The 115,343-nt window shown below is 67.0% G+C and carries 104 protein-coding genes and 5 tRNA genes (1 of these 109 cut by a window edge); 40 read left to right on the forward strand and 69 right to left on the reverse strand.

The window, feature by feature from the left end; all coding sequences use genetic code 11:
• Positions 1-119: 119 nt before the first annotated feature.
• The 5 genes from IC40_RS27970 to IC40_RS0105410 form a co-directional block, all read right to left on the reverse strand.
• The gene (locus IC40_RS27970; protein WP_030133727.1) at positions 120-434 is read right to left on the reverse strand and encodes a hypothetical protein; all 315 of its coding nucleotides are present in this window, start codon (positions 432-434) and stop codon (positions 120-122) included.
• Positions 435-591: 157 nt separating this feature from the next.
• Positions 592-1,218, reverse strand: coding sequence for an ATP-dependent Clp protease proteolytic subunit (locus IC40_RS0105395; protein WP_030133728.1), 627 nt, complete (start codon positions 1,216-1,218; stop codon positions 592-594).
• Positions 1,215-1,814, reverse strand: coding sequence for an ATP-dependent Clp protease proteolytic subunit (locus tag IC40_RS0105400; protein ID WP_030133729.1), 600 nt, complete (start codon positions 1,812-1,814; stop codon positions 1,215-1,217). The genes IC40_RS0105395 and IC40_RS0105400 overlap by 4 nt, the downstream gene beginning before the upstream one ends.
• A gap of 110 nt (positions 1,815-1,924) precedes the next feature.
• On the reverse strand, positions 1,925-3,427 hold the full coding sequence (tig, locus tag IC40_RS0105405; RefSeq protein WP_030133730.1) for a trigger factor: 1,503 nt from the start codon (positions 3,425-3,427) through the stop codon (positions 1,925-1,927).
• A gap of 40 nt (positions 3,428-3,467) precedes the next feature.
• Positions 3,468-3,541, reverse strand: a tRNA-Pro gene (locus IC40_RS0105410).
• A gap of 130 nt (positions 3,542-3,671) precedes the next feature.
• Here IC40_RS0105410 and IC40_RS0105415 point away from each other — a divergent pair.
• Positions 3,672-3,745, forward strand: a tRNA-Gly gene (locus IC40_RS0105415).
• 71 nt (positions 3,746-3,816) lie between these two features.
• On the opposite strand, the gene IC40_RS0105420 is transcribed toward IC40_RS0105415, so the two are convergent.
• Positions 3,817-4,251 (reverse strand): hypothetical protein, encoded by a 435-nt coding sequence (locus IC40_RS0105420; RefSeq protein ID WP_234411687.1) that lies wholly within the window; start codon positions 4,249-4,251, stop codon positions 3,817-3,819.
• 227 nt (positions 4,252-4,478) lie between these two features.
• Between IC40_RS0105420 and IC40_RS0105425 the strand changes: the two genes are divergently transcribed.
• The 3 genes from IC40_RS0105425 to IC40_RS0105435 all read left to right on the forward strand — a co-directional run bounded on the left by IC40_RS0105425 (position 4,479) and on the right by IC40_RS0105435 (position 7,942).
• On the forward strand, positions 4,479-5,684 hold the full coding sequence (locus tag IC40_RS0105425; RefSeq protein ID WP_396869032.1) for a serine hydrolase domain-containing protein: 1,206 nt from the start codon (positions 4,479-4,481) through the stop codon (positions 5,682-5,684).
• Positions 5,685-5,776: 92 nt separating this feature from the next.
• Entirely contained in the window at positions 5,777-6,586 is an 810-nt protein-coding gene (locus IC40_RS0105430; protein ID WP_030133733.1) for a DUF1542 domain-containing protein, read from the forward strand.
• Positions 6,587-6,766: 180 nt separating this feature from the next.
• Positions 6,767-7,942: a Cmx/CmrA family chloramphenicol efflux MFS transporter gene (locus IC40_RS0105435; RefSeq protein WP_030133734.1), complete on the forward strand. Its 1,176-nt coding sequence runs from the start codon at positions 6,767-6,769 to the stop codon at positions 7,940-7,942.
• On the opposite strand, the gene IC40_RS0105440 is transcribed toward IC40_RS0105435, so the two are convergent.
• Genes IC40_RS0105440 through IC40_RS0105455 form a run of 4 tightly spaced genes read right to left on the reverse strand, consistent with a single transcriptional unit; the run spans position 7,914 to position 11,517 of the window.
• Complete coding sequence (locus IC40_RS0105440) at positions 7,914-9,590, reverse strand: cation:proton antiporter (protein WP_030133735.1); 1,677 nt, start codon at positions 9,588-9,590, stop codon at positions 7,914-7,916. The two genes, IC40_RS0105435 and IC40_RS0105440, sit on opposite strands and share 29 nt — an antisense overlap.
• Before the next feature lie 43 nt (positions 9,591-9,633).
• Positions 9,634-10,440, reverse strand: a complete 807-nt coding sequence (locus IC40_RS0105445; RefSeq protein ID WP_030133736.1) for an Fpg/Nei family DNA glycosylase — start codon at positions 10,438-10,440, stop codon at positions 9,634-9,636.
• A 14-nt stretch (positions 10,441-10,454) separates the two neighbouring features.
• Positions 10,455-10,934, reverse strand: a complete 480-nt coding sequence (locus tag IC40_RS0105450) for a ribose-5-phosphate isomerase (RefSeq protein ID WP_030133737.1) — start codon at positions 10,932-10,934, stop codon at positions 10,455-10,457.
• Between the two features lie 13 nt (positions 10,935-10,947).
• Entirely contained in the window at positions 10,948-11,517 is a 570-nt protein-coding gene (locus IC40_RS0105455) for a TetR/AcrR family transcriptional regulator (RefSeq protein ID WP_030133738.1), read from the reverse strand.
• An 84-nt stretch (positions 11,518-11,601) separates the two neighbouring features.
• Between IC40_RS0105455 and IC40_RS0105460 the strand changes: the two genes are divergently transcribed.
• A complete protein-coding gene (locus IC40_RS0105460; RefSeq protein ID WP_030133739.1) occupies positions 11,602-12,342 on the forward strand; it encodes an SDR family oxidoreductase in 741 nt (246 codons plus the stop codon).
• On the opposite strand, the gene IC40_RS0105465 is transcribed toward IC40_RS0105460, so the two are convergent.
• From IC40_RS0105465 to IC40_RS0105475, 3 genes are read right to left on the reverse strand one after another with little or no spacing between them, the layout of a single operon-like run.
• Positions 12,339-13,298 (reverse strand): isopenicillin N synthase family dioxygenase, encoded by a 960-nt coding sequence (locus tag IC40_RS0105465; RefSeq protein ID WP_030133740.1) that lies wholly within the window; start codon positions 13,296-13,298, stop codon positions 12,339-12,341. The two genes, IC40_RS0105460 and IC40_RS0105465, sit on opposite strands and share 4 nt — an antisense overlap.
• Positions 13,295-13,741, reverse strand: a complete 447-nt coding sequence (locus tag IC40_RS0105470; RefSeq protein WP_030133741.1) for a nucleoside deaminase — start codon at positions 13,739-13,741, stop codon at positions 13,295-13,297. Before IC40_RS0105470 ends, IC40_RS0105465 begins: the two co-directional genes overlap by 4 nt.
• Positions 13,738-15,135, reverse strand: coding sequence for a purine-cytosine permease family protein (locus IC40_RS0105475; protein WP_030133742.1), 1,398 nt, complete (start codon positions 15,133-15,135; stop codon positions 13,738-13,740). Before IC40_RS0105475 ends, IC40_RS0105470 begins: the two co-directional genes overlap by 4 nt.
• A gap of 200 nt (positions 15,136-15,335) precedes the next feature.
• Between IC40_RS0105475 and mgtE the strand changes: the two genes are divergently transcribed.
• Complete coding sequence (gene mgtE, locus IC40_RS0105480) at positions 15,336-16,697, forward strand: magnesium transporter (protein ID WP_030133743.1); 1,362 nt, start codon at positions 15,336-15,338, stop codon at positions 16,695-16,697.
• A 41-nt stretch (positions 16,698-16,738) separates the two neighbouring features.
• Here mgtE and IC40_RS0105485 read toward each other — a convergent pair whose 3' ends face one another.
• Positions 16,739-17,347 (reverse strand): mycothiol-dependent nitroreductase Rv2466c family protein, encoded by a 609-nt coding sequence (locus IC40_RS0105485; RefSeq protein ID WP_030133744.1) that lies wholly within the window; start codon positions 17,345-17,347, stop codon positions 16,739-16,741.
• A 113-nt stretch (positions 17,348-17,460) separates the two neighbouring features.
• Between IC40_RS0105485 and pepN the strand changes: the two genes are divergently transcribed.
• Positions 17,461-20,022: an aminopeptidase N gene (gene pepN, locus IC40_RS0105490; protein WP_030133745.1), complete on the forward strand. Its 2,562-nt coding sequence runs from the start codon at positions 17,461-17,463 to the stop codon at positions 20,020-20,022.
• 85 nt (positions 20,023-20,107) lie between these two features.
• Positions 20,108-20,446 (forward strand): HNH endonuclease, encoded by a 339-nt coding sequence (locus IC40_RS0105495; RefSeq protein WP_030133746.1) that lies wholly within the window; start codon positions 20,108-20,110, stop codon positions 20,444-20,446.
• 53 nt (positions 20,447-20,499) lie between these two features.
• Here the strand turns inward: IC40_RS0105495 and IC40_RS0105500 are convergent, their stop codons facing one another.
• The 3 genes from IC40_RS0105500 to IC40_RS0105510 are packed head-to-tail and all read right to left on the reverse strand — an operon-like array spanning position 20,500 to position 21,869.
• On the reverse strand, positions 20,500-20,982 hold the full coding sequence (locus IC40_RS0105500; RefSeq protein ID WP_019512156.1) for a DUF5130 domain-containing protein: 483 nt from the start codon (positions 20,980-20,982) through the stop codon (positions 20,500-20,502).
• Complete coding sequence (gene ctaJ, locus IC40_RS0105505; RefSeq protein WP_023986060.1) at positions 20,969-21,199, reverse strand: aa3-type cytochrome oxidase subunit CtaJ; 231 nt, start codon at positions 21,197-21,199, stop codon at positions 20,969-20,971. Before ctaJ ends, IC40_RS0105500 begins: the two co-directional genes overlap by 14 nt.
• 25 nt (positions 21,200-21,224) lie before the next feature.
• A complete protein-coding gene (locus tag IC40_RS0105510; RefSeq protein WP_030133747.1) occupies positions 21,225-21,869 on the reverse strand; it encodes an HNH endonuclease in 645 nt (214 codons plus the stop codon).
• Between the two features lie 153 nt (positions 21,870-22,022).
• Here IC40_RS0105510 and IC40_RS0105520 point away from each other — a divergent pair, with 153 nt between their 5' ends.
• Both IC40_RS0105520 and IC40_RS0105525 read left to right on the forward strand, forming a co-directional pair.
• Positions 22,023-22,427: a globin gene (locus IC40_RS0105520; protein ID WP_030133748.1), complete on the forward strand. Its 405-nt coding sequence runs from the start codon at positions 22,023-22,025 to the stop codon at positions 22,425-22,427.
• Complete coding sequence (locus tag IC40_RS0105525; RefSeq protein ID WP_030133749.1) at positions 22,427-23,956, forward strand: glycoside hydrolase family 13 protein; 1,530 nt, start codon at positions 22,427-22,429, stop codon at positions 23,954-23,956. Before IC40_RS0105520 ends, IC40_RS0105525 begins: the two co-directional genes overlap by 1 nt.
• Positions 23,957-24,001: 45 nt before the next feature.
• Here IC40_RS0105525 and IC40_RS0105530 read toward each other — a convergent pair whose 3' ends face one another.
• From IC40_RS0105530 to IC40_RS0105550, 5 genes are all read right to left on the reverse strand, one after another.
• The gene (locus IC40_RS0105530; protein WP_030133750.1) at positions 24,002-24,664 is read right to left on the reverse strand and encodes a DUF8185 domain-containing protein; all 663 of its coding nucleotides are present in this window, start codon (positions 24,662-24,664) and stop codon (positions 24,002-24,004) included.
• Between the two features lie 60 nt (positions 24,665-24,724).
• The gene (locus tag IC40_RS0105535) at positions 24,725-25,138 is read right to left on the reverse strand and encodes an acyl-CoA thioesterase (protein WP_030133751.1); all 414 of its coding nucleotides are present in this window, start codon (positions 25,136-25,138) and stop codon (positions 24,725-24,727) included.
• Complete coding sequence (locus tag IC40_RS0105540) at positions 25,131-29,990, reverse strand: NAD-glutamate dehydrogenase (RefSeq protein WP_030133752.1); 4,860 nt, start codon at positions 29,988-29,990, stop codon at positions 25,131-25,133. The genes IC40_RS0105535 and IC40_RS0105540 overlap by 8 nt, the downstream gene beginning before the upstream one ends.
• Before the next feature lie 217 nt (positions 29,991-30,207).
• Entirely contained in the window at positions 30,208-31,881 is a 1,674-nt protein-coding gene (gene ettA, locus IC40_RS0105545; RefSeq protein ID WP_030133753.1) for an energy-dependent translational throttle protein EttA, read from the reverse strand.
• 77 nt (positions 31,882-31,958) lie between these two features.
• Positions 31,959-32,417, reverse strand: coding sequence for a single-stranded DNA-binding protein (locus tag IC40_RS0105550; protein ID WP_030133754.1), 459 nt, complete (start codon positions 32,415-32,417; stop codon positions 31,959-31,961).
• 231 nt (positions 32,418-32,648) lie between these two features.
• Between IC40_RS0105550 and pknB the strand changes: the two genes are divergently transcribed.
• A complete protein-coding gene (pknB, locus tag IC40_RS0105555; RefSeq protein WP_030133755.1) occupies positions 32,649-34,490 on the forward strand; it encodes a Stk1 family PASTA domain-containing Ser/Thr kinase in 1,842 nt (613 codons plus the stop codon).
• 19 nt (positions 34,491-34,509) lie between these two features.
• On the opposite strand, the gene IC40_RS0105560 is transcribed toward pknB, so the two are convergent.
• The 5 genes from IC40_RS0105560 to IC40_RS0105580 form a co-directional block, all read right to left on the reverse strand.
• The gene (locus tag IC40_RS0105560; protein ID WP_030133756.1) at positions 34,510-36,519 is read right to left on the reverse strand and encodes a bifunctional copper resistance protein CopD/cytochrome c oxidase assembly protein; all 2,010 of its coding nucleotides are present in this window, start codon (positions 36,517-36,519) and stop codon (positions 34,510-34,512) included.
• 23 nt (positions 36,520-36,542) lie between these two features.
• On the reverse strand, positions 36,543-38,888 hold the full coding sequence (locus IC40_RS0105565) for a glycerol-3-phosphate 1-O-acyltransferase (protein WP_030133757.1): 2,346 nt from the start codon (positions 38,886-38,888) through the stop codon (positions 36,543-36,545).
• Positions 38,885-40,393, reverse strand: coding sequence for an HAD-IB family hydrolase/lysophospholipid acyltransferase family protein (locus IC40_RS0105570; RefSeq protein ID WP_030133758.1), 1,509 nt, complete (start codon positions 40,391-40,393; stop codon positions 38,885-38,887). The genes IC40_RS0105565 and IC40_RS0105570 overlap by 4 nt, the downstream gene beginning before the upstream one ends.
• Positions 40,390-41,859 (reverse strand): wax ester/triacylglycerol synthase family O-acyltransferase, encoded by a 1,470-nt coding sequence (locus IC40_RS0105575; RefSeq protein ID WP_030133759.1) that lies wholly within the window; start codon positions 41,857-41,859, stop codon positions 40,390-40,392. Before IC40_RS0105575 ends, IC40_RS0105570 begins: the two co-directional genes overlap by 4 nt.
• Positions 41,860-41,964: 105 nt before the next feature.
• A complete protein-coding gene (locus tag IC40_RS0105580; protein WP_338101647.1) occupies positions 41,965-42,423 on the reverse strand; it encodes a group I intron-associated PD-(D/E)XK endonuclease in 459 nt (152 codons plus the stop codon).
• A gap of 34 nt (positions 42,424-42,457) precedes the next feature.
• On the opposite strand from IC40_RS0105580, the gene IC40_RS0105585 reads away from it, so the two are divergent.
• Positions 42,458-42,530: transfer RNA gene (locus tag IC40_RS0105585), tRNA-Arg, on the forward strand.
• Between the two features lie 128 nt (positions 42,531-42,658).
• On the opposite strand, the gene IC40_RS0105590 is transcribed toward IC40_RS0105585, so the two are convergent.
• The gene (locus IC40_RS0105590) at positions 42,659-43,036 is read right to left on the reverse strand and encodes an STAS domain-containing protein (protein WP_030133761.1); all 378 of its coding nucleotides are present in this window, start codon (positions 43,034-43,036) and stop codon (positions 42,659-42,661) included.
• A 197-nt stretch (positions 43,037-43,233) separates the two neighbouring features.
• Between IC40_RS0105590 and IC40_RS0105595 the strand changes: the two genes are divergently transcribed.
• The 3 genes from IC40_RS0105595 to IC40_RS0105605 are packed head-to-tail and all read left to right on the forward strand — an operon-like array spanning position 43,234 to position 46,436.
• Positions 43,234-45,501, forward strand: coding sequence for a SpoIIE family protein phosphatase (locus tag IC40_RS0105595; protein WP_042510027.1), 2,268 nt, complete (start codon positions 43,234-43,236; stop codon positions 45,499-45,501).
• Positions 45,502-45,534: 33 nt separating this feature from the next.
• Positions 45,535-45,828, forward strand: a complete 294-nt coding sequence (locus IC40_RS0105600; protein WP_030133763.1) for a putative quinol monooxygenase — start codon at positions 45,535-45,537, stop codon at positions 45,826-45,828.
• Positions 45,828-46,436, forward strand: coding sequence for a class I SAM-dependent methyltransferase (locus IC40_RS0105605; RefSeq protein ID WP_030133764.1), 609 nt, complete (start codon positions 45,828-45,830; stop codon positions 46,434-46,436). The genes IC40_RS0105600 and IC40_RS0105605 overlap by 1 nt, the downstream gene beginning before the upstream one ends.
• Positions 46,437-46,440: 4 nt before the next feature.
• Here IC40_RS0105605 and IC40_RS26770 read toward each other — a convergent pair whose 3' ends face one another.
• The 4 genes from IC40_RS26770 to IC40_RS26785 form a co-directional block, all read right to left on the reverse strand.
• A complete protein-coding gene (locus tag IC40_RS26770) occupies positions 46,441-46,941 on the reverse strand; it encodes a hypothetical protein (RefSeq protein ID WP_051644274.1) in 501 nt (166 codons plus the stop codon).
• Complete coding sequence (locus tag IC40_RS28440) at positions 46,938-47,507, reverse strand: hypothetical protein (protein ID WP_191293579.1); 570 nt, start codon at positions 47,505-47,507, stop codon at positions 46,938-46,940. Before IC40_RS28440 ends, IC40_RS26770 begins: the two co-directional genes overlap by 4 nt.
• A 48-nt stretch (positions 47,508-47,555) precedes the next feature.
• Positions 47,556-48,113: a hypothetical protein gene (locus tag IC40_RS26780; RefSeq protein ID WP_030133765.1), complete on the reverse strand. Its 558-nt coding sequence runs from the start codon at positions 48,111-48,113 to the stop codon at positions 47,556-47,558.
• Positions 48,114-48,380: 267 nt separating this feature from the next.
• Positions 48,381-49,418: a hypothetical protein gene (locus IC40_RS26785; RefSeq protein ID WP_138158194.1), complete on the reverse strand. Its 1,038-nt coding sequence runs from the start codon at positions 49,416-49,418 to the stop codon at positions 48,381-48,383.
• Positions 49,419-49,573: 155 nt separating this feature from the next.
• On the opposite strand from IC40_RS26785, the gene IC40_RS27975 reads away from it, so the two are divergent.
• A complete protein-coding gene (locus IC40_RS27975; RefSeq protein WP_138158195.1) occupies positions 49,574-49,918 on the forward strand; it encodes a hypothetical protein in 345 nt (114 codons plus the stop codon).
• 10 nt (positions 49,919-49,928) lie between these two features.
• Positions 49,929-50,681 (forward strand): enoyl-CoA hydratase, encoded by a 753-nt coding sequence (locus IC40_RS0105625; protein ID WP_030133767.1) that lies wholly within the window; start codon positions 49,929-49,931, stop codon positions 50,679-50,681.
• Here the strand turns inward: IC40_RS0105625 and IC40_RS0105630 are convergent.
• From IC40_RS0105630 to IC40_RS0105665, 8 genes are all read right to left on the reverse strand, one after another.
• Positions 50,678-51,784: a dihydrolipoamide acetyltransferase family protein gene (locus IC40_RS0105630; RefSeq protein WP_030133768.1), complete on the reverse strand. Its 1,107-nt coding sequence runs from the start codon at positions 51,782-51,784 to the stop codon at positions 50,678-50,680. The two genes, IC40_RS0105625 and IC40_RS0105630, sit on opposite strands and share 4 nt — an antisense overlap.
• Complete coding sequence (locus tag IC40_RS0105635) at positions 51,781-52,812, reverse strand: alpha-ketoacid dehydrogenase subunit beta (protein ID WP_030133769.1); 1,032 nt, start codon at positions 52,810-52,812, stop codon at positions 51,781-51,783. Before IC40_RS0105635 ends, IC40_RS0105630 begins: the two co-directional genes overlap by 4 nt.
• A 1-nt stretch (position 52,813) precedes the next feature.
• Positions 52,814-53,881 carry a pyruvate dehydrogenase (acetyl-transferring) E1 component subunit alpha gene (gene pdhA, locus IC40_RS0105640; RefSeq protein ID WP_030133770.1) on the reverse strand — a complete coding sequence of 356 codons (1,068 nt, stop codon included), beginning with the start codon at positions 53,879-53,881 and terminating at the stop codon, positions 52,814-52,816.
• 96 nt (positions 53,882-53,977) lie between these two features.
• Positions 53,978-54,790, reverse strand: coding sequence for an HpcH/HpaI aldolase/citrate lyase family protein (locus IC40_RS0105645; protein ID WP_030133771.1), 813 nt, complete (start codon positions 54,788-54,790; stop codon positions 53,978-53,980).
• Positions 54,787-55,284, reverse strand: coding sequence for a MaoC family dehydratase (locus tag IC40_RS0105650; protein WP_030133772.1), 498 nt, complete (start codon positions 55,282-55,284; stop codon positions 54,787-54,789). Before IC40_RS0105650 ends, IC40_RS0105645 begins: the two co-directional genes overlap by 4 nt.
• Complete coding sequence (locus tag IC40_RS0105655) at positions 55,284-56,444, reverse strand: acyl-CoA dehydrogenase family protein (RefSeq protein WP_030133773.1); 1,161 nt, start codon at positions 56,442-56,444, stop codon at positions 55,284-55,286. Before IC40_RS0105655 ends, IC40_RS0105650 begins: the two co-directional genes overlap by 1 nt.
• Positions 56,441-58,447: an acetyl-CoA carboxylase biotin carboxylase subunit gene (locus IC40_RS0105660; RefSeq protein ID WP_030133774.1), complete on the reverse strand. Its 2,007-nt coding sequence runs from the start codon at positions 58,445-58,447 to the stop codon at positions 56,441-56,443. Before IC40_RS0105660 ends, IC40_RS0105655 begins: the two co-directional genes overlap by 4 nt.
• A 5-nt stretch (positions 58,448-58,452) precedes the next feature.
• A complete protein-coding gene (locus IC40_RS0105665) occupies positions 58,453-59,991 on the reverse strand; it encodes a carboxyl transferase domain-containing protein (protein WP_030133775.1) in 1,539 nt (512 codons plus the stop codon).
• An 80-nt stretch (positions 59,992-60,071) separates the two neighbouring features.
• Between IC40_RS0105665 and IC40_RS0105670 the strand changes: the two genes are divergently transcribed.
• Both IC40_RS0105670 and IC40_RS0105675 read left to right on the forward strand, forming a co-directional pair.
• A complete protein-coding gene (locus IC40_RS0105670) occupies positions 60,072-60,683 on the forward strand; it encodes an SACE_7040 family transcriptional regulator (protein ID WP_030133776.1) in 612 nt (203 codons plus the stop codon).
• Between the two features lie 33 nt (positions 60,684-60,716).
• Positions 60,717-61,466 (forward strand): MmpS family transport accessory protein, encoded by a 750-nt coding sequence (locus tag IC40_RS0105675; RefSeq protein WP_030133777.1) that lies wholly within the window; start codon positions 60,717-60,719, stop codon positions 61,464-61,466.
• On the opposite strand, the gene IC40_RS0105680 is transcribed toward IC40_RS0105675, so the two are convergent.
• The gene (locus IC40_RS0105680) at positions 61,463-62,764 is read right to left on the reverse strand and encodes an MFS transporter (protein ID WP_030133778.1); all 1,302 of its coding nucleotides are present in this window, start codon (positions 62,762-62,764) and stop codon (positions 61,463-61,465) included. The two genes, IC40_RS0105675 and IC40_RS0105680, sit on opposite strands and share 4 nt — an antisense overlap.
• 34 nt (positions 62,765-62,798) lie before the next feature.
• On the opposite strand from IC40_RS0105680, the gene cmrA reads away from it, so the two are divergent.
• Complete coding sequence (gene cmrA, locus IC40_RS0105685) at positions 62,799-63,605, forward strand: mycolate reductase (RefSeq protein WP_030133779.1); 807 nt, start codon at positions 62,799-62,801, stop codon at positions 63,603-63,605.
• 51 nt (positions 63,606-63,656) lie between these two features.
• Here the strand turns inward: cmrA and IC40_RS0105690 are convergent, their stop codons facing one another.
• Positions 63,657-65,267: a helicase HerA-like domain-containing protein gene (locus tag IC40_RS0105690; protein ID WP_030133780.1), complete on the reverse strand. Its 1,611-nt coding sequence runs from the start codon at positions 65,265-65,267 to the stop codon at positions 63,657-63,659.
• A gap of 81 nt (positions 65,268-65,348) precedes the next feature.
• Between IC40_RS0105690 and orn the strand changes: the two genes are divergently transcribed.
• From orn to IC40_RS27770, 3 genes are all read left to right on the forward strand, one after another.
• A complete protein-coding gene (orn, locus tag IC40_RS0105695; RefSeq protein WP_030133781.1) occupies positions 65,349-65,978 on the forward strand; it encodes an oligoribonuclease in 630 nt (209 codons plus the stop codon).
• A gap of 46 nt (positions 65,979-66,024) precedes the next feature.
• Positions 66,025-66,097, forward strand: a tRNA-His gene (locus IC40_RS0105700).
• Between the two features lie 118 nt (positions 66,098-66,215).
• On the forward strand, positions 66,216-67,346 hold the full coding sequence (locus IC40_RS27770) for a hypothetical protein (protein WP_157837302.1): 1,131 nt from the start codon (positions 66,216-66,218) through the stop codon (positions 67,344-67,346).
• Here the strand turns inward: IC40_RS27770 and IC40_RS0105710 are convergent.
• Positions 67,343-68,101, reverse strand: a complete 759-nt coding sequence (locus IC40_RS0105710; protein ID WP_030133783.1) for an SDR family oxidoreductase — start codon at positions 68,099-68,101, stop codon at positions 67,343-67,345. The genes IC40_RS27770 and IC40_RS0105710 overlap by 4 nt on opposite strands.
• Positions 68,102-68,233: 132 nt before the next feature.
• On the opposite strand from IC40_RS0105710, the gene IC40_RS0105715 reads away from it, so the two are divergent.
• On the forward strand, positions 68,234-68,920 hold the full coding sequence (locus IC40_RS0105715; protein WP_030133784.1) for a DUF899 domain-containing protein: 687 nt from the start codon (positions 68,234-68,236) through the stop codon (positions 68,918-68,920).
• Positions 68,917-69,387 (forward strand): SRPBCC domain-containing protein, encoded by a 471-nt coding sequence (locus tag IC40_RS0105720; RefSeq protein ID WP_030133785.1) that lies wholly within the window; start codon positions 68,917-68,919, stop codon positions 69,385-69,387. Before IC40_RS0105715 ends, IC40_RS0105720 begins: the two co-directional genes overlap by 4 nt.
• On the opposite strand, the gene IC40_RS0105725 is transcribed toward IC40_RS0105720, so the two are convergent.
• Positions 69,384-70,622: a L,D-transpeptidase gene (locus tag IC40_RS0105725; RefSeq protein ID WP_396868999.1), complete on the reverse strand. Its 1,239-nt coding sequence runs from the start codon at positions 70,620-70,622 to the stop codon at positions 69,384-69,386. The genes IC40_RS0105720 and IC40_RS0105725 overlap by 4 nt on opposite strands.
• A 140-nt stretch (positions 70,623-70,762) precedes the next feature.
• Here IC40_RS0105725 and IC40_RS0105730 point away from each other — a divergent pair.
• Positions 70,763-70,838 (forward strand) — tRNA-Lys (locus IC40_RS0105730).
• 80 nt (positions 70,839-70,918) lie between these two features.
• Here the strand turns inward: IC40_RS0105730 and IC40_RS0105735 are convergent.
• The gene (locus IC40_RS0105735; protein ID WP_030133787.1) at positions 70,919-71,668 is read right to left on the reverse strand and encodes an IclR family transcriptional regulator; all 750 of its coding nucleotides are present in this window, start codon (positions 71,666-71,668) and stop codon (positions 70,919-70,921) included.
• Between the two features lie 109 nt (positions 71,669-71,777).
• On the opposite strand from IC40_RS0105735, the gene IC40_RS0105740 reads away from it, so the two are divergent.
• The 5 genes from IC40_RS0105740 (at position 71,778) to IC40_RS27775 (ending at position 76,010) form a co-directional block, all read left to right on the forward strand.
• The gene (locus IC40_RS0105740) at positions 71,778-73,130 is read left to right on the forward strand and encodes an SLC13 family permease (RefSeq protein WP_036469453.1); all 1,353 of its coding nucleotides are present in this window, start codon (positions 71,778-71,780) and stop codon (positions 73,128-73,130) included.
• On the forward strand, positions 73,127-74,548 hold the full coding sequence (locus tag IC40_RS0105745) for an acyl-CoA synthetase (RefSeq protein WP_030133789.1): 1,422 nt from the start codon (positions 73,127-73,129) through the stop codon (positions 74,546-74,548). Before IC40_RS0105740 ends, IC40_RS0105745 begins: the two co-directional genes overlap by 4 nt.
• Positions 74,545-74,937, forward strand: a complete 393-nt coding sequence (locus tag IC40_RS0105750) for a PaaI family thioesterase (RefSeq protein WP_030133790.1) — start codon at positions 74,545-74,547, stop codon at positions 74,935-74,937. The genes IC40_RS0105745 and IC40_RS0105750 overlap by 4 nt, the downstream gene beginning before the upstream one ends.
• Positions 74,938-75,129: 192 nt before the next feature.
• Positions 75,130-75,543 (forward strand): hypothetical protein, encoded by a 414-nt coding sequence (locus IC40_RS0105755; RefSeq protein ID WP_138158196.1) that lies wholly within the window; start codon positions 75,130-75,132, stop codon positions 75,541-75,543.
• A 284-nt stretch (positions 75,544-75,827) separates the two neighbouring features.
• Complete coding sequence (locus IC40_RS27775) at positions 75,828-76,010, forward strand: hypothetical protein (RefSeq protein WP_138158197.1); 183 nt, start codon at positions 75,828-75,830, stop codon at positions 76,008-76,010.
• Here the strand turns inward: IC40_RS27775 and IC40_RS0105765 are convergent.
• On the reverse strand, positions 75,997-76,224 hold the full coding sequence (locus IC40_RS0105765; protein WP_023986076.1) for a DUF3618 domain-containing protein: 228 nt from the start codon (positions 76,222-76,224) through the stop codon (positions 75,997-75,999). The two genes, IC40_RS27775 and IC40_RS0105765, sit on opposite strands and share 14 nt — an antisense overlap.
• A gap of 92 nt (positions 76,225-76,316) precedes the next feature.
• On the opposite strand from IC40_RS0105765, the gene bcp reads away from it, so the two are divergent.
• Entirely contained in the window at positions 76,317-76,790 is a 474-nt protein-coding gene (gene bcp / locus IC40_RS0105770) for a thioredoxin-dependent thiol peroxidase (protein ID WP_030133792.1), read from the forward strand.
• On the opposite strand, the gene IC40_RS0105775 is transcribed toward bcp, so the two are convergent.
• From IC40_RS0105775 to IC40_RS28540, 4 genes are all read right to left on the reverse strand, one after another.
• Positions 76,779-78,113 (reverse strand): dipeptidase, encoded by a 1,335-nt coding sequence (locus tag IC40_RS0105775; RefSeq protein WP_030133793.1) that lies wholly within the window; start codon positions 78,111-78,113, stop codon positions 76,779-76,781. The genes bcp and IC40_RS0105775 overlap by 12 nt on opposite strands.
• Before the next feature lie 104 nt (positions 78,114-78,217).
• A complete protein-coding gene (gene acpS / locus IC40_RS0105780) occupies positions 78,218-78,607 on the reverse strand; it encodes a holo-ACP synthase AcpS (protein ID WP_019511614.1) in 390 nt (129 codons plus the stop codon).
• Between the two features lie 29 nt (positions 78,608-78,636).
• A complete protein-coding gene (locus tag IC40_RS0105785; protein ID WP_030133794.1) occupies positions 78,637-87,867 on the reverse strand; it encodes a type I polyketide synthase in 9,231 nt (3,076 codons plus the stop codon).
• Positions 87,868-88,420: 553 nt separating this feature from the next.
• Positions 88,421-88,960 carry a MerR family transcriptional regulator gene (locus IC40_RS28540; RefSeq protein WP_372494043.1) on the reverse strand — a complete coding sequence of 180 codons (540 nt, stop codon included), beginning with the start codon at positions 88,958-88,960 and terminating at the stop codon, positions 88,421-88,423.
• Positions 88,961-89,193: 233 nt separating this feature from the next.
• On the opposite strand from IC40_RS28540, the gene IC40_RS0105795 reads away from it, so the two are divergent.
• Positions 89,194-90,480 carry an MFS transporter gene (locus IC40_RS0105795; RefSeq protein ID WP_030133796.1) on the forward strand — a complete coding sequence of 429 codons (1,287 nt, stop codon included), beginning with the start codon at positions 89,194-89,196 and terminating at the stop codon, positions 90,478-90,480.
• On the opposite strand, the gene IC40_RS0105800 is transcribed toward IC40_RS0105795, so the two are convergent.
• Positions 90,470-91,678: a low temperature requirement protein A gene (locus IC40_RS0105800; RefSeq protein ID WP_030133797.1), complete on the reverse strand. Its 1,209-nt coding sequence runs from the start codon at positions 91,676-91,678 to the stop codon at positions 90,470-90,472. The genes IC40_RS0105795 and IC40_RS0105800 overlap by 11 nt on opposite strands.
• 103 nt (positions 91,679-91,781) lie before the next feature.
• Here IC40_RS0105800 and IC40_RS0105805 point away from each other — a divergent pair, with 103 nt between their 5' ends.
• A complete protein-coding gene (locus IC40_RS0105805) occupies positions 91,782-92,495 on the forward strand; it encodes an IspD/TarI family cytidylyltransferase (RefSeq protein WP_036469410.1) in 714 nt (237 codons plus the stop codon).
• Here the strand turns inward: IC40_RS0105805 and IC40_RS0105810 are convergent.
• The 6 genes from IC40_RS0105810 to IC40_RS0105835 are packed head-to-tail and all read right to left on the reverse strand — an operon-like array spanning position 92,479 to position 98,712.
• Positions 92,479-93,111, reverse strand: coding sequence for an IspD/TarI family cytidylyltransferase (locus tag IC40_RS0105810; protein WP_030133799.1), 633 nt, complete (start codon positions 93,109-93,111; stop codon positions 92,479-92,481). The two genes, IC40_RS0105805 and IC40_RS0105810, sit on opposite strands and share 17 nt — an antisense overlap.
• A gap of 16 nt (positions 93,112-93,127) precedes the next feature.
• A complete protein-coding gene (locus IC40_RS0105815) occupies positions 93,128-93,718 on the reverse strand; it encodes a hypothetical protein (RefSeq protein WP_042510022.1) in 591 nt (196 codons plus the stop codon).
• Complete coding sequence (locus IC40_RS0105820) at positions 93,646-94,413, reverse strand: Rv1363c family protein (protein ID WP_138158198.1); 768 nt, start codon at positions 94,411-94,413, stop codon at positions 93,646-93,648. The genes IC40_RS0105815 and IC40_RS0105820 overlap by 73 nt, the downstream gene beginning before the upstream one ends.
• A gap of 17 nt (positions 94,414-94,430) precedes the next feature.
• Complete coding sequence (locus IC40_RS0105825; protein ID WP_030133802.1) at positions 94,431-95,903, reverse strand: FadD3 family acyl-CoA ligase; 1,473 nt, start codon at positions 95,901-95,903, stop codon at positions 94,431-94,433.
• Positions 95,904-95,911: 8 nt separating this feature from the next.
• Positions 95,912-97,102, reverse strand: a complete 1,191-nt coding sequence (locus tag IC40_RS0105830; protein ID WP_030133803.1) for an amidohydrolase family protein — start codon at positions 97,100-97,102, stop codon at positions 95,912-95,914.
• Between the two features lie 35 nt (positions 97,103-97,137).
• Positions 97,138-98,712: an AMP-binding protein gene (locus tag IC40_RS0105835; protein ID WP_030133804.1), complete on the reverse strand. Its 1,575-nt coding sequence runs from the start codon at positions 98,710-98,712 to the stop codon at positions 97,138-97,140.
• Between the two features lie 58 nt (positions 98,713-98,770).
• On the opposite strand from IC40_RS0105835, the gene IC40_RS0105840 reads away from it, so the two are divergent.
• Entirely contained in the window at positions 98,771-99,487 is a 717-nt protein-coding gene (locus IC40_RS0105840; RefSeq protein WP_030133805.1) for an enoyl-CoA hydratase/isomerase family protein, read from the forward strand.
• A gap of 14 nt (positions 99,488-99,501) precedes the next feature.
• On the opposite strand, the gene IC40_RS0105845 is transcribed toward IC40_RS0105840, so the two are convergent.
• Positions 99,502-100,170: a TetR/AcrR family transcriptional regulator gene (locus IC40_RS0105845; RefSeq protein ID WP_081843328.1), complete on the reverse strand. Its 669-nt coding sequence runs from the start codon at positions 100,168-100,170 to the stop codon at positions 99,502-99,504.
• Between the two features lie 159 nt (positions 100,171-100,329).
• Here IC40_RS0105845 and IC40_RS0105850 point away from each other — a divergent pair, with 159 nt between their 5' ends.
• The 4 genes from IC40_RS0105850 (at position 100,330) to IC40_RS0105865 (ending at position 103,564) form a co-directional block, all read left to right on the forward strand.
• Positions 100,330-101,607: a cytochrome P450 gene (locus IC40_RS0105850; RefSeq protein WP_030133807.1), complete on the forward strand. Its 1,278-nt coding sequence runs from the start codon at positions 100,330-100,332 to the stop codon at positions 101,605-101,607.
• Between the two features lie 172 nt (positions 101,608-101,779).
• Positions 101,780-102,196, forward strand: a complete 417-nt coding sequence (locus IC40_RS0105855; RefSeq protein ID WP_051644276.1) for an Rv2576c family protein — start codon at positions 101,780-101,782, stop codon at positions 102,194-102,196.
• A 73-nt stretch (positions 102,197-102,269) separates the two neighbouring features.
• Positions 102,270-103,055 (forward strand): Rv1363c family protein, encoded by a 786-nt coding sequence (locus tag IC40_RS0105860; RefSeq protein WP_030133809.1) that lies wholly within the window; start codon positions 102,270-102,272, stop codon positions 103,053-103,055.
• A 20-nt stretch (positions 103,056-103,075) separates the two neighbouring features.
• A complete protein-coding gene (locus tag IC40_RS0105865; RefSeq protein ID WP_036461243.1) occupies positions 103,076-103,564 on the forward strand; it encodes a hypothetical protein in 489 nt (162 codons plus the stop codon).
• Here the strand turns inward: IC40_RS0105865 and IC40_RS0105870 are convergent.
• Together IC40_RS0105870 and IC40_RS0105875 are read right to left on the reverse strand one after the other, a co-directional pair.
• A complete protein-coding gene (locus IC40_RS0105870) occupies positions 103,561-104,007 on the reverse strand; it encodes a hypothetical protein (protein WP_030133811.1) in 447 nt (148 codons plus the stop codon). The two genes, IC40_RS0105865 and IC40_RS0105870, sit on opposite strands and share 4 nt — an antisense overlap.
• Before the next feature lie 20 nt (positions 104,008-104,027).
• On the reverse strand, positions 104,028-104,471 hold the full coding sequence (locus IC40_RS0105875; protein ID WP_030133812.1) for a hypothetical protein: 444 nt from the start codon (positions 104,469-104,471) through the stop codon (positions 104,028-104,030).
• A gap of 111 nt (positions 104,472-104,582) precedes the next feature.
• Between IC40_RS0105875 and IC40_RS0105880 the strand changes: the two genes are divergently transcribed.
• Positions 104,583-105,095 (forward strand): Rv2253/PknI dimerization domain-containing protein, encoded by a 513-nt coding sequence (locus IC40_RS0105880; RefSeq protein WP_030133813.1) that lies wholly within the window; start codon positions 104,583-104,585, stop codon positions 105,093-105,095.
• 80 nt (positions 105,096-105,175) lie between these two features.
• Here the strand turns inward: IC40_RS0105880 and IC40_RS0105885 are convergent, their stop codons facing one another.
• The 9 genes in view from IC40_RS0105885 to IC40_RS0105925 are tightly spaced (at most 49 nt apart) and all read right to left on the reverse strand, a layout consistent with a single transcriptional unit that may run on beyond the window.
• A complete protein-coding gene (locus IC40_RS0105885; protein WP_030133814.1) occupies positions 105,176-106,831 on the reverse strand; it encodes an MCE family protein in 1,656 nt (551 codons plus the stop codon).
• Positions 106,832-108,115: an MCE family protein gene (locus IC40_RS0105890; protein ID WP_030133815.1), complete on the reverse strand. Its 1,284-nt coding sequence runs from the start codon at positions 108,113-108,115 to the stop codon at positions 106,832-106,834.
• Positions 108,112-109,560: an MCE family protein gene (locus IC40_RS0105895; protein WP_030133816.1), complete on the reverse strand. Its 1,449-nt coding sequence runs from the start codon at positions 109,558-109,560 to the stop codon at positions 108,112-108,114. The genes IC40_RS0105890 and IC40_RS0105895 overlap by 4 nt, the downstream gene beginning before the upstream one ends.
• Complete coding sequence (locus IC40_RS0105900) at positions 109,557-110,699, reverse strand: MCE family protein (protein WP_042510020.1); 1,143 nt, start codon at positions 110,697-110,699, stop codon at positions 109,557-109,559. The genes IC40_RS0105895 and IC40_RS0105900 overlap by 4 nt, the downstream gene beginning before the upstream one ends.
• A gap of 40 nt (positions 110,700-110,739) precedes the next feature.
• Positions 110,740-111,768 (reverse strand): MCE family protein, encoded by a 1,029-nt coding sequence (locus IC40_RS0105905; RefSeq protein ID WP_030133818.1) that lies wholly within the window; start codon positions 111,766-111,768, stop codon positions 110,740-110,742.
• Positions 111,765-112,922 (reverse strand): MCE family protein, encoded by a 1,158-nt coding sequence (locus IC40_RS0105910; RefSeq protein ID WP_042510040.1) that lies wholly within the window; start codon positions 112,920-112,922, stop codon positions 111,765-111,767. Before IC40_RS0105910 ends, IC40_RS0105905 begins: the two co-directional genes overlap by 4 nt.
• Positions 112,923-112,971: 49 nt before the next feature.
• Complete coding sequence (locus IC40_RS0105915; RefSeq protein WP_030133820.1) at positions 112,972-113,829, reverse strand: MlaE family ABC transporter permease; 858 nt, start codon at positions 113,827-113,829, stop codon at positions 112,972-112,974.
• Positions 113,830-113,833: 4 nt separating this feature from the next.
• Positions 113,834-114,643 carry an MlaE family ABC transporter permease gene (locus tag IC40_RS0105920; RefSeq protein WP_030133821.1) on the reverse strand — a complete coding sequence of 270 codons (810 nt, stop codon included), beginning with the start codon at positions 114,641-114,643 and terminating at the stop codon, positions 113,834-113,836.
• Positions 114,633-115,343, reverse strand: partial view of a thiolase C-terminal domain-containing protein gene (locus tag IC40_RS0105925; protein WP_030133822.1) — the 3' portion only. Its footprint extends 459 nt past the window's final position; only the last 711 of its 1,170 coding nucleotides appear in the window; its start codon lies off the right edge, out of view; it ends in the stop codon at positions 114,633-114,635. Before IC40_RS0105925 ends, IC40_RS0105920 begins: the two co-directional genes overlap by 11 nt.

The following is a 115,343-nucleotide window of genomic DNA, read 5'->3' on the forward strand; positions in this document are numbered from 1 at the left end:
TGTCCCTGGCGTGTCGCCGCCGTGACTCCGATCGCGGTGAAACACCCAGGTCGCGCGGTGCAGTGCGCCGCTGTCCACAATACCGTCGGCGGCGACTGGCAAACATCGGTGTTTCGCGGTCAGCGTGGTCCCAGCCCACCCGGACCCACCGGCCCCGGTCCGACCGGCCCCGGACCCACCGGCCCCGGACCCACCGGTCCCGGACCAACCGGCCCGACACCCACGGGACCGACGACACCGCCGACGCCGACCGGCCCCGCCGGTCCGACGACGGGGTTCACTCCGTAGGGCAGACATTCCACCACCGCCGGGTTCCAATATGTGCCGGCCGGGCACACGGGTTCCTCGGCCTGCCCCACCGCCGGGTTGGCCAGCGTCAGCCCCGTCGCTGCGGCGATTCCCGCCATGGTCCATGCCAGCTTGCGCACACTCATCACGGTCCACTCCCCTCGGTCCTTCCCCGACCTGACGACAGCTTCGCATCACCGGCGCGCGAGCGCAGTCTTTTTGACGCACGCGTCAAGCGAGATCGACCGGGAAAGCACACGCCCCGGTCCGCGAGGCGAACCGGGGCGTATGTCGTGCGTCTGATCAGGCGTTCTGGGCAGAGAGCTTGCGGTACTCCAGCACCGTGTCGATGATGCCGTAATCCTTGGCCTCGGCGGCGGTGAGGATCTTGTCCCGGTCGGTGTCCTTACGGATGACCGCGGGATCCTTGCCGGTGTGCCGGGCCAGGGTGGTGTCCATCAGGCTGCGCATGCGCTCGATCTCGGCGGCCTGGATCTCCAGATCGGACACCTGCCCCTGGATCGCCCCACCGACGGCGGGCTGGTGGATGAGCACGCGGGCATTCGGCAGCGCCAGCCGCTTACCGGGGGTACCGGCGGCCAGCAGCACCGCGGCGGCCGAGGCGGCCTGCCCGAGGCAGACCGTCTGGATGTCGGCACGGACGTACTGCATGGTGTCGTAGATCGCCATCAACGAGGTGAACGAGCCACCCGGGGAGTTGATGTACATGGTGATGTCCCGATCGGGATCGAGCGACTCGAGTACCAGCAGCTGGGCCATGATGTCGTTGGCCGAGGCGTCGTCCACCTGCACGCCGAGGAAGATGATGCGCTCCTCGAACAGCTTGTTGTACGGGTTGGACTCCTTGACACCGAAGCTGGAGTGCTCGATGAACGACGGCAGGATGTAGCGCGATTGCATCGGGTTCATTTGATACCTGCTCCTGGTCCCTCGCCGTTGACGCTGACACTGGTGATGATGTGGTCGACGAAACCGTATTCCAGGGCCTCCGAGGAGGTGAACCAGCGGTCGCGATCGGCGTCGGCTTCCACCCGCTCCAAGGACTGACCGGTGAACTGGGCGTTGAGCCGGTTCATCTCCTTCTTGGTCAGTGCGAACTGTTCGGCCTGGATGGCGATATCGGCGGCGCTACCACCGATACCGGCCGACGGCTGGTGCATCATGATCCGGGCGTGCGGCAGGGCGTACCGCTTGCCCTTGGTGCCGGCGGCCAGCAGGAACTGACCCATCGACGCGGCGAGGCCCATGGCGTAGGTCGCCACATCGCACGGCGCCAGCACCATGGTGTCGTAGATGGCCATACCCGCGGTGACCGAGCCACCGGGTGAGTTGATGTAGAGGTGGATGTCCTTGGTGGGGTCCTCCGCGGCCAGCAGCAGAATCTGCGCGCACAACCGGTTGGCGATGTCGTCATCGACCTGGGTGCCCAGGAAGATGATCCGCTCGGCGAGCAGTCGCTCGTATACCGAATCGATGAGGTTGAGCCCCGACGTGCCACCACGCATGTCAGTCACGGCTGGATACCTGCTTTCTTCGAGTTGTCGTACTCGTTCACCGACATTAACGAACGCGCGGCGAAGAGCACGCCCCAACAGGCGCGCTTTCGCTCACAGCGTCACTCCGAGGAGTCGTCGCTCTTCTTGTCGGACTTCTTCTTGGCCTTCTTCTTGTCCTTCTTCTCCGCCTTCTCGGCGGCGGCATCCTCGTCGGCAGCGGCCTCGGACTCGGCGGCATCAGCGGCCGGAGCCTCGACAGCCAGGTCCTCGGCCGCCTCGGCATCGGCGGTCTCCTCGCCGCCGGCCGGTCCGAAGAACTCGGCGGTGTCGACCGCGTTGCCATCGGAATCGGTGACCGTGGCGCCCTGCACGACGGCGGCGATGGTCAGGCCGCGGCGGACATCGGCGAACATCGCGGGCAGCTGGTTGTTCTGCTGCAGCACCTGCAGCAGCTGCTGCGGCTCGATGCCGTACTGCCGTGACATCAGCACCAGCCGCTCGGTCAGGTCGGCCTGGCCCACCTGGATGTCGAGCTTGTCAGCGACGGCGTCCATCAGCAGCTGGGTCTTGACGGCCTTCTCGGCCTCGTTGCGGGTGTTCGTGTCGAACTCCTCGCGGCTGCTGCCCTGCTCGGTGAGGCTCTCGTTGAACTTGTCCTCGTCGTGGTCGAGACCGTGGATGGCGTTGTGCAGGGTGTCGTCGATCTGCGCCTGCACGATCGCCTCGGGCAGTGGCACCTCGACATCGGCGAGCAGCGCCTCGAGGGCCTTGTCGCGGATCTGCTCGGCCTGCTGGATTCGCTTGACCCGCTTGACCTGCTCGACAAGGCTCTCCTTGAGCTCGTCGATGGTGTCGAATTCGCTTGCCAGCTGCGCGAACTCGTCGTCGGCCTCGGGCAGCTCGCGCTCCTTGACCGATTTGACGGTCACGGTGACCTCGGCCTCCTGGCCGGCGTGCGGGCCGGCGGCCAGCGTGGTCGTGAAGACCTTGGACTCACCCGCTTTGAGCCCGATGATCGCCTCGTCGAGGCCGTCGATGAGCTGACCGGAACCGATCTCGTGGGACAGGCCCTCGGTGGCGGCCTCGGGCACCTCGGTGCCGTCGACGGTGGCCGACAGGTCGATGGAGACGAAGTCGCCGTCGGCGGCGGCGCGCTCGACACCGGTCAGGGTGCCGAAGCGGGCACGCAGGTTCTGCAGTTCGGTGTCGACCTCGTCATCGGCGATCTCGATCGGGTCGACGGTGATCTTCAGCGCGGTCAGGTCGGGCAGCTCGATCTCGGGGCGGATGTCGACCTCGGCGGTGAACACCAGCTCCTCGTTGTCCTCGAGCTTGGTGACCTCGATATCGGGCTGGCCGAGCGGCTGGATCTCCGCGGAGGTGACTGCCTCGCTGTAGCGGCTGGGCAGCGCGTCGTTGACGACCTGCTCCAGGACCGCGCCGCGACCGATGCGGGCCTCGAGCAGCTTGCGAGGGGCCTTGCCGGGACGGAATCCGGGCAGCCGCACCTGGCCGGCCAGCTGCTTGAACGCGCGGTCGAAGTCTGGCTCCAGCTCGGTGAAGGGCACCTCCACGTTGATCCGGACCCGGGTCGGGCTCAACTTTTCGACGGTGCTCTTCACTGCGTTACTCCTCGTAGATGGTTCGTTGTTGCTCGTACGGTCGGGGTGACAGGATTTGAACCTGCGGCCTTCCGCTCCCAAAGCGGATGCGCTACCAAGCTGCGCTACACCCCGTGCCTCTTCGTGCTTGTCTTCGGTCGACACGCACGCACGCCGACCACGCGAGATACTACGGGCATGTGTCGCGACGCCATCAATTGGATTTGATCGCGCCTTCGCTAGTACAGTCTCCGATGCACCGCATGCGGGCGTAGCTCAATGGTAGAGCCCTAGTCTTCCAAACTAGCTACGCGGGTTCGATTCCCGTCGCCCGCTCCACGCGAGAACGGTCCTACCGGCGGAAACGCTGGTAGGACCGTTTTTTCAGCGGCGTGGCCGCGGGTCGGCCGTCAGCCGCCGAGCTTGGTGGCCAGCTCGGGGCACTCGTACTTCACGGCCACCGTGACGATCGTCGTCAGCGCATCGGGCGGCAGTCGACTACCCATCTGGATCAGCACATCGACCACATCTGCGATGGAGTCGTTGAAGCGGCTCTCGCCCATGATGCAGGCCAGCGACAGCTGGTCGGCGATCGCGTCATCAGGCCCGTCGATACCGGCGGCGCGCAGCTCGTCCAGCGCCTGCTGCGAGACACCGGACGTCGGTCTCTGGCTGGTGGGCGGCGCCTTCGTGGTGGTGCGCTTCGGTGCGCTCGAGGTGTAGAGCGTGAGGTCATCCGGCGCCGTCGCCACCCCGGTGGTGCTGCCACCGCACCCGGCGATCAGGACCGCCCCGGCCAGCCCCCACGCCGCAACCGCTGCCTTGCCCGTTTTTGCGCTCCCCATATTGCCTCCCCCGCCCCGCCCCCCGCAGTGCGGATACAACCGTATCGCCGCCGTGGATGATCAGCCGCCATCATGAGCAAGATGCTTGTCGCCGAAAGGTTGTCGAGACGTCGACCGGAAGCCGATCGTCATCCAACCGCGATGCAACGGCAGTGCGGTCGTCACCTGGGCAGTCGGCGCAGGACGTACGGTGGCCGGAGTCATCGCAAGCGTCTGGAGGTCGAGCTGTGCACCGCTCCCCCGTCGCGCCACCCACCGTGTCCGTGGACGGCATCTGTGTCGAAGATTTCGCCGGCGTGCGAGCAGCGTTCGAACGTAATTTCACCGAACGCGGTGACATCGGCGCCGCGGTCGCGGTCTGGGTCGACGGCGATCTGGTGGTCAACCTCTGGGGTGGCAGCGCGGACGCGGCGGGGGTGCGACCCTGGCGGGCCGACACGTTGGCGAGCATCTACTCCGGGTCCAAGGGTCTGACGAGTACCTGTATCCACCTGCTGGCCGACCGCGGCGAGCTCGACCTGGACGCGCCGGTTGCCCGGTACTGGCCGGAGTTCGGCCAGGCCGGCAAGGAGAACATCACCGTCGCGATGGTGCTGGCCCACCGGTCCGGGGTGATCGGGCCGCGGCATCGGCTGCGCCCGGAACAGACGCTCGACTGGGACGGCGTGTGCACGCGGATCGCCGGGTCGCCACCGTGGTGGGAACCGGGTACCGCGCAGGGCTATCACATGGTGACGTTCGGGTTCATCCTCGGCGAGCTGGTGCGCCGGATCACCGGACGCACCCTGGGCAGGTATCTGCGCACCGAGATCGCCGAGCCGCTCGGTATCGACGTGCACGTCGGGCTGCCCGCCGCCGAGCACCACCGATGCGCGGAGATGATCAACAAGCCCCACATCCGCGACGTGCTGGCCGGCGGTGGCGCGCCGGGACAGCCGGCCCGTCTGGACGAACATCCGATGGCCGGGCTGGCGGTGGCCATGGGATTCGTGCCCGACGACGAGCTGGGTTCGACCGATATCGACAGCTGGCGCGCCGCCGAGTTCCCGGGAACCAACAGCCACGTCAGCGCGCACGGTCTCGCGACGTTCTACAACGCACTGGCGCAGGAGAAGCTGCTCAGCCGCGAACTGATGGAGCGAGTTCGGGTGTCCCAGGGCGGATTCGACACCGATGTCGTCCTCGGTGCACGGGTCGCCGACCACGGCTGGGGTCTGGGTTACATGCTCAACCAGCGAGGCGTGGCGGGGCCGAACCCGGCGATCTTCGGCCACGGCGGTTCGGGTGGGTCGTTCGCCTTCGTCGACCTGGAACACCGCATCGGCTACTCGTATGTGATGAACCATTTCGACGCCACGAAATGCAATGCCGACCCGCGCACCCTGGCGCTGTCCGACGAGGTCTATTCCGCGCTCGGCGTGAAAACGGCCTGACCGAGCCGGACTTCGCCGCGGGCTTCGCTGTGGTCGGGCTTCGCTGTGATCGAGCACAGGAAGCGCCTGCGGGCTGTCGGTACGCTGGGAACATGAACGGCGTACTCGTCATCCTCATCGTGCTCGTCATCGCGGCGATCGCCTTCGTCGTGTTCAACTCGTCGCAGGCCAACGACCGCAAGGCCGCCGAGTCACTGGCCGATGCCAAGGCCGACGCACGCCGGGTCATCGAACGCCTCGGCGGGCAGGTGCTCAACATCACCGGCAACGACGATGCCTCCAAGCAGGCGATGGCCGATGCCTCCGAGCGGTACACCGCCGCGTCCTCGCAGATCGAGCAGGCCACCACTGCCAAGCAGGCCGAGCTGGCCAAGGAGAGCGCCATCGAGGGCCTGTACTACGTGCGCGCGGCGCGCACCGCGATGGGCATGGATCCGGGTCCGGAGCTGGAATCCCTTGCCGGACAACGCACCGCAGGTGCCGTCACCGAGGATCGCCGCGTCGAATTCGAGGGCAGGCAGATCGAGGCTTCCCCGACACCCTCTGAGCGCACCCCGAACTACTACCCGGGCGGGCGCGTCGCGGGACGTCCGGTGCCGGCGGGCTGGTACTCCGAGCCGTGGTGGAAGCCGGCCCTGGTGGCCGGCGCCTGGGGTCTCGGTTCGGCCATGTTGTTCAGTGCCATGTTCAGCGGGATGTCCGGTGTCGGTTACGACGCCCAGGCGTTCGAGTCCGGATACGGCGACGGGTTTCAGGACGGGCTGGCCCAGGGTGAGCTCGGCGATGGCGGCGGTGTCGACCAGAGTGGCTGGGACGGTGGCGATCAGGGCGGCTGGGATTCCGGCGGCTGGGACGGCGGCGGCGATTTCGGTGGCGGCGATTTCGGCGGGTTCGACTTCTAGCCGCGACGCGAGATCGTTAGGGTGCCCGTATGAGTCCGAAGACGCATGAGGTGGGGCTGCCGGTCCCACCGCCAGCCCCGTAACTCCAGCATTTTGTCGGCACGCGTGTTCACTGCGCGCGTGCGGGTGCCGGCCGTGGTGACGAGATGAATCCCCGTACCTCTCACCGTGGAAGCGTCGATGTCTCGTACCCTCTATCTGCTTGCCCTGGCCGTATTCGCCATGGGCACTTCGGAATTCATGCTCGCGGGCCTGGTGCCCGATATCGCCGCCGATCTCGGCGTCCCGGTCGGCGCAGCCGGTCTGCTGACCTCCGTGTTCGCCGCCGGGATGGTGATCGGCGCACCGGTGATGGCGGCCTGCGCCCGCCGGCTCCCACTCCGCACGAGCCTGACCACCTTTCTGCTGGTCTTCGCGGCAGCACATGTGGTCGCGGCATCGACAACCAGCTTCGCGCTACTGCTGGGTACCCGGGTGCTCGCCGCCCTGGCCAATGCCGGGTTCCTCGCGGTGGCACTGCGGGCGGCCACCGCCTCGGTCGCGGCCGACCGCCGGGGGCGCGCGCTGGCAGTCCTGCTTGCCGGTACGACGTTGGCGATGGTGCTCGGCGTGCCCGCAGGGGCACTGCTCGGAATGCTTCTCGGTTGGCGGGCCACATTCTGGGCGGTGGCACTGTTGTGTGTACCGGCGCTCATCGGCATCGTCGCCGGGATCCGCAGTGGCCCACCACCCGAGCCCGAACGGGTCTCGCTGCGCGCGGAGTTGGCCCAACTCCGCTCCCCCGCGTTGGCTGTGGTGATGGTGCTGGCCGCCGCCGTCAACGGCGCGACCTTCGCGGCGTTCACGTTCCTGGCGCCCGTGGTGACCGACACGGCCGGGCTGGACCGCTCGTGGATCACCGTGCCGCTCATGCTTTTCGGGATCGGTTCATACCTGGGGGTGCGGCTGGCCGGCCGGTTGTCCGATGACCGGCCCGGCACCGTGATGTTCACCGGCGGACCGCTCTTGGTTCTGGGCTGGGTCGCGCTCGGGACCTGGGCCGGACATCCGTGGGCGCTGCTCGTCCTGGTGTTCGGCCAGGGTGTGCTGTCCTTCGCGGTGGGCGCCACGCTGATCACCCGCGTGCTCTACGCCGCGTCCGGAGCTCCGACGATGGCGGGTTCGTACGCGACGGCCGCGCTCAACCTCGGCGCGGTGTGCGGGCCCGCTGTTGCCGGGCTGACGTTGACCGGCCCCGCCGGCCCCCTCGGGCCGGTGTGGACGGCCGCCGCGCTGTCCACGGTCGGGGTCGTGTGTGCACTGTTCGCACCGCACCTGGTGGCCGGATTCAGAGGCGGCTCTCCAACCTCGCGGTGACACTGGCCTCCTGCAGATCGAGGCGTTCGAGCATGGCGCGCACGGCCTCGTCCTCGATACGGCCATCTTCCAGCTCGGCGATCAGCGCGGCCCGCTGGGCACCGAGCACCGCCCGGTAGACCGTCGAGAACACCTCGGCCCGTTTGGTGGGCGCACCCGGATCGGGCATCTCGTCGGCGTCCTGCGCGTGCCGGGCGATGACGGCGCGGATCTCGGCGACCAGTTCCTGGTTGATCCCCGCCGGCGGGTGGGCGTGAAAATCGGCCAGCACATCGTCGGCGGCCTGCTGGACCACCTGCTCGGCCTTGATCTCCTCGGCCCGGTCGGCGGCGTGGTCGTCGTTGAATCGCGACAGGTGCAGCCGGCGGATCAGCCATGGCAGCGTCGACCCTTGGATCAGCAGCGTCCCGACGCTGACCACGAACGCGATGGCCTGGATGGTGGCGCGCTCGGGAAACGGCTCGCCGTCGATCGTGGTGGCCGGGATGGCGGCGGCGGCGGCCAAGGTGACCACCCCGCGCATCCCGGTCCAGGAGACCACCACGTTCTCCTGCCAGCTCAGCGAGCGGCGGTCGATACGGGAGCGCCATTTGGCCAACGGCCGGCCCCGCGTCGCGCCGCGGCCGGTATCGGGCGCCGGAACGCTCCATTTCGCCTCGACGTGGCGGGCGAGCTTGCTGCGGCCGAACATCAGGAACACCGACACCGGCCGGATCACCAGGACAAGCACCAGCACGATCGCCGAGGCGACCGCGACCTGTGTCAGCGATTCGTGGGCCTCCTGCAGATCCTCCAGCACGAACCGCAGGTGCAGGCCGATATAGGCGAAGACGAAGGCCTCCAGCAGGACGTCGACGGAGTTCCACACATAACGTTCCTGCAGTCTGGTCTGGTAGCCGGCCGACAGGGTCCCGCTGCCGACGACGAACCCGGCCACCACGACCGCCAGAACCCCGGAGGCGTGCAGTTCCTCGGCCACGATGAACGCGGCGAACGGGACCACCAGCCCCTGCACCGTCTCCAATCCGGGGTTGGCTAGCCGTCGGCGGATCCACAGGGTGATCCACCCGAGCAGCGCACCGACGACGGGGCCCACCACGGCGCTGTAGCTGAACAGCAACACGGGATTGTCGATGAAGGTGCGGGTACCGGCCACCTGTGCCACCGCGATGCTGAACAACGTCAGCGCGGCGGCATCGTTGATCAGGCTCTCCCCGGTCAGGATCGCCATCACCTTCTTCGGAAGCCCGAGCTTGCGGCCCACGGCGACGGCGGTCACCGCGTCCGGCGGGGCGACGATCGCTCCCAGCACCAGTGCGGTCGCGAAGGTCAACGGCACCAGCACCAGCCACGCCGACACCGCCGCCACGGTGAACGCGCTGATCACCACCAGGCCCACCCCGAGGCCGAGGATCGGCCGGATGTTGCGCAGGAACGTCGGGAAGGAGAAGTTCAGTGCCGCCGAATACAGCAGGGGTGGCAGCACCACCGTGAGCAGGATGTGCGAGTCCAGCTCGGGCGGTTCGAAATCCGGCGCGAACGACACGGCAATGCCGACCATCACGATGATCAGGGCGGGTTCCAGTCCGCGCCGATGCGCGATGGCGGTCACGACGATGGCCCCGACGACCACGAGAATCAACTCCACCGCAACGATTCTCCCTGCCCGCCGACGGGTCTGCCCGGCAGGCTCAGCTCTGGCAGGTGGGGCACCAGAACACGTTGCGCGCCTCCAGTTCGGCGGTGCGCACCGGTGTCCCACACACCCGACACGCCTCGCCCGCGCGGCGATAGACGTAGGTGCGGGGCCTGCCCTCGCGATAGGAGGGCGCGCCGCGATCGTGTTCGGGACGGACGACGACGATCTTGCCGCGACGCACCCCGATCTTCATCAGCGCGACGAGGTCGGTCCACATGTCCTCGAACTCGTCGTCGCCGATATGGGTGCCCGGCCTGTACGGGTCGATCTGGTGGCGGAACAACAACTCGCTGCGGTAGACATTGCCGACCCCGGCCATCACCTTCTGATCCATCAGCAGCCCGCCGATGGTGCGGCGCGACTTGGTGATTCGCTGCCATGCCAACTCGGGATCGGCATCCGAACGCAGCGGGTCGGGGCCTAGCCGGGCGAGCACATCGTCGACTGCACCGTCGTCGATCACCTCACACGCCGTCGGTCCACGCAGATCGGTGTAGTGGTCGGCGCCGACCATCCGCATCCGCACCGCACCCACCGGCGCGGGCACTGCGCCGTCCTCGCCGAGCGGCGCCTCGGTGAAGCTGCCGTACAGGCCCAGGTGCACATGCACCACCGCACCGCCGTCGTAATGGTGGAAAAGATGCTTGCCCCAGGCATCGGCGGTGCGCAGCACCCGGCCGGAGACGGCGGCCGCGCCCTCGGTGAAGCGCCCCTGCGGGCTGGAGACCACGACCGGGACCCGGCCGAACCGCTTCTGGTGCAGCCGGGCCAGCCGGTGCAGCGTGTGGCCCTCCGGCATCGGTCAGACCGCGATCAGGCCGGCGCCCCGGGCACCGGCGGTGCGACGTGGTCGACCTCATAGGCGGCCAGGATGTCGATACGACGCTGGTGGCGTTCGGCCTCCGACCACGGCGTGGCAAGGAAGGCGTCGACGATCGCGAGCGCCTCCTCCTCGCTGTGCATGCGGCCGCCGAGACCGATCAGCTGGGCGTTGTTGTGCTCGCGGGCCAGTTTCGCGGTCTCCACGCTCCACGCCAGCGCACAGCGGGCACCGGGCACCTTGTTCGCGGCGATCTGCTCGCCGTTGCCCGATCCGCCGAGCACGATGCCCAGGCTGTCCGGGTCGGCGACGGTCTTGACCGCGGCGTCGATGCAGAACGCCGGGTAATCGTCATCGGCGTCATAGCTGTAGGCGCCGCAGTCGATCGGCTCGTGGCCGCTCTTCCTGAGGTGCTCGATGATGGTCTTCTTGAACTCGAACCCGGCATGGTCGGCACCGATATAGACGCGCATGGCGGTAACCCTACTAATCGGGCCCCACGTCCCCGCTGCCCACCTGGTGCGCGGACAGCCCGTCGAGCAGCACGCCCAGCAGGCGGGGCGTGCGTTCGGCCCACTCGTCGGCCTCGACGTGGGCGAGGAACCAGGACAGCAGGATGACGTCGCGGGCGTCGACATCGGCGCGCAGAACGCCGGCGTCCCGCCCGGCCGCGAGCAGGGCGCCGAGGGCGTCGCCGAGTTTGCCCGGTGTGCGCGAGGCGATGTCCCGCCAGACCGACGCCTCGACCGCGGCCATCACGCCGAACTTCACCCTGGCGTACTCGGCGAGGTGCCCGAACCATTGCCGCAGCGCCACCACCGGCGGCTGCGCTTCGACCAATGCGTATGCCAGCGCGACCAATTCGTCGATCTCGTCGTCGTAGAGCGCGCGCATCAGATCATCTCGGGTGGCGAAATGCCGGTACAGCGTGGCCTGGCCGACACCGGCGGCCCGCGCGACGGCACTGAGCTTCAGTTCCCCGGGTTCGGTGACCAGCCGCCGCGCGGCGTCGATGATGGCCGACCTGCTGCGCGCGGCATCGGTGCGCTCGGCCATATCCACTCCTCGCCTTGAAAACGGACAACTTGTCCACTTATATGGAAACGGACAAGTTGTCCGCATTACTCTGGAGGTTAGGCCATGAATTCACTCGCCGACAAGGTCGTGGCGATCACCGGTGCCAGCAGCGGTATCGGCGCCGCCACCGCACGGCGGCTCGCCGGCCGCGGTTGCGCCGTCGTCCTCGGCGCGCGCCGCACCGAACGGCTCGACGAACTGGCCGCCGAGCTGCGGGCCGCGGGCGGCCGGGCCGCAACCGTCCCCGTCGATGTCACCCGAGCCGATGATCTGCAGCACCTGGTGGACTCGGCGGTGTCCGAGTTCGGCCGTCTCGACGTCCTGGTCGGCAACGCCGGGATCGGCCCGATCTCACCGGTGAGGGCACGACGTCGCGGCGACTGGGACGCCATGATCGATGTGAACCTGCGCGGTGTGCTGCACGGTATCGACGCCGCCCTGCCGGTGTTCGAGGAGCAGGGCCGCGGCCACTTCGTCACCATCGTCTCGACCGCGGGCCTCAAGATCGCACCGACCATGGCGGTGTATGCCGCCACCAAGAACGCTGTCCGCACCCTGCTGGAGGGATTGCGTCAGGAATCCACCGACGGGACGCTGAAGACCACGGCCATCTCACCGGGGTATGTGCGCACCGAGTTCGGCGACTCCATCACCGACCCGGCCATCCGCGCCGAGATCGACACCGGCATGCAGGCTTTCGCCCTCGATCCCGACGCGATCGCCAGAACGGTCGAGTTCGCGATCGACCAGCCCTGGGAAGTCGAGATCGGCGAATTGGTGATCCGTCCGACCGTCCAGGGTTAGCCGACGGTGATGGCGTCCAGTCGCTCCTTGATGAAATCGGCCGAGGTCACCGGGTCCAGGCCGGCGACCCGTCCGATGGGCGGCTCCAGCGGAGTGACCAGCGCATCGTGGTTGGCCTCGTAGAAGTAGATCAGCGACACCAGGTCCTCTTCGGGAGCGTGGGGTTGTGGCGGCAGCACCCGATGCCGGCCCGAGGGCCAACGCCGCCCGCTCCAGTACTCCAGCAGGTCCCCGATGTTGACGGTGAGCGCGCCGGGCTCCCACGGCGCATCCTCCCAGCCGGCCTCCTCCGAATACACCTGCAGGCCACCGGCACCGGGCTCGCGGTCGAGCACGGTGACCGTGCCGAAATCGGTGTGCGGGCCGATTCGGAACTGGCCCGGTTCGGGCTCGCCGACCACGCTGACCGGCGGGTAGTGGTTGATGTTCATCGTCCACGTCGGCGTGCTGGCCAACGCCGCGAACGGGTTCTCGGACAGTCCGAGGGCGGCGGCGAACAACCCGAGCAGGTCATCGGAGAGCGTGCGCATCGCGGTGGTGTACTCGTCCACAAGGCCCTGCAGGTGCGCCACCTCGGCAGGCCAGACGTTGGGCGCAAACCAGATTCGATCGATCTCCGGGTCCCCGGTCGCGGTCTCCGCACCCAGGCTGAAGCTCTCCTTGAGGTCCGGCGGCGTCTCGGTGCCCTCGGCGTAGGCGTTGGCCTCCGCGCCCGGCCCGATCCACCCGTGGCCGCCGACGGGCACCGAATAGCGCTGCTTCACCTCGGTGGGCAGGGCGAAGAACTCGCGGCTGGCGGCACGCACCCGCGCGGCCAGGTCAGGATCGACACCGTGGCCGGTGACGATGATGAAACCCGCCCGCTGCAGGCCCTCGTCCACCTCGGCGGCGAGCGCCCGCGCTTCCGCACCGCCGGCGTACCAGCGGGAAAGGTCAACGGTAGCAATGGCACTCATTCAGCCACTCCGATATCTTCGTTCCACAGTTCCGGCCGGGCGGCGATGAACTCCGCCATCATCGACACGCACCGCTCGTCTTCGAGCAGCGTCACCTGCACGCCGTTCTCGGCAAGCCAGTCATGCCCGCCGGAAAAGGTCTTGGCCTCCCCGATGACCACCGCGCCGATGTTGAACTGACGCACCAGACCGCTGCAGTACCAGCAGGGCGAGAGCGTCGTCACCATCACCGTGGACCGGTAGTCGCGCTGCCGCCCGGCATTGCGGAAGGCATCGGTCTCGCCGTGCACCGACGGGTCGTCGTTCTGTACGCGCCGGTTGTGTCCGCTGCCGAGCAACACACCGTCCCGGGTGAACAGGGCCGCGCCGATCGGGATTCCACCCTCGGCCAATCCTTTTCGGGCCTCCTCGACGGCAACGTCGAGCATCGCCTCCGGGGTCACGCAGGCACCCGCTCGGCGGCGATCTTGGCACGGCACAGCACGAGATAGCTGCCCGCGGCCAGCAGGAAGCCCACGAAGAAGCCGATATCACCCAGATCGGGCACCGCCCGAACGACAAACCCCACGAACAACTCCTGATTGCAGAACAGCAGGAACGAGACCACCAGACCGATCAGGAATGACAGTAGCCCCGGCCAATTCGAATAGGAGTGGTCATAGAGGAATCCGTCCACCCGCTGCCCGCGGCGCAGGTACTGATCGGCGAACACCACCCCGAGCCAGGGACCCACCCAGTAGGCGATGAGCAACAGGAAGGCCTCATAACTTGCCGCGGCATCGGCCAATGCCCACCAGGCCACCAGAAAGCCCGCGATGCCGAAGAAGACCGTCGCCGTCGCCCGGGCGATATGCGCCGGCAGTTTCACACCGGTGGTGACGAAGGCCATCCCGGCCGAGTAGACGTTGATGGCGTTGGCGGCCACGGCACCGATCGCGATGGCCAGCAGGGTGGCGGCGGCCAGCGCACCGGGCAGCGAACTGGTGAAGACATCGGCCGGATTGTCCGAACTCGCGTTGGTGATGATGGTGACCGACGCCGCGCCGACGATCGCCAGCACCGAACTGGCCAGGAACAGCCCGCCGGCGGCGAAGAGGCCGGTGCGCGCCGGTGACACGGTGCTGGGCAGGTAGCGGCTGAAATCGGCGGCATAGGGCGTCCAGCCGGCCACGTAGCCGAAGGTGGCACCCACCGTCAGCAGGAAGCCGCCGACCCCACCGACGCCGCCCTCGACAGCGGGCGCGCCCAGGTCGGCCTTGCTCATGATGACCACCGCGGTGATCGCGAAGATGACCGCCAGCACCGGGAACGCCCACCGTTCGAAGGCCTGTACCAGGTTGTGTCCGAAGAAGGCCAGCGCGGTCTGCACGATGACCACCAGAACCAGCGCCCACACGGGGGCGATGCCGAACAGCGTCGCCAACGCGAAGGCCGCGCTGATGCTGTTCGTCGCGAACCAGCCGACGCCCGCGGTGATCGCCATCAGCGTCGACGGCACCGCGTTGCCTCGGTATCCGAAGGACAACCGGCCGATGACCATCTGCGGCACCCCGAGTTGCGGGCCGCGCGCGGACAGGAAGGAGTGCGCCGCCGCGCCGAGGCCGGCGCCGATGACGATGCCCGCGACCGCCTGCCAGAACGTCATGCCGAAGTAGGAGACCGCCAGCACGCCCAGGAAGATGGTGGCGAATTCCAGATTCGGCGACGCCCAGGTCCACAGCAGCTGACTGGGCCTGCCATGGCGATCGGCCTCTGCGATGAACTCGTTACCACCGGGTTCGACCGCGACGATCCGGTCCCGGTAGCTACCGTCGGTGGTGGGTTCGGCCGCTGTCATTCTGTGCACTTTGACGGCCCGGCCACCGGCGTGCAACCGGAACAACGGAATCTCACACCTACGAATTTCGTTGCCGGACACCTGCCGGACACCCGCGCGCCAACGCGTGTACACCGGCTAATGCGCTGTTGGACAGGCTTTCTGGTGAAAACGTGAGCGCGTTAGATTGACCTTCGCAATCGGCAGAGATGGAGACTGGCATGGGCAGCACCACCGCGACCGCACTACGCTCGGCGATCGCGAAACGGGATGTGGCCGCCTGGCTCAGATCGGTCAAGGACCCGGCCGAACGCACCCATCAGCTCGCCAAGTGCAGCGCCGAGGACCTACAGGCCCTCGGCCCGCTGCTCGACTCCGACGGCGCCACCGAGCTGTTCGAGTCGATCGACGACGAATTGTCGGCCTATGTGTTGGCCGCGATGGCCGCGACCGATGCCGCCGCGCTGGTGGACGCGCTCGACCTCGACCATGCCGCCGACGTGCTGCGCGATATGAAGGACGCACCGCGCGAGCAGGTCCTGTCGGTGCTGCCCCAGATCCGCGCCGACGTGCTGTGCGGGCTGCTGAGCTGGCCGCCCGATTCGGTGGCCGCACACATGGTGCCCGAGGCGCTGACCGTCCGCCCCGACATGACGGTCGGCGAGGCCGTCGCCTCGATTCGCGGCGATGCCGCAACGCTGCGCAGCGACTCTCGTACCGGTGCCTATGTCTACGTCACCGACGACGGCAACCGCCTGCTCGGCGTCGTCGCGTTCCGCGATCTCGTGCTCTGCGACACACGGGACACGGTCGCGGCGCTGACCAACCGCGATGTGCTGTCGGTATCGCCACTGACCGATGCCGAGGAGGCCGCCCAAGCCCTGGTGGACTACAACCTGGTCGCGGTGCCGGTGGTCGATGCCGACAACCGGCTGCTCGGCATCCTCACCGAGAACACCGCCAACGACATCACCGCCGAGGAGGCCACCGAGGACGCCGAACGCCAGGGTGGGTCGGAACCGCTGGAGGTGCCCTACCTGCGGGCCTCGCCATGGCTGCTGTGGCGCAAGCGGATCGGCTGGCTGCTGCTGTTGTTCATCGCCGAGGCCTATACCGGCACGGTGCTACGGCATTTCGAGGAGGAGATGGAGGCCGTCGTCGCACTGGCCTTCTTCATCCCGCTGTTGATCGGCACCGGCGGCAACACCGGAACGCAGATCACGACGACACTCGTGCGGGCGATGGCCACCGGTCAGGTGCGACTGCGTGACGTCCCGGCGATCCTGGCCAAGGAGATGTCGACCGGCATGATGATCGCGGCCACCATGGCGCTGGCCGCGCTGATCCGGTCCTGGACCCTCGGGGTCGGGCCGGAGATCACCTTGACGGTGACTCTGACCGTGGCCGCGATCGTGCTGTGGTCGTCATTCGTGGCCTCGATACTGCCGCCGGTGCTCAAGAAGTGCCGCATCGATCCGGCGGTGGTGTCGGCGCCGATGATCGCGACCATCGTCGACGGCACCGGGCTGATCATCTACTTCATGATCGCCCACGCCACGCTGTCACAACTGCAGGGGTTGTAGGTTCATCCCCCGAGTCGCTTCGCTCCTGCCCGCCGGCGCGGTCAGTCGAACTCGGGCGACTCGTGGCGGGTGCGCTTGAGTTCGAAGAAGTGCGGATAGGACGCGAAGATCACCGAGGCGTCCCACAGCTTCCCGGCCTCCTCGCCGCGCGGGATGCGCGAGAGCACCGGACCGAAGAACGCGACGCCGTTGACGTGGATGGTCGGCGTGCCGACATCGTCACCGACCGCGTCCATGCCCTCGTGGTGGCTCTTGCGCAGCGCCTCGTCGTAGGAGTCGGTGGTGGCCGCCTCGGCGAGTTCGGCGGGCAAGCCGGCCTGCGCCAAGGACTTCGCGATCACGTCGTCGAAATCTTTGTTGCCCTCGTTGTGGATCAGCGTGCCCATCGCGGTGTAGAGCGGGGACAGCACCTCCGGACCGTGGGCCTGTTCGGCCGCGATCGCCACCCGCACCGGGCCCCAGGCCTTCTTCATCATCTCCTGGTACTCCTCGGGCAGATCCCGGCCCTCGTTGAGCACCGCAAGGCTCATCACGTGGAAGTTGACCTCGATATCGCGGACCTTCTGGACCTCGAGAATCCAACGCGAGGTGATCCAGCACCACGGGCACAGCGGGTCGAACCAGAATCCGGCGACATCTTTCTGGGCCATACAGATCGATCCTCTCGATTGCGACGGAGTCCTCTTCTCGACGACACAACTCTTGCCGCCCGGCATATGTTCCCGCCAGGGGTCCAGGTCGGTCGACGTACTAAGTTGGTTCCGTGGCTCTCCCCAATCTGACTCGCGACCAGGCCGCCGAGCGCGCCGCCCTGGTGACCGTGGACAACTACCGCATCGATCTGGATCTCACCTCCTCCAGCGAGAAGACCTTCGGGTCGAGGACCACCGTGACGTTCTCGGCGCTGGCCGGTGCGGACACCTATATCGACCTGGCCGCGGCCACCGTGCACAGTGCGACCCTCAACGGCCATGCCATCGACGTCTCCGGGTATGACGAAGCACGCGGTATCGCCCTGACCGGACTGGCCGAGCACAACGAACTCGTGATCGACGCCGACTGCCTGTACTCCAACACCGGAGAAGGTCTGCACCGGTTCGTCGACCCCGTCGACAACGAGGTGTACCTGTACTCGCAGTTCGAGACCGCCGATGCCAAACGGATGTTCGCCTGCTTCGACCAGCCCGACCTGAAAGCCACCTTCGACGTGACGGTCAAGGCTCCGGAGCACTGGCAGGTGATCTCCAACGGCGCCACCGACTCGGTGGACAACGGCGTGCACACCTTCGTCACCACCCCGAAGATGAGCACCTACCTGGTCGCGCTGATCGCCGGGCCGTACGCCCGCTGGGACGATGTCTACACCGATGACCACGGGGACATCCCGTTGGGCATCTTCTGCCGCGCCTCGCTGGCCGAGTTCATGGACGCCGATCGGTTGTTCACCGAGACCAAGCAGGGCTTCGGGTTCTACCACCGCAACTTCGGTGAGCCCTACGCGTTCGGCAAGTACGACCAGCTGTTCGTCCCGGAATTCAACGCGGGCGCGATGGAGAACGCCGGCGCAGTGACCTTCCTGGAGGACTACGTCTTCCGGTCCAAGGTCACCCGATACAGCTACGAGCGCCGCGCCGAGACCGTGCTGCACGAGATGGCGCACATGTGGTTCGGCGATCTGGTCACCATGGCGTGGTGGGATGACCTGTGGCTCAACGAATCCTTCGCCACCTTCGCCTCGGTGCTCTGCCAGGCCGAGGCCACCGAGTACACCCAGGCCTGGACGACGTTCGCCAACGTCGAGAAGTCCTGGGCCTACCGCCAGGACCAGCTGCCGTCCACCCACCCGGTGGCCGCCGACATCCCGGACCTGCACGCGGTCGAGGTCAACTTCGACGGCATCACCTACGCCAAGGGCGCCAGCGTGCTCAAGCAGCTGGTGGCATATGTCGGCCTCGAAGCCTTTCTCGCCGGTCTGCGCGACTACTTCCGCGACCACAAGTTCGGCAACGCCACCTTCGGCGATCTGCTTGGCGCCCTTGAGAAGTCATCGGGCCGCGACTTGAGCGGCTGGGGCCGCCAGTGGCTCAAGACCACCGGTCTGAACACCCTGCGCGCCAGCTTCGATGTCGACGACGACGGTGCGTTCACCCGATTCGCGGTGCACCAGTCCGGTGCCGCACCCGGTGCCGGTGAGACCCGCGTGCACCGGCTGGCCGTCGGCATCTACGACGAGGATGATTCGGGCAAGCTCGTCCGGGTACACCGCGAGGAACTCGACGTCGAGGGCCCGTCCACCGACGTCCCCGGGTTGATCGGCGTCGGGCGCGGCAAGTTCATCCTCGTCAACGACGATGACCTGACCTACTGCTCGCTGCGGCTGGACCCGGCATCCCTGCAGACGCTGCTGAACCGCATCGCCGATATCGCCGAGCCGCTCCCCCGCACGCTGGCCTGGTCGGCGGCCTGGGAGATGACCCGCGAGGCCGAGCTGAAGGCCCGCGATTTCGTGACGCTGGTGATCGCCGGCGTGCACGCCGAGACCGAGGTCGGCGTGGCGCAGCGTCTGCTGATGCAGGCGCAGACCGCGCTGGGCTCCTACGCCGATCCGGAGTGGGCCAAGGAGAACGGCTGGCCCGCGTTCGGTGACGCCCTGCTGGACCTGGCCCGTGAATCGGCACCCGGTTCGGATCATCAGCTGGCGTTCGTCAACGCGCTGACCACCTCGGTGCTCTCCCCCAACCATGTGGCTGTGCTGTCCACCCTGCTCGACAACGAGCCCGCGGCGGTGAACCTGAGCGGTCTGGTGATCGACACCGATCTGCGCTGGCGCATCGTCACCGCCCTGGCGCGCGCCGGGGTGATCGACGCCGAGGGCGCCGAGACACCGTTCATCGATGCCGAGGCCGAGAACGACCCGACCGCCGCCGGCAAGCGCAATGCCGCCGCCGCCGCCGCGGCCCGCCCGCAGGTGTCGGTGAAGAACGCCGCGTGGCAGCGCGTGATCGAGGACGACACGCTGGCCAACATCACCACCCGCGCGATCGTCGGTGGCTTCGTGCAACCCGGTCAGGCCGAGCTGTTGACGCGGTTCCGCGACCTGTACTTCGCCTCGATCCCCGGGGTGTGGGAGCGGCGGTCCAGCGAGGTCGCCCAGACCGTGGTGATCGGGCTGTACCCGTCCTGGGATATCAGCACCGGTGGGCTTGGCGCGGCGGATGCATTCCTGTCCGGCCACGATGTGCCGCCAGCGCTGCGCAGGCTGGTACTCGAGGGTCGGGCCGGTGTCGAGCGAGCACTCAAGGCACGCGCCTTCGACGCGTCCTGACTCCCCCGGCGAGTGTGCGTGTCTGCTGCCCGACACGCCGCTCGCGCACCCGAGTTATCGCACGCTCGCCACGCATGATTTCCCGGTGGCCGTCAGCAACTCGCGCAGAGCCCGCGCCGCCCGTCGGCGCACCCGCCGCGTCAAGGCCGTCGTCAACGACCTCACCGCGGCACAGTGGGCGGCGATCCAGGACGCGTGGGGCGGCTGCGCCTACTGCGGGGTGACGGGTAAACCGCTGCAGCGTGATTGCGTCATGGCGATCTCGCGCGGCGGGCGCTACACGATCGAGAACGTGGTGCCCGCCTGTGGGGCGTGCAATGCCAGCAAGTGCAATGACGAGGTCACGGGCTGGATGCGGCGCAAGCGACTCGACGAGCGACTGTTCCTTGAGCGCTATGTCGCCATCCGCGCGCAGCTGGCCTGAGACAGCAATCGGCCCCGGTACCAGTAGGCACCGGGGCCGATCGAACAGCGTGGTCAGGCCGGCGAGATCGCCGCAGACATGACATTGACGGCGCTGACGAGCGCGTCGATGAGGTTGCCGTCGCGCAGCGATCCGAGCGCCGCGGAGATCCCGAGCGGTGCGGCGGTCTCGGCGCCGCGGCCCTTGACCTCGGAACCGTAGACGACCTCGATCGCCTTCTGGTTCGGCGAGACGGCCAGCAGCACCGCGTTGTCGGCGGTCGGCACCTTGGCCAGGATCTCGCGGGCGGTGGCCGCGGTATCGGCACCGAGGTCACCGATGAACACCGCGAACCGGGCCTTGGCGTAACGCGATCCGTACTTCAGCGCGTTGTCCAGGGCGACCAGATCCTTGACCGAGAACGGGTAGTGCACCGAGAGCTCGCCGGGTTCGGTGACACCGGAGATGCGGCCGCTGCTGGTCAGCGCGTAGCCGTAGGGCAGGTCGACATCGGTCGTCGTCCTGGCGATCTCGTTGGTATGGCTACCACTTGCCACTTGCGCCACCTCCCACCGTCACGTGATCGCCGTGGCCGCCATGGCCATGGTCGGCAGGCTCATCGGCGGCCCACAGGATGGGATCGTGGGTCCACTCGTCGCCGAGTTTGTATGACTTCGGGTGCGGTCCCTTGTGGCGGTAGGCCAGCGCGGCCAACACCAGAAACAAGACCAGCGGGACCCCACCCAACAGGGAATGGGTAAGTGCTGTGCTCACATGCCAAACCTAGCGCAAGCCTCGGTCACGCCGCGCCTTCACCCAGATATCTCACCCAGGCCGGATCGAGTTCCTTCACCGAGGACAGCAGCCGCCAGTGCTGCCCCTTGGGTGGCATCGGGATGGCACGCAGCGCCCAGCCCAGCTCGGAGAGCAGCCGGTCGGCCTTGCGGTGGTTGCAGGCCGAGCACGCCGCGACGCAGTTCTCCCAGGAATGCTCGCCACCGCGGCTGCGGGGGATGACATGGTCGACGGTGTCGGCCTTACCGCCGCAATAGGCACATCGGAACCGGTCCCGATGCATCAGCGCCGCCCTGGTCATGGGGATGCGGGCCCGGTAGGGCACCCGGACGAAGGTCCGCAACCTGATCACCGAGGGCACCACGATGGTGCGCGTGGCGGAGTGGATGACGGGCCCACTCGGGTCATCGTGCACGACATCGGCCTTACCGCACATCAGCATGATGACCGCACGCCGCATCGGCAGCGCGGTCAGCGGCTCATAGGTGGAGTTGAGCAGCAGGACCCGACGCCGACCCCACACCGAACCGGGATGGACGGCCGTTGCGGCCTCGGCAACCTGCAGGGCGCGCGCGCCGGTAGAACCGACCACGGCCGTGGAGCTCTGGTAGCCCGCTCGTCGAGCAGGGCTTTTCGTGCGCTGCGACATTCGTCCTCCGCAGGACAGTCCACCACGATTTGTCACCGCTCGCACGGCTATTTCGTCGGTGTTCGCTGGTCAGTCGGGTGAACTTCCGGTGACCAGCCCGTTGGCCGCACCAACCGACGGGCTGCACAGCCTGCGCGAACCGGATCGGGAACAATGGGTGCGGTGACCCAGCCGCAGCATTCGTTCTACGACGACGTCGGTGGCCACGAGACGTTCACCGCGATCGTGGCCAAGTTCTACGAACTGGTGCGCGAGGACGAAATCCTGCTCCCGCTCTATCCCGAGGACGATATCGACGGTGCCGAGGAACGGCTGCGGCTGTTCCTTGAGCAGTACTGGGGCGGGCCGCGGACCTACTCCGATCAGCGCGGCCACCCGCGGCTGCGGATGCGCCATGCACCGTTCCGGATCGGCTTCCTTGAGCGCGACGCCTGGCTGCGCTGTATGCACACCGCCGTGGCCTCGATCGACGCACAAACCCTGGACGACCGGCACCGCAAGGCGCTGCTGGACTATTTCCAGATGGCCGCCGACTCGATGGTGAACTCAGCGTTCTGATGGGCAGCACCAAATGGTGGTCGCGGGCGGTGTTCTATCAGATCTACCCACGGTCGTTCGCCGACAGCAATGGCGACGGGGTCGGTGATCTCGACGGCATCACCGCCCGGATGGACTACCTCGCCGCACTCGGCGTACAGGCGCTGTGGCTCAACCCGGTGATGGTCTCGCCGATGGCCGACCACGGGTACGACGTGTCCGATCCGCGCGATATCGATCCGCTCTTCGGTGACCTGACCGCACTGGACAGGTTGGTGGCGGCGGCCCATGGTCGCGGTATCCGGGTGACCATGGATCTGGTGCCCAACCACGTCAGCTCGGCACATCCGTGGTTCGTCGAGGCATTGGCCGATCCGTCCCGGCGCGACCGGTTCATCTTCCGCGACGGCACCGGAGCCGATGGTGCGTCACCACCCAACAACTGGGTGTCGATCTTCGGCGGTCCGGCCTGGACCCGGGTGCCCGACGGGCAGTGGTATCTGCATCTGTTCGACTCGGCCCAGCCTGATCTGAACTGGGAGCACCCCGAGGTGTTCGCCGATATCGAGGCGACACTGCGGTTCTGGCTGGACCGCGGCGTCGACGGGTTCCGCATAGACGTGGCGCACGGGATGGCCAAACCGGCCGACCTGCCGGATATGGACCTGACCGAGAATCGGTTGCTGCGCAACAAGGCCGACGACCCGCGGTTCGACGACGAGGCGGTGCACGATATCCACCGGTTCATCCGCGGGGTGCTCGACGACTATCCGGATGCGGTGACCGTCGGCGAGATCTGGGTGCACGGCAACGAGCAGTTCGCCAAGTACCTGCGGTCCGACGAACTGCACCTCGGTTTCAACTTCCAGCTCGTACAGGCCGATTTCACCGCCGACGCGGTACGTTCGGCCATCGACAACTCGCTCGCCGCAGCCGCACTGGCCGACGCACCGCCGACCTGGACGCTGTCGAATCACGATGTGGTGCGCGAGGTCTCGCGCTACGGCGACGGCACCTCGGGACTGGCCCGGGCGCGGGCGATGGCACTGGTGACGCTGGCGTTGCCCGGCTCGGTGTTCGTCTACAACGGTGCCGAACTCGGCCTGCCGAATGTGGACCTGCCCGACGAGGTGCTCCAGGACCCGGTCTGGGAGCGCTCGGGACGCAGCGAGCGGGGGCGCGACGGTTGCCGCGTGCCGATACCGTGGAGCGGCTCCCGCCCGCCCTACGGGTTTTCCGACATTGCGGATACCTGGTTGCCGATGCCCGACGGCTGGGAGTCGCTGACCGTGCAGGCGCAGTCCGGTGATCCGTCGTCGACGCTGGAGCTCTACCGGCGCGCGATCACGTTGCGCTCCACCCGACCGGAGTTCTCCGGCGCCTCGGTGGAATGGATCGGCGAGTCGACGTTTCGCCGGCCCGGCGGACTGATCTGCGTGCTCAACACCGGCGACGCACCGTTGCGGCTGCCCGCCGGTGAGGTGCTGCTGACCAGCGGCCCCCTCGCCGACGGTGCGCTGCCACCGGACACCGCCGCCTGGGTGGTGTGATTTCGGCGCGCTCGCGATCGGTGAGCGAGCGTCAGCGCGCCGAAATCAACGCAGCACCAGAGCCGGATCGCCGAGCCGCCGGTAGACACTGCCGAACCGGGCATCGATGCGCAGCCAGGCCGGGTGGGCACGCACCCGCACGATCTCATCGGAGGCCAGCACATCGGCATTGGGCGGCAGGAACCCCATGGCCGTCAGCGCGAACACGCAGCGCATCGGGATGCCGACACTGGACTCCCCCTCGCTGACGGCCAGCACCTCCTGGTCCAGTAACGATGCGGGTGGACCGTGCGCGCTGCTGTGCTCCTTGGCCAGCGCGGTCCCCCGTTCGGCGAGGTCGAGAATGGCCCAGGCAGGCACATCGTCGTAGTGGGCGAATCCGGTGTCCGGCGGCAGCACACCGCGCCACGCCGAATCCATCGCGAAGCCCGGTTCGACGAAACCCGTTGCGTCCATGGCGGGCAATGTCCGCGACAGCGTGTCGGCGCCGGCGGACAGATCGGTCGGGCGCACCCGGCCGTCGACCACCCGGCAGGCCAGCACATCGAAACCCGTCGACACCCAGGCCACCACCTTGCCGGTGCCGGTGCGTTCCCGGAACCGGATCACCGCCGCGTCGTCGAGGCGCAGCGCACGGTCGACGAATGTCGCGAGATCGTCGCGGTGAGAGCCGTTGTCGAGCCAGAGGCCGCGCTCGGGTGAGCTCACCGCTGCCATTTCCTCTTCGCGCAAGCGCTCATCGCTGCCATTTCCTCTTCGCGCAAGCGCTCATCGGCGGTACCGCTCCAGGTACTCACGGTGGTGCGGCAGCAACCGCACCAACTTCTGTTCGGCGATGTTGAACGCCACCAGCTGTGTCTCGGCGATGACGGCCGGTTTGGAGTCCGGACCGGCGCCCGCGGAGCGCACCTCATAGCCCAGGGTGAAGTCGACCGTGCGCAGCCGGTTCACCCAGATGGTCACCTGCAGCGGCGAATCCATCAGGCGTACCTGGCCCTTGTACTTGACGTTGACCTCGGCGATCAGCAGGCCGATGGTGTCGATGTCGTTGACGAACGGCTCGTGCAGGAAGGGCACCCGTGCCTCTTCCAGCAGCGTGACCATGGTGGCGTGATTGACGTGCTGATACATGTCGATGTCCGACCATCGCACAGCCACCGGCGTGACGAAACGTTCAGCCACTTGTCCCCGTTCCCGAAGTCCTTGTCATGCTACGAATTTGGCGGGCCGCCACCGACAGCGTGGCGAGGTCACGCTGCCCCTCGGACTGGATCTCGTCGAGCGTGCGCTGCGCGCGATCCACCCGGGAGCTGTTGGTGAACTCCCACTCCTCGATCTTCTGCTCACCGGTCTCATCCGGTTCACCGACCGCGAGCACATCGAAGCACAACGCCCGCAGCGAGCCGTAGATATCGTCGCGGATCGCCAGTCGCGCCAACGAATGCCAGCGGTCATCGCGTTCCAGGCCCGAGATCGCGGTAAGCAGTCCGTCGATACCCAGGTGATCCATCAACGCGAAGTAGGTGTCGGCCACCTCCACGGCGTCCCGGTCGGCGATATCGGCGATGTCGATGACGTCGAGCAGGCTGTACCGGTACAGACCGTTGGCCACCGTGTAGGCCAACTCCTTGGACACCCCTTGGGCCTCGAACTCACCGGATTCCTTTGCCACGATCGCCTTGTCGTCACCGCGCAGCCACTGCGGCATCAGGGGGGTCAGCGTGGCCACCTGCTCGGCGAAACGATTGATCTCCGCGCCCACGGCCAGCGGTTGTGGGCGGTAGTTGACCAGCCAGCGTCCCGCCCGGTCGATGAGCCTGCGCAGATCCAGGGTCATCCGGTCGGTGACCGCGGTGGGCAGTCCGCCGATCCCGGCCTCCTTGATATCCCGCCACACCTCGCCGACCTTGAAGATGGCATCCGTGGCGGCATAGGCGCGCACGGCGTCGACCGGTCCGACGCCGGTGTCCTCGGTCATCCGGTAGGCGTAGGTGATGCCGCTGGTGTCCACCAGATCGTTGACCAGCATGGTGGTCACGATCTCGCGGCGCAGTTGATGCGAGCGGATCTCCCCGACGAACCGGTCACGCAGCTCGACGGGGAAGTACTGCGGTATCCGCGCCGCGAACACTTCTTGGTCGGGCAGGTCGGTACGCAGCACCTCGTCCTTGAGCGTGAGTTTGACGTGCGCCATCAGGGTCGCCAACTCTGGCGAGGTCAGCCCGATCCCGATCTCGCGTCGGCGCAGGATCTCCTTCTCCGATGGCAGCGCCTCCAACTCGCGGTTGAGCCCGCGCTCGGTGACGAACTCGCGGATCTGGCGGGCGTGCACGGCCAGCAGGCTGGCCGCATTCGCCCGGCTGGTGCCCATCAGGTCGTTCTGGTCGATGTTGTCGGCCAACACGAGTCGGCCGACCTCGTCAGTCATCGACATCAGCAGCTCGGTGCGCTCATCGGCGCTGACCTTGCCGGTGGTGACCAGCGAGTCGACCAGGATCTTGATGTTGACCTCGTGATCGGAGCAGTCCACCCCGGCCGAGTTGTCCATCGCGTCGGTGTTGATCCGGCCGCCGGCCAGATCGAATTCGATACGACCGCGCTGTGTCACACCGAGGTTGCCACCCTCCCCGACGACCTTGACGCGCAACTGATTTCCGTTGACGCGCACGGCGTCGTTGGCGCGGTCGCCCACATCGGCATCGGATTCGGATTCGGCCTTGATGTAGGTGCCGATGCCACCGTTCCAGAACAGGTCCACCGGCGCGAGCAGGATGGCCTTCATCAGGGCGGGCGGGGTCATCTCCTCCACGCCATCGGGTAGGCCGAGCACCTCTCGCACCTGCGCGCTGATCGGGATCGACTTCTGCGCGCGGCTGAACACGCCGCCGCCCTCGCTGATCAGGCTGGTGTCGTAGTCGGCCCAGCTGGACCGCGGGAGCGCGAACATCCGCTCGCGCTCGGCCCATGAGGCCGCCGGGTCGGGATCGGGGTCGAGGAAGATGTCCCGGTGGTCGAAGGCCGCGACGAGCCGAATGTGCTTGGACAACAACATGCCGTTGCCGAAGACGTCACCGCTCATATCGCCGACACCGACGACGCTGAAGTCCTGGGACTGGGTGTCCACCCCGATCTCACGGAAGTGCCGCTTCACCGATTCCCAGGCACCCCTGGCGGTGATCCCCATCGCCTTGTGGTCGTAGCCGACCGAGCCACCGGAGGCGAACGCGTCACCGAGCCAGAAGCCGTAGGACTTCGCGACGTCGTTGGCGATATCGGAGAAGGTCGCGGTGCCCTTGTCCGCGGCGACCACCAGATAGGCGTCGTCACCGTCGCGGCGCACCACCCCGGCAGGGGTGACCACCTCGCCGGTGGACTTGTCGACATTGTCGGTCAGGTCGAGCAGCCCCGAGATGAACAACCGGTAGCAGGCCACGCCCTCGGCGCGGGTGGCGTCACGGTCGACGGCCGCGTCACCGGTGGGCACCGGCGGCGACTTGACCACGAACCCGCCCTTGGCGCCGACCGGCACGATGACGGCGTTCTTGACCGCCTGCGCCTTGACCAGACCGAGGATCTCGGTGCGGAAGTCCTCGCGGCGGTCCGACCAGCGCAACCCGCCGCGGGCGACGAAGCCGAACCGCAGGTGCACTCCCTCGACGCGCGGCGAGTAGACGAAGATCTCGAATTTGGGTCGGGGCAGCGGTAATTCGTCGATAAGACCGGGGTTCAGCTTGAACGACAGCACGTCCTGGGCCCGCGCCGAGTCCGGTGAGCCGACGAAATAATTGGTACGCAGGGTGGCCTGCACCAGGCTGGCGAAGGCCCGCAGCACCCGATCGGTGTCCAGGCTGACCAATGCGTCGATATCCGCCGCGACGGCAGCAGCGGCGGCCTGCGCATCCAGCGTCCGGCCGGATTCGGCGAGATCGGCTTCCGGGGTGAACAGCGCCTCGAACAGTTCCACCAGCGACCGCGCGGTGCTGGGGTTCCCATTGAGCACTCCTTCGACGAAGGACTGGCTGTACGGGAAACCGGCCTGCCGAAGGTATTTCGCGTAGCCGCGCAGAATGGTGACCTGTTGCCAGGTCAGCCCCGCGCGCAGCACGAGTTCGTTGAAGTGGTCGATTTCGGCGCGGCCGTGCCAGATCGCGGTGACGGTGTCGGCGAACCGGCGCGCCACATCCTCGATCTGCGAGTCGGGAGTCGACGGGATCGACTGATGTGGGGACACCCGGAACTGATAGATCCATACCGGCAACCCGTCCGGGCGGGTGACCATGAAGGGGCGTTCCTCGAGCACCACCACGCCCATGCACTGCAGCATCGGCAACAGCTCCGACAGTGACGCCGAACGCCCGCCCAGATACCAGGTCAGCCAGTCGACGCGGTCCTGACCGCCGTCGCGGAACACCAGCTTGACCGAATTGTCCTGCAGTTCATCGATGATCGCGATGTCATCGATGGCTTCCTGCGGTGTGAACGCCTGCTTGTACACCTCGGGGAAGGCGTTCGCGTAATGCTCCGCCGACCCCTGACTCAGGGAGCCCGACTTGACCGATCCGATCAGCCGGTCCGCCCAGGTGCGCGCCGCCTCGGTCAGCAGTTGTTGGATCCGGTCCTCGTTCTCCGCCGAGGTGTCGATATCGGAGCGTTGCGCACCGTCGGGCATCTTGACGGTGAAGTGCACCAGCGCCCATGGTGATTCGCTGACCCGCGCTGCGTAATCGATGCTCGCGCCACCGAGTTCACGCACCAGGATGTCCTGCATCGCCAGCCGCACCGCGGTGGTGTAGCGATCGCGCGGCAGGTACACCAATGCCGAGACGAAATGGCCGAGCTGGTCGGCGCGCAGGAACAGCAGGGTGCGCCGCAACGACCCGAGATCGACCACGGCCCGCGCCATCTCCATCAGGTCCGGGGTGTGCAGCGCGAAGAGCTCGGAACGCGGGATCGTCTGGATGACATCGAGCATCAGTTGGCCGGGATGGCTGGGATCCGAATGCGACTGCGCCAGCACCTCATCGACCCGCCGAGAGATCAGCGGGATCTCCAGCACATTGGCGTTCATGGCGGCGATGGTGAACAGCCCGACGAATCGGTGCTCGATGGCCTGACTGGACGAAGATCCCGCCGGGTTCTCACGGACCACCACGATGTAGGGATAGGCGCCGTACCGGACGAAACTGGGCATGGTGGCCTGGGCGAGCACCAGCAGGTCGTCGGTGTCGGTGAGCTGGGGCAGCACATCGGTGCGCAGTTTGAGCACGCCGAGGCGACTGGCCGGATCGACGGTTGCCGCACCGTGCTGCACCGCGCAACGTTGATAGCCGAGCAGGACGAAGTGACCGTCACCGAGCCAGTGCAGCAGGGCGGCCACATCCCGGCGGTCCGGGCCCAGGAAATGCCCGGCATGGTCGGAGTCCAGCGCATTGGCCAAGCCGATCAACGTCGCGTTCAACGCCGCCGAATCGGCGGCCACCTCACGTGCGTCGGCCAGTACCGAGGGCAGCAGCTCGGTGACCCGTGCGACGGCATCGGCATCGGCGGAGGCGGCCAGCCGGATGTGCACCCACATCTCGTGCGTTCCGTCGACCGCCGTATCGGGATCTCCCGCCGGCGCAAGCGCCAAGAGCTCGCCGTCGCTGTTGCGGCTGACCCGCAGCACCGGGTTCATCACGCCGACATAGGCCACGCCGAGCCGGTGCAGTAAGACCGTCACCGAGTCCATCAGCATCGCGCTGTGGTCGGTCACGATCTGGATGGCCGGACCGAAACCGGCCGGGTCGTCGGCCGGGTACACCGCGACGACGGTCTCTCCCGGTGTGCGGCGATGACCGAGCTTGGCGTGGGCGGTGATCAGCTCCGGGGGCACCGCCGTGGTGGTGGGCCGCGCGATCGGAGCGGTGACCGCGGTATCGGCGGTCGGCGCGTCACCGAAGGGGCCGTGATGGGTCTCGGCGTAGGCGTCGGACAGCCGCGCCAGGGCACCCCGATCCAGATGCCACTGTTCGGTCGTTCCGGGGTTCACCGTCATGGGCGAAGGCTCCTCACTGAGACTTCTTGGGGACTACTCGGGGACTTCTCGGTCGTACTCGTTGCCTGGCGCAGCAACCACACGAGCGACCCTATCCCCCTCGCGTGACCTTTGGTCGCAGTCCCACACGTTCAGCCCCACCTGAACGACGAAATGGTCGCCGGATGTCATCATCCGGCAACCATTTCGTTGTTTTCAGTCTCCGTGACCGAGGTTTTCAGTCGCGAGTCAGCTTGCGGTGCGTGACCCGGTGCGGGCGGGCCGCGTCGGCACCCAGACGGGCGATCTTGTTCTCTTCGTAGGCGCCGAAGTTGCCCTCGAACCAGAACCACTTCGCCTCGTTGTCGCTGTCGCCCTCCCACGCCAGGATGTGGGTACAGGTGCGGTCCAGGAACCAGCGGTCGTGGGAGATCACCACCGCGCATCCGGGGAACTGCTCGAGCGCGTTCTCCAACGAGGAGAGCGTCTCGACGTCGAGGTCGTTGGTCGGCTCGTCGAGCAGGATCAGGTTGCCGCCCTCCTTGAGGGTCAGCGCGAGGTTCAGCCGGTTGCGCTCACCACCGGAGAGCACACCGGCCGGCTTCTGCTGATCGGGTCCCTTGAAGCCGAACGCCGACACGTAGGCCCGCGACGGGATCTCGTTCTGCCCGACCTCGATGTAGTCCAGCCCGTCGGAGACGACCTCCCAGACGTTCTTCTTCGGGTCGATACCGGAGCGGCTCTGGTCGACATAGCTGAGCTTGACGGTCTCGCCGACTTTCACGGTGCCGCTGTCGGGCTCTTCGAGGCCCACGATCGTCTTGAACAGCGTGGTCTTACCGACACCGTTGGGGCCGATGACGCCGACGATGCCGTTGCGGGGCAGGGTGAAGGACAGGTCCTTGATCAGGATGCGGCCGTCGAAACCCTTGTCGAGGTGGCTGACCTCGACGACGGTGTTGCCCAGTCGCGGCGGAGCCGGAATCTGGATCTCCTCGAAGTCGAGCTTGCGCGTCTTCTCGGCCTCGGCGGCCATCTCCTCGTAGCGGTCCAGTCGGGCCTTGTTCTTCGCCTGGCGCGCCTTGGCACCCGAGCGCACCCAGGCAAGTTCTTCCTTCAACCGCTTCTGCAGCTTCTGGTCCTTCTTGCCCTGCACCTCCAGTCGCTCGGCCTTCTTCTCCAGGTAGGTGGAGTAGTTGCCCTCATAGGGGTAGGCGCGACCGCGGTCGAGTTCCAGGATCCACTCGGCGACATTGTCCAGGAAGTAGCGGTCGTGGGTGACGGCCAGGATGGCGCCCTTGTAGTCGGCGAGGTGCTGCTCCAACCACAGCACGCTCTCGGCGTCGAGGTGGTTGGTTGGCTCGTCGAGCAGCAGCAGGTCCGGCTTGCTCAGCAGCAGCTTGCACAGCGCGACGCGACGCTTCTCACCACCGGACAGGTGGGTGACCGGCTCGTCGGGCGGCGGGCAACGCAGCGCGTCCATGGCCTGCTCCAGCTGCGAATCGATATCCCACGCGTCGGCGGCATCGAGCTCTTCCTGCAGCTGGCCCATCTCCTCCATGAGCTCATCGGTGTAGTCGGTGGCCATCAGCTCGGCGACCTCGTTGTACCGGTTGAGCTTGGCCTTGATGGCGACGCCGGCCTCGACGTTCTCCCGGACCGTCTTGGTCTCGTCGAGCTCGGGCTCCTGCATCAGGATTCCGACCGTCGCTCCGGGCTGGAGGAAGGCGTCGCCATTGTTGGGCTGATCGATGCCGGCCATGATCTTGAGGACGCTGGACTTACCGGCGCCGTTGGGGCCAACCACGCCGATCTTGGCCCCCGGCAGGAAGTTCAGGAAGACGTCGTCAAGGATGACCTTGTCGCCGTGCGCCTTGCGCACCTTGCGCATCGTGTAGATGAATTCGGCCATGCCGTCGTCATGCCTTTCGTCTGGCTGCAGATCGCGTAAAACTCGCATCCCATCCTAGGCACCGGCCGAACACCCGGTTACGCCGACAGGGACAGCCCCTGCTCGGCGACCACATCGGGAGCCCTATCGGGGACCGCGTCCTCGGCGTCGGATTCGTCATGTGGTGCCGGGGTCTCGACTGCACGGGTGCGTTCCAGCTTCGCGCGGCATCTGCTGAGATCGGGACCCACCGAGTTGGCCCGCACCTCGACCGAGGTCCGGCGGTTTCCGTCCCTGTCCTCGTACTCGTCGGTGTGGATGTACCCGACCACCACGACCGGATCGCCCTTGTAGAGCACGCTGGTGATCCCCTCGGCGACCTTGCCCCAGCAGTTGACGGTGACGAACAGCGAGTTGCCGCTCTCCCAGCTGCCATCGGGCATCTTGCGCCGCGAGTTGCTGACCACCCGGAAGCGGACGAAGTCCTGATCACCGACGCGCCGGGCGGCGGGGTCGGTGGCGACGGTGCCGACGATGGAAAACGGGGTCTCGAACATGGCATGCCTTTCGGGTCGTGCGCGGCGCCCGGTGGCACCGGCCTGTGCACCTATTGACCCGGCGTGAACCGACACCGCGGCGCGACACACGCACGCCGCGGGTGATGCTGTGGATGAATCCGCAACTGTGGATAACTGCCGGGTTACCGCCCACCGGCCACCCACCGCGATGCTTTGCGCGATGATCGACGGTGTGGCAGATGAGGGCACCGCAGTGATCGGACGCGCGCAATGACGATGCCGCAACGTCTGACGGACCGCTATGAGCTGGGCGAACTGCTCGGCTTCGGTGGCATGTCGGAGGTGCACAGGGCGCGCGATATCCGGCTGCACCGCGACGTGGCGATCAAGATCCTGCGCGCCGATCTGGCCCGCGATCCGAACTTCTCCCAACGGTTCCGGCGTGAGGCTCGGCACACCGCGGCGCTGAACCATCCGTCGATCGTCGCGGTGTACGACACCGGCGAGGCACAGACCTCGACCGGCAGGTTGCCGTTCCTGGTCATGGAGTACGTCGACGGTATGACCGTCAGCCAGCTGATCCAGCAGCACGGGACATTGCCCCCGGCACAGGCGATGGCCATCATCGACGGGGTCTGCACGGCGTTGGAGTTCAGCCACAGCCGCGGCATCGTGCACCGCGATATCAAGCCCGCCAACATCATGGTCACGCCCAGCGGCGCGGTGAAGGTCATGGACTTCGGGATCGCCCGCTCGATGAACGCCACCACCGGTGACCGGCTTACGGCCACCTCGGCGGTCGTCGGCACGGCGGCCTACTTCTCCCCCGAACAGGCGCGCGGTCAGCAGGTCGACGCCCGCACCGACGTGTACTCGCTCGGCTGTGTGCTCTACGAGATGCTCACCGGGCAGGCGCCCTTCACCGGCGACACCCCGTTGTCGGTGGCCTACCAGCACGTGCGGGAACGCCCGGTCGCGCCGTCCAAGCGTCACCCCGGCATCTTCCCCGAGCTCGATGCGGTGGTTCTGACGGCACTGGCCAAGAAGCCGGGCAAGCGCTACCAGAGCGCCGCCGACCTGCAGGCAGACCTACGCCGGGTCAGTGCCGGCGGCAGCCCGGTGGCCACGGCGCCGCAAGCCGACGAACTCGATACACCCGATGCCGGTGAGCCCGCCGGGCCGATCACCCTGCAGATGCCCGCGCAGCCGGCCCGCGGCAGGACTCGGCGCTGGGCCATCGCCGGTGCGCTCGCGGCGGTGCTGGCATTGGTGGCCGGCGGCGTCTACGTCGTCGGCGCACTGAACCGGGTCCAGGTGCCCGATGTGACGGGCCTGGATCGTGCGGCGGCGGTGAGCCAATTACAGGACCGCGGCCTCGATCCCACGGTCGACACCATGCCCGACGGCACGGTGCAGGCCGGTCAGGTGATCGGTACCGATCCAGCCGCGGGTTCGTCGGTCTCCGAGGGCGGCGACATCACCGTCAACGTGTCGACCGGGCCGGAACAGCGTCGGGTGCCCGATGTCGCGTCGATGTCCTACGAGGATGCCGTGCGGGCACTGCGGGATGCCGGTTTCGACAACGTCCGCCGCCAACCGCAGGCCTCCTCGGCCGAACAGCTCGACCGGGCCATCGGCACCGAACCCGCCGCCGGTCAGGATTCGGCCACCAGCAACGAGATCGTCATCATGGTCGGGTCGGGGCCATCCTCGCGGCTACTGCCCGATGTCACCGGCCAGACCGTCGAGCAGGCCACCAAGAACCTCAACACCGCCGGTTTCACCACGATCCTGCAGGCCGATACCGACGGTGTGCTGGCCGCCGGTGAGGTGGCGGGCACCGATCCGGCGCCGGGGGCATCGGTCGCCACCGACGCCCCCATCACGCTGAAGGTGTCCCGCGGGAATCAGTTCCCGATGCCGGACCTCACCGGGTTGTTCTACGCCGACGCCCTGCAGCAGCTGCAGGCGCTCGGCTTCACCGGCCGACTGCTCAAGGGCCCCGATGTGGACGCGGGCGGTGACCGGCGCGCCCGGGTGGTGCGCCAAGACCCCGCGCCGCGCGCCGGGGTGAACCGCGACGGGACCATCACGGTGAGCTACGGCAGCTGAACCGGCTACCGGGTCTTCGTTACGAGGTCTTGTTGCGGCTGTCGATATCGGCGAGCTTGGCCAGCATGTTGTTATAGGCCGCCAGCTCGGCGTCCTCGTCGCGATCGGCGGCGCGGTCGAGTCGTTTGGCCGCACGGTTGTCGCTGCGTCGCCACTGGATCAACAGCGCGAGCATCACCAGCACCAACGGAACCTCACCGGCCGCCCAGGCGATACCTCCGCCGAGCTTCTGGTCGGCGAGCAGATCGGGATTCCACGGCAACTGCAGCGAGCGGTAGAAGTCACCGGCCAGCACGGTGTTCATCCCCATCATGACCACGCCGAAGAAGGCGTGCAGCGGCAGTGAACCGAACACCATGGCGAGCTTGCCCAGCGGCGGAATCGGCCGCGGGGTGGGGTCCACCCCGATGACCACCCAATAGAACAGGTAACCGCTGAGCAGGAAGTGCACGTTCATCGCCAGGTGCGCACCGTGACTGTCGGCCGCGGCGTCGAAGATGCCGCCGAAGTACAGCCCGTAGAACCCCGCGACGAAGATCGCGGTCGACACGACGGGGTTCGTGAAGAACTGGGACACCTTGCTGTGCAAGGCGGCCAACAGCCACTCACGCGGCCCGGGCGGCCGACCCTTGCCCGCGGTGGGCAACGCGCGCAGCGCAAGCGTCACCGGCGCGCCGAGCACCAGCAGCACCGGCACCAACATCGACAACAGCATGTGGGCCGTCATGTGCATGCTGAACATCGCGGGCATATACCGGCCCAGACCCGATGACGTCGTGAACAGCAGCGCCGCACATCCCAGTAGCCAGGCGAGGATCCGTCCGGCGGGCCAGCCGTCACCGCGTCGGCGCAGCCGCACCACCGCGAGCACGTAGACGGTGGCCGCGATGATCGCCGCGGTGCCGAAGATCAGGTCGAGGCGCCATTCGAACAGGATTCGGGCCAGCGTCGGCGGGCCGGAGAGGTCGTAGCCGATGGCGACCTCGGTGATCGACGGCAGCCGCACCGGCGGCGGTGGCGGGGTGCGGCCGAGCGCGACCGCGAGCCCGAAGGTGATCCCGAAGATCAGCGATTCGACCAACGCCAGCCGGATCAGCGGGCCGCGCGCGGTGGGGTCGGCCGCCAGCGCGGTGACGCTGCGCCTGCGCTGCAGCCAGCCGAGGACACCGAGTGCCACCAACGCCGTCATTTTGCCGACGAGTAGCCATCCGTAGGTCTGGGTGAACAGGTCGGACGGTTGGATCCGAACCAGCGCGTTACCGACACCGGACAGCGCCATGGCGAAGAAACACCACACCGCAATCCGGGAGAACCGCCTGGCCGCCAGGTCGGTGTGCTCGCCCCCGCGAAACGCCAGCGCCCACAGCGCCAGCAACCCGCCGGCCCACAGCACTCCGGCGATCAAGTGGATGAGCAGACTGTTCGTGGCGATGTCGTGACTGCCGCCGGAGGACGAGTGTCCGGTCAAAGCCAGCGGCAACAGGGTGATCAGGGAGCCGGCCAGCAGCACCGGCGTCCACGACCAGCGCAGCACCGGGATGCTGGCGACCGTGACGATGGCCGCGAGCAGCGCCGTCCACCGCCAAGTGCCTGCGGTCTCGACCATGCTGGCCACGGTCCAGATATCGACCGGGTTGAGTCGGTCGACCAGCGGAGCCCCGGTGATATCGGAGACCGTCAGCGGCACCAACAGCACCGCGCACACCGTCCAGGCGCCGGCGGCGACGGTCCCGGTCCGCAGTGCCCGGTACCCGGCCACGTCCAACACACCGCTGCGTTGCGGCGGGACAAGGAACGCGGCCATCAGGAAGGAGCCGACGGCGACGGCGGCCGCGATCTCACCGGCGGCCCGGACGAACGGGAGCCCGTATGTGGTGGCCGGGCCGGGGTTGGGCAGCCCGGTGGCGGCCAACGCGTCGACCAGCGACAGGCCACCGATACCGGCGGCGACCGCGCCGGCCAACAATGCGACACCCCACAGCGTCGGCCAGACGGCGCGCACGCGCACCGGGGCGGCAACGGTAGTCATGCCGTCAAGGGTAGGCGGGGGTCTCAGCCGTCCGCGGGGCGGCGTGACTCCCGCTCGCGCCGGCGGTACTGGCGGAACGCCGTCTTCTCGACGGTGTTCAGGTCGGCGAGGATCCCACGGATCTCGGTGAGGAAGCCCTGACGCCGTTCGGACAGATCGGGCGCACGACGCAGCAGGTTCTGATCGGCGACCACCTGCCGGGCCGTGGCGAACAACAATGCCGATACCGATTCGGCGCTGCGCACCCTGCCCTGGGCGACGTGCTGACGTCCGACGCCGAGCGCGAGCTTGGTCAGATCGGGTTCGGAGATCTCGGAGGAAGCGTCGCGCAGCACGTCGGCGACGATCTCGTAGGCCTCGAAGAACGGACGCAACATGGCCGCACCCAACAGTGGCTGCTTGACGCGTAGCAGCTCGAGGATCGACGCGGGACCCTCGGCGATGCGCTCCTCCCAGCCGTCCACCCAGCTCATCTCCCGGGTGACATTCTCGCGGAAGGCCACCGAGTCGGCGAAGTAGAACTCGAACTTGAGCAGGTCGCGCAGCCGCAGCACCTGCGACCAGAACGCGTCGAGCCAATCGGACTCGGCGGTCGCGGCGTGCGCGAGTGCCAGTTCGATGATCGAGGTCTCCAGGAACGCGTAGATGATCGAGTTGCGGTAGAACGCCGCTTCGTGTTCGTTCTCCGGCGCGATCCGCCACACCGGTTCGCGGCCACCGTCGACCCTGGTGACCGGATGCCCGCCGGAGAGCGCATCCACCGCGGCGCGCACCCCCTCCTTGGTGCGCAATCGCAGCACGCTGTTGGTCATCGGGATCTCGCGGCGCTCAAGGTAATCCAGGGCGTCAGCGAAGGTGTGGTGCAGTTGGTCGACGGTCAGGGCCACCCCGCGGGCGGCCAGCAGCAGCGCCGAGACCAGACCGGTGGCATTGACCGGGGTGACCTGCACGATGCGCCAGGCCACCTCGAAGGCCATCTTCTGCATGGCAAGACGTTTCGCCTCGGGGCTAGCGGCGATGGGACCATTGGGTTCGCCGAGATACTGCCGCATGGACACCGCTTCGGGGAACCGGACGTAGATCTTGCCGTAGTTGCGTTCGCCCTGCGCCTTGATGAAGTTGTAGAGCCAGCTGACGCTTTCGGGCGTCTTCTCCCCGCCGCGCGCATACTCGGCGTATTCGGCGGTCTCGTGCAGTTGGTCGAAACTGATCGACACCGGCTGCAGCAGGATGTCCTCACTGCGGCCGTCGAGATAAGCGTCGGCGACGTAGGACAACAGACCGAGCTTGGGCGGCAACATCTTTCCGGTGCGCGACCGGGTGCCTTCGATGGACCAGTTGAGGTTGAACCGCTTCTCCACGATATAGCCGACGAACTGGCGTAGCACGTACTTGTACAGCGGATCGTCGAGTTTGCGGCGCAGGAAGATCACCCCGGAGTGCCGGAAGATCGGGCCCATGAAACCGAATGACAGGTTGATCCCGGCGAAGGTGTGCACCGGCGGTAACCGGTTCTCCTGCATGGCAACCGGGACGATGACACCGTCTAGATAGGAGCGATGGGAGAACAGCAGCACGGCGGGATGGACCTCCAGCGCCCCGCGCATGGCCTCGATCTCGGCGCTGTCATAGTCGATGTGCGGATCGAAACCGCGGCTGAAGATCGCGCGCCCCAGGGTGGGGATCAGGTCGACCGAGAACCGGCTCCAGCCGGTGGAGAGCTCGTCGAGCATCTCTCCGGCCTTCTCGATGGTGGCACCGGGGATCTGGTCCAATCCCTCCCGGAACCGCGCTGAGGCCAGCATTTCCGGCTTCACCAGCCGCGGCGACTTGTACTCGGGCCCGAGCAGTCGCAGTTCGACCCGTTCGATCGCCAGAATCGCCCTGCGGATGACGAAACGGGCGAATTCGCGCGGGTTCTCGGCAGTGGTGGTGTCCTGCCACTGCTGGCGGAGCTCGGAGACCTTAGCCGGTTCACCGGCAACCACCCGCGCCCGGGCCGGGTCCTTCCGAAGGATTCGGCGCTGCAGCAGTTCCGGCGGCCGATAGGTGTCGCGCCCGGAGATCAGGGCGACCACCTTGGAGCGGGTGGGCAATCCGCCGGGCACCCAGAAGATGCGCACCGGCACAACGGATCGGTCCGGGTCCGCCGAGAGCAGTTGGACCAAGCGGGCCATCACGGTGGCGGGCGGATCATCGGAATGATCGGGCAGCAGCAGCACCTCGACCCGGGCCTCGGGCCGCTCGCGCTGCTGTTGGGCCAGCCAGTGGTCGAGCAACTCCTGCTCGGCGGGCGAGCCGACCGCGGCCAACACCAGGGTGTCCCCGGTCGGACTGAAGGTGGCGAAATCCTCAGCGACCGGTTTCACTGGCGCCCTTTCCGATTGCGATAGACGGCGTGGTCGGGCAGATCGCCGACGGGCCACGATGCCAGCGTGTCCAGATACAGCTGGCGCACCTCGGCGATCCGCTCCGTCAGATTGTCCTGGTTCCAGTCGTCGACGGGTATCGGCGGGAAGACGGCGACATCGACATTGCCTGCGTTGAACGTGCTGGAGTCGCGGGCGGCGATGACCTCTGCGTTGCGGATGACGATCGGCACGATCGGGATGCCCGCGGCCATCGCAATGCGGAAAGGCCCCTTCTTGAACGGGCCCACCTCGGTGGTGTCCAGCCGGGTGCCCTCCGGCGCGATCAGGATCGAAAGCCCCTTCTTGGCAAGCTCTTCCACCTTGTGCAGGCCCTCGACCGCAGACTGGGTGTCCTCCCGGTCGATGAACGCGGCGTCCATCACCTTGCCGAGCGGACCCATCAGCGGGTTGCGCTCGAGCTCCTTTTTCCCCACCCCGGTGAAGTCGGTGTTGACCAGATGGCCGGCGATCATCGGGTCGGCCTGATTACGGTGGTTGAAGATGAACACCGCAGGCCGTTGTTTGGTCAGATTCTCCCTGCCGAGCACATTGAGCCCGATGCCGGTGGTCAGCATCAGCAGCTTGCTCCAGTTGGAGGTGAAGAAGTTGACGCCGACCCGTTTGTTGCGCGTCAGCAACCCCAACCCGATGGCACCGGCGGCCACCGTGGGAATGGTGGCCAGGCTGGCCAGGGTGCGGATCTGCGAGATGGGGCTACTGCCGCTGCGGCTGGTGAACTTGAGGATCGGCCATCCCCGCTTGGCAGCCACCGCGGCCAGTTTCCCGGCCGGGTTGGTCGGCCGCGGGTTACCGACGAGGTACATCAGCGCGACATCTTCGTCGCCGTCGGCATAGAAGTAACTCTTGGCCAGATCGACGCCGTTCTCGGCCGAGAACTTTTGTACCGCATGGGCTTTGCCGGGTCCCCAGATGATCGGCTCGGCGACCTCACCGGTGATCAGTCCGTCATCGTCGGCGATGAACTTGTTGCTCAAGATGTTGTCGATGCCCAGGAATTCGGCGACGGGCTCGACCTGCACGGTCAACGCACTGGAACTCAGCACGACGGTGTGTCCGCGGGCCTGGTGGGCACGCACCAACGCGCGCATCTCGGGGTAGACACGGTCCCGGACATGCTGGACGAACAGCCGCTCGCCCAGCTCGTCGAGATCAGTGAGCGAGTTCCCGCGCAGCATCCGGGCACCCTTGCCGATCAGATCCTCGAACTCCGAACGACCGAGTTGATGGTTGATACCGGCCTGCACCATCCCGATGAACTCGCCCGCGCTCATCTGGCCGCGGCGCAGCCGGTCCTGGGTCATCAACACGCCCGTGAACCCGGCCACCAACGTTCCGTCCAGGTCGAAGAAGGCACCGACCTCGGGCCCCTCGGGGCTGGCCTCGATCTCGGCCACCGTTCCTGGCAGCCGCATCACCGGCGATTCGCCGTCGGCGGGACTCATTGCGCGGCACTCCCATTCGACGGTGCGGTTTCGGACAAACTGAACGACGCGGCCACGGTCCGACCTGCGCCGCCGAGGGCCAGGACCTCGTCGAAGCCCTCGACGAGACTGCGTCGCCACAGCTCTCCGTCGATGATGGCGGCCCTGTCGTAACGCGTGGTGACCGTGACATATCCGCCACGCGAGACCAGCACCGCCATCATCGCCACACCCGGTAACGGACCAAGTCCGTAATGCCGCAGCACCTTTGCCCCGGCGATAAAGGTGTCGCCGGGATAGACGGGCACATTGGAGGCCTGGACATCGGAGTTCACCACCGAACCGGCGACCGATTCGAGCACAGCGTCGGGCAGGAAACTGGCGATCGGAGCGATCGAACCGACCATGTCGATCGCCCGTTCCTCGCGCTTGCTGGTCATCTGCGATCGAATGGCCTTGATCCGGCGTTCGGGGTCGGCGATACCGATCGGTGCGGCGAGATTGATACCGGCGAAACGGTTTCCGCCGGCCGGGTCGTCGTCGGAGCGCAGATTGACCGGTACGGCCATGGGCAATGTATCGATCGGCATGCCCTTGGCGACGTGGTAACGCCGCAGCGCCCCGCACAGGCCGGCCAGGTAGGCGTCGTTGATGGACCCACCGACGGCCTTGGCGGCCGTGTGCAGATCGGCGAACACGATATCGATCGCCTCGCTGTGCGAGCTCAGGCTGCGCCGACGCAACAACGGTGAGTGGTCGGCCACCGGCCGCGAGACCCGGGTTGTCGACAGTGCGTAATCGACGAAGCCGCTGACCGCCGCCGCCGGATCCTTGACGACGTCGGTAACCGCATGCAGCGCACCGCCGACCAGACCCAGCACGCTGTTGGTGATCTTCATGGGCATCCGATTGAGGCCCAGTTTCATCAGGTCGTTGGACGACAGATCCTGTGGAATCGGCAGCGGCGCAAGCTGGCCGATCTCGACATCGCGCTCCAGATTGTAGATGTGGGCGAACATCTCGACGGTGCCGACACCGTCGGCTACGGCATGGCTCAGGTGCAGGATGGTGGCGGACCGACCGTCGGCCAGACCCTCGACGAGGGTGGCGCTCCACAGTGGTCGGGTGATGTCCATCGGCGACTGCAGCGCGATCTCGGCGATGTCGAGGACCTCGCGCAGGGTGCCCGGTTCGGGTGCCCGCACCCTGCGGACGTGGAAGTCGAGGTTGAAATCCGGATCGACCACCCAGCGCGGCGCCGCGGTGGGCAGCGTCGGCATCACCACCTTCTGGCGTAGCCGAAGCACCTTGCGGGATGCCTGCTCGAACACTGCCCGGAACCGCTCCCAATCGGGCGTCGTGTCAAGTAGTTCGACACCCATGATCCCGGACCGCGTCCGCGGGTTGGCCTCACCGCGGTGCAGCAGCGTATCGACGCCGTTCAGTTTCTGGGGCAGCCCCGCCGCATCCAACGGCACTCTGCTCATCGCGCGAACTCTCCTCCTGATAACGCCCCTCGTGCAGCGTCCACGCTAGTCGGCGTCACGGCGACGCGACGCCCCTTTCGCTGGGAGCGCGCAACCTCACAGCCATCACGCCGACACGCGCGCGCCCCCGGGTGGCTCCGGCAGATCGCGGAACGCCGCGGCAGCCAGGATCCGCTTCTGCTGACCATTCCTCGGCGCGGCGATCCGCAAGTTCACCGAGACACCGTGATCGGTCGGCCGGATGTAGTAGCACTCGTCGGTGTCGGGGCAGTAGATGCAGATGACGTCGACGGCGTCCTTGTCGATGGGCGTCCGATGCACTCCGTGGCGGTCAGTCCAGTTCGAGCTCAACTTGAGCGTAACCACGCCTCGTCTCATCGATCGGTACTTCACCTGGACGCGGTAGAACACCCCTGAGGAGTACGCCACGAGGTCGAACGGAGCATGTTCAGTCGCCGGGAAAAGGACGTCGAACCCTTTTGTAACCAGGTCCGCAAACGCTTTCGCGACCCCGAGGTCGCCCTTGTCCTTTGTGTGGTGTTTCGCCATCGATTGCCCATCCATCGAATCTGGCGCGTTCGGCTAGGGTGATTGCGCCGCCCCCGTAGCTCAGCGGATAGAGCAGGCGCCTTCTAAGCGCTTGGCCGCAGGTTCGATCCCTGCCGGGGGCACTTATTTGTACAACCGCGTGTGGCATCGCGAGCCGGGTGCGCTGTCTGTTAAGAGGGTTTGCCACCGTCACCTCCCTATTTGAGAGTGACCATAGCGCCCACTACCGACAGGTCGCGGCGAACAGGCGTCAGTCCCCGGTGGCCCGTAGCTCGTCGAACGCCGCACCCAGATTCGGTCGGATGGTCAGGACATCCGCCAGGCCGACCAGTTCAAGTGGTCGACGGGTGATCGGCCCATCGGCCACGACCACCAGCGGAACCTCCGGGATCAGCTGCTGATGCGTCTCCACCAGTACCGACATACCGTAGGAGGCGAGCAACTCGGTATCGGTCAGATCCACGATCACGGCCGTCGGTTGTTTCTTCAGCGCCGTGGCGATGACCTGCTGCAACGTCGGCGCGGTCACCATATCGATGGCACCGGCGCAGCTCACTACCACCGTCGTGTCATGCCACGATTCGGAGCAGACACACGGGGACGGGATGGGCTCAACTCGGTCGGGCATGGGTACCTCGCGCAAACGTCGACTCAGGGCGCAATGTCTCGCGGGCTGCTTCTTAACCAAACAAGCTAGAACGCCGAGTACTACGAGCCTAACGTAAAGATCCGGTTCCAATCGTGTCGCGGCACCCGAGCGGACGGCAATTCGCCGACCTGGCACGCTGTGCACCGTAGTCGGGGAGAGAACGGGGAGGTCTACCCATTTCGCGTCAGAATGATGATGACGTCGCCGTCGGGGGCCTCCTGCCGCCCGGCACCGTCATCGACCTGGACAATTGTGCGCGCGAGCCCATCCACATCCCCGGTAGTGTCCAGCCGCGCGGTGTGCTTGCAGTGGTCCGCGAACCCAGCTTCGAGATCCGCCAGATCAGCGCGAACGTCGACGACCTGCTGGGACGTTCCGTCGACGAAGTACTGAACAAGGACCTGTCGGCTCTCATCGGCATCGATCAGGCCAACCTGATCAGACAGGCCGCCGCCACCTTCGGAGACCTGCGCCAACGCAACCCCCTCGAGCTGACCATGGCGGTGCGCGGCTACACCCGGCCGTTCGACGCGCTGCTGCACCGCGAACCCGGCGGCATCCTGCTCATCGAAATCGAGATGGCATACGGCGAGCGCCCCTTCTCCTTCCCCAACACCTACCAGGCCGTCCGAAACTCGGTGGAGGAACTGAATCGCGCCGACGGGCTCGGGCCGCTCTACGACACCGCGGCGCGGGCGGTGCGCGAGCTCACCGGGTTCGACCGCGTCATGGTGTACCGATACGACCGCGACTACAACGGTGAAGTCGTCGCAGAGAACAAGCGTGAAGACCTCAATTCCTTCCTGGGACTTCACTATCCAGCCAGCGACATACCCGCCCAGGCACGCGCGATGTATGAGAAGAGCTGGCTGCGCCTGATCTCCGATGTCGATTACGCGCCGGCGCCGTTGGTGCCGCCGATGGACCCGGACAGTGGGACACCGGTGGACCTGACCCACGCCACCCTGCGCAGCGTCTCCCCCATTCACATCGAGTACCTGAAGAACATGGGCGTGCGCGCGTCGATGTCGATCTCGCTGTTGCGGCACGGACGGCTATGGGGTCTGATCGCCTGTCATCACTACGCAGGGCCGCACCTGCCGCCCTACGGTGCGCGCGCCGCCGCGGAGTTCCTCGGCTCTACATTGTCACTGCGGATGGTCGACCGATTCGACGAAGACCAGCTGCGCGAACAACTCGCCGCCCAATCGCTGTTGAGTCATCTGACCGCGGCGACGCACAACGACGCCGAACCGCTGGCCACCACACTGCTGGGCGTTCCCAGCGTGCTCGACCTGTTGCCCGCGACGGGGGTCGTGGTCAACGTCGGCGGTGAGTACGGCACGCTGGGTTCGCCGCCGGCTCCTGACCACGTCGCCGCCATCGCCGCGTGGGCCCGCAGCACCGGTGAGGACATTGCGGTCACCGAATGCCTGTCGCGCGATGTGCCCGCGGTGCCGGTCGATCCCCAGATCGCGGCCGGGGCGCTGGCGCTGAACCTGCCGGACGACCAGTACGTCATCTGGTTCCGCGATGAGGCCGTGCGTTCGGTGGATTGGGGTGGCGATCCGCACAACAAGGCGATCGCCGTACAAGAGGGAGATCAGGTCCGGCTCAGCCCGCGCAAATCATTCGACCGCTGGCGGGAAGTGGTCGACAAGTGCAGCGAGCCGTGGGCGCCCATCCAACTGGAGTCGGCCGAAGGGTTACGCGCCAATCTCGTCGAGGAGCTGTACCGCCGCACCCGCAGCGCGCTTCGGGTGGCCGAGGTGTTGCAACGCAGCCTGCTCCCGGAATCCATCCCGGCCGTCGAGGGTTGGGAATTGTCCGCCGACTACCGTCCTGCGGCCGGCGGACGAGTCGGTGGCGACTGGTACGACGCGTTCGAACTCCGCGATGGCCGGCTGGTCGTCCTGCTCGGTGACGTGGCCGGCCATGGCCTGGCCGCCGCGGGGACCATGGCTCAGTTGCGAAATGCTCTGCGGGCCAATCTGTTCGCCGGCGCCGCGCCCGGAACGGCCATCAGTGATCTGAATTCGTTCAGTGTCCACCTGATGCCCCGCACGTTCGCCACCGTCATCGTCGCCCGGATCGATATCCGCACCGGCCATGTGGAGGCGTCCTCCGCCGGTCATCTCATGCCGTTCATCACCGGGTCGGTCGACAACACGCCCACTGCGGCGCCGATCAAACTGTCGCCACCGATAGGCGTCCGGGGCGCGACCTACGTCACCAGCGAGTTCGTCCTGGAGCCCGGCCAGTTCATGGTGATGTTCTCGGACGGGCTGGTGGAACGGCGGACCGCCTCGATAGACGAAGGTCTGCAGCGCTTGGCGTCCCAGCTCGCGGCGTCCCGGGATCGACGTGCGCCGACGGTGTCGGCCGCGATGACGCCCAACGACACCGATGATGACGTTACCGTCATCAGCCTGGGCCGCCGGTGAACGCCGGTACCGACACACCTTGAGGAGATTGCAATGCCGGTGACCGTATTCCTCGAACTCCACTTCCAGCCGAGTGCCGTCGCACATGCCCGCGAAGTCATGGGGCGGGCGCTCCAAGACACCCGAGCGTTCGCCGGCAACATCGGCACCGAAGTTCTGATCGACGAGGATGACGAAACGCATTGGGTGATAAGCGAAGTGTGGGAGTCAGTCGAACATGACGAGGCTTACCGAGCGTTTCGCGCCGGCGCCGGCAAGCTCGCCGAGCTGCCGTCACTGCTGAGCGCGCCACCGAAGAAGACGCGGTACGTCACGTCCGACGTGTGATGCCGGTGGCCGCAACGGATGGCTACTGGAATCACAACACGGCTTACCATCCGTGGCTGCTCAAGCTTGCCCGTCGAGACGGTCATGCACTCGATGTGGGGTGCGGCGATTGCCTGCTGGCACAGCGCCTTGTCACGGTGTGCCGAACGGTGACCGCCCTGGATCCCGATTCGGCAGCGCTCACGCGGGCCCGGGAGCGGGTCGGAGCCGAGACGCGTATCTCGTTGCAGAACTGCTCATTCGACGAGTTCGAGCCCGGCGATTCGCGTTTCGACCTGATCACCTTCGTCGCAAGCCTGCATCACATGGACCTGCGTACGACGTTACAGAGAGCCGGCGACCTGTTGGCGCCCGGCGGGACCATCGCCGTCGTCGGGCTGAGCGCCAATACCTCGGTCAGTGACTGGCTGATCTCGGCCCTGTCCCTTCCCGCGGTGCGCCTCGGATCACGTTGGCACCGGGAGCAACCCGATATCGGCGTGGTCGTCGCCGACCCGCGCGAATCTCTATCCGAGATTCGACGCGTGGCCGGCGACGTCCTGCCGGGCGTGACGATCCGCCGAGCCCTTTACTACCGATACCTGATGCGCTGGACGCTGTCCGACTGACCGGTCACCAGTCGTCGGAGCGAATGCCCGCCGTGGCGTCGGGCATGACGCTGCCGGTGCCCGGTGTCGACAGGGACCATCCGCCGACTCCCTCGCACACCAGATCGGTCGGCATCGACACCTGCGATGGCACCGGGACACCCAGCCCTGAGATGCCCGGCATGTTCAGCTGCGGGGTGGGCAGCATTCCGGTCACTCCGCCGACGCCCGACGGGGCAGCCAGCGAGGGTTGCGGCAGCATTTCGGCCAGCACTCCCGTGACGCCGGCCAGTGGTGCCATCACCATGCCCGGCAGACCGGACGCGGCGCCGGCCGCCGGGAGGATCGCACCGGGAATCCCGGCGAATGCGGTTCCACCGCCCGCTGCCGCGGCGGGTGCGCCGACTCCGACCGCACCGGCGGGAGCAGCCGCCTGGACTGCGGCCACCGCAGGTGCGGTCACCGCCTGGACGGCTCCGAGGCCGCCCGTACTGGCCATCAGGGGGCCGACCGCGGCGGCATTCACACCACCAGCACCGCCCGCGCCACCGCCAGCCGCACCGCCAGCACCAGCCGCGCCGCCACCGGCACCACCCGCAGCGCCGCCACCAGCGCCGGCACCACCGGCAGCCGCACCGCCGCCCGCTCCTGCGCCGCCCGCACCGCCCGCTCCTGCGCCGCCCGCTCCTGCGCCGCCTGCACCACCGGCACCTGCACCACCCGCGCCGCCGGCAGCGCCACCGCCACCAGCGCCACCGGCACCACCCGCAGCGCCACCGCCACCGGCACCGCCAGCACCCGCGCCGCCTGCTCCGCCACCGGCGGCACCACCGCCGCCACCGGCACCACCCGCACCACCGGCAGCTCCACCGCCACCAGCGCCACCCGCACCACCGGCACCGGGGATCGCGACCGCCGCGGCATCCTCGATCGGTGCACCGATCGGCGCACCTGCGGCACGCGCAGCGGCATCGTCGAGGGCCGCGCCGGGCAATCCACCAGCACCAGGGGCACCACCTGCGCCGGGCAGACCGGCACCGGGCGCACCTGCCGCGCCCGCGGCGTCGACGAGCGCCGCCGCGGGACCTTCACCATTGAGTCCTGTGCTGGCCAGTAGCGGCCCTACACCCGCACTATCCATCAGGGGGGCGCCGCCTGCCGCATCGGCAAGCGGTGCGCCAAGCGCCGCGGGCGCTCCACCCCCGACCGGGGCACCGCCACCCACCGGAGCACCGCCACCCACGGGAGCGCCACCACCCACGGGAGCGCCACCACCGACCGGAGCGCCACCACCCACGGGAGCACCACCACCGACCGGAGCACCACCACCCACCGGGGCACCACCACCCACGGGAGCACCACCACCGGCAGGAGCGCCACCACCGGCAGCACCACCAGCCGGGGCACCACCACCGGCAGCACCACCCGCCGGGGCACCACCACCAGCAGCACCACCAGCCGGGGCACCACCGACTGCAGCCGCCGCAGCACCGGCACCGCCGGCGCCCGCACCGCCACCAGCCGCGCCGGCACCACCTGCGCCACCACCGGCCGCGCCCGCGCCACCGGTACCGCCGGCAGCCTGCAGCGCCGCACCGGATCCGCCACCGGTCGCCGCGCCCGCGTCAACGATCGCCGCAGCAGGTGCACCACCGACAGCGGCCCCCGGAGCGCCGCCAACCACCGCGCCGGGGGCACCGCCCCCTGCTACGCCGGGGACGCCGATACCCGGAACGCTGACGCCAGGAATGTCGACATCAATCGGCACCGACAGCTCCACCGGTGGAGACGAGATGTCCGCGGGCGGGCCCGACACCTGCACCGGCGGGGCATGCACCTCGACCGGCGGGGCCGCAACTTCGACAGGGGGTGCGTGCACCTCGACCGGCGGCACCGAGACCTGCGCCGGAGGCAACGCCACCTCGACCGGAGGAGCGGCCACCTCGACCGGCGGAACAGCGGCGGCTAGTTCAACCGGCGCACCGGCCACCCCGCCGCCCTCGACAACTCCGCCAGCAGGGACGGCACCTGCGCCGCCCACACCACCGCCACCGGTGGCGCCGCCACCAGCTGCACCGCCACCACCAGCACCACCGCCGGCCGCGCCGCCACCGGCACCACCGGCTCCTCCGCCGGCCGCTCCACCACCAGCGCCCGCTCCACCAGCACCACCACCGGCCGCTCCGCCACCAGCTGCACCGCCACCGGCGCCACCGCCGGCAGCGCCGCCGCCACCAGCCGCACCACCACCGGCACCGCCACCACCGGCACCACCACCAGCCGCTCCACCACCAGCGCCGGCGTCAGCACCACCGATCGCTGCCGCGGGGGCCGCACCTTCGCCGCCGCCGACCACCGGTGCGGCGGCGGCAGCAGGGGCAGCCGCCCCACCGTCGACCACTGCCGCAGCAGGGACCGGCACCTCGATCGCTGGCGGCGGTGCCACCGCGGCCGCGTCGACCAACTCGCCCGCGGGGGCGCCTGCCGGAGCCGCCACACCGGCAGCCGGATGAAGTGCGGCACCGCCGGGAGCACCACCGGGAGCACCGGGGGCTCCGCCGCCTGCACCGGGAGCTCCACCGCCACCAGCAGTGGCCGCGGCGTCAGCAAGCGGAGCTCCACCGGGAGCTCCGCCGCCACCGGGCGCCGCACCAGCGGCATCGACGATCGCTGCGCCCGGCGCTCCGCCGGCCCCCGGAACACCGCCTGCCAACGGAGCACCTGCTCCCGCGGCATCGACCAACGGAGCGCCTGCCGCGACGGGAGCACCGGCGCCCGCTCCACCGGCTCCACCGGCTCCCGCTCCGCCGGCTCCACCGGCTCCGGCACCTGCGCCGCCGGCACCACCCGCACCAGCACCACCCGCGCCGCCACCGGCCGCACCGGCACCACCACCAGCTCCGCCACCGGCAGCACCAGCGCCGCCAGCTCCACCGGCACCACCCGCGCCGCCGCCGGCAGCACCAGCACCGCCGGCACCACCTCCGGCCGCACCAGCTCCACCGGTTCCACCGCCGGTCACACCCGCCGCCGGGAATGCACCGGCCGCGGTCGCCGGGGGCACGACAACCGGCGCTGCTCCGCCGCCGGTGAACGGCGCGGCGATGCCCTGCAGCGACTGGCCGAGATCAGGCGGCGACGCGGCGAGGTTCTGCACCATGCCGACACACGGCACGCCGCCGGCGCTCGACTGCAACGCAGGTTGCGCATCGGCCGTCGCTATCAGCAACAGCGGCGGCGTGCACAAAGCCGCCGCAGCAAAAATGCTGACAGCCAAACGATTTGACCTACTCACCATGTCATCCCCAAGCGTTTTCAAATTGACGTCGCAGTCAGGGAAGAAGGTAAATGACATGCATGAAACTCACAGGCGCGCCAAACGGGACGGTTACCGTTCCGATGCAAAGGAGATCTGGGCCCGTGACAGAACAGCGGCGAAGTCCCAGGAAACCGCCGAAACGCCGTCACCACCTGGACACCGACTCGGCCGTCCCGAACCGTAGCCTTGTCGGCATGACCGACCTCGTCCTCGTCGATATCGCCGATCGCATCGCGACCATCACGGTCAACGATCCCGATCGGCGCAACGCCGTCACCGCCGAGATCTCGGCAGGCCTGCGCGCCGCGGTCGACGCCGTCGAATCCGACACCGACGTGCATGCGGTGATCGTGACCGGAGCAGGCAAAGCGTTCTGCGCCGGCGCCGACCTGACCGCGCTCGGTGCGGCGGCCGAGGACGGATTGCGCGTCATCTATGACGGTTTCCTGGCCGTGGCCGACTGCGCCCTACCGACCATCGCCGCGGTCAACGGTGCCGCGGTCGGCGCGGGCCTGAACCTGGCACTCGCCGCTGACGTCCGCATCGCGGGCCCGGCCGCATTGTTCGACCCCCGCTTTCAGAAACTGGGCATCCATCCCGGCGGCGGCGCCACCTGGATGCTGCAGCGCGGAGTCGGACCCCAGGTGGCCCGCGCCGCGTTGTTGTTCGGCAAGCGTTTCGACGCGCAGGAGGCGGTGCGGTACGGACTGGCGCTCGACGTCGCCGACGACCCCGTGGCCGCGGCGCGTGAACTGGCTGCCGGTCCCGCCGGCGCGCCGCGCGACGTCGTGATGGCGACAAAGGCCTCGATGCGGGCGACCGCGAATCCCGGTGTTGTGGACAGCGACCAGCACGCACTCGCTGTCGATATCGAAATCACCCCGCAGGCGCGTTCCATCGAGTCCCCGGAGTTCCAAAACCGGTTGTCCGCGGCCAAGCAACGCTAGAGATCGGCCAGCGCCAGCTCCGGTGCCTCCACCAACTCACGCAGATCGGTCAGGAACGCCGCAGCCTGCGCGCCATCGATGATCCGGTGGTCGAACGCGCAGCTCAACTCCATCGTCGCGCGAGCCATCACCGCGCCGTCGACGACCACCGCACGGGGCTTCAGCGAGCCCATACCGAGGATTGCCGCCTCGGGATAGTTGATCACCGGTACGCCCGAATCCAGACCCAGCGCACCGAAATTCGACACGGTGAACGTCGACCCCATCAATTCGGCCGGACGCAAAGTGCCGCCGCGCGCGCCGTCGATGACGCGTGCCAACTCGCCGGCGAGCGCACGGGTGGTGCGGTGCTGCGCGTCGGTGACCACCGGAACCAGCAGTCCGCGCGGCGTCGCCACACCGACGCCGAGGTGCACCGCCGAGTGCCGGTGGATCCGCGGACCGTCGGCGGTGTCCACCCACGTCGCGTTCAGCAGCGGATGTCGCGTCAGCACCAGTGCCAACAGCCGCAGCGTGAGCGCGAGCGGCGTGACATCGAGTCGACGAGAGAGCTGCTGCAACGCTGTCCCATCGACCACCACGGCGGCATGAGCATCCGGAATTCTGCTCCGCGACAGAGCCATCCGCTTCGCCATCTCGGTCTGCACACCGGAGAGCGGCGCCATGTCCGGGGTCGTCGAGGCGGACAGCACGTCACCGCGGGTGACGATGCCGTCGGGCCCGGTCGGCGTAAGCGAGGTCAGATCGATGCCATTGTCGCGAGCCAACTTTCGGACCGAAGGCTTGGCGCGGGCACGACGGGACGTGTCCAAGAGATCATCGGCGCCGTAGCCCACCAGCACCGGACCGGATCCCGAATTCTCGGCGACACCTATTCGCACCAGGACGGCACCGACGGCAAGCGTCTCCCCCACCGTCCCGCCGAGTTCGATGATCCGGCCGGCGTGTGGGCTCGGGATCTCGACCTCGGCCTTGTTGGTCTCCAATGTGCACAGCACCTGGTTGAGTTCGACGGTGTCACCCACCGCCACCGCCCAACCGGTGATGGTGGCTTCCTCCAACCCTTCACCAAGGTCGGGCACCCGGAACTCCCGGCCGCTCATTGCGCCATCACCTTCTCGACGCAGTCCAACAGCCGATCCACCCCTGGTAACCACAGTTTTTCCAGCCGCGCCGGTGGGTATGGGGTGTCGAATCCGGTGGCCCGCAACACCGGAGCCTCCAGGTCGTAGAACAGCTCCTCGGAGATGCGGGCCGCCAGTTCGGCACCGAAACCCAGCGTGCGCGGCCCCTCGTGCATGACCACGCACCGGCCGGTGCGCCGCACCGAATCGGCGATGGTGTCGAAGTCCAACGGGTTCAGCGTGCGCAGGTCCACGACCTCGACGCCGACACCTTGCTCGGCCGCCGACTCGGCGGCGTTGAGGGCGACATCCACCAGGCCTCCATAGGTGAGCACCGTGACGTGTTCACCGCGACGCCGGATGGCCGCACGCCCGAAAGGCAGCTCAGCAGCCTCGGTGTCGACGATTCCCCGCGTCCAGTACCGCCGCTTCGGCTCCAGGTAGACGATCGGATCCGGGCAGCTGATCGACTGCCGCAGTAGCCAATACGCGTCCGACGGCGTCGAGGGGACCACCACCTTCAGGCCGGCGGTGTGCAACCAGTAGGTCTCGGTGGACTCCGAGTGGTGCTCGACCGCGCCGATTCCGCCGAACGACGGGATGCGCACGGTCACCGGCATGTCGACATCACCGTGGGTACGCATCCGATACTTGGCCAGATGGCTGACCATCTGGTCGAAGGCCGGGGCGGAGAACCCGTCGAACTGGATTTCCGGCACCGGGACGAAGCCACGGATCGCCATCCCGATCGCGATGCCGATGATCGCCGACTCGGCCAGCGGCGTGTCGAAACAACGCCGCTCGCCGTATGTTTCGGCCAACCCATCAGTCACCCGGAACACGCCACCGAGTCGGGCGACATCCTCGCCGAACACCAGCACCCGATCGTCGGCGGACATCGCGTCATGCAGTGCCTGATTGACCGCCTGTGCCAGCGTCATGGTCAGCAACGACGGCCGGGGTTCTCCGAAGTCACCCGTCGGCGGTCGTTCGATGATCTGGGTCATCTCAGGACTCCTTCCCCAGCTCGACGAGCAACTCCTCACGTTGGCGCGCCAGCTCCGGGGTGATGTCGCGGTAGACGGTGTCGAACACCTCGGCGATATCGGGGTCGGGTGCTCCGACCAGCGCCGCCCGCAATTCCGTGCGCATGCGCGCCGCCCTGGTCGCGACCCGCTCGGCGAGCCGGTCGGTCAGCACTCCGGTCGCTTGCAGATAGGCGGTGTACCGGGCGATCGGGTCGCGGGCTGCCCAGTCCTGGACGTCCGCGTCGGTGCGGTAGCGGCTGGGATCATCGGAGGTGGTGTGCGGTCCCATCCGATAGGTGACCGCCTCGATGAACGTCGGTCCGCCACCATCGCGGGCACGCTGGGCGGCCTCGGACATCACGGCGAAGCACGCCAGGACATCGTTACCGTCGACGCGGACCGCGGGCATGCCGTAACCGGCGGCCCGATCGGCCAACGAGGTCGCCGCGTGTTGGCGGCGCTCCGGCGTCGAGATGGCGAACTGATTGTTCTGGATGAAGAACACGGTGGGCGCGGCGAAGACCGCGGCCAGGTTCAGCGCCTCGTGCGCGTCGCCCTCGGAGGTGGCGCCGTCACCCATGAACGCCACCGTCACCGAATCCTCGTCGAGGCGTTGGGCGGCCATCGCGGCGCCGACGGCGTGCAAGCCGTGGGTGCCGATCTGAATGGAGATCGGCGCGCAACATCTCTCGGTGAACGACAGTCCGCCATGCCAGGAACCGCGCCACACCGCGCCCATCTGTGCGGGTGAGATACCGCGGGTCAGGAACGCCCCCAGCTCGCGGTACTGCGGGAACAGCCAATCGGTCTTGCGCAGGCTCGCGGTCGCGCCGACCTGCGCCGCCTCCTGCCCGCGGCAGGAGGCGTAGAGCGCGAGCTCGCCCTGGCGCTGCAGGTTCACGAACTCGATGTCGAGTTCGCGGGTCAGCACCATCAGCTCATAGAGCCAGCTCAAGGTCTCGGGTGGGAGATCGCGCCGATAGCGCGTCTCGGAGGTCGGGGTGCCATCGGCACCGACCAGTTGTAGGGGTGCAGAAATGACAGCCATACCGCCTCCTTCAGGGTGGCGGCATGTTCGGCCGCCGTTTCCTCGAGGTGCTCGGCACGGAGGCGGTGGTCGCGACCCCCTGGTCAGGGGCGCCGGCTAGCTACCGGGGTGGGGCGCAAGCTGGACTATCCGCTCGGCCCGCCGCAGTACCGGGGCATCCACCATTATGCCCTCGAAGGCGAATGCGCCCCGGTGGTTTGCCGCTGCGGCCAGGACGTGTCGCGCCCACCGCACCTGCTCTCCCGTAGGCGCGTAGCCGTCCCGGATCACGCTGACCTGCGTCGGGTGTAGCGCGACCTTGATATCGAAGCCGACGGCGACGGCGTCATCGGTCTCGCGCCGCAGGCCGTCGAGATCCTTGATGTCGATGTACACCGAGTCCAGCGCGAGCTTTCCGTGGGCCTTGGCGGCCAGCAGCGACTGCGACCGCACGTGCTTGGCGACCTCGCGGTAGGTCCCGTCGGCGACACGGTTGGTGGTACCGCCGAGGGCACCGAACAGGTCCTCCGCACCCCACATGACGCCGATGGTGTTGGCCGCGGCGGCCGTCTCGGCCACCTTGAGCGCGCCCAGTGGGGTCTCGACGATGAGGACCACCTGCAGCGGCGCCAGCGCGGTCACCTGTTCGGGTGCCTCGCATTTGGGCAGCATGACCGTGGTGTAGTCGGTGCGGCCCAGGGCCTCCAGATCCAGCCGCTGGTCTTCGGTGCCGTGCGGGTTGATCCGGATGACGGTGCGGGCCGGATCCAGTGGGGTGTCGACGATCGCGTCCCGCGCGGCGGGTTTGTCACCGGCGCCGTCCTCAAGGTCGAGGATGACGACATCGGCGGCGGCCGCGGCCTTGGCGAAGCGTTCGGGACGGTCGGCCGGGCAGAAGATCCATGCCGGACCATTGTTGGCAAAGCTCACCGGTCCTCCTGAGGCCTTTTGCGCACCATGGTCTTTCGCGATGCGGTGGCGACGATGTCACCGTGCTGGTTGCGGCCGACGTGGGAGAAGGTGACGATCCCCTCGCCCGGACGGCTCTTGGATTCCCGCTTGTCGACGACCTCGGACTCGGCGTAGAGCGTGTCACCGTGGAAGAGCGGCTTGGGGAACGCGATCTCGGAGAATCCGAGGTTGCCGACGATGGTGCCCTGGGTCAATTGCGCCACCGACAGCCCGACGAGCGTCGACAGGGTGAACATGGAGTTCACCAGTCGCTGGTTGAACGGCGGCAGCGCGTCGGAGAAGGCCGCGTCCAGATGTAATGCCTGGGTGTTCATCGTCAAGGTGGTGAACAGGACATTATCGGCCTCGGTGATGGTGCGGCCCGGCCGGTGCAGATACAGCACCCCGGTTTCGAACTCCTCGAACCACAGCCCGCGCTGCTCGACCGTTCGTTTCGGCGTCTGGTCACTCATCAGAGGCCCAGCCCACGCGCGATCAACATCAGCTGCACTTCGGTTGTGCCCTCGCCTATTTCGAGGATCTTGGAGTCCCGGTAGTGGCGTGCCACCGAGTACTCGTTCATGAACCCGTAGCCACCGAAGATCTGAGTGGCGTCGCGAGCGTTGTCCATTGCCGCCTCACTGGACACCAGTTTGGCCACCGAGGCCGCCTTCTTGAACGGCTTGCCCGCCAGCATGAGTGCGGCGGCGTCGTAGTAGGCCGTGCGCGCGACATGCGCGCGCGCCTCCATCCGGGCGATCTTGAATGCGATGGCCTGATATGTGCCGATGGCCGCACCGAAAGCCTCGCGTTCCTTGGCGTACTTCACGCACTCGTCCACACAACCCTGTGCGGCGCCCACCGACAGCGCGGCGATCGCGATGCGGCCCTCGTCGAGGATGCTCAGGAAATTGGCGTACCCGCGGCCGCGTGCGCCGAGCAGATTCTCGCGAGGCACCCGCACATCGTCGAAGCTCAGCGGATGGGTGTCCGAGGCGTTCCAGCCGACCTTGTTGTAAGCCGGTTCGGCGGTGAACCCTGGCGTCGGAACCGGCACCAGGATGGCCGAGATCTCCTTCTTGCCATCGGTCTCACCGGTCACGGCCGTGACGGTGACCAGCTTGGTGATATCGGTCCCGGAGTTGGTGATGAACTGCTTGGAGCCATTGATCACCCAGTCCGAACCGTCCTCCTTGGCGGTGGTCTTGGTGGCGCCGGCATCGCTGCCGCCGCCGGCCTCGGTGAGCCCGAAAGCACCCAGGGCCTTTCCGCTGGCCAACAGCGGCAGCCACTGCTGCTTCTGCGCGTCATTGCCGAACCGGTAGACCGGCATGGCGCCCAGGGAGACACCGGCTTCCAGGGTGATGGCCACGCTCTGGTCGACCTTGCCGAGTTCCTCCAGCGCCAGGCACAGCGCGAAATAGTCGCCACCCATGCCGCCGTACTCCTCAGGGAACGGCAGGCCGAACAGGCCCATCTCGGCCATGCCATCGACGACCTCGTACGGGAAGCTGTGTTCCTCATCGTGTGTGGCGGCCACCGGCGCCACCACGCTCTGCGCGAAGTCACGCACGGTCTTGGCCAGCTGCGCGTAATCGTCGGGCAGTGTGCCTGTGGAAAGGTAATCGGTCATTGTTGAGACTCCTTGCTGGCGGTGACGCGGGCAAGCGGCTGCCCGACCTTGACCTGGTCGCCGACGGCGACGAGTAGCTCCACGACACCGTCGACCGGTGCGGAGAGCGCGTGCTCCATCTTCATCGCCTCGACGGTGACGACGACCTCGCCCGCGGACACACCCGCTCCGTCCTCGACACCCACGGCAACCACCGAACCCGGCATGGGACTGTGCAGTTCGGCGTCGCCGGCGTGCTCGTCGTCGGCGCGTACCGGCGCCTCACGCACCTCATGCACCACGACGGTGCGGGCCGGGCCGGCCAGCCAGATGTCGGTGCCGTCGGCGGCCGCGATGTATTCGGTGCGCAACCCGTCGACGTCGATGGTGAGCACCCGGCCGGACAGGGTGGCGCCGATGCGACAGCTCTGCCCGTGTTCGACGGAGGCCGTTGCCGATTCGGGCACGCCCGTGAGGCTGACGTGCTCGACCCGCTCCCCTGCGCCCAGACGCGCTACGGTCGGGGCGTGGGCGCCCGTGCGCCACCCCGAGGGCGCCGACCACGGATCATCGCTGCGAGTCTGCCAGGCCTGCAGCCAACAAAACGTCGCGGCTGCGATCAGGTCTGTGTCATCGGCCTGCGGGGCAATGTAATCCGGTAGACGTCGATCCAACAGTCCGGTGTCGAGGCGGCCCGCCTGCACATCGGGATCGGCCAGCAGGAACCGCAGGAAATCGATGTTGGTGGTGACGCCCAGGACCGCGGTGTCGGACAGCGCACGGTCCAGACCACGCAGTGCCGCATCGCGGTCCGGTCCGTGGACGATCACCTTGGCCAGCATCGGGTCATAGTCGCTGCCCACCACCGTGCCGGGAAAAATCCCCGAATCGATTCGGGTCGTGACGATTCCCCTGGTGCCGGCCGGTTCGACGACATCGAGCACCGTGCCACCGGTCGGCAGGAATCCGCTGCCGGGATCCTCGGAGTACACCCGCGCCTCGATGGCATGCCCGGTCAACGTGACGTCCTGTTGGGCGATGTGCAACGGGTCGCCGGCGGCGATGCGGACCTGCTGTTCGACGAGATCCACCCCGGTGACCATCTCGGTCACCGGATGCTCGACCTGCAAGCGGGTATTCATCTCCATGAAGAAGAACTCGTCGGGACGGTCGGCCGAGACGATGAATTCCACGGTGCCCGCGCCGGTGTAGTCGACGCTGCGGGCGGTGTTGCATGCCGCCTCGCCGATACGGGCCCGGGTGGCCGCATCCAACAGCGGCGACGGCGCCTCCTCGATGACCTTCTGGTGCCGACGCTGCAGACTGCATTCACGCTCACCGAGGTGGATCACGTTGCCATGGTTGTCGGCCAGCACCTGGACCTCGATATGCCGGGGATTCAACACGAACCGTTCCAGGAACAGCGTGTCGTCACCGAATGCCGACGCTGCTTCGCGCCGCGCCGAGACCAGGGCCGCCGGTAGCTCGGCGGCATCGCGCACCACCCGCATACCCTTGCCGCCACCGCCCGCGGAAGGCTTGACCAGGACCGGAAAGCCCACTTCCGGTGCGCCGGCGATCAGCTCGTCGTCGGTCAGCCCGGGCCGCGAGATGCCGGGCACCACCGGGACGTCGAACTCCGAGACCGCTGCCTTGGCCGCGATCTTGTCACCCATCGTCTTGATGGCTTTCACCGGCGGACCGATGAACACGATGCCCGCGGCGTGCAGGGCGGCCGCGAAATCTGCGTTCTCGGCCAGGAATCCGTATCCGGGATGCACGGCCTGCGCACCGGTGCGCCGGGCGGCATCGACGATGGCATCGATGTTCAGATAACTCTGCCGGGCCGCGGCCGGACCGATGCGCACGCCCGTATCGGCCTCGCGGACGTGCCGGGCACCGGCGTCGGCGTCGCTGTAAACCGCGACCGATCGGATGCCCAGCGCGCGCAGCGACCGGATGACGCGGACGGCGATCTCCCCGCGGTTGGCGACCAGCACAGTGTGGAAGAGTTGGGTAACCATCTGCATCACATCCTGAAGACGCCGTAGGACACCGGCTCCAACGGAGCCTGTGCGGCCACTGACAGGGCAAGTCCCAGAACCGTTCTGGTGTCGGCAGGATCGATCACGCCGTCATCCCACAATCGAGCGGTCGAATAGTACGGATTGCCCTGGTGTTCGTACTGCTCACGAATCGGCGCCTTGAAGGCCTCCTCCTGCTCCGGTGTCATCTCACCTCGCACCGTGGCCAGCACCGAGGCGGCCTGCTCACCGCCCATGACCGAGATGCGGGCGTTGGGCCACATCCACAGGAAACGCGGCGAGTACGCGCGTCCGCACATCGAGTAGTTGCCCGCACCGTAGGACCCACCGATGACCACGGTGAGCTTAGGCACCCTGGCGCACGCGACCGCGGTGACCATCTTGGCACCGTGCTTGGCGATACCGCCAGCCTCGTAATCGCGGCCCACCATGAATCCGGCGATGTTCTGCAGGAACACCAGCGGGGTGTTGCGCTTGTCGCACAGTTCTATGAAATGTGCACCCTTGACCGCGGATTCGCCGAACAACACGCCGTTGTTCGCGATGATCCCGACGGGGTGACCATGGATGTGGGCGAAGCCGGTGACCAGCGTGGTGCCGTACTCGGCCTTGAACTCGGCGAATTCACCGCCATCGACGATCCGGGTGATCACCTCGTGCACGTCGTAGGGCACCCGCGAATCCACCGGGACCACATCGTAGAGCTCGGTTTGGTCGGCGATCGGATCGACGGCGGGCCGCATCTGCCACGGTGGGTCCTGTCGCGGGCCGACGGTGGACACGATGCGGCGGACGATGCGCAGCGCGTCACGGTCGTCGTTGGCGAGATGGTCTGTGACACCGGAGGTCTTAGCGTGCAGGTCTCCGCCGCCGAGTTCCTCTGCGGTGACCACTTCACCGGTCGCGGCCTTCACCAGGGGTGGCCCGCCCAGGAAGATGGTGCCCTGGTTGCGGACGATGACGGCCTCATCACTCATCGCCGGGACGTACGCGCCACCGGCGGTACAGGATCCGAGCACCGCGGCGATCTGCGGGATGCCCTTGGCGCTCATGGTTGCCTGGTTGAAGAAGATCCGCCCGAAGTGTTCGCGGTCGGGGAACACCTCGTCCTGGCGTGGTAGGAAGGCGCCGCCGGAATCGACGAGATAGATACACGGCAGCCGGTTCTGCGCCGCGATCTCCTGGGCCCGCAGGTGCTTCTTGACGGTGATCGGGTAGTAGGTGCCGCCCTTGACGGTGGCGTCGTTGGCCACCACCATGCATTCCCGTCCGCTCACCCGGCCGATACCGGCGATCAGCCCGGCCCCGGGGCATTCGTCGTCATACATGCCATCGGCGGCCAGCGGCGCGATATCGAGGAACGGACTACCCGGATCCAGCAGGGTGTCCACCCGCTCCCGAGGTAACAGCTTTCCCCGCCCGACATGGCGGTCCCGCGCCTTGTCCGGTCCGCCCCGTGCCGCGGTGGCCAGTTTGGCGCGGAGTTCGGACACCAGCGCGGTGTGCGCTTCACTATGCGTCATCGATGAACCCGTCCATTTGAGTTAATCATGATTAACTCGTGGTATGTTAATCGGAATTAACTCAAATGTCTACGTTCGAGATGGATCCGGGGATGCCCACTGAGACTCCGCGCAGCAGAGCCAAATCCGACAGGCGCGACCAGTTGATCGCCGCGGCGGAACGATTGGTAGCCGAACACGGGTACCTGTCGGTCCGATTGGAGGACATCGGCGCGGCGGTCGGCGTCAGCGGTCCGGCGATCTACCGTCACTTCGCCAACAAGGAGGCCCTGCTGGTCGAGCTGTTGGTCGGGATCAGCACCAGGTTGCTGGCCGGCGGACAATCCGTCGTCGCCGAGGCAGCCGGGGCACGCGACGCCCTGGACGGCCTGATCGAGTTCCACCTCGACTTCGCTCTCGGCGAATCCAATCTCATCCGCATTCAGGACCGCGACCTGAGCCACCTGCCGACGGCCGCCGCGCGGCAGGTACGGAAAGCGCAGCGGCAGTACGTCGAGATCTGGGTCGACGTACTGCGCCGGATCGACCCCGATATCGACGAGGCCGACGCCCGCGTGATGGCGCATGCCGCGTTCGGCCTGCTCAACTCCACTCCGTACAGCCTGAAAGCCCCGAGCACCACGCACTCGTCCAGGCCGGTGCTGCGGGCGATGACGGTCGCCGCATTGACCGCCGCCCACCGAAATCCGTAGCCGCGCGGGTACCGTGGGGCCCATGAGGTGGGCATGACCGAATATCCCCGTCGGGACGAGCCGACCCGTCGGCTCGACGGTGGCCAATACGGCTATCCCGGGTACTCCGATCCCGCGTACGCGGGGCAGAGCCCTTACAGCGCTCGGCCCACCGAGCAGATCCCGGCCTATCCCGCCTACGGCTACGACCCCTACACCGGTCAATACGGTGGCACACCGCCTCCCCCGCCGCCCGGCGCTCCCGAGCCACCGGAGCCGCCACGGACTCCGCGTTGGTTGTGGGTGGTCGCCGGTATCGCCGTCGTCACCGTCATCGGGTTGGTCATCGCGCTGGTGATCGTCAACAGCAGCCAGCAGCAGACCGTCATGGCGCCCGTGCCCTCGCTGACCGAACCGATCGTCACACCCTCGCCGACCACCACCACCCGGCGCCCCACCACGACGACGACCAGCCCCCGCACCGCCGCACCGGCGCCCAGCACGACACCGTCGACCACCGCGCCGTCAACCCCGGGCACCACCGAAACAGTCGTCTACACCGTCAGCGGGCAGGGCCGGGCCATCAACATCACCTACGTCGACAACGGCGGCGTCCTGCAGACCGAGTTCAATGTGGTCCTGCCCTGGAGCAAAGAGGTGTCGCTGCCGGGCCCGGCCAACCAGTCGGCCAGCGTGAGCATCATCAACGTCGGCCGCGAGGTCACCTGCTCGATCGACATCGAGGGCGCTCAGGTTCAGCAGCGCACCGGCTCCGGCCTGACGATCTGCAGCCCGCTGCCCTAACGCGCGCTGACCCGCGGCGTCTTGACGCCCAGCATCAGGATCAGGCCGAGACCCAGCACCGCGCAGAGTCCGCCCATGCCGGCCCGGTCGGTGCCGAACGCGTCGATGAACAGGAAGAACAGCCATGGCGCGAGCGGGGCGGCAGCCCGGCCGGTGGTCATGTACAACCCGAACGCGACACCCTCCTTGCCCTCGGTGGACATCCGCAACATCTGGGTGCGTGCTGCCGAGAGCGTCGGGCCGATGAACAGACACAGCAACAGCCCGCACACCCAGAACGCCAGCTGACCCGACAACGTCATCAGCGTCAGCCCGACGACGATCATCAGCGACAGTGCACCGAGGATCACCGGCTTGGCCCCGAACCGGTCGTCGAGCAGCCCGCCGACCACCGCGCCCAGCGCAGCAACCAAGCAGGCACACACCCCGAACAGCAGCACGCTGGCCGGAGAGATGCCGTACACGTTCACCCCGAGCACCGCGCCGAAAGTGAACACCCCGGTGAGACCGTCGCGGAACACCGCGCTGGCGACCAGGTAGTAGACGACGTTGCGGTCACGACGCCACTCGCTGCGCACCTCGTGCCACAGCTTGCGGTAGGAGGCGATGATGCCGATCGGCCGATGTGCGGCGTCCGCAGGCGGATTCGGCCCCTTGAGCACCAGCGGCAGCGCGAACACCACGAACCAGGCGGCGGTCAGCAGCATCGCGGCCCGCACATTCTGGCCGTCGTCGGTGGGCAGCCCGAGCAGGCCGCCGTCACCGGAGATGAACAGGGCGTAGACGATCAGCAGCAGGCCCACGCTGCCGCCGTAGCCGACGGCCAGTCCGGCACCGGAGATGCGTCCCGAGGTTGCCGGCGTGGACAGCTGGCTCAGCATCGCGTTGTAGGGCACGGTCGCCAGGTCGTTACAGGCGGCGGTGATGGCCAGCAAGGCCAACCCGGCCCACAGATACGTGTAGTCGGTGCCGATCAGGCTCATGCTGGCGACCAGCATCACGACCGCCCCCGTCAGCAGCGCCAGGGCGCGACGGCGACGGTGCGGCGCGTCCACCCAGATCCCGGTGATCGGCGCGAGCAGCGCGACGATCACGCCGGCCACCGTGAGCGCGCGACCCAGCCAGCTCGACGGTGAGGTGTCCCCCGGCAGACCCTCCCCGACGGCGTTGGTGAGATAGACGGAGAAGACAAAGGTCACCACGATCGCGTTCACCGCGGTGGCACCGCAGTCGTAGAGAACCCACGATCGGACCTGGGACCGCCGGGCCGTATCGGGCGCCGACCCGGGGCTGCTCATGGCCGTCACCCTAACGGTCCCTACGATTTCTCCCATGCCAGTACCCGCTCCCCATCCCGATGCCCGCGCAGTCGTCACCGGCGCCTCGCAGGGCATCGGTGAGGCCCTCGCCTTCGATCTCGCCGGACGCGGCCACCATCTGATCGTCACCGCGCGCCGCGGTGACGTGCTGACCGAACTCGCCGAGCGCATCACCGCGCGCCACGGTGTGACGGTCGAGGTGCGCGCGGTCGATCTGGCCGACCCGACCGCCCGCGAGGTGTTCTGCCAGGAGCTGGCCGGGCGCAACATCTCGATCCTGTGTGCCAATGCCGGCACCGCCACCTTCGGCCCCCTGGCCAAGCTCGATCCGGCCGGCGAGAAGGCTCAGGTACAGCTCAACGCCATCGCGGTGCACGATCTGTGCCTGGCCGTACTGCCGGGCATGCTGGAGCGCCAGGCCGGCGGGATCCTGATCTCCGGCTCGGCGGCCGGGAACTCCCCGATCCCGAACAACGCCACCTACGCGGCCACCAAGGCCTTCGCCAACACGTTCAGCGAGTCGCTGCGCGGTGAGGTGAAGAAGGACGGCATACACGTCACGCTGCTGGCGCCCGGACCGGTGCGCACCGAACTGCCGGATGTCTCCGAGCAGTCGTTGGTCGAGCGGCTGATCCCGGATTTCCTGTGGATCAACACCGAGTACACGGCCAAGGTGTCGCTGGACGCTCTTGAAGCCAACAAGATGCGCATCGTGCCGGGTCTGACGTCCAAGGCCATGTCGGTGGCCAGCGGGTACGCCCCGCGCGCGATCGTCACCCCGATCGTCGGCGCGGTCTACAAGAAACTCGGCGGCGAGTAACGATTTCGGCGCGCCGGCGCTCGGTCAGCGAGCGCGAGCGCGCCGAAATCACTAGCGCCGCCGACGCCGGCCGGTACCGAAGATGCTGCGGGTGATCTCCCGCCCGATCACCGTGCCCGCCGAGCGCATGGCGCTCTTGAACGCCGGGCTGTCCACCACCTTGTCCAGCAGGCTCGGCTCCATCGGGGCCGGCGGCGGGTAATCGGGGATCGCGACCGGATCCGGATACAACGGCGGAGGCAGATCAGGCACGGTCGCGGTCGGCGGGACCGGCGGCGGGGCGGTCACCGGCGGCGGGGGTGGCGCCAGTCGCGCGGTGAGCAACTCGTAGGCCGACTCGCGGTCGACGGTCTGCCCGTAGGTCGCCTGTAACGGACTGGCCTGCGCCGCCGCCCTGATCGCGTCCACACCGATGGTGTCCATCAGGGAGCGCGGCGCCCGCATCCGGGTCCAGGCGACCGGGGTGGGTGCGCCGTTCTCCGAGAGCACGGTGACGATGGCCTCCCCGATGCCCAGCGATGTCAGCGCCGACTCCAGGTCATAGGTCGTGGTCTTGGGATAGGTGCGGACGGTCTTGGACAGCGCCTTCTGGTCGTCAGGGGTGAACGCACGCAACGCGTGCTGCACCCGGGCGCCGAGCTGGCTGAGCACGCCGTTGGGCACATCGGTGGGGAGCTGGGTGCAGAAGAAGACGCCGACGCCCTTGGAGCGGATCAACTTCACGGTCTGCTCCACCTGAGCCAGAAATGCCTTGGAGGCATCCTCGAACAGCAGGTGCGCCTCGTCGAAGAAGAACACCAGTTTCGGCTTGTCCAGGTCGCCCTCCTCGGGCAGCGTCGTGAACAGGTCGGCCAACACCCACATCAGGAAGGTCGAGAACATCACCGGGCGGGCCGCCTGCGCACCGAGCTCCAGCAGCGTGATGACGCCGCGGCCCTGTGCGTCGACCCGGATCAGGTCCTTGGGCTCCAGCTCCGGCTCGCCGAAGAAGGTGTCCGCGCCCTCGGCCTCCAGGTTGACCAGCGCGCGCAGGATCACCCCGGCCGTCGTGGTCGACACCGCGCCCAGCGCCTTCAGTTCGGGTTTGCCCTCGTCGCTGATCAGGTACTGGATGACCGCGCGCAGGTCTTTGAGATCCAGCAGTGCCAGCCCCTTCTGATCGGCGAAGTGAAAGATCAGTCCGAGCGTCGATTCCTGGGTTGCGTTGAGCCCCAGCACCTTCGACAGCAGGATCGGGCCGAAACTGGTGATTGTCGCGCGCACCGGGACGCCGATCCCGTCGGTGCCAAGGGACAGGAACTCGACCGGGTAGCCGGCCGGCGCCCAGGTATCGCCGGTGTCGGCGGCGCGTTGCAGGGTTCGGTCACTGGCGGCGCCCGGCTGCGACAAGCCCGACAGGTCGCCTTTGACATCGGCCATCACGACGGGCACCCCGGCGGCCGAGAGCTGCTCGGCCATCAGCTGCAGTGACTTGGTCTTACCCGTGCCGGTGGCGCCGGCGACCAGACCGTGCCGGTTCACCATCGCCAACGGGATGCGCACCGCGGCGCCCGGATCGACGACCCCGTCGACGACGACCGCGCCGAGCTCCAGAGCCTGCCCCTGGGTGGCGTAACCTGCGGCGATCTGCTGTGCGGGGGTCTGCTCGGGCTGCACCGTCATGCGGCAGACATTACTGAAGTGCACCCCGTGGGGGCGGGTTCGCGCAGCTGATCATCGGCGGTGGGAATACTGTGGATCGCTGTGCGTGAAGAACTGGTGTGGATCGACTGCGAGATGACCGGGCTCGATCTGAAGTCCGACAAGCTCATCGAGATTGCCGCGTTGGTCACCGATGCCGACCTCAACGTCCTCGGCGACGGTATCGACGTGGTGATCCACGCCGAGGCCGATGACCTGTCCGGCATGGTCGAGGTGGTCGCCAAGATGCATGCGAACTCCGGGCTGGACAAGGAGGTGCTCGCCTCCGACATCGACCTCGCCACCGCCGAGACGATGGTCCTGGACTACATCCGCAGCCACGTCAAGGCGGCCAAAACCGCTCCGCTGTGCGGTAATTCGATCGCGACCGATCGAGGTTTCATCGCCCGCGACATGCCCACCCTCGACGAATACCTGCATTACCGGATGATCGACGTCAGCTCGATCAAGGAACTGTGCCGGCGCTGGTACCCGCGGATCTACTTCGGTCAGCCCGAGAAGGGTCTGGCCCACCGGGCACTGGCCGATATCCACGAGTCCATCCAGGAGCTCAAGTACTACCGGCGCACCGCGTTCGTGGCCGCACCCGGGCCCTCGACCAGCGAGATCGCCGCGGTCGCCGCCGAGCTGGGCCCCCGCGGCAGCGCGCCGAACCAAACCGATTCGGTGTAACGACCCTCATGCGGTTAAGATCGTCAACGCCGCTCACGCGGCAATGGTGGCTGTAGTTCAGTTGGTAGAGCACCAGGTTGTGATCCTGGCTGTCGCGGGTTCGAGTCCCGTCAGCCACCCGGTAACGGGAACGCCGCCCACTCAGGTGGGCGGCGTTTTCGCGTTCGAGGTCCCGGTTCGGAGAAAAAGCGGCGCGTTTCCACGTTTCCGTCACGCACCCGCAGGATGATCTGGCAGGTGGGAACCTCCAAGACCGTCGCAGGGCTGGCATGCCTGGCACTGCTGGCGGCCGGCTGCGGCACCGCGGTCTCCAGCGGGCCCACCGTCGCGCATGATGTACCCACCCGACTGATCGACCGTGACGTGCCGTGGGCGCAGGTCGGATCGGGCTGGACGCTGGCCACCTGGGCCGAAACCCCCGACACGACCACGCTGACACTGGTCAGCCCGGCCGGGGGCCGGCATCGGATCACCGAACTGCCGGCGAACTATCGGCTCACCGACTGGTCCGGTGACGGCAGGCGCGCGCTGTTCAGCACCAGCGATTACGACGCGGGCACCTATGGCACCACGACGCTCACCGAACTGGACCTGAGCAACGGCGCCACCACGGTCACCACCATGGAGGGACGCGTCGCGGCCCGCTACACCCGACCCACCGGCAAGGCCCTTTTCGTCACCGACGAGGACCGCAGGACCCTGCGCCGTGTCGACCTGGGCGGCGTCGAGCAGCTCTCCTACCCGACCGACCGGCTCGGAGCGGCGGGCAGTTTCAACGGCCACCACCTGGCCAGCATCGACGGCACGCTGCTGGTGCTCGGCGCCGAGAAAGGCCTGGCCGTCGTCGGTAACAACGGCCGATTGCGCAACCACCTCGACCTGCCGGGACCGAACACCAACTGCGTGCCGGTGCGCTGGTGGAACAGCGGCGCCGTGCTGGCCCGCTGTTCGGATGCCGAGCTCATCGGTAACCAGTTGTGGCAGATCCCGCTGGACGGGTCGACGCCCACCGCGCTCACCGCCTTCAGCTCGGGCCGCCGCGATGACTACGGTGATGTCGCGGCCTGGCGGCTGCCCGAGGGTGCCTTCTTCCAGTCGCTGGGTGCGTGCGGGGCCACCTCGCTGGTGCGTGGCACCGCCCAGCGCCGCGACGCGCTGCTGGCGGTGCCCGGGGTGGACGCCGGCAGATCCGTGGTGGTGGTCGGCGCCAGCGGCGGGACGCTGCTGCTCCGGGTCACCGATTCCTGCGGGCCGGGGATCGCCCTGATCGCCTACGACACCGCCGCCAGGACCTCGAGGGTGCTGCTGGGTCCCCCGGCCACCGCGGGCCGGGTATCGGCAGCGTTGGCGTTCAGCGACGACCGCTAGGACCGTCGAATTCGCGGTGCCAGCTGCACTATCTCCGGTACGACGCTGGGATTCAGATATGCCGCGCCGACCAACGAAACAAGGGTGTTGGCAACATCATTGAGCGCAGACATCTGCTCGGGCAACTGTCCATGCCGTTGCCACGATTTGAACAACAGGCTCAGCAGTTCACGATCTGCGCCGCGCAGTATCTCGGTGTCTTCGGTGGGTCCGATACCGACCCGCACGATCGCGAGGTCGGGGTGCTCGCTGCGCCATGAGTGCAAGATCTCGTTGAGTGCGGCCTTGCTGGCGTTGTACGCCGCCACCCCGGCGCGCGGGCGGCCCACATCGTGGCTGGAGGTGATCAGCACGACACCGGTGTCGGACAGGTGCGGCCGCACGGCCCGGAGCACGTTGTGCGCGCCGAGCGTGTTGACGCTGTAGGCGTGGAGCCAGGTACCGAGATCGGTGTCCTCGATATGCGCCATCGGCGCGACGGTGCTGGTGAACACCACTGCATCCAGGCCACCCCCGAGGGCCGCGACCACATCGTCGACCACCTGCGGGATCGACGTAGGGACCTCGACGTCGAGCTCGTGTGCCGACCCGCCGATCTGCTCTGCCAACGCGGTCAGCAGGTCGGTGCGGCGCGCCGCAACGGCCACCTTCGCACCGCGCCCGGCCGCCTGCCGTGCCACCGCGTGTCCGATCCCGGAGGACGCACCGACCACCAACAGTCGCAAACCGGTGATATCCGAACCTTCACCACTCATCGTTGTGCGACTCACTTTCCCGTCATGATGTGTCTTAGGACACCCTTTGTAATCGGACAGTACCGCGCGCGATGACTTCCGCCCGTGACCCGGGTCTACTCAGTGAGCATCGGTCGCAGGTAAGGAGACAACATGACCGCCAAACCACCGGTGGTGGACCAGGACACCTGGCGCACGGCGTTGGAGGATCTGCGCCGACGGGAGAAGGCCGCCACCCGCGAGCTCGACGCCATCGCCGCCCAGCGCCGCAGACTGCCGATGGTCGAGCTGCCCGAGTACGTCTTGACCGGAGCCGACGGCCCGGTCCGGCTGGCCGACGTGTTCGCCGGGAAATCCCAGCTGATCACCTACCACCACATGTGGAGCGACGGGGTGCAGTGGCAGTGCGGCGGCTGCACCGGTTTCACCTCGCAGTTCACCCGGCTGGATTTCCTGGACAACTACGACGCACGTTTCGTCATCGTCACCAACGGACCGATCGAGGAGGCGCTGGCCTACCGGGACCGGGTCGGTAATGCCATGCAGTGGTACTCGGCGGCCGGCACCAGCTTCGGCGCCGATATGGATGCCGCACCCGGCGAGGGATTCACGGTGAATGTGTTCATGCGCGACGGGGATAAGGTCTACCGCACCTGGCACACCAACGGCCGCGGCACCGAACAGCTCAGCCATTCTTTCGCACTGATCGACCTGCTGCCGTGGGGCAGACAGGAGGAGTGGCTGGACTCCCCCGCAGGTTGGCCGTCGCGTCCGACATACTCCGGATGGTTGGACAGCCCCGATATCGCACGTCTCTACGGAAAGGGTTCCGCGCAGTGAGCACCACCGAGCGTTATGTCGTCACCCGCACCATCCCCGCCGCACCGCAGCGCATCTTCGCCGTGCTGTCCGACCCGGACCGTCACCAGGACATCGAGCCCAGCGACTGGGTGCGCGACGCGGTCAGTCAGGATCCCATCACCGAGGCCGGGCAGATCTTCGTGGTCAACATGTTCAAGGACTTCGTCGGCGGGCACTACGTGATGCACAACCTGGTGACCGATTTCGAACACGACCGCCGAATCGGTTGGTTGCCCGGACAGCTCGACCAATCGGGCCAGCACCAGCCCGGCGGGTGGTCCTGGCGGTATGACCTGGCCCCCAACGGAGACGGCACCGACGTCACCATCACCTACGACTGGTCGGGCACACCGCAGAGCTTCCGCGACCGGATCGGCAGCATGCCCCCGTTCGGGCCGCAGTACCTCGAACAATCCCTGGCGGCGCTGGAACGCTCGACGGTCTAGGTGCTGGCGTTGCCGGCCTTCCACTGCGGCCACGGGATGTTCCAGTCCCCGAGGCCGTCGGTGCCGGGTAGCACCGAACCGACCGTGCCGACGACCTCGACGATGTCCCCGCGTTTGGTGTTCTCGTAGAACCACTGCGCATTCGCGGTGCTGACGTTGAGGCAGCCGTGGCTGACGTTGCTGTAGCCCTGGCTGCCCACCGACCACGGCGCCCCGTGCACGTAGATACCGCTATAGGACATCTGCGTGGCGAAGTCCACCTCGGTGCGATATCCGTTGGGCGAGTTCACCGGAACGCCATAGGTCGACGAGTCCATCACCAGCTCGGCGAACCGGTCACCGATGATGTAGGTCCCGTTGTTGGTCGGGGTGCTGTCCTTGCCCATCGAGATCGGCATGGTCTTGATCACCTCGCCGTTGCGCCGGACGGTCAGCGTCTTGGTGGAGTCATCGGCGGTGGCGATCAGCTGGTCGCCGATGGTGAAGTCGGTGCCGGCGTTGTCCTGACCGAACAATCCGTCACCCAACTGGACGCCGTAGGTGTTGACGGCCACCTCGACCTTGGTGCCGGGCTTCCAGTATTGGGCTGGGCGCCAACGGACTTCGCGATTGTTCAGCCAATAGAAGGCACCTTCGACCTTGGGCGTCGTGGTGACCTTGATGGCCTGCTCGGCGGCGGACCGGTTGGCGATGTTCTCGTCGAAGCGGATGGCGATCGGCTGGCCGACGCCGACGACCTCGCCCTTGTTGGGCAGCACGTAGGGCATGGTCAGGTTCTTCGGCGAGTGCGTCTCGAAGGTCATCTGCGTCGACGCCGCGCCAGCCAGCCCCTGGGAGCTGGCCGTCAGTGTGTAGCTGGCGTTGTAGTCCAGCGGATCGGTGGTCGACCAGGTCAGCCCGTCCTTGCTGAGCTGACCCGCCACCGCCGAGCCGTTTTCGTCGACGAGGTTCACCGACCCGAGCACGCCGCCCTCGGTGCTCACCGTCACCGGTTCTTCGACCGTCACGCCGACGGCGCCATCGGTCACCGAAGCGCTCAGCTTGGGCACCAGCAGATCCCCGAAGGGGGTGCCCTTGTCGGCGATGGTCCTCGGTTGTTCGGGGGCCTGTTGAGAGCTGCAGGCGCTCAACGCGATGGCGGCCACCAGCCCCATTGCGATCGCGGTCCCCCACGTCCTTGCTCGACGCACGCCCACCCGCGGCGAATCCTGCACCATCTTCCAGCCCCACCTCATGCCACGGACCCGCTGGGTCACAAACTTCTTGGCGATAGTCTAAGGGAACCACCGACAACCGGTCGGCCGACGAGCGCATAAACCGGCTCTGTAATGCGGATTTCACCTCTGCGCGCCGGTGCTGTTATTGTTTCACCCGCGCGCCGTTAGCTCAGTTGGTAGAGCAGCTGACTCTTAATCAGCGGGTCCGGGGTTCGAAACCCTGACGGCGCACCAAAAACAAAGGCCCTGCTTCGGCAGGGCCTTTGTTTTTTGGGCCAAGTCGTTCTAGGGGCAAGTCGTCGGGACCCGGCCGCTCAGCGCTCCCCGCGCAGCGCCCGGCTGATCCTGGCCGCCGCGTCGCGCACCTTCGCCCCGAGATCGTCGAAACGTTCGGCGCAGATGCGGCTGGACGGCCCGGACACCGACAGCGCGGCGACCGGCCCGGCAGGCCCCACGATCGGGGCCCCGAGGGATGAGATGCCGACCGAGAGCCCACCCTCGTTCACCGAGTACCCCCGCTCGCGGATCTCGTTGACCACCGCGCGGATCCGGTCCGGATCGGTGAGGGTGTCCGGCGTCTGGGCCGGGAGCGCGCCGGATAGGTAGCGATCAAGGTAATCCGGATCGCACGCGGAGAGATAGGCCAGCCCGGTGGCCGACGCATGCAACGCGATCCGCTCACCGAGCGCCAGGAATGCGCGCAACCGGTGCGGGGTATCCAGGCGCTCCACCAACACCAGCGAGTCCCCGTCGGGCGCGGCGAGGTGGACCGTCTCGGTCGTCGCCAACTGCAGCTCGTTCATCACCGGCAGCGCGATATCGCGCAGGCTCTCCCCACCGCCGGCGCGGCCGACCACCGCCACCACGCGGTAGGTCAACTGCCAGCGGGTCGGGGTCGTGTCCGTCGGCCGCAGCCAACCCACTTCCTGCAGGGTGAGCAGCGTGCGCTGCACCGTGCTCTTGGGCAGTTCGACCCGGCGAGCCAACTCGGAGAGCCCCACCGGTTGCGCCTCGGCAACCGCCTCGAGCACCCGAAACGCCGACACGACACTTTCTGTGGCCACGGTTGCCTCCTTGCGCTGATGTGAGTTAGGTTACAGCGGTTCGGTCTACCAGACGAACCATTGGTCCATTCTATGGACCGATGTCAAGAGCAAACAGGAGGTGCTCGCCGTGACGGCACAACTGGTCGCACTCGGGATCTTCATCGCGGTATTCGCGATCGCCGCCATCCGCAACGTCAACATCGGCATCGTGATGTTCCCCGTCGCCTGCGTGGTGGGACTCTGGCTCGCCGATCTGAGCCTGAACCAGGTCATCGGCGAGTTCCCGCTGAGCATCCTGGTGCTCCTGGTCGGGGTGACCTACTTCTTCGGTATCGCGCACAGCAACGGCACCATCGAGTGGCTCATCCAGGCCTCGCTGGCGCGGGTGGGCAACCGCGACGCCCTCTTCCCCGCGGTGTTCTTCGCGCTCACCGCCGTCATCTCGGCCATGGGCGCACCACTCGGCGGTTTGGTGATGGCACCGATGGGCATGAGCATCGCGCACAAGCGCGGTATCGACCCCATGTTGATGGCCCTGGCCATGGGCGCCGGCCTGAGCGCCGGCGCGTTCGCGCCCACCAGCCTCTTCGGCATCATCACCTGGGGCACCGCGAACGAGGCCGGTATCGCGCTGAGCCCGCTGCTGCTCTTCGGTGTCGCGCTCGCATTGAACCTCGTACTGCTCGCGGTGGCCTATGTGATGTTCGGACGCAAGAAGGTCATCACCGCCCAGGCGCCCGCCTTCAGCGAGGTCATGGTCGCCCGCGGCACGGCCCTGCCCCAGTACGGCGGCTCCACCCTGGATATCGGTGACGGTGACACCCCGGGAGGCGACGACGAGTTGCCCGCCCCCGAACGTCCCACCGGCATGCAGATGTTGACCATCGCCATGATGGTGGTGCTCGTCGGCGCGGTCGTGGTGATGTCACTGATGGGCCTGACACCGGATATCGGCGTGCTGGGCTACGGATTGGGCGCCGTCGCCGCCCTGCTCGACGCTTCCTCGGGCAAGAAGGCGATGAGCCGGATCGATTGGGGTTCGGTGCTTCTGGTCGGCGGCATCATCACCTACGTCGGTGTGCTGACCGAGATGGGTGTGGTCGACATGCTCGGCGAGGGTGCGGTTCATCTCGGCTCACCCCTGGTGGCCGCGGTGCTGCTGTGCGCGGCGGCCGGCCTGATCTCGGCCTTCGCCTCCACCACCGGCATGCTGGCTGCCCTTGTGCCGCTGGCCCTTCCGCTGATCGCCGACGGTGGCATACCCGGCTGGGCGCTGATCTGCGCCATCGGTGTGTGCGCATCGATCGTCGACGTCTCCCCGTTCTCCACCGTCGGGGCCACCTACGTGGCGACCACCGTCGACGAGGACGCCCGGCCCCGGATGACCAAGCTGCTCACCCGGTGGGGCTTGTCGATGGTGGTGGTCGGACCGGTGGTCCTGACCCTCGTGCTCATCGTGCCCGGGATGGTCTTCTCATGACCGCGCCTCTGCTGCGCGCATTGCTCGACGATGACGTCGCCGACGATGACAAGATGATCACCATCGACGGACAATCGCTGTCGCGCAGACGACTTCGTGACATCGCATCGTCCTTCGGCGCCGAACTGCGCGCCGGCAGCCCCGCCCCGGTGGTGGCCGTCGACGCCGAACCGACGCTGCGCACCGTCGTGGCGGTGACCGGCTGTCTGCTCGCCGGCATTCCGGTGGTGCCGGTGCCACCGGACGCCGGACCGGCCGAGGTGAACCACATCCTGGCTGATTCCGCTGCCACCGTATGGGTCGGCACTGCGCGCCAAGGTGTGGAGCTGCCCGTCGCCGCGCCCGACCTCGACCGGGCATCGACCGCTGAATTGGAACCTGTTGACCCGCAGCAGGTTGCGATCATCCTCTACACCTCCGGAACGACCGGCGCACCGAAGGGTGTGCTGTTGAGCCACTATGCGATCGCCGCCGGCCTTGACGGCCTGGCGCAGGCCTGGGCGTGGACCTCGGCCGATACCGTGGCCCACGGCCTCCCGCTGTTCCACACCCACGGCCTGATCCTCGGCGTGCTGGGATCACTCCACATCGGCTCCCGTCTGGTCCACACCGGCAAACCGACCCCACAGCGCTACGCCGAGACCGCCGCCACCATGTACTTCGGCGTGCCGACGGTGTGGACCCGGATCACCCGCGACGAGCCGTCCGCCAGGGCGCTGTCCTCGGCGCGGCTGTTGGTCAGCGGCAGCGCTCCGTTGCCCGTCCCGGTGTTCGAGCGGCTGCGCGAGCTGACCGGGCACGCCCCGGTCGAGCGGTACGGCATGACCGAGACCATGATCACGCTGAGCACCCGCGCAGACGGTGAGCGACGCCCGGGCTGGGTGGGCCTGCCGATAGCCGGCGCCCAGACGCGCCTGCGCGCCGACGACGGCAGCCCGGTCCCCCACGACGGCGAATCGATCGGTCGGCTGGAGGTCCGCGGTCCCATGCTGTTCGACGGATACCTCAATCTGCCCGAGGTCACGGCATCGTGCTGGACCGAGGACGGTTGGTTCGTCACCGGCGACCTGGCCGCGATCGACGAGCGCGGCTTCCACCGCATCGTGGGTCGGGAATCGGTGGACCTGATCAAGTCCGGCGGCTACCGGATCGGCGCCGGGGAGATCGAGACCTCGCTGCTCGCCCTGCCCGCGGTCTCCGAGGTGGCAGTGATCGGCGCACCCGATGACGACCTCGGACAGCGCATCATCGCCTTCGTCGTCACCGACTCCCCGGCCGCCGACGAGGTGCTGGCTGAGGAACTCATCGCACACGTCGCCGAGGACCTGTCCTGGCACAAGCGTCCCCGTGAGATCCGATTCGTCTCGGCCCTGCCGCGCAACGCGATGGGCAAGATCCAGAAGAAAGCACTGATGTGAGCACCAAGGCACCGGTCGACCACTACGCCCGTCACCTCGGCATCGTCGTCGAGAACTTCGACAACGGTTCGGCGACCGCGTCACTCACCGTCGGTCCGGAGCACCTGAATCCGCACGGCACGGCACACGGCGCGCTGTTGTTCAGCGTCGTCGGCGCGGCGCTGGCGGCCGCGGCGAACAATTCCACCCACAGCGGCGTGGTCAGCTCAATCCACATCGACTATCTGGCACCCGCGCACGAAGGCGACGCGTTGGTGGCCTCCGCATCGGTCGACGAGCGGCTCGCCCGCGAGGACATCTTCGTCGTACGACTCGTGAACGCCACGGGCGGCACGGTCGCTCGCGCGACCGGCAGGGCCACCCGCCGCGCCAAACATTCCACTCCGTGACAAACATGGCCGATAAAGCACGCGCAACACGACACGCCGTGTAAGAATTCAATCCGTTATCGAATTGCAGTGTCCGCTATATTATTTCCCGCTCCGTAAATAAAAGTGGCTTGATTCGTCGAATTGAATTTCCGGCCGAGTACCGGCCGGTGGCGCAGTGACAGATCCGCCGGGATACCGGGAAGGAGCGGGATGGTGCGCTCGACGCGAACGCCTGCTCGCCCATTGCTGCTCTCTGTTCTGGTGTTGTCCTGCCTGAGCACCGCCGCCTGCGGTATCCGGGTCGAGAACATCGCGGCGCCGGTGCAGCTGCCGGCGGCGACCGGTACGTCGGCGCTGCGCGACCCGGCCGCGAGCGTGATATTGACGCCCTGCATTCCGGGCGAAGGGCGACCGCACGCCGTTTCCGAAGTCGGCGTGATGCTCCTCGGCAAAGACCTTTATGCCGTCGATTGCGAACACCGCGTCAATTCCGGCACCATTCCCACGGCGCGATCCGATAAAGACGTCAACGCTGATCTCGCGATCACCGACGAATTGGTCAGCGCGGTGTTGGTCGGCACCGGCGGGTTCGGGTATCAACCGGTCATCGGCCTGTCGGGCTGAGCTCCGTCGATCCGCCGTGATTGCCGACCGTTGCGGCCGGAGCGTGTGAAGTTGCCGCACGACGCCGTCATCCAGTACGCGCCGAATGTGCTGGGATTGTGCCGTCCGGCGCAATTATTGACCTGCGGCGGCAGCGCAATGCGAGTTGCAGATGACAAAAACCCTGGTCGTTCACGTGAAAACCAGCAAACGCCGCTACCGCGGCCATGCTAGGCTCAAGTTAGCTGACTTCCGCGAGATCGGGTGTCAGCTATGTGTCGGGGGACGAAACGAGGTATTAGCTGATGCCGAGCGATAGCGCATCGAGGCCGGCGGCCGCCGCAACCGAGGCCGCCGCGGCCACCGTGAGCGCCGTGGATGTCATCAGTTGCAGCCGCCTCGGCCGCACCGCAAATCCGCCGACCCGGTCGATCCTGGACTGGTGGCGGTCGCGCCGAAATCGCTACGACGCAGTCAGCGGCGCCTGATCCCGCGGATCACCAGCACCACCACGACCACGCCGACACCGGCCAGCGACACCAGCACCGGCGGCTTCGTCACGAACGCCAGCGCCTTGGCCTTGGCATCATCGGCCAGCCGCTGGGGGTTCGCGCGCACGGCCAGTGAGTCCACCGTCGCCGCCAGTTGATCACGAGCCTGGTCGATGTCCTTCTTGATCGCCTCGGGATCCCGATCAGCCACTGTGTCCTCCATGTCGTCGGCGTACCGAATTACCCTAGAGCAGCCGGAGCCAACCACGTTGCCCCGGTCGATAAAGAAAGGCGTATCCAGGCATGGCACAGACCCCTCGGCTGGCAGTCGGCGACAAGGCACCGGACTTCAGCCTCCCCGACGCCGACGGCAACACCGTCGCGTTGTCCGACTTCGCGGGCCGCAAGGTGATCGTGTACTTCTACCCGGCCGCGTCCACGCCCGGCTGCACCAAGCAGGCCTGCGATTTCCGGGACAGCCTGGCGGAACTCAACGAGGCGGGTCTGGACGTCGTCGGCATCTCACCCGACAAGCCCGAGAAGCTGGCAAAGTTCCGCGACGCCGAGGGACTGACGTTCCCGCTGCTGTCGGATCCGGACAAGAAGGTGTTGACCGCCTGGGGCGCTTTCGGCGAGAAGAGCATGTACGGCAAGACCGTGCAGGGCGTCATCCGCTCGACGTTCCTGGTCGACGAGAACGGCGTCATCGAGGTGGCCCAGTACAACGTCAAGGCCACCGGTCACGTGGCCAAGCTGCGCCGCGACCTATCGGTCTGAGCCCAGGGCTTTCAGGAAGAGGGCCTCTGATATCGCGGCGCGCTCCAACACGCCAAGGTCCAGGCTCTCGTTGATACTGTGCGCCTGGGTGCCGGGATCCTCCACTCCGGTGACCAGGATCTCGGCATCCGGGAAGGCCGCGGCGAACTCGGCGATGAACGGGATCGACCCGCCCATGCCCATATCGATGGGCTCGCGACCCCATGCGGTGCGGAACGCCTGCCGGGCCGCCTCGTACACCGGTCCCGTGGCATCGATGGCATACGGCTGACCGATATCACCGGGGGTCACCGTGACCCGGGCGCCCCACGGCGCGTGCGCCTGCAGGTGTCGGGTCAGCGCGGCGAGGTGTTCGCGGGCGTCCCCACCGGGGGCCACCCGCATGCTCACCTTTGCCCGGGCGCTGGGCACCAACGTGTTGGACGCCTTGGCGATCGGGGTGGTGTCGATCCCGATCACCGTGATCGCCGGACGTGCCCACATCCGTTGCACCACCGGTCCCGACCCGATCTGCTGCACCCCGTCGAGCAGGCCGGAATCCGCGCGCACCCGTTCGTCGCTGAACTCGACGTCGGCGGCCGCGGCTTCGTACAGTCCCTCGACGGCGACATTGCCCTGATCGTCGTGCAGGGTGGCAAGCAGTCGCACCAACGCACTGAGTGCGTCGGGCACGACCCCGCCCCACAGCCCGGAGTGCAGACCGTGATCCAGCGTCGACACCTCCACGACACAGTCGGCGAGACCGCGCAGCGAGACCGTCAGCGCCGGGATGTCGACAGCCCAGTTGTCGGAGTCGGCGATGATGATGACATCGGCGGTCAGCAGGTCATGATGTGCCGCCAACAACGCCGTCAGAGATGGCGAGCCGGACTCCTCCTCGCCCTCGACGAACACCGTGACGCCCACGGGGAGTTCGTCCCCGAAGGCCCGGATGGCCGCCAGATGTGTTGCGATACCGGCCTTGTCGTCGGCGGTGCCGCGGCCGTAGAGCCGACCGTCACGCTCGGTGGGTTCGAACGGCGGCGAGTGCCATTGCGTCGCGTCACCCTCGGGTTGCACATCGTGGTGGGCGTACAGCAGCACCGTCGGTGCCCCCTCGGGTGCCGGGCGACGGGCGATCACGGCGGGGGCGCCGCCTTCGGCAACGATCTGGATATCGTCGAAACCGGCCTGCGACAACAACGTTGCCGTCAGCTCGGCAATGCGGTGCACCTCGGGCCTGCGGGCCGGGTCAGCCCACACCGACTCGATGCGGACCAGATCCTCCAGATCGGCCCGCACCGAGGGCAACAACTCACGGACACGCGCGGCAACATCGGTCATGGCTCAAGGCTAGTCCGCTGCCGTCGCCGCGCGAGCGTGCACAAACTCCCGCCCGCGAGCGGCGTGTCCGGCAGCAGACACGCACGCTCGCGGGAAACGGGAGATCAGGCCTCGAGGATGGCCACCGCCGCAGCGGTATCCGCCTCGTGGGTCAGCGACAGATGAATCGTCACGTCCTTGAGGTGCTCGGCGATCGCACCGGTCAGGCGCACCTTGGGCCGACCCCACATATCGGTGACCACCTCGATATCGCGGTGGATCCCCTCGGGCAGCATCGGCCGCTTGGAGAACCGCGACCCCGACCAGGCCTTGATCACGGCCTCCTTGGCCGCCCACCGCGCCGCGAGGTGACGCGCCGCCGACGAACTCTTGTCCGCGGCGTCGCGCCTCTCCCCCGGTGTGAACGTCTCGGCGAAGACCGTTCCCGGCTGATCGACCTGCTCGGCGAAATCCGGTATCGAGACCAGGTCGATCCCTACTCCAACGATGCCCATTCCGGAAACGGTATCCGACGTCTGCTCGCTCACTTCGCGTAGTGGTTGTCAGCGCCGAGGCGCGCCTCGGGATCGAGCAGCATCGCCGCTTCCTGAGGCTTCTCCGGCCCGTCCCCGCCGAAGCGGCGATCGGCCGGCTTCTCGTACAGCGCGGGTCCGCCGGCGATGGCCGACGCCAACCGATGCTGGCCGTCCAGCACACGGGCGTTGGCCCGGGCCTGGTAATCGGCCCGCTGATCGGCGGGCAGGGCCGCCAGCAGCGCCTGCGGGTGCACCAGCGCCACCAGACCGGACACGTGCCCGAAGCCCAGACTGGTCACCAGACCGGCCTTGATCGGGAACTTCTCACCCAGGTGCAGCGGCTCACGCAGCCACACGAAGTGCTTGGCGTGGTCCAGCTCGCTGTCGACGCAATCCAGGCTGCGGTTCGGCGGGATGACACCGTCGCGCAGGATCTGGCACAGGCCCATCATCTGGAAGGCCGCCGCGCCGCCCTTGGCGTGCCCGGTGAGGCTCTTCTGGCTGACCACGAACAGCGGCGCGCCCTTGGACCTGCCCATCGAGGCGGCGAGCCGCTCATGCAGCTCGGTCTCGTTGGGATCGTTTGCCAGCGTGGAGGTGTCGTGCTTGGAGATCACCGCGATGTCATCGGCGCCGACGCCCAGCTTGGCCAGCGAACGGGCCAAGCGGGACTGCGTGCCGCCGAGACCGGATGCCAGCGCACCGAGGCCGGGAGCCGGGATCGAGGTGTGCACACCGTCACCGAAGGAGGAGGCGTAGCCCACCACGGCGAGCACCGGCAGACCCATCTGGACCGCGAGGTCGCCTCGCGTCAGCAGAATCGTTCCGCCACCCTGGGATTCGACGAATCCGAGGCGCCGACGATCGTTGGCGCGGGAGAACTTCGAATCGCTGATCCCCTTGGCGCGCATGACCTCAGTATCGGCGGTGGCCGACATGTCACCGAAGCCGGTGACGGCCTCCAGCGTCAGGTCGTCGTATCCGCCGGCGACCACGAAATCGGCCTTACCCAGCTTGATCTTGTCGACGCCCTCCTCGACCGACACCGCCGCCGTCGCGCAGGCCGCGACCGGGTGGATCATCGAGCCGTAGCTGCCGATGTAGGACTGCACGACATGGCCGGCGAAGACGTTCGGCAGCACCTCCTGCAGGATGTCGTTCGGCTTGCTCTGACCCAGCAGGTTGCCGTGGAACATCCGCTGCATGGACGTCAGCCCACCGATACCGGTGCCCTGCGTGCAGGCCACCAGGCTCGGATGCACCCAGCGCATCAGCTCGGCCGGGGTGAAGCCCGCGGTCAGGAACGCGTCCACCGTGGTGACCAGGTTCCACAACGCGAGGCGATCGACCGAACTCGCCATGTCCTGGCTGACGCCGTACACGGTCGGGTCGAACCCGGTCGGCACCTGCGCGCCGACCGTGCGGGACATCTTGGCCTTGCGCGGCACCCGGATCTCGGTGCCCGCCTTGCGGGTCACCAGCCAGTCACCACTGTCGGGGACCGGCGCGATCACGGTGTGTTCCGGATCGGACTGGGCGAAACCACGCGCGTCGCTCTCCGAGGACACCACGAAGCTGAAGTCCTTGTCGAGGAACACCGAAACCAGCAGCGGTGTGGTGTGATCCGCGGTGATCGCACCATCGTCGATGAACTCGCGGATACCGACCTTGGCCACCACGGCGTCGTGGTAGCGCTCGACCAGTTCGGATTCGTCGACCAGGTCACCGGTCTCGGTGTCGTACCAGCCCGGCTTGGGATCGTCTTCCCACTTGACCATTCCGGTGGTCCAGGCCAGTTCCAGGACGCCGGCCGCGGACAGTTCGCCGTCGACCTCCATCTCGAAGCGGGTCCGCGACGAACCATACGGGCCGAGTTCGGCACCACCGACGATGACGACCATATCGGCCGGATCGACGTCCAGATCGTCCCAGGCCGGAGCCGGGGCCGCCTGGTAGCCGCGCGGCGGCGAGGGCAGCGCCCGGATGGTCCCGGCCTCGTCCTCGTCATCCTCGTCGGAACCGGCCGAGGCCATTTCCTCACGAGCCTTGGCGGCCAACTCCGCCATGTCGATCTCGATCTCGCCGAGGCCGCCGGTCATGTCGACCTGGATCGGCTCACGCGCGGCGGCGACCTTGGAGTTGATATCGCACAGCGACAACAACATCGAGGCCATCTCTTCGGTCGTGTAGGTGGTCAGACCCGCCTCTTCCACCGCGCCGACGATCGCGTCGTTGTGACCCATCAGGCCGGTGCCCTTGGTCCAGCCGATCAACGCGTGCGCCAGCGAAACCCGCTGGCTCCACGAGGATTCGGCCTTCCACCGGGTGACGACGGCGTCGAGGGCCGCCTTGGCCTCGCCGTAGGCGCCGTCCCCGCCGAACATGCCGCGGTTGGGCGAACCCGGCAGCACGACGTGCAGGCGGGAGGCGATATCGCGCTCGGAGCCGATGTGCGACAGGCCGGCGATGAGCCGCTGCACGGCCCACAGCAAGACCTTCATCTCCATCTCGGAGCGCGCACCCGCCTCCGACAGGTCCCCGCTGACCCGCGGTGCGGCGAACGGGAACAGCAGCGTCGGGTTCTGCGCGTCCTTGAGGTGGATGGCCTTGGGCCCCAGGTTCTCGGTCTGCTCGCTGCCGACCCACTCGACCAATGCGTCGATATCGGCGTAGGAGGCCATGTTGGCAGGCACCACCCACAGCGTCGCGTCGAAGCGGGCACTGTCGCGATACAGCTTGCGGTAGAACGCCAACCGATCGTCGTCCAGGCGTGAGGTGGTCGCGATCACGGTCGCGCCGCCCTCCAGCAGCTGGGCGACCACCGATGCGGCGATCGAGCCCTTGGAGGCACCGGTCACGACGGCCACCTCGTTGGCGTAGCCGCCCTTGTCCGGGTTCTCCGCACCGGCGGCAGCGCGGCCGTACAGCGCAGCGTGGACATTGCGGCCGGCGGCCAGGGCCTTGCCCTGCCACCAGCTGGCCTGGGTCCCGACGACGTTGCCGGCACCCTCGAAACGCTCGGACAACCGCTGCCAGTCGGAGTCGATCTCGCTCTCGTCGAGCAGCCACAGCCGGGCCAGATCCTCACGGGCGCTTGCCCACCGGTCGTCGAAAACGACGGCCTTGCGGGCGTCGAATACCGGGGAGACCAGGCGCGGCCAGTCCGATCCGAGTTCGGTGGTCACCAGGTCGATCAGATCGGCGTCGCTGACGGTCTCCGGAGCGCTGACCGGGCTGTCCAGGCCCAGCTGGCCCAGGATGGTGCGGGCCGCGTTGGCCAGCACACCGTTGGGTCCGGTGACCTGCTCGGCGAATTCGCCGAGGGCTGCCGAATCCACCACGCCGCCACCGGCGGCGCCGGAGGACGGCAGGCTCACCGCGATGCCCTTGCGTGCACCCACCGCGGCGACCGCGGCATCGATGACCTTGTCGACCGAGGCCGCATCGGCAAGGGCGCCCTCGTGCAGACCGCCCATGTTGCCACCGCGGACGCTGGAGCCCTCGCGGGTACCCAGCGCGACCTCGGCGGTCACGTGCTTGGCCCAGCCCGGCCCCAGTTCCCATGTCTTGGCGACACGTTCGGCGATGTAGGCCGGACGCTTGCCCGAGGGGCCGAAGACGGTCCGCAGCTGATCGTTGATCGAGTCCGACAGCACCGGGCCGAACGGCTTGTAGGTGCGGGCCAGCTTGGTCACCTGCGTCTTGAGACCGGACAGATCGGCCTCGGCGGCGCCGTCGATGGCGCCGAGGTTCAGCTCGGAGCCCAGGTCGACCAGCATCTGGTTGCGGCGCGAGGACGCGCCGTCGGTGATCGACTCGATGGAGTCCAGCGGTTCGATCTGGTCGATGCGCATCTTCGCTGCCAGCGCGATGAGCACCAGCGTGGCATCGGCCGCGTCGAAGGTGATGTCATCCGGACGCGGTCCACCCGACGGGGCGGCCGCGGGGGCCGGGGCGGCGGCCGGAGCCGCTGCCGCGGGCGCCGACTCGGGAGCCGAGGCAACCGCCGGGATCTCCTCGACCTCGGGCTCGGGATCGGTGTCGGTGGCGAACAGCACCGCGGCGTCACGCTCGGCGTTGAGCACCTCGGTGGTGCTGTGCGAGTACTCCGGCAACTTCAGCGTGTTGGTCGCCAGGCCGGCCACCGTCGGCGCGGTCTTCACACCGATCTCGACGAACCGCTCGACACCGAGGCCACCTGCGGCCTCCTCGATGAACAGCAGGTCCTGGGTCTCGATCCAGCGCACCGGGCTGGCGAACTGCCAGGCCAGCAACTCGATGACGATCTTGCGCATCAGCTCACGCGGACGCTCGTTACGCCAGGTGTCGTAATCGGCGAGCACCTCGTCCAGCGGCTCGGCGGGCACCAGATCGCGGATCTCCTGGATGAAGTCACGATCCAGGGTGAACGGACGCGGCACCAGGTTCGGGATGTACTTGCCCACCAGCAGTTCCGGGTCGGCATCGGTGGGCATCACGCGCTCCAGCGAGCGCCGGAAGTCGGCGACGCCGACACGCAGCACCTCGGAGTGGAACGGCACGTCGATACCGGGAACCAGGATGAACGACCGCTTGCCGCCGCTGATCTCGCGACGCCGCTCGATCTCCTCCTCCAGGGCCTCCAGGCCGCGGACCGTACCGGCGATGGCGTACTGGGAGCCACGCAGGTTGAAGTTCACGATCTGCAGGAATTCCCCGGTGCGCTCGGAGATCTCGGCGACGAAGGCGGTGACGTCGTCATCGTCGAGGTCGATCTGCGACGGTCGGATCGCGGCCAACCGGTAGTTGGACCGACCCTTCTCGTCACGCGGGACGATGTCGTGCATCTTGGAGCCGCGGTGGAACACGACCTCCAGCAGCGCCGGCAGTTCGTAGACGCCCGACACACAGGCCAGCGCGGTGTACTCACCGACGGAGTGACCGCAGGCGATGGCACCTTCGACGAACGCACCCTGCTCGCGCATCTCGGCGACCTGCGCGGCGGCCACGGTGGCCATGGCGACCTGGGTGAACTGCGTCAGGTACAGCACGCCCTCGGGATGGTGGTAATGCACACCGGAGGCAATCAGGCTGGTCGGGTTGTCCTTGACCACGTGCAGCACCGAGAAGCCCAGCGTGTCGCGGGTGAACTTGTCGGCGATGTCCCACACCTTGCGGGCGGCCTTGGACCGGGCCCGGACCTCCATGCCCATGCCCTTGTGCTGAATGCCCTGACCGGGGAAGGCGTAGACCGTCTTCGGCGCGGCCAGCTGCGCCGAGGCGGCCATCACCAGATCGCCGCCGACCTTGGCGGTCACCTCGATGATCTCCGCGCCGCGGTCGATGCCGACCCGGTCGACACGGAACTCGATCTCGTCGCCCGGCAGCACCATGCCCAGGAAACGGGAGGTCCAGCCCACCAGACGAGCCGGCGGGGTGGCGCGGCCGTCGGTGGCGGTGACGACGTGCTGCGCGGCGGCCGAGAGCCACATGCCGTGCACGATCGGGCCCTTCAGGCCCGCGAGAAGCGCTGCGGCGCGGTCGGTATGGATCGGGTTGTGATCACCGGACACCACGGCGAACGCGCTCATATCGGTGGGCGCGGTCAAGGTGACGTCACGACGACGGCGACGCGGGGTATCGGTCGCGTTGTCGGTCATCGCACCACCGGCGCGAATCGGATCCTCCAACTCGACGGCTCCGGTGCGGCCACGGATGGCGAAACGCTCGACCAGCCGGGCCAATTCGGTGCCCTGCGCGTCACTGATCACGACCTCGACCGGCACGACGCGGCCGACCTCGGTGTCGATGGCGGCCGAAGCCGTTGCGGTGACCGTCAATTCGGCGGCGTCCTTGGGCATCGGCGCCAGCAGGTGGGCGGCGTGATCCAGGTGCACCAGGCTCAGCAGCCCCTCGATCACCGGGAAGCCTGCCTCGGTGACCGCGGCGCCGATGGTGGCGAACACCGCGGGCCAGCACTTGCCGACCAGGGCGTCCGGAACCAGGGTCAGTCCGGGGGCAAGCGGGGCGCCGAAGGTGGCGGTGACACCGGTGTGGTCGGCGACCTCCTCGGGATCCCAGCCGACGGTGACGGTCGCGGTGTTGTCGACGACGGCAGGCAGTGCGTCGACACCGTCGACGCCGGCGGCGATGGCCAGCACGGCGCGCATGGCCGCGGCGGCATCCTCGGTGGTGACGACCGGCATACCACCATTGACGGTGGCGGCGGGCAGCGTGAGCTTGATGTCGATCCAGATGTCGCTCAGCGGAACGCTCAGCGTCACACCCTCGTCGGTGAGCTCGAGGCGAGAGCCGGTGGACGGGTGTGTCGCGGCGCGGTTCTCGTTGACCTGCCATTCGCCCGGGGCGCCGATCCGGTGCACCGGGTTGATCGCGGTGCGGCCTGCCCACAGCACATCGGGCGAATCCAGCACCACCGCAATGGGTCCGGTGGCACCGGGATTGGCCTGCCGGCGCGAGACGACCGGCACCGGTGTGGCGCCGGAGGCGACGACCTCGTCGATCGCGGCCTGCTCGAAGCGATCGAGCAGTTCACCGACGGGCTCGTCGACGCGGGTGATACCCGCGACGGCGGCGGTGCCGGGGATGATGCAGACCTGGTCGGCGGTGTAGCGGGCGTCGTGTGCCTGCCACAGCGAGTCGCTGCGCCACCAGCGGCGGACGTCCTTGTCGATCACGGGCACGAAGTTCACCGGCTTGCCCGGCGTCTTGCACAGCGTGACGAAGAACGGGACGTCGGCCGGGTGCAGCTTGAGGGTCTCGGCGTCCGGGTACCGGTTGAGCAGCGTGTCGACGGCGGCGGCCGGATGCTCCAGCAGCGCAACACCTTCGGGGCTCTTGGCGAAGAGGGTTTCGATCGGGCCGGAATCCTTGGGATGCAGGCGGGCCTCGGCGCGCTTGAGCATCTCCTCGAAACGGTCGCGCCAGGTGATGTCCAGCCACGGCGAGTCCTCGGACTTGGTGTCCGCGGTCGAGTCGCCGTCGCCGATGGCCAACTCCACGTAGCGGTCCAGCCACTGCAGGTAGGTCATATCGGCGAGGTCACCGAAGTACGGCTTGGCGGTATCGGCCATCGCGGCGATGATCTCGTCGCGGCGCTCGGCCACCGCGTCGGCGTCGCCGGCGACATCGTCGAGCAGCCGCCCGCAGCGGGAGGCGGTGTTGTCGATCTCGTGGATGTCGGCACCGAGCTGGCTACGCCCGGATGCCATGCCGCCCTGGGCCTTTCCGGCGCCCACCCAGACATCGGTGCCCTTGGTGTCGACCAGCAGTTGCTTGACCGCCGGTGAGGTGGTGGCCTCAAGGGTGGCCATCGCGGCGGTGCCGACGAGGATGCCGTCTACCGGCATCAGCGGGAAGCCGTAGGTCTGCGACCAACGGCCGGCCAGGTAGTCCGCGGCCCGCTCGGGGGTGCCGATGCCGCCACCGACGCAGATGGTGATGTTGGACAGCTTGCGTAGGTCGGCGTAGGTGCTCAGGAGCAGATCGTCGAGGTCCTCCCACGAGTGGTGACCACCGGCGCGGCCGCCCTCGATATGGGCGATGACGTCCTTGTCGGGCACCTCGGCGGCGATCTTGATGACGGCCTTGATCTGGTCGACGGTGCCCGGCTTGAACACCACGTGGGTGATGCCGATCTCGTTGAGCTCCTCGATCAGCGCGACGGCCTCGTCGAGCTCGGGGATGCCAGCGGTGACGACCACACCGTCGATGGGCGCACCGGACTGGCGCGCCTTCTGCACGATGCGCTTGCCGCCGAGCTGCAGCTTCCACAGGTAGGGGTCCAGGAACAGCGAGTTGAACTGGATGGCCCGGCCCGGCTCCAACAGCTCGGCCAGATCCTCCAGCCGGTCCTCGAAGATCTTCTCGGTGACCTGGCCGCCACCGGCCAGCTCGGCCCAGTGGCCGGCGTTGGCCGCCGCGGCGACGATCTTGGCGTCCACGGTGGTCGGGGTCATCCCGGCCAGCAGGATCGGCGACCGGCCGGTGAGGCGGGTGAACTTGGTGGACAGTTTCACCGAGCCGTCGGGCAGGGTGACCGTCGACGGCGCGTAGCTGGTCCACGGGGCGGGCACCTCGGGCACGGCGCCCACGGTGAACAGGCTGCGCTGGCCCGCGCGGGTGGCGGCGGGCACGATGCCGATGCCGAGTCCGCGGATGACCGGCGCGGTCAGCCTGGTGAGGGTGTCGGCGGGGCCGAGGTCGATGATCCAGCGGGCGCCCGCGGTGTGCAGCGCCTCGACGTCGGCGACCCAGTCGATCGGGCTGACGAAGATGGACTCGGTCATCGCGTGGGCGAGTTCGGTGTCGATACCGCACTTGGCGGCCCAGCGGTCGACCAGCGCGACACCGTCGGCCAAGCGCGGGGTGTGGAAGCCGACCTCGACCTGGATGGGGTTGAAGACGGGCGCGAACACCGCGCCACCGCGCAGCTTGTTCTTGCGCTCGGCCTCTTCCTTCTCGGTGATCTTCGAGCAGTACAGCTCGAAGCGACCGAGCTGTTCGGGTGTGCCGGTGATGACCACCGAGCGGCGGCCGTTGCGGATCGAGAGCACCGGTGGCAGCACGGTGCGCACGTCGGTCGAGAAATCTTCGAGCAGTTCGGCGATCCGGGCCGGGTCGACGTTGGTCACCGAAACCATCGGCGACTTGTCACCGCGGCCGACCATGCCGCGCCGGCGCGAGACCAGCGAACCCGCGGCACCGATCAGCTGCAGCAGGGCGAGCAGCTCCGCGTCGCGGGTGCCCTTCGCCTTCAGCGACTCGACGCCAAGGATGCCCTGGGAATGGCCGGCCATGGCGACCGGCGGGGTGCCCATCAGGTCGAGGCCCTGACGGGTCAGCGCACGGATGGCGGCCATCTGGGTCAGCAGGATGCCGGGGCCGGAGATGGCGGCGGTGGTGAGCTGCTTGGTGTCGGGCAGCGGTTCCTCGGCGGCCAGCGCGCGAACCCACTGCAGCGGCTCGAAGCCGATCGGGCGGACGACGACGAGCTCCCTGGCGACGGGCTCGAGCAGTAACGCTGCCTCGCCGACGAGTTCGCTCAGCTCGGACTCGATGCCGGCGGAGCTGACCAGCTCCTCCAGGCTCTCCAGCCAGGCGCCGCCCTGTCCGCCGAATGCCACGGCATACGGCTCGCCGGCATTGAGCAGATCGACCAGAGCGTGCGCGCCACCCAACGAACCATCCTTCAAGCCGTTCTTACCGGCCGTCACCCTGTCGTGTTCGTTGATCGTCACGTCGTGTTCTCTCCCTCGGTGCAGTCTTTGTCGCACTCACGCTTGTCGTACCCGTGTGCCGCGGCGTCGCGGCGGGAAGCGAATCGGTCCCCCGCGGTCCGATTCGTCCGGTGGTCTGTGGTCTGTGTGACGATTCAGCTCTGAATCGTCGGCGGGCCGGTGTACGTCCGGGGCTGTCCGGGTATCGATGGATCCGGTCCTGGACGTGTCCGACGGCCAATCCCGCCCCACTAAGAGTGTCATAAGGATCGGGGTCGTTTTTCGCGTTCAAATGGTTACTGGCGAGTTCTACGCCTGGGTAACCAGATGTTGGGTAACGATGGTCACAACGGTGTTCAAAGGCGTCCGGGACAAACGTCCTGCATGCGGGTGGTTACGGTCGAGTAGCTATAACTTCCCAGATCAGCGCGATGCCGTTATCAAATCGTTATCTAAGAATTCGGCGGCCTGCGCCGCCGCATGGCGCGTCGGCGAGCTCGGCTGAAAAGAGACACTCGGACCGAAAGTGTCTGTTGTCGCGATCCGATGAGTTTGCCGAGTTTGCTGGAAATTATTACTGATCGGTAAGTTTTGGTTCGCATCCGGACGCCGTCGATGCCGCTTCGGACAACCGCTCACGCATCAGCCGCTCCACCCGCCCGGTCACCAGACCGATCAGATCCTCGGCACCGACGACGCCGGGGGGCGCGAGACGCCACGCAGAGACGGCCTCGGAAGCCAACGAATCCGCGCAGTCGCCGATGGTTTCGGAAATCGCGGCAGAAGCGTCTGCGTACTCACGCGGATCGAGGTGCACGCCGTCGGCGGGTTGCCGCGGTCGCAGGATCGCCGCGTCCAACCCGAGTGCGTCGCGCAGATCGCGACCGGCACGTGCGGCCTCGAAGAATTCGGCGATGTGTGCCGACGTGAAGCCCCGTGCGAGCAATCGATTGATGGCCTGCAGCTGGACCAGATGCACGGCATCGTAGAAAGCCGCACGCCCCACCCGGCGCGGCGGATCCAGCAACCCACGTTCGCGGTAGGCACGGATATTGCGCGCGCTGACCCCGGACGCACGCGCGAGGTCGTGCAGGCGATATTCGGTCAGCGCCAAGCGGTCACCACCGCACGCAAGCCGCCGACAAGCACGGTCATGATCACACTGTAGCGCGCAACTGTGCAGGTTGAGCAAACTGATAAAAGGCTTAGAAACAGCACCGATGCCGGACCTGGCAACCCGGTGAGAGATGTCACCGGAAAAAGATTCGCAATTCATCCCATCAATTTGGGACCATCTTTGCAGCCAAAGTGATACGACCACCCGAGACGACGGAAGGGGCCGGTGCCGTGCGTCCGTGGATCGTCTGGGCCACCGGACTGCTGGCCTATATCGTGGCCGTGCTCAACCGCACCACTCTCGGCGTCTCCGGCCTCGAGGCGGGCGAACGCTTCCACGCCGGCCCGAGCGTGCTCTCGACGTTCGTGGTGCTGCAGATCATCGTCTACGCCGCCGCGCAGGTCCCTGCCGGCGTGTTGCTGGACCGGTACGGGTCCAAGGTGCTGATCATCTCCGGCGCTGCTCTCATGGCAGGCGGGCAGCTCGCCATCGCGCTGACCCAGTCCCTGCCGATGGCACTGACCGCCCGCGCCATCGTCGGGCTCGGTGATGCCATCACCTTCATCTCGGTGCTGCGCCTGGTGCCGCACTGGTTCCCCGCCCGGCGGGTGCCACTGCTGACCCAACTCACCGGCATCAGCGGCCAGTTCGGCCAGGTGCTCTCGGCCGTGCCGTTCCTGGCGCTGCTGGGCGTCGCCGGATGGACCTCGGCATACCTGTCGGTGGCGGCCTTTGCCGTGCTCGCTCTGGCGCTGGCGGCGGCGTTGATCCGCAACACCCCGGATGGCCGGCCTGCCACCACGTCCACGCTGAGCGTCCGGTCCACCCTGGCCAACGTCCGCACCGTCTGGCTGCGTCCGGGTACCCGGCTGGGTTTCTTCACCCATATGGGCACCCAGTTCTCGGTGACCGCGTTCGCCCTCATGTGGGGCGTCCCCTACGTGACCACCGCGCAGGGCCAGACCCGCGGCATTGCCGGCATGCTGTTGACCATCTCGGTCCTGACGGCCGTGGCCGCCGGGGTGGTGCTCGGTCTCCTGTGTGGCCGATTCCCGCATCGCCGGTCCCGATTCGTCCTGGCGATCATCGGCAGCAACGCGGCCATCTGGACGATCGTGCTGGCCATGCCCAATCAGGCACCGTTGTGGCTGTTGGTCGTGCTGGTGGTGATCATCTCCGTCGGCGGGCCGGGTTCGATGGTCGGTTTCGACTTTGCCCGCACGTTCAATCCCAGCGCGACCTTGGGCACGGCGCAGGGCATGGTCAACATGGGGGGCTTTCTGGCCTCACTGATGCTGATGCAGGCCATGGGCTGGATCCTCGACGTCGCGGGCGGCTACTCCTCCGAGTCGTTCCGGCTCGCCTGGACGGTTCAGTACGTGGTGTGGGCGGTCGCGGTGATCGGCATCCTGGTGACCCGGCGTAAGACCCGGCGGCAGCTGGGTCTGCAGGGCAACGCCTCCGACCGATGGTTGCTGGAAACCTTCGATCCCGAGCCGACCGACATCAGCCGCTGATCCGCGCCGCCAGTGCCGCCGTGGTGTGCCGGTGCCCGACCGTCTCATGGCCGATCACCACCACGACCGGTGCCAGCGTGGCCACCAGCAGGCAGACCGCGATGGGTACACCGGACGCCGCGAGCAGGACCGAACCGGCCAGCACCGCGCTGGCCAGCAGGCTGAGCATCAGATGCACTCGGCTGGTGGCTCGCAACATCAGCGCGTGCAGGAGGTAGATCAGCCAGATGTAGACCGCCACCGGAACCGCCACGGTGGCAACGCACGCCGCCGACCCGAGCGCGGAGTGCTCCTCCAGGTAATAGGCCGCCAGGTGCAGACCCGCGCCGGTGCCGACGATCGCTCCGTACAACACGATGGGCAGATAACCGAACCAGAACGAGGTCTCCCGGTGGGCGTGCAACAACTCTCCCGCGGGCACCATGAAGTACATCCACCACATGCCGAACGTCAGGCCGACGCCGGAGACCGCGACCAGAATCGCCTCGGTACTCCAGCCGTGGTCGGAGACCACCGCGGTCAAGGTCGCCACCGTGCCGACGACACCCTCGCCGAGCGCGATGATGGCCATCAAGCCGTACCGCTCGGCTATGTGGTGGGCGTGCCACGGTGTACCGCCCGCGCGGCGTTCGGCCACCACCGGCCCTGCCATCTCGAACAGGGTCAGCGCGATCACCAGCAGGCCCGTCACGAGCAGCCCGGTGTGCAGCAGAATCACAGCGATCCAACCGATCTGGGCAACCGAGATGATCGCGGCGTAGGTCAGGCAGGCCTGCCGCCGCGCCGGATCCTGGCGCGCTGCCCGCAGCCATTGCGCCACCATGGCGACGCGCATGACCACATAGCCGGCCACCATCACCACGTTGTCGACGTGCCCGCCGTGCTCCAACGAGGCGAACATCGCGGGCAACCCGAGCGCCAGGATCAACACGCCCACCATCTGCAGCATGGTCGTCAGCCGGTACACCCAGTCATCGGTGTCGTATGCCGATGCGAACCAGGTGAAGTTGATCCAGGCCCAGCACACCGCGAAGATCGCGAAGGCGAACCCGGCAAGACCCGCGCCGACGTGACCGGCGGCGAAAGCATGCGCGAACTGCGATGCCGCGACTCCGAACGCGATGACGAACGTCAGATCGAACAACAACTCCAGCGGGGACGCCACTCGGTGCGATTCGTGCGGATCGCGCCCGGACATCACCGATATGCCGCGTCGCCGCTCATCAGCAGTGCTCACACGGACTCCCCTCCCACCGGCGCGCGCCGGTCACCGACAAGATTCAACACGCTAGCGTGGGCGCGTGCCCCCGACCGGTGACCCTGCCACTGCCGTCGGCGTCGTGCTGGCCGCAGGTATCGGCTCACGCGTCGGAGCCGACGGGAACAAGGCCTATCTGACGCTGGCAGGCAGGCCGATGCTGGCCTGGTCGCTACGCGCGGTGGCCGATACGCCGGAGATCGGCCGGGTGATCCTGGTCTACCGACGTGGTGAGTTCGATATCGCCGAAGCGATGGTGCGCGCGCAGATCCCCGACCGCCGCATCGAACTGGTCGAGGGCGGTGACACCCGGCACGAATCCGAGTTCAACATGCTCTGCCATATCGCTGCCGATATCGAATCCGGCGCCGTGGACGTCGTTCTCATCCATGACGCCGCGCGTCCGTTGGCCGGGCCGGACATGATGCGCGCAGCCCTGTACACCGCACGGCGCTTCGGCGGTGCGGTCCCGGGAATCCACGCGGTCGGACTGGCCAGTGCCGGGCAAGACGGTCTGCATCCGCTCGCCGAATCGGTGGTTCGGGTGCAGACGCCCCAGGCGTTTCGCGCCGAGGCCCTGCTGGCGGCCTACCGCCGCGCCGACGCCGAGGCATTCGACGGGACCGACACCTCGGCCTGCGTGCAGCACTTCACCGATGCCGATGTACGCGTATTTCCTGGTGCAGCAAGCAATCTCAAGGTGACGTACCCGCCGGACATCCGACTGGCCGAGCACCTGCTCACCGGCAGGCGATGATCGCCTCCAGCAACGCCGCATCCGCGGGCAGCTGCACCGACACCGCGTCGGCGTCGCCGTCCACGGTGACCGCGCCGGCGAGGCTTTCTTCGGGTAGCCGATCGGCACGCATTCCCCGCGGATACTGCAGCAACCGCAGGGTGGAGCGGTCCACCGTGGCGGTGATGGTGCCCCCGGCATCGACGGTCTTCACGGTGTCGGTGACAGGGAGCACCGGCACCACCAGGTCGGCGCCGTCGGCAAGGGCCGCGACCACCCTGTCGATCATGTCCGCCGCCATCAGCGGGTGACGCTGATCGGCCAGTAGCACGTGGGTGGCGCCCTGGCAGCCGGCGCGCACCCCGACCAACGAGGGAACAGCCAACGAGCGACCGGCCAGCGCAAGGCAATCCGCGCGGGTGGCGGACCCGTCGACGGTCAGGATGTCGACGGTCAGTCCGGCCAGGGCTGCACGGAACCGGTCCGCGATCGCCTCGTCGACGACGACCAGAACCTGCCCGGCCACCCGGGTCAACGACCGCACCATCCGGCACACCGCCGGTTCACCGCCCAACGGGGTGAGCGCGGCGGCCGGATTCTCGGCGGGCGGCATCGGCAGGATCGCGGCGAGTCTCACGCCGGCCAGGTTAACGTCACACCGGGTCGAATGACGCGATCCGCCATGCGCCATCGACCTTGGCGAGTCCCACCTTCACGCTGCTGGTCGAAAACGACCCATCGGGATTCTCTGAGCTGGTGGTGGACTGGTTCAGGAAGACAAGTACGACCGCGCGGTCCGGATACAGTTCGGAGACAGCCGCATTGACCACCGAAGCTGAGGTCGTGACCCCGTTCTTCTTGGCCGCGGGACTGACGATCTGTTCGGTGAACTGGTTGTAATAGTTCAGGAAGTCACCGGTCAGGTGCGAACGCGCATTGGTGAAATCCGTTTCCAAGTTCTGCGGCGAATAGGACAACAGCGCCATGGTGCCGTCTGATGCTGCCTGCACCGCGGCGTCCGCCGCAGCGGTACCGGTCGCTTGGTCGAATCGATACTTCGTCTGATACAGCCATCCAGTGACGCCGCCGGCGGTGACCAGCAACACCACCAGCACGATGGCGACCCAGAATCGACGAACACCGCCCAAAACCCGCGGGGCGAGGCCCGCGGTCACGGCGCGAACTCCACTTTTGCCACCTTCAGTTGACCTCCATCGCGAGCCATGCTGACGATCAACCGCCAGGTTCGGGGTTCTTCCTTGGCCCCCTGTGCGTTCGTCACCGTGGAATACGCGGCCACCAGTACATCGGCGGTGTCGTCGGTCATGTTCTTGACACCGGTGGCTGTGACGGTGGCGTCGGTGATGACCTTGGACTCTTCGGCGACCCGGATGAAGTCCTTTGACTGGGCCTCGAAATCCTGCTTGAACTGCCCGGTCGAGTTGTCGACGATCCGTTGGACGTCATCGGCGGCTCGATTGAAATTCAGCGACATCAGCGTCACCACGCCTTGGCGAGCGGCGGCGGCGAACTCGGCGTTACGGCTGCGCTGTTGCTCAGCCTGCTGGTGACTGACGACAATCCAGGCGCTGGTACTGGCCAGTCCCGCGATGCCGAGCACCGCGATGATCACGGCGATGGCCTTGGCGGCGAACACCATCCGGCGACGGCGCACCGGCACGGGCGCTGCCTCCGCGTCGCCGGCATCTCCGTCGCCGGCCTCGGTTGTCTCGCCGGTGGCATCGGAGTGCTCGGTATCGGAGTGCTCGGTATCGGAGTGCTCGGTAGCGGATTCCTCGACGGGGGCGGGCGCGGCGGGCGACTCGGCCTCCCGACGCAACCGCGCCACCTTGGCGCGCGCGGCCTCAGCAGCGGCGGCCGCCTCGGCGGCCAGCGCCTCGGCCTCCTCCGCAGTCAGGCTTTCGTCGGCGCGCTCCATCGACCCGACCATACCGTTCATCGCGCCGGCTCCCCGAGACGATCCTTCATCACCTTGCCGGTCGCGTTCAGCGGTAGCTCGTCGAGGAATTCGACCGTTCGGGGCACCTTGTAACCTGCCATCCGCGTCCGACTCCAATCGATCAGCTCGGCCTCGCCGATGCCGACGGCCTCGCTCGCCCCCTGGTGCAACACCACGAACGCGTTGCCGACTTGGCCCATCCGGTCGTCGGGCACCCCGATCACGGCGGCCTGCCGGACCGCAGGATGTTCGAGCAGGTATCCCTCGATCTCGGCCGGGTATGCGTTGAAACCACCCACGATGAACATGTCCTTCTTGCGGCCGACGATCCTGAGGCGTCCGCCGTCATCGAGGTTTCCCAGATCCCCTGTGTGCAGCCATCCCTCCGCGTCGATGGCTTCGGCGGTGGACTGAGGGTCGTCGAAATAGCCCTGCATCACGCTGTAGCCGCGCACCAACACCTCGTCGTCTTCTGCGATGCGCACCTCGACACCGTCACACGGCAGGCCCGCCGTGGTGGCGATGTCCTCGAAGGAATCTCCGGGCCGTGACAGGGTCACGGTTCCCGCCTCGGTCAGCCCGTAGCCGGTGGCCAACGTCCGAAACGGAAGCTCCTCGTGCACACGGCGGATGAGCTCCACCGGAATGTCGGCGGCTCCGGTGACTCCGGACCGCAGCGTCGCCAGCCTCGCCTTGTCCGGCACAGCCAGCAGTTCGTGATAGAGAGTCGGCGCTCCCGGCAGCATGGTGACCCGCTCCGCTTCGATGAGGTCGACCACCGTCGGTATATCGAAAACGGGGACCGGCAGAATCGTCGCGCCGCGGATCATCGCGGCGATGCAGCCTGCCTTATAGCCGAAGGTGTGGAAGAACGGGTTGACGATCAGGTATCGGTCACCCTCACGCAGATCGGCCAACTCACACCATTCGGTGTAGAGCCGCAGCGTCTGTTCGTGATTCATCATCACCCCCTTCGCACGCCCGGTGGTGCCGGAGGTGTAGATGATGTCCGCGATATCGGTGCCGCACAATCCGGTCGCTACGTGGGGGCTTCCGCTACTCAGGAAGTCCGACGCGATATCGATGGCGGGCACACCGGCCGGGACCGTGAATTCCTGCCCGAGGAAGCCGTTCTGGATAAGGACCACCTTGGCGCCGCTGCGGGTGATGATGTCTGCGGCTTCGGCGGTCCTGAATCGGGTGTTCACCGGCACCAGGATCGCGCCCGCGCTGACCGCACCGAATGCCGCGATCAGCCAACCCGCGGAATTGGGTGCCCAAATGGCCACCCGATCACCGCGTTCTATCCCCAAACCGGCGAAAGCACCTGCTGCTCTGCGGATCCGGTCGACGAGCTCGACGAAGGTGAGCCGCAATGAACCGTCGACGACCGCCTCGGCGTCACCGAAGCGGTCGCCGACGCTCATGACCATGTCGGCAATGGTCTCCCACTCGGGGCGGTAAGCCACTGGTCAGACTATGTGGTGATGAGGCGACCCAGATTGCCACCCATGATCTTTGCCTGATCCTCCACCGACAGATGGTCCAGCGCCGTCACGTAGTGCGTGGGTTCGGCAAGGCCCTCGGGGTGCGGCCAGTCCGAACCATAGAGCACCTGGTCGACGCCGATCAGGTTGATCAGGTCGTCGATGCCTTCCTCATAGAACGGGCTGACGTAGATCCGGTTCTTGATCTCCTCCATCGGATTGCCCAGGAACGCCTCCGGTGCCTTCTTGTAGACCTCGGTCATGGAATCCAGCAGCGGGAACATCCATTTGGAACCGGCCTCGACGATGCCCACCTTGAGCTTGGGATGGCGGAACAGCGCTCCGTGGATCACCCACGACGCCACCGCATCCTGAATCGGGCGCCACTCGTTGAGGATGTTCATCGCGTTGGTCTGGAACGGCAGCATCTCCTGCGCGACACCGTCCCACTCAGAGGTGTAGCGCGAGTAGCCGGAATCCGAGGAGTGCATGCCGACGAAGATGTCGTGTGCGACGCACCGTTCCCAGAACGGATCGAACTCGGGCAGCGCGAACGAACGCGGCCCACGGAAACCCGGTACCGGCGCCGGACGGATCAGGATGGCCCGGGCACCCCGCGCCACAGCCCATTCGAGTTCCTCGATCGCCTTCTCCACGATGGGCAATGTGATCACCGGGGTGGTGAAAATGCGGCCCTGATAATTGAATCCCCACACTTCGTGCAGCCATTCGTTCAAAGCATGCACGATGACGTGGATGGCCACCGGGTCGTCGGAGAGCCGTTCCTCGATCAGGCTGGCCAGGGTGGGGAACATCAGGCTGCGATCGACGCCCAGTTCGTCCATCACCTTGATCCGGGGTTCCGGCTCGAAGAAGGCGGGGATGGCCTTCATCGGCTCACCGAACAGCTCCCGCTTGCTCTTACCGTCGGGGTTGCCGTACTTGAAGTACTCCTCCCACGCACCCGGTTTCGCCACGACCGAGAAGGTGGGATTCGGGATGTAGTTGGAGATCTGCCCCTTGATCGCGATCTTGGTACGTCCGTTGACCTCGACGTACTGAACGATGTCCTTGTACTCCTTGGGGAGGTACTTGGTCATCGCCTCCGGCGGCTCATACAGATGGTTGTCCGCGTCGAAGAGCGGAAATGGAATGTCGACCTTGTGCGACAGCTGCCCCATGAAATTCTCCCTTCCAGTTCATGAGAACCATATTCTCATTGTTTGATCGCCGCAATGCCCTCGGGGCGTGCGGCGGCGAGCTCCTGGCGGACCCGGAACTTCTGCACCTTCCCGCTGGCGGTGCGTGGCAGATCCATGTCTGGGGGCACCTCATGCAGTTCCTCTGGCCATTTCTGCCGAGCCACCCCGGCCCGCTCGAAATGCGCACGCACCTCGGTCAGGGCCGGCATGGACGCACCGTCCCTGATCCGCAGTACGGCGGCGACCCGTTCGCCGAGCCGGTCGTCCGGCGCCGCCACCACCACCGCCTCCACCACGGCAGGCATCGCCAACAGCGTCTCCTCGACTTCGAGCGCGCTGATGTTCTCGCCACCACGGATGATCAGGTCGGCGGTCCGGTCGGTGATGGTCAGATAGCCATCGGCATCGAGCACCCCGATATCACCGGTCCGATACCAGCCGTCCTCGTCGAAGGCGGCTGCCGTCAACTCGTCGTCGGTATAACCCAGGCACAGGTCGGGCCCGCGGCTGAAGATCTCCCCGTCCGGTGCGAGCCTGATCTCGACACCGGTGCGGACATTGCCGTCGGTGAACAACCGCTTGTCCTCCGGGGCCGTCGGTCTGGACCCGGTGATCGAGGGATGCTCGGTGCTGCCGTATGCGCGGAACACGAACAGACCCAGATCCGCCAGCCGTCGGGTGACCGCCGACGGCACCGTGGAGCCACCCAGTCCGACGGTGGTGAACTTGGCCAGATGCTGCTCACCGAAGCGTGGATGATCCATCAGGCTGGTCACGAAGTACGGCGGACCGCCTCCGATGGACAGCCCGTCTCGTTCGATCAGATCCAGCACCTTGCCCGGATCCCAGACGTCGCAGAGGTCGATCGGCGCACCCTCGATCACCGGGATGAGGAACGCGCCGACCATCCCGATGAAATGCCCGACCGGGGTGGCGGTGAGCTGCCTACCGCGGTCGGGCGGGTAGTTGGCGAGTAACTGGCGGGTCTCGAATGCCAGCGTCTGGTGACTGTGGACGACACCCTTGGGTTGTTTGGTGGTGCCGGAGGTGAAGGCGATCAGGGCCGGCGCCCCCGGATCGGCGGGCAACGCCTCCGCCAGGGGTTCGTCGGAGAGGAGATCGTCGAAGCCGGCCTGTCCCACGAGCCCGACCACCGGGATGTCGGTGCACAGATCCGGCTGGAAGGCCATCCGACCGAACCGCTCTGCGGACAGGAACACCTTGGGCCGCGCGGTGCCGATGATGTGGGCGAGTTCCTTGCGCCCGTAGAAGTGCACGATCGGCACCGTCACCGTGCCGAGCAGGGCCGATGCCCAGAATGCGGCGGCGGCTTCCATCCAGTTCGGCAGCTGCATCGCGATGACGTCACCCGGTCCCACGCCGCGGTCGCGCAGTCCGGCAGCCAGTCGCCGAGCCTGCAGCTCGACGTCGCCGAACGTGCCCCGGTAGGGCCGCACATCAGAGTGCACGCAGAAGCCGACATCCGGGTGCGCAGCAAGGCCTTCGGCAAGCATCTGGCCGAGCGTTTCCGGACGCCACCAGCCCTGTTCGACGTAGCGTTCGGTCAACTCGGCGGGAATGTGACGCACCATGGTGATGGTATTCTCAGCAGACGAGAATGCCAATATCAATTACGGAGAATGGTAGATGGTTGACCTCGATATCGAGGATGAGTTGGCGGTCATCACGATCGATCGCCCCCACGCCCGCAACGCCATCTCGCTGGACACGATGGACGAGCTCGGAAAGGCGCTCGACGGGGCTGCCGGCGCCGCAGCCCTGGTCATCACCGGCGGGGGCGAGAAGGCATTCGTGTCCGGGGGCGACCTGAAGGAGCTCGCGGCGCTGCGGACCGAGGCCGAAGCCGCCGAGATGGCGTGGCGGATGCGCACCATCTGCGATCGCATCGCCGGATTCTCCGGACCCGTCGTCGCGGCGTTGAACGGACACGCGCTGGGCGGAGGGGCGGAGGTGGCGGTGGCGGCCGACATTCGCATCGCCGCTGCTGACATCAAGATCGGATTCAATCAGATCTCGCTGGCGATCATGCCCGCCTGGGGCGGCGCCGAACGCCTCGGCAGGCTCGTGGGACCCCACCGCGCCCTACTGCTGGCCGGCACCGGCCGGATCCTGGATGCCTCGGCAGCCCAACAGGTCGGGCTGATCGACGAGGTGGTGCCGCGCGCGGATTTCGACGCCTCCTGGCGGGAGACCGCGCGCCTGCTCGCCCGCGGTCCGGCAGGTGAGATCAAACGCGTCATCAACGGCGCGACCACCACCGAGGCGGTGGCTGCCTTCGCGCGGCTCTGGGTGTCCGATGCGCACTGGGCGGCCGCCGACAAGGTCATGAGGAAGGCGCCATAGTAGGCAACGCCGATCTATGTCGCGGCGTTGCCGCCGAGCTTGCCCGATGCGGCCTCGAAACCGCTGCCGGCAAGATCACCGAAGATCTGCTCAAGCGGCAGCGCCTCCCCTTCGAGTTCAACCAGCCACCGCTCGACGAACTCCAGGGTCTCAGCGTGTCCGGCCGACATGCCCATGGCCTGCTCCATGACCAGCGCCCAGGACAGGCTGGTGCCGATCACGGCCCACACCACCGGCGGAACGTCGCCGGGGTCCACTCCGTAGCGTTCCAGCGCGGCGGCCAGCGCCACGCGCTGATCCTCGCGGAAACGCTCGGCGTAATAAGCGATTTCGGCTCGCAGCTCCTTGCGATGGTTGGCCAGCCCCATGAACTCCATGGTGAGCCGCGTCGACGCGGGATCGGTGCTGAACAACCAGATGGCACGCAGCGGCTGCGCCGATTTCAACGCCGCCTCCAACACCACCAGGCCCTGTTCGGCGCGGCGGCGGAACACCGCGAGGAACAACTCGTCCATGGTGCGGAAGTAGTAATGCACCAGCTGCGGTTTGAGGCCGGCCCGCTCCGCGACGCGGCGCGAGGTCACTGCTGCGTAGCTCTCCTCGATCATCAGCACCTCGGCGGCGTCGAGCAAGACACCGCGGTTCTTGGCGTCCGGCGCACCGATCCTGCGCGCTGTGGCCATGTCACCTCACCGTCATCTGCGGGTCCGCACTACCAGCGAATCGTAACGATCCGCCGATTGTGATCTTGACCACGACTCTACCCTCATGCTAAGCAGGTGCACAGCAGTTTTCGGCGAAGATCCGCCTCCTACCCCACAGCCCGGGAGAATAACCCCATCATGAGCGAATACGCGACGCTGGATTTTCTGACAGACCAGTCGCTGGTGCCCAATCCGTACCCCTATTTCGACTATCTGCGCGAACAGAATCCGGTGCTGCAGGTCCCGCCGTGGGGTTGCTATGCGGTCACCGGTTACGAGGAGGCGGTCGCGGTGTACAAGAACACCGACGCGTTCTCCAACGCGGTCGCCCTCGGTGGACCGTTCCCGCCGCTGCCCTTCACCCCCGAAGGGGACGACATCTCCGAGCAGCTCGAGGCGCATCGGCATCTGCTGCCGATGTTCGAGCACATGGTCACCATGGATCCGCCTGACCACACCAAGGCCCGCTCCCTGCTGAATCGGCTGCTGACCCCGCGCCGACTCAAAGAGAACGAGGACTTCATGTGGAAGCTGGCCGATGTCCAGCTCGACGAATTCCTCGACAACGGTAGGTGCGAATTCCTCGCCGAGTACGCAAAGCCCTTTTCGCTGTTGGTGATCGCCGATCTACTCGGCGTCCCGGAGGAGGACCACAAGCAGTTCCGCACCAAGCTCGGCGCCGATCGCCCCGGGGCCCGGGTCGGCTCGCTCGAGCAGGAGGTGGTCGACGAGAATCCGCTCCAGTTCCTCGATGACAAGTTCATCACCTACCTCGAGGATCGCCGCGCGGATCCACGTGAAGACGTGCTGACCTCGTTGGCCACCGCGCTCTACCCGGATGATTCGGTACCACCGGTCATCGAGGTGGTGCGCTCGGCGACCTTCCTGTTCGCCGCGGGTCAGGAGACCACCACCAAACTGCTCAGCGCCGCGATGCGGGTGCTTGCCGAGAACCCGGAAGTGCAACAGAAACTGCGCGACGACCGCAGCCTCATCCCAACCTTCATCGAGGAATCCCTGCGGCTGGAGAGCCCGGTCAAATGCGACTTCCGACTGGCGCGCAAGACAACCGAGGTGGCAGGAGTTCGCATTCCGGCCGGTTCACCGGTGATGGTGTTGCCGGGTGCGGTCAACCGGGATCCGAACCGTTTCGAGAATCCGCACGAGTTGCGACTGGACCGGAAGAACGTTCGTGAGCACATGGCGTTCGGGCGCGGTGTGCACTCCTGCCCCGGCGGACCGTTGGCCCGCGTCGAGGGCCGGGTGTCCATCGAGCGGATCCTGGACCGGATGGGCGATATCACCGTCGATCCGGAGAAGCACGGGCCGATCGGTGACCAGAACTTCAACTATGAGCCGACATTCGTGCTGCGGGGCCTCACCGAGCTGAACATCAACTACACCCCGCTGAGCTGACACTCGACCGACAGCCGGCGCGTCGACGCTCACGAGCGAGTATCTGTCGGCGACCTTCGAAAGTGGAGAACAGCATTCGCATCGGGAGTACGGCGCAGATTGCCGATTTCCCTTGCCGGGCAGCGCCGGCAATCTATGCTCGGCCCCACACGCCGAACCGTGGAGGAAGACTGTGAAGTCCGTCGTGGTGCATATCGCGGTCCTCGCGGCGGTCTCCGGTCTGGCCGGTGCGCCTCCGGCGGCCGCCGAACCTGTTCTGCACCATGTGAAATACACCGTGGGTGCGAGCGAGTCGATGCAAGCCGTCATCTACTACCGCGACACCCAACCCCCCAGCTGGGCGGATTACAGCCACAACCCATACCTGTTCAGCCCGAAAGCCGAGGCCGAGCTGGGCCCCGGAAAGCCGTGGGTGCTGGAGGCGACGTTGGCCGACCCGCAGCAATGGGCGATGGTCATCGCCACGACGCCCCCGCACGCCCCTGCGTTGCCGGAACCCGGATTCGTGTGCGAGTTGCGGGTCGATGACGTCGTGGTCGCCACCGATGCCGGGCCGAAGGGCGCACTCTGTTCATTGCGCACCTGGTAGCGACATCGGCTCGGGCCGGTACTCGGGTAGCGTGAGCAATCGATGGTTGTTGCCCTGAGAGACAGGAGGTCCGGTGCGTTTCCGTAAAGCCGATACCCCGGCGAGTCCTGACGATTCGACCACCGGCGCCCAGGAATCGGAGCCCGAGACTCCAACCGATCCGGATGCGGCGCTGGCACTCGCCGAGGCCGAGGCCGCCGCGGCGGAAGCCACCGCCGAGGCCGCTCGTGCGCGCGCCGAAGAAATCCGGCTCAGGAGTGAAGCCTCCGACGGGGACTCCGAAGAGTCCGCAGAACCCGCAGAGTCCGAATCCGGCGATATCGACTCAAGCGCTGCGCCACCGGGTGTACCGGCGCGGCCGACCGGCGGCGGCGGTCGGGCGCTTCGCTGGGCCGCTGCCGCCATCGCGATGCTCAGCGCCGGTGCACTCGTCGCCCTCAGCGTGCTGATGGTCATCCATCACCGTGGTGTCCAGGCCGAACAGCGGCAGGCCGAGGAGTATGCCGCCGCGGCAAAGCAGAGCGTCGTCACCCTGATGTCGCTGGACTTCACCAGTGTCGATGACGATGTCCAGCGCATCATCGACAATTCCACCGGGGACTTTCGCAAGCAATTCGAAGGCCAGGCAAAAGATTTCGCAACCGTGGCAAAGGATTCCAAGGTGATCACCGAGGCCACCGCCACCGCCGCGGCCGTCGAGTCGATGACCGAGAACGATGCTGTCGTCCTGGTCACGGCCACTTCGAAGGTCACCAATACCTCAGGCGCCGAACAGGAGCCACGCACCTGGCGTCTGACGGTGAACCTGACCCGTGACGGTGATCAGATCAAGATGTCGAGAGTCGAGTTCGCACCGTGATGCCACGAGACCGAAATCCGATGGTGCAGCGATTGCTGGCTCCCGCACTGCTCGTTGTGCTGGTGCTGGCTTCGGCCGGGGTGGCAGCGTGGCTCTATTTCACCGATTACCGGGCCGATCAACAAGTCGATGACACCGCCAGACAAGCGGTACTGACGGCCGCCTCCGACGGAGCAGTGGCGTTACTGTCCTACTCACCGGCAACGCTCGACGCGGACTTTGCTAACGCCAAGGGCCGCCTCACCGGTGATTTCCTCGCCTATTACACCCAATTCACCGATGAGATCGTCGCTCCTGCCGCCCGCGAGAAACAGGTTCAGACATCGGCCGCGGTCGTTCGCAAGGCCATCATCGACATCGAACCAGACCGCGCCGAGGTGCTGCTGTTCCTCAACCAGACGACGACGAGCAAGGACAGTCCCGATGGTTCGTACTCGGCAAGCGCGGTGAAGGCCGTACTGGAGAAACGCGACAACTCCTGGCTGATCTCGGCATTCGACCCGGTCTAGAGACGGACCAGGGCGAACGTCCAGACATTCATTCCGGGAGGACCGTTGAAACAGCCGACGTCGAATCGCGATTCGACAGTGCCCGCCAGCGTGACCGTATCCCAACTGTAGGTGTCCTTGGTGGGCATGACATGGCCAGGGCAACGGAGTCCGTCGGGGACGTCGGTCGTATAGGACCAGCGGCCGTCCACCAGATGCGCCTCGCCGCCGTAGTACGCGCCGAACTTCGGGCGGGGAATGGCCTGTACCAGTGCGCAATCCGGGGTGGGCGTGTCGTATTGATCGTGGTCCTCGCATGGGTAGACGGCCCATATCCAGGAGGCGTCGGTCCAACGGTTACTCCACACTTCGTAGTTGCCGAGCTGCATCTCCGCGGCCGCGGGAGGCGCCGACAGAGCCACGGCGGCGGGTATGAGCGCGATGGACAGCAGTGCAGTCTTCATGGTCGTCCTCTTCGGCGGGGTCATCGTGGGATGGGATCAGAGGCCGAGACGTCCCCGCGCAGCCAGCGGCTGAAACCGTTCTTCGTCACGCAGGTGAGGAACAGGCCTTCGGGTGACTGCGCCATCTCGCCGTCGAGGCTCGGGCACTGCGCTCCCTCGGCCTTGACCCCGTGCATCTCGGTTGCCCGGAACCATCGCGGCTCGTAGCGGCGCGGCGAACCGCAGAACACCAGCCTCCCCCACGACGTCACCCCGAACGCGTAATAGGTGGTGTTGCTGCAATAGGAACCAAGGACGATATTGGGTGCGATACCGGGTGTGCACGCGGGTTCGTTGCAGTCGTGCAACATGGGTGGTTCGACGGACGGCGGTCCCGGCGGATTCGGGTCGGCGCCCGCCACTGGAGCTGAAATCATCGCAGTCACAGCGGATGCCGCGGCCACCAGAATCCTGAGGACACCCATGATGCTCACCTTTACATATCGCGGTAACAAAGTTCTCATAAATGGCGAGGGTCGCTCTACCCCGGTATTACGCTGGACCCCAAGAGAACCTGATGAGTGTGAGGAGTCGCCATGCGCGGACGGACCATCGCGGCAGGGGTCGCCGCCATCGCGGTCGGCACCGTCGCCGGGTTGGCTGCCGTACCGACCGCCAACGCCGACCTCGACATCGCACTCAACGGCACCTACCGGGTCATCTCCAACGGCGAGTGGGCCAAGACGAACGAGGTCTACATGGACGAGGCGGTTCAGGTTTCGATGTGGACCTTCGCCACCAGTTGCACCGATGCACAAACCTGCAGTGGCACGGTCAGCAGCGACAAAGGCTGGACGGTCCCGGCCGAGTATCGGGTCAATCGGTGGCTCGTCAGACTCCAGCACCCGAACTGGCTGCGGTGCCCGGATGGCAGCACTGCGCCCGGTTATCAGAGTTTCCGGTTCAACGGTGTCGACGGTAGCGGCCAGATCGATATCGACAACCTGCAACTCCTGGCAGGCTTCGACCGGACCGAGGGCCCCGGCGGTGCCTGCGGGCGTAACACGCCCACGGTGATCGAGATGCCACTTCGTCTCGACAGGGTCTGAGGTCCTGGCGCGGCACCACGGCATGCCGAGCAACCCCGGCTCCGCGACCGCGGTTGTTCCCGTCTGATGGCGTCTCGCCATCAGGTCGGCATCAGATCCTGCCACGACTTCGGAGCACCTCCGGCAATGAGATTGGTCTGCTGCTCATATCGGCCGTCCGGGGTCATGTACTTGCCCGTGTTCGGGTCGTACGGGACCACCGCGACCGAGGGCCCGTTTCCGGCGGTGCCGCTGGGCGCCACCGGCAATGCACCGGCGGACGGGACCACGGGAGGGACGGGCACACCGTTGACCGAGTTACCGGCCGGCGGCGGCGGAATGTAGGGCTGCGACGGAACGGGGGCAGGATCCTGGGGTGCGAACACCGGTGGCGGGGGCGGTCCTGCCGGGCCACCCGGCGGTGCGCCGGACGGCACCGCTCCGGGTGGCAACGCAGTGCCCTCGATCGGCGCGTGGATCTGCTCCTCGAAGGTCGTCCGGTCATCCGGCGGGATGCCCTGGGCAATCAGATTGGGATCGAACGGCGCCGGGCCGGTGATGTGCTGGCGCAACGCCATCGGCACAAAACCACGCGGGTCGTTGCACAGTTCCACGGTTGGCGCCCGCTTGCCCGGATGCTCCATGCAGGGAATGTTGCGTGCCCCGCGTACCGAGACGGGTGAATCCTGCGGCAGCTTGCAATAGAGGTTGTCCGGGGTGTCGATGGTGGTCGTGTCGGCCGGCGAGCGCCACTGCGACGGAGGTAGAAAGCCCACCGTGCAGGGATTCGGGTCACCGACGGTCAGCGTGAAATCGCCCATCGGTAGACCCGTTGCATTGTTCTTCGGCAGACCGAAGGACTGCTGTGACGCAATGTAATTGGGCAGCAGCACAAGCAACTGTTCCACCGCCGGGTTGTAGGTCAACAGGATCTGACCGATCGTCGTCATATTGGCCAGCAGCACCGGCAGCGTCGGCTTGATATCGGTGAGCAACCCCGACACTTCCTGCGCGAACCCCGGACCTCGCTGCAACACGGTGCGGATCTGCGGATCGTTGGCGACCACCTGATCGGTGATCCCGGCCAGGCTGCGCGACCAGGTGCGGATGGCATCGGTGGTCTGCACCTGGGTGTCCAACAGCGGTACACCGTTGTCGATCAGTGAGCCCATCTCCCCGGAGACGCTGTCGGCATCCCGGGTCAGTTTCCCCGCCGAGTCGACCAGCGACTGAAAGTCGTAACCCGCACCGTCAAAGGCCTGATACGTCTCACCCAACAGATCGTTGAGTCGATCCTTGGGTATCGACTGCACCAGCGCACTCATCCGGTCGAGCATCGGCCCGACCTCCTGCGGAATGGTGGTGTCATCCGCCGCGATCACCGCGCCGTTCTCCAAGTACGGACCCGATCCGGTGTTCGGGCGAAGATCGACGTACTGCTCGCCGACCGCCGAGACACTGAGCACGTGCGCGGTGAGATCGACCGGAATGCGCGGTGACCGGTCCAGCGACAGCGTCGCGCGCGCCCCGGTATCGGTCAGCTCTACCCCGGTGACCCGGCCGACCTGCACGCCGTTGTAGGTGACATTGGAGAACCGGTACAGGCCGCCGGTCGCCGGCAGATCCAGGCTGACGGTCAGCCGGCCAACTCCGAGCAGCGTCGGCAACTGCATGTACCCGAACACCATCACCGCGACACCGACGACGGATGCCACGGTGAAGATGACCAGCTGCGTCTTGACGAAGCGAGTCAGCATCTACCCACCACCCCCCTGGGAACCTGCGGGCACATACGGCCCGGCGAAGATGGGTGCCGCAGGCGCCGGAGCGGCATTCTGAGGACTCTGCGGCGGCGGTGAGACCGGCAGGATCGGGCCTGGCGCAGGGAGCGTACCGGCCTGCGCGGGCTCTCCGGCGGGCGGGGCCGCCGGGGGCGGCGCAAGCGGTGCCGACAATGGATCGTAAGAATAATTGAAGTACCACGGGTCACCCGGCGCGGGAATGAGTTTCGCGTCCTCATCCCCCCACCGGGTACCCAGCAACAAGGACCGCTTGAGTCGAGGGTAGGTCAGATCGAAGACGGCGTACAGGTTGAGGTAGTCACCCTTGACGGCGCGATCGATCAAATTGGGACCATAGGGGAAAGCCGAGCCGTACACCAGTCCGCCGACGATATCCGGCCCGATGTCGGCCAGTGAACGCAAAGCCGGCTCCAGGTTGGCCAGGTCCGAAACCAGCTCCTTACCGGCATCGTTGACCAGACCTGTTGCGGTGTCACTGAACTGACCCAACCGGTCGAGCGCAGCGGTGAATCTGGGGCGGCTGTCGATCAACACGTCCAGAGCCGGCGGGATGTCCTTGAGGGCGCGGTCGATCTTCTCGTTCTGCGCGGCAAACGTACCGGCCACCGAGTTCAACTGCTGGATGGAAGCCACGATATCGGCACGCTGGGTATCGAGTACGCCGACGAACCTGTCGAGCCGGATCAGCAGATCGCGAATCTCGCTCTCCCGTCCGGACATTGCGGTGCTGAAGTTGTGGATGATGTCGCCCACCTGACCGAGACCGCCGCCGTTGACCAAGGTCGACAGTGATGTCAACGTCTGTTCTGTGGACGGGTATGTCGACGTGTCCGCCAGCGGGATGGTGGAGCCGGACGGCAGCTGACCCGACGGGCTCTCGCCCACCGGCGGCCCGAGTGCCAGATGCATCGATCCCAGCAGACTCGTCTGACCCACGGTGGCAACAGAATTGGCCGGGACGACAACACCGGGATTGACACGGATCCTGACGTCGGCATGCCAATCACGGACCGTCATGTCGCCGACACTTCCCACCACCGCATCATCGATCAGCACCGGCGAATTCGACTCCAACGTACCCACGTTGACCACTTGCACGGTGAACTGTTGAGCGTCGGCGCTGTTGCCCTGGACACCGGGTAGCGGAAGCGAATTCACCCCGTGGAAGGCACACCCGGTGCCTGCCAGCGCCACCATGGCGGCCAGCACCGACGCACGTATGCACCCCGTGCCGATCATGCTGGGGGTGTCCCTTCTGCAGGCAGCAGCGGGGCATCGGGAGCCGGTCCCGGCGGAGGAGCGCCGTAGCCAGGCAGCAGCATGCCGTCGAAGGTCGTCGGGCTGGGCTGGGGCGCATCGGGAAACAATGCCGCGTGCGGAGTGGCGGGCAGCCCGTTGGGCACGTAGGCCCCGCGGTCCGGTGCCTGCGGTGCATTCCAGCCCGGTGGCGGCGGAACGTCCCCCGCGCCGGTGTAGGCGGAGACCGTCGGAGGCGGCTCCGGCGGCCTGGGGATGCCCCCACCATTGGGTGCGAGCCGCATATCCGAGTAGATCAACCTGTCCGGCCTTGCCGATTTGGTCAGATAGGGATTGATCGGGAACGGGAACCCGTTGAAGTTCAGCAGACGCAGCGCGGGTCCGAAGTACTGCTCGCACAGTTTCGCGGTCTCCGGGGCGGTGGCATTCTCGACAGCACCGACCATGCCGCAAACCGCCTGAACGGGATTGCTGAAGTTCGTGAAAGCGAATGCTCCCACCGGAGTTCCGGTCGACACGTTGCGGATGTTGAGCGTGTTCGCGATCGCGGTCGGCGTGATGTGCAGGATGTTCTCGATCGCCATCCGGCTGTCCACGAGATTCTGCATGACGTTGGAAAGGCGAGTCACCTGTTCGGTGGTCTCATTGCGGCTGCCTGACACGAACCGCTGCACATCGTCGATGGCCACCGACAGATCGTTGAGCATGCTGTCCAGGCTGGACCTGCTGTCGTTGACCACGCTGGTCAACGTCGCCAACCGGTTCTCGAACATGACGATCTGCTCACTGCTGCCGCGGATGGCATCGACGAACACATGGAGGTTCTTGATGGTGTCGACGATATCGCCGCTGCCGTTCGCCATCACCCGGGCGACCCCGGAGAGCTGGGACAGCGTCTCGCGCAGTTTGGCGCCGTTACCGTCCATGGCGTTGGCGGCGCTGTCGATGAACCGCGACACCGATGTGCCGTCGACACCGCTCTGCGGTCCCAGTTCCGTTGCCAACCGCTCCAATTGCGTCTTCACCTGGTCCCACTCCACAGGAATCGCGGTGCGTTCCCGTGGGATGACCGCCCCGTCTGTCATGGCATCGGAATCCCCATCCCGGAATGGCGGTGTGAGTTGGACGAAGCGAGCCGCGACGAGGTTCGGCGCCACGATGATCGCCTTGGCCTGCGCCGGAACCGATACTCCCGGGTCGATCGCCAGGGTCATTTTCGTCTGCTGACCCTCGGGGTCGATCGCCTTGATGGAGCCGACCTTGACGCCGGATACCCGCACCTCGTCGCCAGGATAGATGGCCGTCGCGGTCGGAAAGTACGCGGTGATCGTGGTCGGCTTGAAAAGCAGCTGGCGGACCAGGACACCGCCGGCGACTACGACAGCCACCGCGACGACGACAGTCAGTAATTTGGCGCGTGTCCTCATCGTGGCGCCTCTCCGGGTAACGGCGGGATGACCGGCGGCGGGAAGGAACGTGGCGGCAGGTCACCCGGTTGAGGAATCCCGTTGACGGGAAACGGTAGTTCGGCCCGCGGACCGGCACTGTCCGGCGGCTGCCCGGCATTGACCCCACGCCGGAACCCGAAGGCGTAGTCGAGGAACGGCTGCAACAGTTGGCCGAAAACGATGTTCGGGATGTATGCGCTGTAATAGAAACCGTTCGACACGGCCTCCCCCTGTGTCAGCTCGTATTTCGCCAGGCCCGGCAGCGCCTTGGCGATGTTCTCGCGGTTCTTCTCAAGAACGGCACTGACGGAGTTCAGACGATCCAGTGCGGGTTTCAACTGTGCTTCGTTGTCGGCCACCACCCCCGACAGCGCCCGGGATACCTCGGAAGTGTTGGCCAGCAGGCTCACAATCGCCTCGCGGCGGTCGTTGAGCACCCCAACCAGATCGTTGGCATTGAGAATCAGGGTGTTGATCTGTTCGCTGCGCTGCGACAGCACCCCGGTGACATCGCCGGCACTCTTCAGCAGGTCGCCGAGACTCTCGTTGCGACTGTTCAGCGAACGCGACAACCGGCTCAGGCCATCGAAGGTGGGACCGAGCTGCGGCGCGATCTGGTCGACGGTCTGCGCGAGGGTGTCCAGGGACTGGTTCAGTGACTCGGTGTCGGTGCCCGCGGTGTTGGTGGTCAACTCGCCGACAGCATCGGTGAGCGAATACGGCGAAGAGGTTCGTGTCAGCGGGATCTCGTCCAGCGCACCCATCCGGCCGCTGCCTGCCGGCTCCAGCGCCAGAACCCGCTCACCCAGAAGTGTCCCGGTGCGGATGTGAGCCTCGGTCTCCGACCCAAGTCCGTATTTTCCCTCCAGGGTGAACAGCACCAGCGCGTCACCGTTGTCCAGACTGATATCGGACACCGATCCGACCTTGATGCCGGCCAATGTGACGTCGTTTCCGACACTGAGTCCGCCTGCTTCGGCGAACCGGGCCTGGTAGCGGACCGAATTGGCCCATTCCGAGAGACGTTCGGGCTGCAGGCCGACCGCGATGACGAGCACCATCAGGACGACGCCCATGATTCCGGTCCGGACCAGATGACCTCCGCGATACTTCAGCATCGAGGGTCGACCCTCCTTCCAGGGCGCGGTTCGCAGTGAGTCATGGCGTATCCGTGCATCTGCCCTCCTCCTGTTTGATCCACGGGAAGACCACCGTCCGCCCCTGCAAATCGCTGGCGCGGAATGACACACCGCAGATGTAGTACTGGATGAAGCCGCCGTAGGCACCCAGTCGAATCGCCTTGCGGTAGTTTTCCGGAGCCTTCTGCAGGGCGGTGTCGAGGGACTCCTTACCGGCGTCGATGTTGGTGGCCAATCGATTCACCTGAGCAATGGTGCCTGCGAGGGGTTGACGAGCGTTCCCGAGGAAGTCGGCCAGCGATGCGGTGCCATTGTCGAGCGCCTCGATCGCAGTGGCGATCGGATCGCGATCGTCGTTCAGACTGCCCACCAGACGCTGGATGCGGTCGACGGCGCCGGAGAATCGGTCACCGTCCTTGGCCAAAGTGGCAAGTACGGTCCGCAATTCGTCGATCAGCGATTCGACCACCCGGCTGTTGTCGGCCAGTTCGGTGCTGAACGACGAGGTTTTCGACAGCAACGACTCGATGGTCCCGCCCTGGCCTTGCATGATCTGGATCAGCGACGCCGTCAGCGCGTTCACATCCTTCGGGTTCAGACCTTGGATCACCGGTTTGAGCCCGCCCAGCAGCAGGTCCAGATCCAGCGCCGGCGCGGTGCGCTCCACCGGGATCTGTGCTCCCGCCTGCTGCACCTCGGTCGACCCCGGCCCGTCGAGCAGTTCCAGGTAGCGGTCGCCGACCAGATTCAGGTATCGGACAGCCGCTTTGGTGCCGGTGGTCAGCACGACCGATCGGTCGGCATCGAACTCGACCAGCACCGTGCCGTCGGACTGCAACGACACGCCGTCGACGGTGCCCACGCGAATACCGGCAACACGCACGCTGTCGCCTGCCTTGAGTCGTGACGCGTCGGTGAACACGGCCGAGTATCCGTGGGTGGAACCTGTACGCACCTCGGAGAACACTGCGAACAGTGCACCGGTCAGCAGCACCATCACGAGTGCGAAGATGCCGAACTTGACGATGACTCCACGTGATCCCGTCATCCTGGCATCCCGATCTGCGCACTGTTTCGGGGTGGCCCACCGAGCGGGCCGAACAACATCTGTTTGAGCCCGTCGGAATTGAGCAGAATGCCTTGATTGCCATACTGATAGGGGTTGGATCCGGTATCGGCGACCAAAGCGGGCACCCGAAACTCCGGCGGCACGTCGGGCAGCCCGAACTCCTTGCAATAGGACCGGTCCGCCTTGGCGGCCACCCGAGGGAGATCTTGCGGGTAGCGGTACCGTTCCGTCCCCAAGACGAGACTCGCGGACAGATGCAGACCCGGGACGAGGAACGGAGGTGACTTCGAGAACGGGACCAGACCGCCGACCGCGCAACCCAAGTCCTCGTGGTACTTGTCCAACAGTGTGGTGGTCGGTAGCAGGATGTGGGCCAGATCGCGCAGTGCCTGCCGGTTCCCGCCCACCACTTCGATACCGACATCGGCCAACCCGGTAGCGCTGACCAGGAAGGCATCCAGGTTGTTCTGCTCTTCGACGATGCTGTTGCTCAGCCTGCTGGTGTTGTCGACAGCGGTGATCACGTCCTGCGCACCGTCCGCGTAGGCGGTCAATACCGGTGGCAACTGCCTGGTGATCGTCGACAGATTGTCCAGGCTCGGTTCGATCTTGGCCAGGAAACTGTTGAAGTCCGAGAGCGTGCGACCGAACTGCTCCCCACGCCCATTGAACGCATCCGAGATCGCACCGAGGGTCTCGTTGACCTTGAGTGGGTCGATCGAGTCCAACAACTGGGTCAACTGCTGGAACACCGTGTTGATCTCGACGGTGACGGTGTCACCCTGCAATGTGGCCCCGGCCTGCACCGGCTCCGGGGACGGGTCGGCGGGAGCCTGTAGCTGGACGAACTTGGCTCCGAAAACCGTGGATGCCGCGATATCGACCTTGACATTGGCCGGAATCCGTTCGAGCTGTGCGGGATCCATGGCCAGATGCAGGACTGCCATCCCGTCCGGCCTGCTCTCGATGGCAGCCACCGTGCCCACCTGCACGCCACGCATCTTCACTTTCGCATCCGGGTTCATCACCAAGCCGGCACGCTGCGAGATGATGGTCAACGGAACGGTCTTGGTGAAGCTGCCACGGAAGAGACCGACCGACAACCCGACGATCAGCACCAGCGCCAGGACCATGCCCAGTCCGGCCAGCACACGCACTCTTTCTGTCTTCGTCACGGTGCCCCTACCCCGACAGATTGAAGTTGCCGTTGGAGCCGTAGATGGCCAGCGACACCAGCAGTGTCACCGAGACGACCACGACCAATGAGGTACGCACCGCATCCCCCACGGCCGCCCCGACCCCAGAGGGCCCGCCCCTGGCGAAGAATCCGAAATATGTGTGAATGAACAGGACTGCCAGCGCCATCAGAATCGCCTGCAGGAAAGACCACAGCAGATCGATGGGGTTGAGAAATGTATTGAAGTAGTGGGAGTAGAGACCACCCGACTGCCCGAACAACACGGTCGTGGTGAACTGGCTCGCCAGGAAGGACAGCACGACCGCGATGGAGTACAGCGGGGTGATCGCGATCATGCCTGCGATGATGCGCGTCGAGACGAGATACTCGACAGGCCGGATGGCCATCACTTCCAACGCATCGATCTCCTCGTTGATGCGCATGGCGCCCAGCTGTGCGGTCACCCCGGCTCCGAAGGTGGCGGCCAGGCCGATCCCCGCGATCACCGGTGCGGCAATACGCACGTTGATGAATGCCGACAAGAAGCCGGTCAGCGCCTCGATACCGATATTGCCCAAACTCGAATAGCCCTGCACCGCAAGCGTCCCGCCGGTGGCCAGCGTGAGGAAACCGACGATCACCAGCGTCCCACCGATCATGGCGAGCGCTCCGGCGCCCATCGAGATCTCGGCGATCAGCCGGATGACTTCGCGGCGATAGCGCATGGCGGCCAGCGGTATTCCCGAGATGGCCCGGCCGTAGAAGAGCGTGTGGTCGCCCACCGTGGCGAGGGTGCGAATGGGCCGTTGAACGCTGCGCGCCAACCGTGGATAGGTCGATTTGATGACCGCGAGATTGCCCATCAGATCACTTGTCCGTCATCTGGATGCCGATCGCGGTGACCACCACGTTGACCACGAACAGAGCCATGAACGCGTAGACGACGGTCTCGTTGACCGCATTGCCCACCGCTTTGGCGCCACCTCCCGAGATCGTCAGACCCCGATAGCAGGCGATCAACCCGGCGATCAAGCCGAACAATCCCGCCTTGATGCAGGAGATGATGACCTCTGGGAGTCCGGTCAGCAGTGTGATACCCGCGGCGAAAGCACCCGGATTGACATCCTGGACGAACACCGAGAACAGGTATCCCCCGAGGATCCCGATGATGACGACCAGGCTGTTGAGCAACAGGGCGACCAGACCGGCGGCAAGCATGCGCGGGGTGACCAGGCGCTGCACCGGGTTGATGCCCAGCACCTCCATGGCGTCGATCTCCTCGCGGATCGTGCGTGATCCGAGATCGGCACACATGGCGGTGGCACCTGCCCCGGCCACGATGAGCACCGTCACCATCGGGCCCACCTGGGTGACTGCGCCGAATGCCGCACCGGCACCGGACAGATCGGCCGCACCCAGCTCACGCAGCAGGATGTTCAGGGTGAAGGAAACCAGCACCGTGAAGGGGATCGCCACCAACAGCGTGGGCCCCAGCGACACCCGCGCGACGAACCAGGCCTGCTCCAGGAACTCCCGCCAGAAGAACGGCCGCTGAAAGAGGTATTTGACGGCATCGGCGCTCATCGCGAAGAGCCCGCCGACAGCCTGCATCGGTCCCGAGGCATTGCGCGCGATGGATACACCCGGGGACCACCGGTCCGGACCTTTACCTGCCATGCCCACCAGGTCCTTCCAGGATCGTCACCGCTGCCACTGCTGTCGGGCCGCCGACGTTGTGCGCCAATGCGACTCGGGCGCCGTCCACCTGGTTGGCCGCCTCGCCGCGCAACTGTCCGAACAGCTCGACACATTGCGCTACACCGGTGGCACCTGGCGGATGCCCCTTGGCCTTCAGGCCCCCGCTGGGATTCACCGGTAGCGCTCCCCCGACGCTGGTGACTTCTGCCTCCGCGAGCTTGTACGCGTCAAACCGGTCGGCGAAGCCTAGATCTTCATAGCTGATCAACTCGATCCCCGTGAAGAAATCGTGGACTTCGGCGACGTGAATATCGGCCGGTGTCATATTTGCCATGGCGAAGGCTTGTTTGGCTGCACGGACCGTCGCCGGGAAGGTCGTCAGATCGGCCTTGTGTTGATGCATCACCGAATCCAGACCCAATCCGACGCCGCGAATCCACACCGGCCGGTCTGTGTAACGTTCCACCACATCCTCGGCCGCGATCACCAGGGCAGCGGCTCCATCGCTCTGCGGGGCACAGTCGTACACGTGAAACGGTGTCACCACCACGGGCGCTGCCAGCGCCTGTTCCATGGTGATCTCAAAACGTAAGCGAGCCTTGGGGTTGTCCAGGCCGTGCCGGTGATTCTTGACCGCGATCATCGCCAGGTGCTCACGGGTGGCCGGCGACTCGTGGAG

Source organism: Mycolicibacterium neoaurum ATCC 25795, from assembly GCF_000691525.1.
Lineage (GTDB): Bacteria > Actinomycetota > Actinomycetes > Mycobacteriales > Mycobacteriaceae > Mycobacterium > Mycobacterium neoaurum.

What these genes read in the sequence shown, in the direction of transcription:
- IC40_RS0105670 (WP_030133776.1), top strand. Translation starts at nt 60,072, where the DNA reads ATGGATCCGGGGATGCCCACTGAGACTCCGCGCAGCAGAGCCAAATCC.
- IC40_RS0105915 (WP_030133820.1), bottom strand. Translation starts at nt 113,829, where the DNA reads ATGGGCAATCTCGCGGTCATCAAATCGACCTATCCACGGTTGGCGCGC.
- IC40_RS0105680 (WP_030133778.1), bottom strand. Translation starts at nt 62,764, where the DNA reads ATGAGCAGCCCCGGGTCGGCGCCCGATACGGCCCGGCGGTCCCAGGTC.
- IC40_RS0105560 (WP_030133756.1), bottom strand. Translation starts at nt 36,519, where the DNA reads ATGACTACCGTTGCCGCCCCGGTGCGCGTGCGCGCCGTCTGGCCGACG.
- IC40_RS0105580 (WP_338101647.1), bottom strand. Translation starts at nt 42,423, where the DNA reads ATGGATGGGCAATCGATGGCGAAACACCACACAAAGGACAAGGGCGAC.
- IC40_RS0105660 (WP_030133774.1), bottom strand. Translation starts at nt 58,447, where the DNA reads ATGGTTACCCAACTCTTCCACACTGTGCTGGTCGCCAACCGCGGGGAG.
- IC40_RS0105575 (WP_030133759.1), bottom strand. Translation starts at nt 41,859, where the DNA reads ATGAGCAGAGTGCCGTTGGATGCGGCGGGGCTGCCCCAGAAACTGAAC.
- IC40_RS27775 (WP_138158197.1), top strand. Translation starts at nt 75,828, where the DNA reads ATGCCGAGCGATAGCGCATCGAGGCCGGCGGCCGCCGCAACCGAGGCC.
- IC40_RS0105840 (WP_030133805.1), top strand. Translation starts at nt 98,771, where the DNA reads ATGGTTGACCTCGATATCGAGGATGAGTTGGCGGTCATCACGATCGAT.
- IC40_RS0105715 (WP_030133784.1), top strand. Translation starts at nt 68,234, where the DNA reads ATGACCGCCAAACCACCGGTGGTGGACCAGGACACCTGGCGCACGGCG.
- IC40_RS0105725 (WP_396868999.1), bottom strand. Translation starts at nt 70,622, where the DNA reads ATGAGGTGGGGCTGGAAGATGGTGCAGGATTCGCCGCGGGTGGGCGTG.
- IC40_RS0105850 (WP_030133807.1), top strand. Translation starts at nt 100,330, where the DNA reads ATGAGCGAATACGCGACGCTGGATTTTCTGACAGACCAGTCGCTGGTG.
- IC40_RS0105475 (WP_030133742.1), bottom strand. Translation starts at nt 15,135, where the DNA reads ATGACAGCGGCCGAACCCACCACCGACGGTAGCTACCGGGACCGGATC.
- IC40_RS0105830 (WP_030133803.1), bottom strand. Translation starts at nt 97,102, where the DNA reads ATGGGGCAGCTGTCGCACAAGGTCGACATTCCATTTCCGCTCTTCGAC.
- pdhA (WP_030133770.1), bottom strand. Translation starts at nt 53,881, where the DNA reads ATGGCTGTCATTTCTGCACCCCTACAACTGGTCGGTGCCGATGGCACC.
- IC40_RS0105435 (WP_030133734.1), top strand. Translation starts at nt 6,767, where the DNA reads ATGTCTCGTACCCTCTATCTGCTTGCCCTGGCCGTATTCGCCATGGGC.
- IC40_RS0105450 (WP_030133737.1), bottom strand. Translation starts at nt 10,934, where the DNA reads ATGCGCGTCTATATCGGTGCCGACCATGCCGGGTTCGAGTTCAAGAAG.
- IC40_RS0105820 (WP_138158198.1), bottom strand. Translation starts at nt 94,413, where the DNA reads ATGGAGCGCGCCGACGAAAGCCTGACTGCGGAGGAGGCCGAGGCGCTG.
- IC40_RS0105745 (WP_030133789.1), top strand. Translation starts at nt 73,127, where the DNA reads ATGACCGCGCCTCTGCTGCGCGCATTGCTCGACGATGACGTCGCCGAC.
- IC40_RS0105665 (WP_030133775.1), bottom strand. Translation starts at nt 59,991, where the DNA reads ATGACGCATAGTGAAGCGCACACCGCGCTGGTGTCCGAACTCCGCGCC.
- IC40_RS0105775 (WP_030133793.1), bottom strand. Translation starts at nt 78,113, where the DNA reads ATGACCGATGTTGCCGCGCGTGTCCGTGAGTTGTTGCCCTCGGTGCGG.
- IC40_RS27975 (WP_138158195.1), top strand. Translation starts at nt 49,574, where the DNA reads ATGCCGACACACGGCACGCCGCCGGCGCTCGACTGCAACGCAGGTTGC.
- IC40_RS0105395 (WP_030133728.1), bottom strand. Translation starts at nt 1,218, where the DNA reads ATGAACCCGATGCAATCGCGCTACATCCTGCCGTCGTTCATCGAGCAC.
- IC40_RS0105625 (WP_030133767.1), top strand. Translation starts at nt 49,929, where the DNA reads ATGACCGACCTCGTCCTCGTCGATATCGCCGATCGCATCGCGACCATC.
- IC40_RS0105510 (WP_030133747.1), bottom strand. Translation starts at nt 21,869, where the DNA reads ATGTCGCAGCGCACGAAAAGCCCTGCTCGACGAGCGGGCTACCAGAGC.
- ettA (WP_030133753.1), bottom strand. Translation starts at nt 31,881, where the DNA reads ATGGCCGAATTCATCTACACGATGCGCAAGGTGCGCAAGGCGCACGGC.
- mgtE (WP_030133743.1), top strand. Translation starts at nt 15,336, where the DNA reads ATGGGCAGCACCACCGCGACCGCACTACGCTCGGCGATCGCGAAACGG.
- IC40_RS0105875 (WP_030133812.1), bottom strand. Translation starts at nt 104,471, where the DNA reads ATGGGTGTCCTCAGGATTCTGGTGGCCGCGGCATCCGCTGTGACTGCG.
- IC40_RS0105920 (WP_030133821.1), bottom strand. Translation starts at nt 114,643, where the DNA reads ATGGCAGGTAAAGGTCCGGACCGGTGGTCCCCGGGTGTATCCATCGCG.
- IC40_RS0105485 (WP_030133744.1), bottom strand. Translation starts at nt 17,347, where the DNA reads ATGGCCCAGAAAGATGTCGCCGGATTCTGGTTCGACCCGCTGTGCCCG.
- IC40_RS0105430 (WP_030133733.1), top strand. Translation starts at nt 5,777, where the DNA reads ATGAACGGCGTACTCGTCATCCTCATCGTGCTCGTCATCGCGGCGATC.
- IC40_RS0105675 (WP_030133777.1), top strand. Translation starts at nt 60,717, where the DNA reads ATGACCGAATATCCCCGTCGGGACGAGCCGACCCGTCGGCTCGACGGT.
- IC40_RS0105520 (WP_030133748.1), top strand. Translation starts at nt 22,023, where the DNA reads ATGGGTGCGGTGACCCAGCCGCAGCATTCGTTCTACGACGACGTCGGT.
- IC40_RS0105590 (WP_030133761.1), bottom strand. Translation starts at nt 43,036, where the DNA reads ATGCCCGACCGAGTTGAGCCCATCCCGTCCCCGTGTGTCTGCTCCGAA.
- IC40_RS0105905 (WP_030133818.1), bottom strand. Translation starts at nt 111,768, where the DNA reads ATGACGGGATCACGTGGAGTCATCGTCAAGTTCGGCATCTTCGCACTC.
- IC40_RS0105895 (WP_030133816.1), bottom strand. Translation starts at nt 109,560, where the DNA reads ATGAGGACACGCGCCAAATTACTGACTGTCGTCGTCGCGGTGGCTGTC.
- pknB (WP_030133755.1), top strand. Translation starts at nt 32,649, where the DNA reads ATGACGATGCCGCAACGTCTGACGGACCGCTATGAGCTGGGCGAACTG.
- IC40_RS0105465 (WP_030133740.1), bottom strand. Translation starts at nt 13,298, where the DNA reads ATGAGTGCCATTGCTACCGTTGACCTTTCCCGCTGGTACGCCGGCGGT.
- IC40_RS0105890 (WP_030133815.1), bottom strand. Translation starts at nt 108,115, where the DNA reads ATGATCGGCACGGGGTGCATACGTGCGTCGGTGCTGGCCGCCATGGTG.
- IC40_RS0105445 (WP_030133736.1), bottom strand. Translation starts at nt 10,440, where the DNA reads ATGCCGGAGGGCCACACGCTGCACCGGCTGGCCCGGCTGCACCAGAAG.
- cmrA (WP_030133779.1), top strand. Translation starts at nt 62,799, where the DNA reads ATGCCAGTACCCGCTCCCCATCCCGATGCCCGCGCAGTCGTCACCGGC.
- IC40_RS0105550 (WP_030133754.1), bottom strand. Translation starts at nt 32,417, where the DNA reads ATGTTCGAGACCCCGTTTTCCATCGTCGGCACCGTCGCCACCGACCCC.
- IC40_RS0105570 (WP_030133758.1), bottom strand. Translation starts at nt 40,393, where the DNA reads ATGAGTCCCGCCGACGGCGAATCGCCGGTGATGCGGCTGCCAGGAACG.
- IC40_RS0105400 (WP_030133729.1), bottom strand. Translation starts at nt 1,814, where the DNA reads ATGCGTGGTGGCACGTCGGGGCTCAACCTCATCGATTCGGTATACGAG.
- IC40_RS0105885 (WP_030133814.1), bottom strand. Translation starts at nt 106,831, where the DNA reads ATGCTGACTCGCTTCGTCAAGACGCAGCTGGTCATCTTCACCGTGGCA.
- IC40_RS0105600 (WP_030133763.1), top strand. Translation starts at nt 45,535, where the DNA reads ATGCCGGTGACCGTATTCCTCGAACTCCACTTCCAGCCGAGTGCCGTC.
- acpS (WP_019511614.1), bottom strand. Translation starts at nt 78,607, where the DNA reads ATGGGCATCGTTGGAGTAGGGATCGACCTGGTCTCGATACCGGATTTC.
- IC40_RS0105690 (WP_030133780.1), bottom strand. Translation starts at nt 65,267, where the DNA reads ATGACGGTGCAGCCCGAGCAGACCCCCGCACAGCAGATCGCCGCAGGT.
- IC40_RS0105800 (WP_030133797.1), bottom strand. Translation starts at nt 91,678, where the DNA reads ATGTCCGGGCGCGATCCGCACGAATCGCACCGAGTGGCGTCCCCGCTG.
- IC40_RS0105655 (WP_030133773.1), bottom strand. Translation starts at nt 56,444, where the DNA reads ATGACCGATTACCTTTCCACAGGCACACTGCCCGACGATTACGCGCAG.
- IC40_RS0105455 (WP_030133738.1), bottom strand. Translation starts at nt 11,517, where the DNA reads ATGGCCGAGCGCACCGATGCCGCGCGCAGCAGGTCGGCCATCATCGAC.
- IC40_RS27970 (WP_030133727.1), bottom strand. Translation starts at nt 434, where the DNA reads ATGAGTGTGCGCAAGCTGGCATGGACCATGGCGGGAATCGCCGCAGCG.
- IC40_RS0105710 (WP_030133783.1), bottom strand. Translation starts at nt 68,101, where the DNA reads ATGAGTGGTGAAGGTTCGGATATCACCGGTTTGCGACTGTTGGTGGTC.
- IC40_RS0105900 (WP_042510020.1), bottom strand. Translation starts at nt 110,699, where the DNA reads ATGCTGAAGTATCGCGGAGGTCATCTGGTCCGGACCGGAATCATGGGC.
- IC40_RS0105845 (WP_081843328.1), bottom strand. Translation starts at nt 100,170, where the DNA reads ATGGCCACAGCGCGCAGGATCGGTGCGCCGGACGCCAAGAACCGCGGT.
- IC40_RS0105865 (WP_036461243.1), top strand. Translation starts at nt 103,076, where the DNA reads ATGGTGCAGCGATTGCTGGCTCCCGCACTGCTCGTTGTGCTGGTGCTG.
- IC40_RS0105870 (WP_030133811.1), bottom strand. Translation starts at nt 104,007, where the DNA reads ATGAAGACTGCACTGCTGTCCATCGCGCTCATACCCGCCGCCGTGGCT.
- IC40_RS0105755 (WP_138158196.1), top strand. Translation starts at nt 75,130, where the DNA reads ATGGTGCGCTCGACGCGAACGCCTGCTCGCCCATTGCTGCTCTCTGTT.
- IC40_RS0105650 (WP_030133772.1), bottom strand. Translation starts at nt 55,284, where the DNA reads ATGAGTGACCAGACGCCGAAACGAACGGTCGAGCAGCGCGGGCTGTGG.
- IC40_RS0105460 (WP_030133739.1), top strand. Translation starts at nt 11,602, where the DNA reads ATGAATTCACTCGCCGACAAGGTCGTGGCGATCACCGGTGCCAGCAGC.
- IC40_RS0105635 (WP_030133769.1), bottom strand. Translation starts at nt 52,812, where the DNA reads ATGACCCAGATCATCGAACGACCGCCGACGGGTGACTTCGGAGAACCC.
- IC40_RS0105880 (WP_030133813.1), top strand. Translation starts at nt 104,583, where the DNA reads ATGCGCGGACGGACCATCGCGGCAGGGGTCGCCGCCATCGCGGTCGGC.
- IC40_RS0105605 (WP_030133764.1), top strand. Translation starts at nt 45,828, where the DNA reads ATGCCGGTGGCCGCAACGGATGGCTACTGGAATCACAACACGGCTTAC.
- IC40_RS0105910 (WP_042510040.1), bottom strand. Translation starts at nt 112,922, where the DNA reads ATGGTCCTGGCGCTGGTGCTGATCGTCGGGTTGTCGGTCGGTCTCTTC.
- IC40_RS0105420 (WP_234411687.1), bottom strand. Translation starts at nt 4,251, where the DNA reads ATGGGGAGCGCAAAAACGGGCAAGGCAGCGGTTGCGGCGTGGGGGCTG.
- IC40_RS0105540 (WP_030133752.1), bottom strand. Translation starts at nt 29,990, where the DNA reads ATGACGGTGAACCCCGGAACGACCGAACAGTGGCATCTGGATCGGGGT.
- IC40_RS0105630 (WP_030133768.1), bottom strand. Translation starts at nt 51,784, where the DNA reads ATGAGCGGCCGGGAGTTCCGGGTGCCCGACCTTGGTGAAGGGTTGGAG.
- IC40_RS0105525 (WP_030133749.1), top strand. Translation starts at nt 22,427, where the DNA reads ATGGGCAGCACCAAATGGTGGTCGCGGGCGGTGTTCTATCAGATCTAC.
- bcp (WP_030133792.1), top strand. Translation starts at nt 76,317, where the DNA reads ATGGCACAGACCCCTCGGCTGGCAGTCGGCGACAAGGCACCGGACTTC.